We start from the raw sequence: 112,290 nt of genomic DNA on the forward strand, positions 1-112,290 counted from the left end.
CGAACAGGCTGCCGGCGCCGACCAGGAAGTCGTCCACGATGGCGTCGCGGCCGGTCCACACCCGGCTCAGCGGCAGGTCACCCGGGTAGTGCCAGGTCGCGTCCTCGGCGAAGCTGGCCCGGATCACGTCCAGGTCGCCGTCGATGACCGCGTTGACGTACCGGATGACGACGGCCTTCGGGTCGAGCTCGGTCATTGGTCCAACTCCTTCGTAGAAAAGATCAGTTGACGGTCAGTACAGCATTGCCGCGGATCTGTCGGCCGCGCAGGTCGGCGAGGGTGCGCGGGGTGTCGTGCCAGTCCCGCACGGTACCCAGCTCGGGGTGCAGCCGGCCTTCGGCGGCCAGGCGGACCAGGGTGGCGAGGTCGGCGCCGTCCGGCTCGTCCACGTCGGCGTAGCTGAACTGCCGGATGGTGGCGCTGGTCGGGCCGTTCAGCAGGGCGAAGAAGTCCAGGGTGGCGGGTCGGCGGCTGGCCTGGCCGAACCAGAGCAGCAGTCCGCGCTTGGCCAGCCGGTCCAGCGCGATCGGCAGGTCGGCGCCGCCGGTGGACTCCAGCACCAGGTCGAACGGCCCATCGGCGTCAGCCACTTGGTGCACCACCCGGGCCGCGCCCAGCTCGCTCAGCCGGTGGCCGCGCTCGGCCGAGGCGGTCACCGCGGTCAGCTCGGCGCCGGCCGCGGCGGCCAGCTCGGTCAGATAGTGGCCGACGCCGCCGGAGGCGCCGGTGAGCAGGATCCGCCGGCCCGCCAGGTGGCCGGTGTGCCGGGCGGCGGTGCGCAGCAGCCGCAGCGCGGTCAGGCCGGCCAGCGGCAGCGCGGCTGCCTGGACCGTGCCCAACTGCTCGGGCAGCACCGCCAGCTGGCCGGTCGGCACCGCCACGTACTCGGCCCAGCCGAGCGCCGGCGGGTGGCCCACCACCCGGGAGCCGACCGGCGGACCCGAGCCGTCCGGTGCGGCCTGCACCACCAGCCCCGCGACGTCCTTGCCGGGCCGCCAGTCGCCGCCGGGCGGACGCTCCAGCTGGAAGGTCTCGCCGCGGTTGACCGAGTAGGCCTCGACCTTGACCAGGGCCTGGTCGGGACGCGGTGCCGGCTCGGCGACCTCGGTGAGGCGGACGGTGGCCGCGGCGTCGCGGGTGGCGGTGAACGCCTTCATCTCTGGCTCCTCCGTGCGGTGTTGACGTGACCACCCTCCCGCCGCGAGACGGCACCGGTCCAACAACCACCGGGCGGCCTTGACAACCGCTGGTTGTCGGCGAGGATGGGCGTCGTGGATCTTGACCCGGCCCAGTTGCGGGCCTTCCTGGCCGTCACCGAGCAGCACCACTTCGGCCGCGCGGCCCAGGAGTTGGCGATCACTCAGCAGGCCCTCTCCAAGCGGATCGCCCGCCTGGAGGCGACGCTGGGCGAGCGGCTGCTGGACCGGGACGGTCGGGGAGCGGTGCCAACCGCCGCCGGAGAACGGCTCATTGAGCCGGCCCGCGCGGTGCTGGCGGCCTGCGCCGCAGCCGTCACCGCGGTGCGCGGCTCGGCCGCCCCGCTGCGGCTGGACGTCTGGGGCCACCTGTTCGCCCCGCTGCGCACGGTGGGCGCCGTGGCCGTCGAGCCGGGCGCGGTGGAGATCGGACACGGCCGCGACCTGCCCTCGGTGCTGGCCGCCCTGCTGCGCGGCGAGATCGACGCCGGCTTCGGCCGCCACCACCCGCTGCCCGACGGCCGGGACCGCGAACTCGCCCACCGCCTGGTCAGGTTGGAGCCGGTGGACGCCGTGGTCGGCCCGGACCACCCCTTGGCCGACGCCACCTCGCTGACACCGGCCGACCTGCGGGCGAGCCAACTCCTGCTCCCCGCCGCGCTGGTCCGCCTGGAGTTCCTGCAACGCTTCGCCGAGCGCTTCGAGTTGACCTCACTCGCCGTGGAGTCCAACCTCGGTGCCGAGCACTTCCTGGCCCACCTCGCCGCCACCCCGACCGCCGTCACCCTGCTCCCCGCCGACGTGCCGCTGCCCGCTGCCACCCCGGGCCTGCGCACCATCCCGCTGGTCGACCCCACCCCCCTCTACGCCTGGTCCCTGGTCTGGCCCAAGCGCACCCCCCACCCCGGCATCCCCGCCCTGCTGCACGCCTTCGCCGAAACGGGCCGGCATCGCCGCTGGCTGGAGTACCACCCGGAGCGCGACTGGCTCCCGGAGGCGGAGTCCGCCGAGCTGCGGGCGGCCGTCCGCTGAGCCGCATGTCTCATTCCGCCCGAACCTGCTGACATCGGGCGCCCGGCGGGTCCAGAATCGGCACTTGGGCCGCGCGGCTACCGGTGGGTAGCCCGGCGCGGCACCTGGCAGAGCAGCCCGGTCAAGGAGGCCCACCGCGTGTTCAGCACCATGCAGGACGTACCGCTCACCGTTGCCCGCATCCTGGAGCACGGGTCAACCCTCCACGGGCGGGCCACCGTCACCACCTGGGACGGCACCGGCCCCCAGGTCCGCACCTTCGCCGAGGTCGGCGCCCGGGCCGCGCAGCTCGCCCACGCGCTGCGGGACGAGCTGGACGTCACGCCGGAGCACGTCGTCGGCAGCCTGATGTGGAACAACGCCGACCACCTGGAGGCGTACCTCGCCGTCCCCGCGATGGGCGGCGTGCTGCACACGCTCAACCTGCGGCTGTCGGCCGCGCAGTTGGCGTTCATCGTCAACCATGCCGCCGACCACGTGATCATCGTCAGCGGCAGCGTGCTGCCGCTGCTCGCCGCGGTGCTGCCGCAGCTCACCTCGCTCAAGCACATCGTGATCAGCGGCCCGGCCGACCGCTCGCTGCTGGCCGGCTTCACCGGCAGTGTGCACGAGTACGAGGAACTGATCGCCGGGCGGCCCACCGACTACCCGTGGCAGAGTGAGATCGACGAGCGCAGCCCGGCGATGATCTGCTACACCTCCGGCACCACCGGCGACCCCAAGGGCGTGGTCTACAGCCACCGTTCGATCTTCCTGCACTGCCTGCAGGGCAACGCGGCCGCCGCCTTCGGCCTGACGCCGGCCGATGTGGCGCTGCCCGTGGTCCCGATGTTCCACGTGGCCGCCTGGGGCATCCCGTACGCCGCCTTCATGTCCGGTGCGGGCCTGCTGATGCCGGACCGGTTCCTGCAGCCGCAGCCGCTGGCCGCGATGATCGAGCAGGTCAAGCCCACCGTCAGCGCCGCCGTGCCGACCATCTGGAACGGCCTGCTGGAGGAGCTGGACCACCCGACCGGCCGTCAGCAGCCCTACGACGTCTCATCGCTGCGCCAGGTGGTGATCGGCGGCTCGGCCTGCCCGCCGGCCCTGATGCGCGCCTTCCAGGAGCGCCACGGCATCCGGGTGGTGCACGCCTGGGGCATGACCGAGACCTCGCCGCTGGGCACCTTCGGCCTGCCGCCGGCCGGGCTGGACGAGGAGCAGCAGTGGCACTACCGCGCGATGCAGGGCGTCTTCCCCGCCGGGGTGCAGGCCCGCCTGATCGGCCCGGGCGGCGAGCGAGTGCCGCACGACGGCCACAGCGCCGGTGAGTTGGAGGTGCGCGGGCCGTGGATCGCCGGCGCCTACTACGGCGGCGCGGGCAACGAGCCGGAGCGCCCGGAGGACAAGTTCACCGAGGACGGCTGGCTGCGCACCGGCGACGTCGGCACCATCACCCCGGACGGCTTCCTCACCCTCACCGACCGGGCCAAGGACGTGATCAAGTCCGGCGGCGAGTGGATCTCCTCGGTGGAACTGGAGAACCAGCTGATGGCCCACCCGGAGGTGGCCGAGGCCGCCGTGGTGGCGGTGCCGGACGAGAAGTGGGGCGAGCGCCCGCTGGCCGCCGTGGTGCTGCGCCCGGACGCCGCCGTGGACCTGCCCGGCCTGCGGACCTTCCTCGCCGGGCGGGTGGCCTCCTGGCAGCTGCCGGAGCGCTGGACGCTGGTCGAGTCGGTGCCCAAGACCAGCGTCGGCAAGTTCGACAAGAAGGTGATCCGCGCCGACTACGCGGCCGGCCGCCTGGACGTCGTCCGGGAGGACGGCAAGAGCTGAGCCGCCGAACCCCGTGCCGCGCCCCGGTCCGACCGAGGCGCGGCAACAATGGTTGACTGACCGTCAAACAGCGTGCTGACGCTGCCCGTTGACCCCGTCCAGTTCGCCGATCCGGCCCAGCAGGTCGACTATCCGCTGCTGCACGTCCGGACTGGTCGAGCGCTCGGCCAGGAAGAGCACGGTCTCCCCGGTGCGCAGCCGGGGCAGCTCGGCCGGATCCAGGTCCACCGAGGTGTAGACCACCAGCGGGGTGCGGTGCAGCCGGTCATTGGCCCGCAGCCAGTCCAGCAGGCCCAGTTGGCGCCGCTGGATCCGCAGCAGGTCCATCACCACCAGGTTGGGCTGCACGCTGCTCGCCTTGGCGACCGCTTCGTCCTCCGTGGCCGCGTGCTCCACGTGCATGCCGCGCCGCTCCAGGCTGGCCGTGAGCGCCGCCGCGATGTCCGGGTCGCCCTCCACCAGCAGCACCCGGGCCGCGTGGTGCTCGCTGTCCTTGGGCGCCAGCGCGCGCAGCAGCACCGCCGGGTCCGCGCCGTACGCGGCGTCCCGGGTGGCCTGCCCCAGGCCGGCCGTGACCAGCACCGGCACCCGGCTGTTCAGCGCCGCGGTGCGCAGCGACTGCAGCGCGGTGCGGGTGATCGGGCCGGTCAGCGGGTCGACGAAGAGCGCGGCCGGATAAGCGGCGACCTGGGCGTCCACCTCCTCGCGGGAGCGGACTATCACCGGGCGGTAGCCGCGCTCCTGGAGCGCCTGCTTGGTCGACGGATCGGGCTCCGGCCAGACCAGCAGCCGCCGCGGCCGGCCATCCGCCGCCGGGCTGACCATGGGCGAGTAGTCCGGGTACTCGGGCAGCCGAGGGGCGGCGGCCGGGGCGGCGCCCTCGTCCTCACCGGTCAAGCGGGGCAGCTCGCTCTGGCCGGGCGCGGGCAGCGCGGGGGCCAGGGCGGCGACCGGGCGGGGCGGGGTGCGCTGCTCCAGCGGGGCGGCCGGGGCCGGAAAGGCGCTGCCGAAGTGCCCCCCGGGGCGGGGCGGGGCCAGCTCGGCCAGGCCGCTGCCCACCGGCCGGGCGGGGGGTGCGGGCGGCGTCGGCGCGTCAGTACGGGCCGGCAGCTGGGTGGCCGCACCGGCTTCGGTTGGCCGGGCGGGCTCCAGTGCCATCGGACCGGAGCCGCCGGTCTGTCCGGCGCCACCGGACTGTCCGGCGAGACCGATCTGTCCGGCACCACCGGTCTGTCCTGCGCCCGCCGACTGCTCGCCGCCCGGCAGACCGAGCCGGCGACGGCGACCGGTCGGGGCCGGCGCCTCGGCGACCGGGGTGCGCGGCTCGGTCGGCAGGGCGTTCTCCAGGCCGGGGTAGACGGGCAGAGCCGAGGCACCACCGGCCAGCGCCTGCTCCAGACCGGGGTACGGCTGCGCCGCGGGCACGGCGGGCCGGGCGGGCTGCTCGGTGGCGGGCGCCCGCTCCGGCAGGGCCCGCCGGCGGCGCGGGCTGCTCGGCGCGGGCTGCTCGGCGGGCTGCTGCGGCTTGGTCAGGTCGACCGGTGCGGACTCTCCCCCAGCCATGGGGGTCCCCCCGGCCGGAGGCTGGGGGGCGCTGGGAGGTGCGCCCAGGCCCGCAGCCGCCGCCTCGGCCTCGGCGGGCTCCGCCTCGGCCGACTTCGCACCGGCGGAACCCACCAGGGCGTCCACCATCTCCGGCGGCAGGTCGGGCAGCACGGCGGTGTCGGTCTCGCGCGGCACCTGGTGCCCGCCGTTCGCGGAGCGGGCCGCCGCCGCCTCGGCCGCGGCATCGTCCAACGGCAGTTCCACCACATAGGTGGTGCCGCCACTGGGCAGCTCATGCGGCTGGAGCACGCCGCCGTGCCGCTCCACCAGGTCCCGGGCGATCGGCACGTACACCTTGCTGCCGCCCTTGCCCGGACCGCGGATCTCGACCCGGGCCATGTCGGCACGCTGCGCGGCGGCCACCACCACCATCGGAGCCTCGCCGCCGTCGGCCACCGAGCCGGTCAGCGCGACCCCGCTGACGTCCGCCACCAGATACGCCAGCGCCTGGGCGAGCCGCTCCTGGTCGGCGGTCAGTTCGACGGAGCCGGCGTGCACCGAGAAGCGCAGCCGGCCGGGGCCGACCAGCCGACCCGCCTGCTCGACGGCACCGGTCACCAGCGTCTCCAGCGAGGTGGGCGCGCGGTGCAGCTCCTGCTCGGGGCCGTCGGCCTGCTGGTGCGCCAGCACGCCCTCGATCAGCACCCCGAACCGCCGGCAGTCGTCGGCCAGCGCCCGCAGCATCCAGTTGGCCTCCGGCCACAGCTGCCCGGCGGGGTCTGCGGCCAGTCTGTCGATCCGGTCGCGAAGCGCCTGCAGGGCGCCGCTGACCTCGGTCTCCAGCACCGCGCTCAGATGCTCGGCGCGGGCCGTCAGGGCCAGCTCCTGGGTCCGGTCGGTGAACGTCATGACGGCACCCACCAACTGGTCGCCGTCCCGCACCGGAGCGGTGGTCAGGTCGACGGTGACCGGGCGGCCGTCCTTGCGCCACAGGGTGGCGCCGCGCACCCGGTGCTTGCGGCCGGACGACAGGGTGTCGAGCAGCGCCGACTCGTCCGCGGCCAGCGGAGTGCCGTCGGCCCGCGAGTGCTGGACCAGGGTGTGCAGCTCGCGGCCGCCCAACTCACTGGCCCGGAAGTCCAGGATGTGCGCCGCGGCCGGGTTGACCAGCACCACCCGGCCTTCGAGGTCCACGCCGAGCACGCCCTCGGCGGCGGCCCGCAGGATCATCTCCGTCTGCTTGTGCTGGCGGCGCAGCTCCGCCTCCACGCCGAGCCGGCCGCTCAGGTCGCGCACCATGAGGAGCAGGAGGTCGTTGGCGCTGGAGCCGGTGCGGTACGGGTCGTACGGCGCCGGCGGGGAGAACGCGTAGCCGCGGCCCTCGGAGGCGCCGTCATCGGCGAAGTCGTTGCCGAGCACCTCACACGGGAAGCTGCTGCCATCGGTGCGGCGGGCGGTCATCCGGACCGGCTTGGCGGCCTCGTCGGTGTCCTTGGGGACGGGGCGCATCGAGCCGGGGATCCGGCTGGGGTCGAATTCCGGCAGCAGGTCGAGCACCCCACGGCCGATCAGAGAGGTACCGGGTGTCTGCATCGCCTGCACGGCCGCCTGGTTGGCGTCCACCACGGTGCCGTTGCTGTTCACCAGCAGGAGGGCATCGGGCAACGCGTCGAGTATCGCGGCGAGGCGAGCAGCGCCTCGGATCGGCCTGCTGCTCACGTCGAAGGTCTCCTCACGACTCACGACTTGCAGCCGGCCGCGGTGGACCGGGTGCCTGGCGGAGTTTGGAGTATCCCATTGTTTTTGCCGAGAGCACGACCTGCCTAGTAACGTAACCAGCGGTTGGTGTCGGAGCCCCGAGCTGTGGCATCATCGCATGCACGCGGTCGCAACCGGAGACGGTTCGATCGGGTGGATGGAGGCTTCGCCTAGTCCGGTCTATGGCGCCGCACTGCTAATGCGGTTTCGGGGTTATTCCTGATCGAGGGTTCAAATCCCTCAGCCTCCGCCAGAAGGGCCCCGTCGACTTCGGTCGGCGGGGCCCTTGGCGTTCCAGGCCTGTTCGCGGGGCCCTAGCCGCCTGCGGGGTGGCCCGGAACAACCGATTTCGCCCCAGGTCGGCGTTCATGTAATGTTGTCCCCGCACCGCCCCGGTGGCCACAAACTGCCAGGGCGAGCGCTCATAGCTCAACGGATAGAGCACTTGACTACGGATCAAGAGGTTGCAGGTTCGAATCCTGCTGAGCGCACCAACCCCCGCTCGCGGCCCCCGTGGCCGTCCGAGCGCTCATAGCTCAACGGATAGAGCACTTGACTACGGATCAAGAGGTTGCAGGTTCGAATCCTGCTGAGCGCACCACCCCGAAGGCCCCTCGCCCCAAGCGAGGGGCCTTCGGCGTTCCGGGGGCATGCGCTTGGGGATCGCCCACCTGAGCCCCGGCCCCGGCGCGCGGGATCCGCCTCGCCCCGGCCGCCGTGCTGCTCGGGCTCGCGGTGGCGCCCGGTGTCAGGGCGAATCGGGCCCCGGCCAGCCGGCCCGCCACAGCGCCCGGCTCGCGGTGGCCGGTAGCAAGGCAGCGGCCAGTACCAGCGCCAGCAGCGCGAGCGTGCCGCCGGGAGAGAGCCGGGCGAGCAGCAGGCCGGCCCCCAAGGTGCCGGCCGGGATGCCGAGCATCACGGCGGTCATGGTGGCGGCGATCACCCGGCCGCGCAGTTCGTCGGGGACCTGCTGGAAGATCAGCACGTCCAGCATGACGCGCAGGGCGGGCATCGCCAGGTTCGCCGCAGCCAGGGCGAGGAAGACCGTGGGCGCCCCACCCGGCAACAGCGGTGCGAGCAGCAGCGGCACGCAGAGCCAGGCTGCGCCAAGCAGCAGCCGCCCGGGCCCGGCCAGCCGGTGCAGTCGGCCGACCAGGAGGGCACCGGCGAGCGCGCCGACCGCCTCACCGGCCAGTGTGAGCCCGGTACCGGCACCACCGACGCCGCGATCGCGCAGCAGCACGATCACCGCGAGCGTCATTGCGGAGCCGACCAGGTTGAGCGGGATCGCGACCCCCAACGTGGCACGCAGCACCGGCGCGGCCAACAGCAACCGCAGCCCAGCCCACGAGCCCGCGGCCGGTTCAGCGTGGTGGGGCAAGTCGGCGGGGTCGACTTTGCGGTCTGCGCGTGGGTGGCTCGGATGCTTGTCGCGGGTAGTCGGGAGCCCGAGCGCCGGGCGTGCGGGCTCGGCGGGGTCAGCGGCTGGGTGGCGTGGAACGTTGACGGGGTCGACTTTGCGGTCTGCGCTCGGGTGGCTCGGACGCTTGTCGCGGGTAGTCGGGAGCCCGAGCGCCGGGCGTGCGGGCTCGGCGGGGCCAGCGGCTGGGTTGCATGGAACGTCGGCGGGATCGACTTCCCGGTGCCTCGGCTGCTTCTTAGGGAGTGTCACTTGGGTGGGGTGGCGTGGGAAGTCGGTGGGGTCGACTTTGGGGTCAGCTCCACGGTGGCCTGGCTGCTTATAGAGGAGTAGGTCGATGGCGCCGCTTTCCCGGTCCGCTCCTTGCTGGCCCAGCTGCTCGCTGCGTGGTGCCGCCGGGGCGGGGTCACGTCGGACGTCGGCGCCGCCGACCTCCTGCCCCCCTTCGCGGCGACCCACCTGGTCAGCGAGCCGCCCCGCGCAGGTGGTTGGGCCGCCATCGGAACCTGGGAAGTCGACCCCGCCGACTTCCCCCTCCCCTTCCGCCACCGCCCCTACCACCCTGCGCCCGTCGAAGCGCACCAGGCAGGTGGCCAGGACGGCGAGCAGCGACCCGAATGCGATGGCCATGGCCGGGAGTGCCTGCCCGGCTGCGAGCAGCAGGCCGGCCAGCGGTGGGCCGAGTAGGGCGGCGGTGCTGCCGCGCAGTTCCTCGCGAGCCAGGGCCTGCCCCAGCTGGGCGGGCGGCACCACCGCGCGGATCGCCAGGGTGCGGACCGGGCCGCCGTATGCGGCCGCGGCACCGGTCACAGCGGCAGCCACCAAGGCGTGGGGCAGCGTCAGCTGATGAGCGATCAGGGCCACCGCCATGCTCGCGGCGGTGAGGAAGCGCACGGCGTCGGCGGCCAGTAGCACGCGCCGCCGGTCGCGCCGGTCGGCCACCGCGCCGCCGTGCAGTCCGCACAGCAGGGTGGCGCCGAGCCCCACCGCACCGAACGCGCCTGCCGCGGTGGGTGATCCGGTGAGCTGCAGCAGGAGCAGCGGGTAGGCGGTGTCGGCCAGTCGGGCGGCGAGTGAGGCGGCGGCGGAGCCGGTCCACAGCAGCTGGAAGCGGCGGTTGGAGCGCAGCGGTAATACGGAATCGTGAACGTTCACCATAGAGTGAATGGTTACCCTCAAGTGAGCATGCTGGCAACCCCTGAACCCGTGTCAGACTGGCCCGATGCAGGAGAGGCCCGAACCACGCCTGGTGGACGATGTCGCGACGCTCAAGGCGCTGGCCGACCCGGTCCGGCTGGCGATCCTGAGCGTCCTGCGCCGCCACGACCCGCAGCCGCTCACGGCGAAGGAGCTGGCCACCGAGCTGGACGAGCCGCAGACCAAGCTCTACCGCCACCTCAAGCAGTTGGAGAAGGTCGAGCTGATCGAGGTGGCCGGCACCCGGCTGGTCTCCGGCATCGTGGAGAGCCGCTACCGGGCGCGCCAGACGGGCCTGAGCCTGGCCCCTTCGATCTTCGCGGCCGGTACGCCCGAGCGGCCGGAGGCACTGGCCGCGCTGCTGGCCGCCATGGATGCCTTTCGGCGGGACTTCGAGCAGGACTTCCTGAACGACCGGATCGACCTGACGCTCCCCGAAGACGGAGCCCCCGGATTCTTCGCCCACAGCACGTTCCGGCTCACCCCCGAGCACGCGGCCCGGCTGCGCGTGGGGCTGCGCGAGCTGCTGGCCGAGGCGACCCGCGACGAGGTGGGCCCCGGGGAGGACGGGGTGGAGGTCAAGCTCTTCGCCATCCTCTACGGCGGGCAGCCGTAGCGCGGCCGTACGGGTGGTTCGCCGACGCCACCAGCGAGTGGCTCGGCTGACTGGACGTTAGATCGTGATTCCTTCTTGTCACATCGTGTGCACAGGAGGGTCCCATGACCGCGAGCTCGCCACGGACCGGCCGCCCCCACCGTCATCGGCGCAGCCGTCGGCGCCGTCGGACCGTGGTGGTCGCGGCCGCGCTGACGACCGGCCTGGGCCTGGGCTTCGGCTGGCTGCAGACCGTCTCGCAGGCGCAGCAGACTCCGCCGACCTGGACCGACGGCCACCACGCCGTGCTGCGCTCCGGGCTGGGCGTGGACCTGACGTTCGCCCCGGCCCCCGGGGTGACCGGCCGCGCCGGCGCCGGGACGCTGGGCAGCGCCGCGCCGTACACCGACGGCGTCGACGCCAGCACAACCGCCGAGCTGTTCCGGATGACCGAGGACCACCCCGCGGCGGACGGCTCCTGGCGCACCCTGGGCACCCTGCGGCTCACCTTCTCCCGCCCGGTGCGCAACCCCCGCCTGCACCTCAGCGGGCTGACCGGCAGCGCCGGCGGCACCTCCTCGGCGCTGCGGCTGACCGTCACCGGCGGCACCCCGAGCGCCCCGGCGCCGGCCACCCGCTCGCCCTGGCGCGGTTGGACGGTGGCCGGCGGCGCATTCGGCCCGGCAGCTGAGGACGGCACGGCGGACGCCACGCTCGACCCGGCCGGCAGCCTGGAACTGGACGGCACCTTCACCACCGCCACCCTGCGCGTCGACCGGCGCGACACCGCGGCGCCCGGCAGCAGCGCCGCACCGCCGGCGCTGCACCCCGCCGTCACCGTGACCGTCGACGAGGCGCTGGGCAGCGCACCCGCGAGCTACGGCGACGCCTCGCACGTGATCTCCGACCTGTTCCTCGGCAGCGACGCGATCGGCCCGGCCCCGCGCACCGGCCTGGCCAACCGCAGCCGGCATCCGCAGCCGGCGCCGCCGCAGCGCGTGGTGGAGTTCCGACCCGGCCGCGCCGAGCACACCGCCAACGACCCGGCGCTGAGCTTTCCGGTGTCAGTCCAGGCCGGCCGCTACTACGACGTGACGGTGCCGGTCAGCCCCGGGCCGGCCGGCGCCACCCTGGCCGGCTGGATCGACTTCCGCCACGAGGGCAGGTTCGACAGCGCCGAGCGCGCCCAAGTGGAGGTGGCGCGCGGCGCGGGCAGCGCGACCCTGGAGTGGCTGGTGCCGGCGGACGTGTCCTCGGGCGACACCTGGGCCCGGCTGCGGATCGCCCGCGACCCGGCACAGGTGGTGGCACCGGACGGGCCCGCCGACGCGGGGGAGGTCGAGGACCAGGCCGTTCACCTCCGTGTCACGGCCGCCAAGCCGGAGATCACCAGCCCGGTGGCCGGCGCACGGACCGGCGACCAGAAGCCCGACGTCAAGGGCGACAGCGGGGTGCCGGGCGGCTCCGTGCTGGTGAGTGACGGCGCGACGCCGGTCTGCCAGGCGCCGGTCGCCAAGGACGGCAGCTGGGACTGCCGCCCCGACACGCCGCTGGCACCCGGCGACCACCACCTGGCGCCCGCCGAGGCCAGCGGGAACGGGACGGCCGACACCGGCGCCCCGGTCGGGCTCGCGGTCGACACCGCGCCGCCGTCCGCACCGAAGCTCACCGTGCCGGCGTACACCAACGACCCCGAGCAGCCGATGACCGGTACCGGCGGGCCCGGCTCGATGATCGTGGTCACCGACGGCGGGTCCGACAACGAGGTGTGCCGCACGGCGGTCCGGGCCGACCGCTCCTGGAGCTGCCTGCCGGTGGAAGACCTCAGCGAGGGGTCGCATCAGCTCACCGTCACCGCGTCGGACCTCGCCGGTCACACCAGCGCGGGCGGCACGGCCACCATGATCGTCAAGACCACGACACCGGCGAAGCCGGTGATCACCGCGCCCGGATCGGGCCAGGACGTGCACGAGCTGCGCCCCCAGCTGGCCGGCAGCGCCGACGCCGGGACTTCGGTCACGGTGACCGACGGCGGGACCGGTCCGCTCTGCTCGGCGGTCGCCGCGGTGGACGGCAGCTGGAGCTGCCGCGCCCAGCGCGACCTGGGGCAGGGCGACCAGGTGCTCACGGCCACGGCCGTGGACCAGGCCGGGAACGCGACGGTGGGCGACCCGGTGCGGGTGCACGTGGTGCCGGCGCCGGTGCCGGCGACCGGGAACGCTTCGCCGGGTGGCGCGGGGACCGGCTCGCCGACGGCGCAGGCCTCGCCGGGTACGGGCACCCAGCCGACCGCGGGTCCGTCGCCGAGTGCGGGCGGTGCCTCGCCGAGTACGGGTCCCTCGCCGAGCGCGTCCGGTCCCTCGCCGAGCGCGTCCGGTACCTCGCCGATCACGGTCCCGCTCCCGGGGTCAGGCAGCATCTCGGTGGTGGCGGCGCCCCCGAGCATCGTGATCATCGTGCCGAGCGTCGCGGGTTCCCCGAGCGCGAGCTCCGCCCCGAGCGCGGCAGGCGCCCCGTCGAGTGCGGTCGCCTCGCCGAGCGTCGGCGCCCTGTCGAGTGCGGCAGCCAGTCCGAGCGGGAGTGGTGCCACGAGCCGTGCCGCAGTGGCGGCCGCCGTCCCCAGCGAGGGCGCCGGCTCGGCCCTGGGCGGCAACGTATCGGGGAGTGCCACCCCGGCCGCTACCGCCGAGGCGTCGGCGGCGAGCCCGTCGGCATCCGGTGCGCCTGCTGACTCCCCGGCGGGGTCGGCGGCCGTCCCGGTGCAGGTGCCGACTGTGCGGCCCGGTGCGGCGCCCGCATCCCCCCAGGTGACCTCGTCGGCATCCGCCGCCGTCCCGTCCGCCACGGCATCGAGCGGCTCGCCGGCGCCCGTTGTCGCCGATCAGACCACCGCTGCCTCCTCGCCCACCGCCGTCGAGCCGGTGGCGCAGGCCGACGCGCTGCCGCCGCCCGCGGATCGGTTGACGGGGGGTCATGCCTCGCTCGGTGGCTGGCGCGCGGCGACGTGCGGAGTGTTCCTGATCCTGGCCGGCCTGACCCTGATCGCCCGGCGCATGGTGGTTCGCCGGCCGGACGACCGGCGGGGCTGAATCCCGTGGGCTTCCGCCGTCCGCCGAACAGGTGGGGGGAGCCTCCCTTCCGGGTGGGCGGCGGGAGCTGTCGGAGCGTCAGTGAGCTGGCACTTCATCAGCGGATGCACCAAAAATACCTTTCGACACGCCATCACCCAAATGTCGCATTTACTGACCTATGTACTTAGCCTGGGCTTTCGCACTGTCCGTCAGATCCGGTCGGCAGTGCCTGCCGCGCCGACCCTGAGGAACCTCCGCATGGACGCCCAACGCGATTCCGCCCGCCGCCCGCTCGCCGGGGCGACCTCGTTGCCCAGGGTGGCCCTCCCGAACACCGAGTCCCCGATCGCGGAGGACCCTGCCCCGATCGCCCAGGCTCCGATCGCCGAGGGCCCCGCCCCCACCGAGCCGCAGCCCGTCGTCCGTCCACAGCCTGTGGACAGCCGGGCCGAGGTGGCCGCCCGCCGCCCGCCGAAGGTGGCCCCGGGGCTGCGGGAACGGCCGGCGCTGGTGCTGCCGGGCTGGGTGGCGCTGCTCGCCGTGCTGCTGGCGCTGGGCTCCGCCGCCCTGGTGCTGACCCGGGTCGGGGTGATCCCGCGCTTCGGGGGCTCGCCCGATCTGCGGACCGCGGCCGCCCAGGAGGCCGACGGCGCGGTGGTGACCGACACCGCCTTGGTCGCGGTGACCGCCGCAGGCCTGGTGGTCCTGGTCTCGCTGGCCGGCCTGCTGGCCAACGGCAGCGGTGAGACCCGGGTGCTCAGCCGCTGGGGCCGCTACCGGGGCACCATCCGGCGAGCCGGGCTGGTCTGGGTCAACCCGATGCTGCGGCGGCGCCGGGTGGACGTCAGGCTGCGGCACTGGCGCAGCGAGCCGGTGCCGGTGACCGACCGGGCCGGGATCCCGATCGTGGTCCGGGTGCTGGTGGTCTGGCGGATCAAGGACACCGCCCGGGCGGTCTACGCGGTCGGGGACCACGAGGCCTACCTGCGCGAGCAGATCCACGCGGTGCTGACCCGCACCGCGAGCACGCTGCCCTGCGACAGCAACTCCACCCCCGGCCCCGCGCTGCGCGACGGGCAGTGGTTCGCCGACGAGCTCAGCCGGGGGCTGGCCGCCGAGGTGGCGCCCGCCGGTCTGGAGGTGTTCTCGGTGCAGCCGGTGGCGCTGGACTACGCGCCCGAGGTGGCCGAGTCGATGCGCCGCCGCCGGCTGGCCGACCTGGACGCGAGCCTGCGCACCGTGCTGGTGGACGACGCGGTGGAGGCGGCCGCCCTAGCGGTCCGCCGACTGGAGCGGGCCACCGCTCAGGAACTCGACGAGGCGGCCCGTAGCGCGCTGATGGAGCAGCTGCTGGTCGCGTTCGTCGCACCCGCCGGGGTGGCGAGCACGCTGCTCGGCACCATCCCGGCACCGGCCGCCCGGGCAGCCACCGCGGTGGGCGTCCCCAGGGACTCCCGCAACGGTGCCCACAAGGAAGGGAATCGCGCGTGAAGATAGCCACCGAACCCGGACTGATCGGCTTCGAGGAACGGATCGGCGAGCTGCCGGTTCCGCAGGGCTGCGACTGCCGGTTCTGCCGCTCGCGGGCGAGCACGGCATGGCTGCGGAGCAGCCTGCCGGCCGCGCGGGCGAGCCGAATACCGCAGCTCAAGGGGGTCCGGGGGCCTGTCTGGCGACCACCGTGCCGGCCGGGGCCGGAGTGATCGGCCTCGGGCTCGGCGCGGCCACCACGCCGATCGGCTCCGGCCGGCTGCGCCGCGGTGACCTGATCTTCTGGTCCGGCGACGGCCGCGCCTCGGGCATCCACCATGTGGCGATCTACCTGGGGAACAACCAGTACGTCGAAGCCCCGCGTCCCGGCAAGCAGGTCCGGATCTCCACCCTCAGCAGCGGGTACTACCCGACCCACATGGGCCGCCCGTAGTCCGCGTCAATCCGCCATCCGAGCTACGGCGTTCCCGTTCACACCGATGGACGGGAACGCCCGGCCGTGTTCCCGGAGAACGGCGGGTGGCCGGTACCGATCCGGGGACGCTGAGTCACTCCGGCGAGGGGTCCGGGCTGTCCCGGAGCCCCGGCCATTGGTTAGAGTCCCGTCCCATGGCTGAGAACAACTACGAAGACAACGCCGGCAACACCCAGATGTTCCGGGCCTTTGTGGAGACCCCGCCGGCCCAGGAGCGGGCCAACGTCTCCGTGCACCGCAGCAGCAGCGGCGGTGGCGGCCGGACCGGGATGATCGCGTTCGGTGCGATCGTCGCGGTGGTGGTCGTGGTCGCGGTGGTCTGGCTCGCCGTCAAGTAAAACGTCCGAAGGGTCACCACGCGGAACGCTGTCCGGGCACGGGTCCGGTTCGTACTCTTGGTCGGACGCGGCGCGAACCGAACCGCCGCGGCCGACCCAGGAGGACCCAGGTGATCGAGCAGTCCGCGCAGTCCCAGCAGCCCGCGCCGGCGGCAGCCGAGCTGGCCGCCCGGAGCCTGGGCCTGGCCGGGGCGGTCAACGCCCGCGACCTGGGCGGCTACCGCACGGCGGACGGACGGGTGCTGCGCAGCGGGGTCGCGCTGCGCAGTGACGGGCTGCACCGGCTGCAGGAGGCGGACCTCGAGGTCTTCGCCGCGCTCGGGGTGCGGCACGTGGTGGACCTGCGCAGCCTGGACGAGGTGCGGGAGGCCGGTCCGGACCGGGTGCCCGGCCTGCCGGTGGCGGACGTCTCCGCGGTCGAACTCTCCGCCGAGCCGCTGAGCGTGACCGCCGACGGTCCGGGCGGCATCACCCTGCACCACCTGCCGGTCTTCGCCGCCGACTTCGACATCTATGTGGCGCTGCGCGACGCGCTGGCCGACCGGGACCCAATGGCCCAGCGGGCGCTGCTCGGTGGCGGCCGGATGGCCGCGACGATGACCGGCCTCTACCGCTGGTTCGTCACCGACCCGGTGGCCCGGGAGCGGTTCGCCGCAGTGCTGCGGCTGCTGGCCGCCCCGGACGCCCCGCCGGTGCTGTTCCACTGCACGGCGGGCAAGGACCGCACCGGTTGGGCGGCCGCGCTGGTGCTCACCGCGCTGGGCGTGGACCGGGCCACGGTGGTGGCGGACTACCTGCTGACCAATGTGCGCTCCGGTGCGATCGTCGACCAGATCATGGCCAGCTTCTACCATCGCGGGCTGATGGAGGACCCGTCCCTGCTGCTGCCGATGTTCCGGGCCGACCAGGCCTATCTGGCGGCCGCCTTCGAGGAGGTGGCCGCGGGCTGGTCCAGCTTCGAGGAGTTCTGGCGGGCCGGCCTCGGCCTGGACGATGCCGTGCTGGCCGGCCTGCGCAAGAACCTGCTGGGTGACGGCGGCTGAGTGGCCCCCACCGGAATGGACCCTACCCGGACGGAGCCTCACCCGGACGGAGCCTCACCCGGACGGACCCTTGTCCGGACGGGCCGTCAGCTCTCGCTGGTCAGCCCGTCGCGCAGCTGGGTGAGGGTCTTGGTGAGCAGCCGGGAGACGTGCATCTGGGAGATCCCGATCTCCTCGCCGATCTGGGACTGGGTCAGGTTGCCGAAGAAGCGCAGCATGATGATCCGCCGCTCCCGGGCCGGCAGCTTGGCCAGCAGCGGCTTCAACGACTCCCGGTACTCGACCCCCTCCAGGGCGAGGTCCTCGTAGCCCAGCCGGTCGGCCAGCGGTCCGTCGCCGTCCTCCTCGCCGGGGCCGGAGTCCAGGGAGCTGGCGGTGTAGGCGTTGCCGACGGCCAGGCCCTCGACCACCTCCTCCTCGCTGACCCCGAGGCTGGTGGCGAGCTCGGCGACGGTCGGCGAGCGGTCCAGCCGCTGGGCGAGCTCGTCACCCGCCTTGGTCAGCGCGAGCCGCAGCTCCTGCAGCCGCCGGGGCACCCGCACCGACCAACTGGTGTCCCGGAAGAAGCGCTTGATCTCGCCGACCACGGTGGGCATCGCGAAGGTGGGGAACTCCACCCCGCGCTCCGGGTCGAACCGGTCGATCGCCTTGATCAGGCCGATGGTGCCGACCTGGACGATGTCCTCCATCGGCTCGTTGCGGCTGCGGAACCGGGCTGCGGCGTATCTCACCAGCGGCAGGTTGAGCTCGATCAGGGTGTCGCGGACGTAGCCGTGCTCCGCGCTGCCCGGCGTCACCGTGGCAAGCCGCCGGAAGAGTGAACGGGAGAGGGTGCGGGTGTCCAGTGGCGGCTCCTGCGGCGGCGGCACCGGCGTCTGCTCAGGAGCGTGCTCAGGAGCGTGCTCGGCAACCGCCGTACCACCGTGGATCTTCGCGCTGTCCAACTCCGCGGACATGCACCCACCCCCTTGTGACAGGTCGGACCGGAGCCGCCGCTCGGCTCCGGATGCGCGCCGAGTGATCGGCGCCCCCCAACCGCTTGCTTACCGGAACAGCGCGGGCGGCAAACCCGAACGTCACCAGATGTCACCCGCCGGAAACACCACGCGACGCGACCTGAGACTCACTCTTCCCAGGAGTTTCCGGTCCTGAGCCTGGTCAAGATCCTGGAGAGCAGCCGGGACACGTGCATCTGCGACATGCCGAGCTCGCTGGAGATCTGCGACTGCGTCAGGTTGGCGAAGAACCGCAGCATCACGATCCGGCGTTCCCGCTCGGGCAGTTGCACCAGCAGGTGGCGCACCATGTCGCGGTGTTCGACGTCGGTGAGCGCCGAGTCCTCGTAGCCGAGCCGGTCCAGCAGGGCCAGGCCGCCCTCGTGCTCCTGGGCGGCCTCCAGCGAGGCGGCGTTGTAGGCCCGGCCGGCGTCCAGGCAGGCCCGTACGTCCTCCTCCGGGATCCGCAGGCAGGCGGCGATCTCCGGCACCTTTGGCGTGCGGCCCTGGGTGACCGTCAGCTCCTCCATGGCGCCGCTGACCTGGACCCAGAGCTCCTGGAGCCGCCGTGGCACGTGCATGGTCCGCACGTTGTCCCGGAAGTAACGTTTGATCTCCCCCAGGATGGTGGGCAGCGCATAGGTGGGGAACTGCACGCCGCGGCTCGGGTCGAAGCGGTCGATGGCGTTGATCAGGCCGATGGTGCCGACCTGGACCACGTCCTCCATCGGCTCGTTGCGGCTGCGGAACCGGGTGGCGGCATAGCGCACCAGGGGGATGTTGATCTCGATCAGCGCGGCTCGCACCTGCTCGCGCTCGGGGGCGTCGGCGGGCAGCTCGGCGAGCCGCTCGAAGAGCACCCTGGTCAGGGTGCGGACGTCGATCGGGCCGCCGGCCTCGATCGGGCCGCCGGCCTCGGTCGGGCCGCCGGCCTCGGTCGGGTCGTCCGCCGTGGCACCGCCGTCCCCGTCGGCCGCGCGCTCCAGGCCGGGGTCCGCGCCGGTGTCCGGCTGGCTCTCCTGGATCGGCACCGGAAGCGCCACCCCCTCTTCGTTCACCGCCTCGCCCTGCCCGGCCAAATCGGTCATAGCATCACAAGCCGGGCGTGCTCCGATCAAGCACCGGGCTCAGGCGTGTTGACGGACCGTCGGCTCGGATGCGGCGGTGAACGGGAGGCGGGCGGGTCAGACCTCGAAGTCGGCGACGACCAGGGTGGCGATCGCGCGCCACTGCTCGGCGACGGCCACGTGGGCCGGGTGGGTGGCGTAGACCTTGAGGGCGTCCTCGTCGGCGAACAGGCTGTTGAGCGCGAAGTCGTAGGCGACGTCGCGCGGGCTGAAGTTCCAGCCGCACTGCCACTCCAGCAGTTCGGGGATCTGCCGGTCGAGGCCCTCGAAGCCCTGGGCGGCCGCCTGGGCGCGCGGGTCGTCCTTGGTGACGCCTTCGTTGAGCTTGAACAGGACCAGGTGGCGGATCACGGGACGCTCCTTGCGGACATGCGGGGTAACGGACTGACGGACCTGGTCACGCTACTCGACGCCGCGGTGGCCGCCCGCCCCCGGCGGCTACTTGATCAGCCCGGTCATGAAGTCGCCGATCGACTTCGCGGCCTCGGAGACCCCCTCGAAACCCGACTGGACCAGCTCGGCCGCGCGGGCGGGGGAGTGAATGATCGTGTACCCCACGAAAATCAGCAGCAGATACATGCCGATCTTTCTCGCCTGTGCCATCGAACCGCCCACCTCCACCGTCAGTCACGGCCCCGCGCACCCGTGAACGCTGGCGTTCGCACGGCGACCCCTCAGCGCAGCTTATCCACCGATCGGCTCAACGGGGTGAGCAACGCGTTCACTCGCCAGGACTAACGTCCCCCGGGCCGGGGCCCTTGTGCGGATGCCCGGGAGCGGGGTGCGGGGCAGGATGGTTGACGTACCGAGGATCTGGCAGGAATCCCGGGTACGTGGGTCCGGAGGTCCCCGCTGTGGGACCGGGCGCCGTGCTTCCCCCCCATGCGGCGCCGGTTGGGGACCTCCGCACGGGGAGCCGCCCGACCCCCCGGGGCGGCTCCCCCCAATCACAGGGCTTCATCTCTGGGTGAAGCGCACCTCGGCCTCCGGGGCCAGCCCCAGTTCCTCGCCGGTGATCGGCTCCCCGGTGCTGATCAGGATGTTGTAGTGGTTCGGGAAGTGGCAGGCGTCGAAGCCGAGTACGGTGCCGACCGGCCGGCCGCCGATCCAGACCGTGTCGCCCCGGTCGATCACCCCGGCCCGGGAGATCTCGGTGAAACCCAGGAACCCCACCCGGTCCACCCGGGTGCCCGGAGTGCCGTCCGCGACGTCCGTGGTGACCAACTCGTGCAGTTCGCCGGCCCGGACGCAGCGGCTGGCGTACGGCTCCACCGTCATGCCGCGGTCCTCCCGGCGGTGGATCAGCACCTTCACCAGCTCGCCGGCCACCGGCCGCTTGGCGCCGTCCTCCTGGCGCTCCGCCAAAATCGGGCTGGGGGGCATCGAGCCGGCGGTCATCGGGCAGCCTCCTGGGGGACGCGGGTCGCGGGGTGGGTGGCGGCGGTGTCGGCCGTTCGATAGGCGGCGTGCACCAGGTCGAGGGCGTGCGCACCGCCGTCCCGGTGGGCCGAGGGGTCGTCGAGCGCGGCCCCGAAGGCGGTCAGGATGCCTCGGTACTCGTGCCAGAGCGACTCCTTGAAGCCCGGATGACCGGCCAGCAGATCGGCCTGGCGGACCGTGCCGTCGGCCATGACGAGCCGGACGTCCTTCAGCTCGCCCGGGTAGGACCAGTCCAGCTCGACCCGGGCCCGCGCCGGCTGCGGCCCGTCGGCGACCAGGTCGATCACCGCCGCCCGGTCCAGCCCGGCCGCGTCCCGCTCGATCTCGGCGCGGGTCACGGTCAGCTCCGCCTCGCCCAGGCAGCGGCGGACCAGGTCGAAGGCGTTCGGGCCGTTGTCCGCCACGCAGCCGCCGCCGCAGCGGGCCGGGTCCAGGTACCAGCGGTCCTGGCCGACGTGCTCCTCGATCCGCTCCAGGTAGCGCACCCGCACCTGGCGGATCGGCTGGTCGAGACCGGCCAGCAGTTCCAGCAGCGGAGTGCTGTAGCGGCGGTGGAAGGCGGTGAAGAGCGGCGTGCCGTGCTCGGCGGCCAGGGCGGCCAGCCGGGGCCCGTCGGCCGGGTCGATCGCCAGCGGCTTCTCCACGCAGACCGGCACCCCGGCGGTCAGCAGGTCGCGGCAGAGCGGGGCATGGGCGTCGTTCGGCACCGTGAGCACCGCGCCGGCCAGCTCCGGGTGGTCCGCGAGCAGGGCGTGGTGGTCGCGGTAGGCGGGCGTCCCGGCGGCCCGGTGCGGGGCGAGCGCGGCCTCGTCCAGGTCGCAGACGGCGGCCAGCTCGAAGGCCGGGTCGGCCTCGATCGCGGCCAGGTAGAACCGGGAGATGACGCCCAGTCCGATCACGGCCACCCGGCGTTCGGCCACCCGGCGTTCGGGCAGTCGGCGCGCGGTCATTCGGTGGCCGCCTGCCCGGTGGCGCCGATCGGCCGCGGCGGGGTCAGCGCGCAGTCCGCGGCCAGCTCGGTGAGCTCCTGGAACCGGGCCGGCGCCAGGTGCACCCCGCCGATCAGCTGACGCTCGGCCAGCTCGCCCTCCGGGTGGCCGGGGTAGCCGACCGGGTTGGCGGGGTCCACCGGCGGACAGTCCAGCAGGGTGCCGAACAGCTCGCCGGCCTGCCGGGCGAAGTCCTGGCCGTCCCGGAGGGTGCCCGGGGCGATCGACAGGGCCAGGTAGCCGATGTCGTCGTCGCGGCCGCTGGGGCGCCCGTCGCCGGTCAGCGCCGCCGGCTCCGGGCCGAGTCCCGCACCGGCCAGCAGGGCGCCCAGCACCTCCACCACCAGGCCCAGGCCGTAGCCCTTGTAGGCACCGGTCTGCGGGCTGCCGCCGAGCCAGAGCAGATGGGCCTCGCCGCGGTCGAAGGCGGCCGGGTCGGTGACCGGGTCACCCTGCTGGTCGGCCAGCCAGCCCGCCGGGATCTGCTGGCCGGCCCGGGCCGCGGCCCGGACCCGTCCGGTCGGCACCGCCGTGGTGCTCATGTCCAGCACGAACGGGTGCAGCCGCTCGCCGGCCGGGGCCGCGACACTCAGCGGATTGGTGCCGAGCAGTGCGGTGCGGCCACCCGGCGGCCGGGCGATCCGCTGCCGTCCGCAGTTGGCCGTGACCAGGCCGATCAGGCCGCGCCGCGCCGCCCGCAGGGTGTGGAAGCCGGCGCACCCCAGGTGGGTCGCGCCGCGCACCGAGACCAGGCCGACGCCGTGCCGCTCGGCCCGCTCGACGGCCAGGTCCATCGCCGCCGGCGCCGCCCACAGGCCGAGCGCCCGCCGGTCGTCCAGCAGCACCGCGGCGCCGAGGTCGGCCAGCACCTCGGGCTCGGCGCCCGGATCGGCCCGGCCCTCGTCGAGCAGCGGCAGGTAGAGCCGGGTCAGATTGACCAGGCCGTGCGAGGTCAGCCCGGTCAGATCGCCGTAGAGCAGCGCCTCGGCGGCGGTCCTGGCCCGGGCGGCGGGTAGGCCGCGGGTGGCGAACACCTCGGCGGTGAAGCGCAGCAGCTCCGGGTAGCGCACGGTCACCCCGGGCCGGGGGCCGGGTGGCGCGGTGCCCAGCCGGGCGCCGTCGCCCTCGGCGTGGTGGGTGACGAGCGTGGGTGTCAGCGACATGCGGTGCTGGCCTCCTGGGTCTCAATGAGCGGGGCTGGTGGTGTGGTGGGCGACGCGGGGCGGCGGGACGGGGCCGGCGCAGTCGGTGTCGAAGGCGGCCAGCAGGTCGCGCACCGACCGGGCGAAGGCGGCCAGCTCGGCGGTGTGCACGAACTCGCCGTCCGCGTGGGCGCGGTTCCCGGCCAGGGTGCCCGGGCCGAGCACCGCGGTGTGGGTGCCCGGGTGGCCGGCCAGCCAGATCGCGTCACAGGTGAAGCCGGGCTCGTCGGCCGGCCACTCGGCGATCCCGGCGCCGGCCAGCAGCTCGGTCAGCCAGGCGTCGCCGGCCGTCGGCGCCAGGGCGGGCAGGCCGCGCTTGAGCCACTCCAGCCGGGTGATCTCCGCGGCGTCCACGGCGGTGCGGGCCAGCAGCGGGTTGGCGGCGAACCGGTCGGCGAACGCCCGCAGCCCCTCGGCCAGCCCCTCGGTGACCGCCTGCTCCAGGCGGGCTGCGGTGGCCGGGTCGGGGTAGGCGAGGTTGAGCAGCAGTTCGCCCCCGCCGTAGACCCGGTTGTGCAGCCGTCCGGTGTGCAGGCCGGCGATGCACAGCCGCCCGTCGCCGGGGGTGATCGAGCCGGCCAGGTGCTGGGCCAGGAAGCCGAGCAGCACGGTGGCGTTGTGGCCGGCCCCCGGTCGGTCGTCCACCGCGTCCTGGCCGTGCGCGGTGATCCGGGCGGTCATCGCGGCGGTGCAGCGGGTCAGGGCCCGGTTGCCGGTGGGCTCGCAGAAGACGTTGAGCCGGCCGTAGTGCCCGGCGGCCACCAGCGGCCGGGTGCCGATGGTGCCCAGCGCCCCGCCCTCCTCGCCGGCAACCGCCTGCACCAGCACGGCGATCCGCTCGGCCAGTCCGGGCCGGGCGGCCAGCGCCGCCCGCACCCCGGCCAGCAGGGCGACGGCCGGCCCCTTGGCGTCCACCGCGCCGCGGCCGTGGAAGGTGCCGCCGGTCGGCCCGTCGACGAACCGCACCGGCTGCCCGCCGGCCACGGTGTCCAGGTGCACGTTGAACATCACGGTGCGCTCGCGCGGGGTGTCCGGCGCGCCGAGCCGCAGCAGCAGCGAGGGTTGGTCGGCGAGGAAGGCCGGGTCGGCGGCCGCGGCGCGCACCGGCAGTGGCACGTCCGGGAGTTCGGCCCAGGCCCGGCCCGGCGCCTCGTGCCGCAGCACCGTGAAGCCGCATTCGGCGGCGGCCGCAGTGGCGTAGCCGCGCTGGGCGTCCCAGAGCCGCGGGGTGCCGGCCGGATCCTCCAGCGGCCCGGCGGTGGGCAGGGTCAGCAGTTCCAGCAGCAGCCGGCGGTCGGTCGGGGTCAGCACGGCGGTGTCCACTCCAGTCCGGCGGCGGTGCCCCGCCAACTGCCGCCCGCCGCGGCTGCCGCGGTCTCGGCCAGTTCGCGCAGCGCCTGCCCGCAGCGGGCGAAGGCGGCGCGGCAGGCGGCGGGTTCGTCCCGGTGGCCCTCGTGCGGGCGGACCGCGACATGGGGTTCGATCGACCAGTGGCCCCGGTAGCCGGCGGTCAGCAGCAGCCGCAGGCAGTCGGCTACCTCGGCGTCGCCCTCGCCCGGCGTCCGGTAGGCCACCGCGTCGCCGGACAGCCGCACCGCGTCCTTCACCTGGACGTGGCGCACATACGGTGCCAGCGGGCGCAGCAGCTCCAGCGGGCGGTAGCCGTGGGCCGCGCCGTTGCCGGTGTCGAAGAGCAGCCCGAAGGCGTCGCTCCCGGCCGCGTCCAGCAGGCGCAGTGCCCGGTCGGCGTCCCGGCCGGCCCAGCCCGAGCAGTTCTCGTGCAGCAGCACCACGCCGTGCCGCTCGGCGCTGCGGGTCAGCACCCGGACCCGGCGCAGTACCTCGCGCTCCCAATCGGCGCGCGAGAGACCGTCATTGGGGTAGGACATGATCCGCAGAAAGCGGGTGCCGAGCGCCGCGCAGCGGTCCGCCAGCAGCGCCAGTTCGTTCAACTCCTGGTCGAGGTCGCAGGAGACCGGGCGGGCCCAGCCGCCGATCCGGGAGGCGACCACCGGTACGCGCAGGCCGGCTTCGGCGATCCGGGCGGCGGCCCGGGCGAACGCGGGGCCGCTCAGCAGGTCCAGTGGCTGGCCGTCCACGGAGCGCAACTCGATGGCCTGCCAGCCGAGTTCGCGGGCGGCGGCAAGCTGGCCGGTGAGGTCGGCGGCGGCCTCGTCGGTGATCCCGCAGTAGTCGATCCTCCCCCAGCCTACGGCCGGGGGGGCGCCCACGATCGGGCTCGCCGGCGGGGAGTTGCCGGTGGTCTGCTCGGGCGACAGCTCAGTGGACACAGGACAGCTCCCGTTCGGTCGACTCGGGTGGTCGGATGACCAGGTCCGCACCGCTGAGCCGCTTGGCGTCGCTCAGCAGGCGGACCGCCCTGACCTGCGGGTCGAACTCGCCTTGCGGTGGCAGCGGACCGGCCAGGAACCGGGCGTAGGCGCGGCGCAGATAGCTGCTCAGCGCATCGTCGGGAAAGATCTCACGGCTGTTCAGACCCCGTCCGGTGAGCCGGAGTTGGGCGTACTCGTCGTCGGCGCTGCCGGGGTAGTGGCCGATCGCGGTCCCGTTGGCGAAGCGCAGTGCGATCCGGCGTTCGCGCACCGGTGACATCAGGTCCGAGACGATCTCGGTGCGCACGCCGCCGTGGTGGGCCAGCACCAGCCGGGCGCTGCCGAGTGCGGGGCGCAGCTGGTCGCCCACCCGCAGGTCCCGCCAGTCGGCCCGCAGCACCTCCGCGTCGCCGGCCAACTGCAGTGCCACGCCGAGCGCGTGCGGGATCTCGATGTCGAAGGCGGTCGGGTGGCCGTCGGTGGTCAGCGAGCGGCGGAACCGCGGCTTGTGCTGGCGCACCGAGATCCGGCGCAGCTCGCCGAGCTCACCGCCGCCCACCAGTGCGGTCAGGCGCTCGGTGAGCGTGCTGGCCAGCCACGGAGCCACCACCGCGACCTCCAGGTCGAGGCGGTGCACCAGGTCGGCCAGGGTGTCCAGGTCTGTCGGGTAGGCCGCGAGCGGCTTTTCGACGATCAGTCGGCGAAAGCCCAACTCGGCGAGTTCGGCGACGAGTTCGGCGCGGCGCTGGGGCGGCGTGCAGATGTGCACCACGGTTCGGGCCGGGTCGAGCACCTTGCGGGCAGCGGCCGGTGAGGGCAGCAGACGCAGGTCGGGGGAGTCGGGTAACGCGGCCGGGCTCGGGTCGACGGCGAGCAATGGCGCATCGGCGAACAGCCGTGCGGTTTCGTGTCGCAGTCGCAGCAGCACCGGCAGGTGCAGCCCGGCACCCGCTCGGCCGAGGCCGATGATGAGGGTGCGGAACATCGCGCGGTGCCACCTCCTGGGCGGTTCGGGGCCCATGGGTTCAGGCCGGATCGGAACGGCGACAGGGTGCCGATCAATCTGACGGCAAGTCAACTCACTCTGGGCGCTTACCTTCACTAAAGAGTGGTTTATGAGTAATCAGCACTCTTTTGACGGTATGCCGCTGGACAGTCGACGTAGCCTCGGTCCCCGATCCGAGCCTTCGCCGCCGCCAGGCCGGGGGAGGCTTCGTCCTGAGAGGGGAAGCGTTGCAGTCATCCACGGCAAACCCCGGCGCGCTGCCCAGGCAGCCGGCCGGGCGCCGACCGGTGCCGTTCTTCACCCAGGCCCGCACCTTCGAGGAGCTCTGGCCGCTGATCGAGCGGCGCGCCGTGGAGGTGCTGGACGACGGCAAGTTCTCACACGGCCACCAGGTCGCCCAACTGGAGCGGGCGTTGGCCGAATACACCGGCGCCCGCCACGTGGTCGGAGTCAACAGCGGCACCGATGCGCTGGTCCTGCTGCTGCGGGCGGCCGGGCTGCGGCCCGGCGACGAGGTGGTGGTGCCCGCGTTCAGCTTCGTCGCCTCGGCGAGTTCGGTGGTGCTGGCCGGCGGCCGGCCGGTCTTCGCCGACATCGACCCGCAGACCTACGCGCTGGATCCGGCGGCGCTGGAGGCGGCCGTCACCGAGCGGACCAGGTTCGTGATGCCGGTCCACCTGTTCCACCGGCTCGCCGATCTGCCCGCGCTCTGCGCGGCGGCCGGCCGGCACGGCCTGACCGTGGTGGAGGACAGCGCCGAGGCGATCGGGATGCGCCTGGGCGGGCGCCACGCCGGCCTGTTCGGCGCCGGCGGGGTGCTGTCCTTCTTCCCGACCAAGACGCTGGGCGCGATCGGCGACGCCGGCGCGGTGCTCACCGACGACGACGGGATCGCCGCCACCGCGGCCGCGCTGCGCCACCACGGCCGCTTCGGGCGCACCATCGGCGACTTCTCGACGATCAACACCGGCTCCACACTGCCCGGTTGCAACAGCAAGATGGACGACCTGCAAGCAGCCGTGCTGCTGGCCAAGCTGACCAGGCTGGACGCCGACATCGCCCGCCGGGCCGAGCTGGCAGCCGCCTACGACGAGCGGCTGGCCGGCGTGCCGGGGGTGCTGCGCCGGCCGCCGGTCGGCGGCATCGAGGGCCAGGTCTTCTACGTCTACCTGATCGAGACCGCGCGCCGCGACGAGCTGGCCGCCCACCTGGCACTGCACGGGGTCGAGACCGAGATCTACTACCCGTTGCCGCTGCCGCTGCAGCCCTGCTTTGCCGAACTCGGCCACCGGGCAGGCGAGTTCCCGGTCGCCGAGGCCGCCTGCACCCGCACCCTGGCGCTGCCGCTCTACCCGGAGCTGGAGCTCGACCAGGTCGACACCGTCTGCGAACTGATCCGCACCTTCCCCTGGAAGCCGATGAACACCGCCCACCGGGAGAACGAGTGAACACCGCCCAACTGACCGAGATCCCGTTCTTCCCGCCGGACCTCTTCGAGGGCGACCGGGCCGAACTGCTGCGCCTGCTCCGCCAGATCGGCACCGGCCCGAGCCAGCGGTTCATCCTGGGTGAGCAGACCGCGCTGCTGGAGCGGGAGTTGGCCGACCAGCTGGGTGCGGCCGACGTGGTCGCCTGCTCCAGCGGCACCACCGCACTGACCATGGTGCTGGCCGCGCTGGAGGTCGGGCCGGGCGACGAGGTGGTGGTGCCGGCCTTCGGCTGCGCCCCGCTGGCCGCCAGTGTGGTGCAGGTGGGGGCCCGGCCGGTCTTCGCCGACATCGACCCGTGGACCATGGTGGCCGACCCGGCCGCGATGGAACAGCGGATCACGGAGCGGACCAAGGCGCTGATGCCGGCGCACCTGTTCTCGGTGATGGCCGACATGCCGGCCTTCCAGGTGCTGGCCGAGCGCCACGGGCTGCGGCTGGTGGAGGACTCCGCGGTGGCCCAGGGCGGGGTGCTGGCGGGGCGGCCGGCCGGGCTGTGGGGCGAGGCGGGGGTCTACTCCTTCGTCCAGGTGAAGACCTTCGGCATGCCCGGGGAGGGCGGCGTGGTGGTCACCCGGGATGCGGAGATCGGCCGCACGGTGCGGATGCTGCGCAACCACGGGCAGGACGGCAGGATCCGGTTCCGGCACCACCGGATCGGCTGGAACAGCCGGTTCGACGAGCTGCAGGCCGCCTTCCAGCGGCACCGGCTGCCCGGGCTGCCGGCCCGGCTGGAACGGCGGGCCCGGATCGCGGCGTACTACACCGAGCGCTTCACGCCGCTGGCCGGGCGCGGGGTGCAACCGCCGCCGCCCGGCACCGAGGGGCGCTGCTACTACGTGTACACGGTGCTGGCCGAACGGCGCGAGGCACTGGCCGCCCACCTGCGGGCGCACGGCATCGCCTCGCACGCCTACTACCCGCAGATCCTGCCCCGGCAGGAGGCCTTCGCGCCGTACGTCCGAGCGGGGGACAGCTGGCCCGCCGCCGACCGGGTCGCCGAGCGAGCACTGTCGATTCCCGTCTACCCCCATTTGACGGATCGCCAGGTGGGGCAGATTGCCGACGTTGTGTGCGGGTTCGCCGCTATGTGAACAAAGTTGATGGATAGTCATCATTTTCTCGGCCCTGACGGGTGATGCTCACGCGGAGCCCGTCGGGGCCGCCTTATGGGTGAAGAACGTTCACCGTCCGAGTGAAGTCCGGGATCGGTCATTCGGGACTTTTTTGCGCCGGATCCCGGTCAAGAGCCCAAGTGCTGCAAGGGCTGGCGGTGTTCCGGGTCCACCGACCCGCCGATGACACGGAGAGTGACGAGAGTTGGCCGGGCTGTGATCAACTGGCGCCGAGCTCGGGCACTCGGCCCGACATGTCCTAGGAGGACCCATGCAAATCACGGCCAAGCGCTCCGTCGCCATCGCGGTCGCCGGTCTGGTCGTGGGCACGGTCGCTGCCCTGAGCGTTCCGGCCCTCGCGGACAACGCGCCCGCGGCCCAGAACGCTGCCAGGATTCCGGCGATGACCCTGGACTTCTCCGGCACCAACGGCGAGGCCGACAGCCCGCAGCTGGTCGGGACCACCTTCGGTGGCCGCGCCGTCGTCAAGGACACCAGCGGCAACAAGGTCGGTGAGGCGTTCGACGTCTGCGCCAAGGACGCGATCAACACCAAGTCCGACGTGGTGTTCTGCACCGGCACCATCAACACCAAGGAGGGCAAGATCTCCTTCAGCACCACGCTGCCCATCAGCGACGACGCGGCCAACCCGGAGCGCGCCGCCGACACCGGCGTGGTCAACGGCGGCACCGGCAGCTACGAGGGTGTCACCGGCCAGGTCACCTTCACGCCGCGGGCCCAGGGCGTGTTCGACGCCACCTTCAGCTGAGCCCAGCACAGTTCCACCGGGGAGCCGTCGATCCGTCGACGGCTCCCCGTCTGCTGCCACCCCGCCGTTCGTGACCGGAGCATCCCCGATGACCGCCTATGCCATGGCCGAGGCCACCGACCTCGCCGGCACCCAACTGCGCGCCCTGCGCGAGGCCTACGACCCGTACACCACCGAGCGGTTGGCGGGCACCGGAGTCGGGCCCGGGTGGCGCTGCCTGGAGATCGGCGCCGGCGACGGGAGCATCGCCCGCTGGCTGGCCCACCGGGTGCTGCCGGGCGGTGAGGTGCTCGCCACCGACCTGGACACCAGGCGGCTGGCATCCGGCGCCGGCCTGCGGGTGCTACGCCATGACATCGGCCAGGACCCGCTGCCCACCGGCGAGTTCGACCTGGTGCACGCCCGGCTGGTGCTCCAGCACGTGCCCAACAGGCGGGAGGTGCTGGCCCGGCTGCGGGCGGCGCTGCGCCCCGGCGGCTGGATCCAGATCGACGAGTTCGACACCTCCTACGCCCCGGCGCTGCTCACCCCCGACGGCGCCGCGGGTCGGCTCTACGAGTCCTATCTCGCCGCCAAGGAGCGGCTGTTCGGCGCTGCCGGCGCCCGGGTGACCTGGGGCCGCGAGTGCGCCGCCGAGCTGCGCGACGCCGGATTCGAGCACCTCGACCCGCAGCCCCGGATCTTCCTCTGGCGGGCCGGACACCCCGGCCTGGAGCTCCAGCTCTGCCTGCTGGAGATGCTGCGCGACCGGCTGCTGGCCAACGGCCTGACTGAGCGCCAACTCGGCGCGTTGGCAGACCTGATGAGCGATCCGCAGTTCGCCGTCTGTTCGCCGGTCGTCTACTCGGTGCAGGCCCGCCGAGCCTGACCGACCCATTCGACACCCCACCTCACGAAGAGGATTCCCCACCGTGCTGGACACCTTCGCGCCAGTCGGGCGGTACCGGCCCACGGCCGCGTCCTGGCGGGCCTACGTCCGCCTCGCCAAGCTGGACGTCTACGACTACTACCTGGCGACCCCGCTGCTGCTGGCCATGCTGCTGCCCGCCCACCCGCTGACCGGCCGCGGCTGGGCGGTGATCGGGCTCTTCCTGGTCGGCGGGATCGCCATGTTCGCCGGGCTGTGCTCCCTCGACGACGTGACCGGCTACCGGGACGGCAGTGACGCCGCCAACTACGGCCCCGACGCGCCCGCCCGCCGACTGGCCCGCAAGCCGCTGATCGCCGGCACGCTGACCGAGCGGCGGGCCGTGCGGTTCGCCTGGTGGGCGATCGCCGCGCAGTTCGGCTGCTGGGGGCTGGCGTTGGCGATCGCGCCGCACCGGCCCTGGTGGGCCGTCGCGGGCACGCTCGGCTGCCTGTTCGCCGGCTTCCAGTACTCCTGGTGGCTGCGGCTGAGCTACCGGGGCTGGCAGGAGTTCCTCCTCGCCTACTACGGCTGGGTCTTCGTGCTCGCCCCCTACGGGCTGATCACCGGCCGGGCCGACGGCTTCGCGGCCGTGCTGGGGCTGGTCTTCGGGCTCGGCCCGCTGCTGTTCGGCGTCTACTCCAACGTCAATGACATCGCGGGCGACCGGGCGGTGGGCCGACGCACTGTGGCGGTGCTCGCCTCGCCGGCCGGCAACGCGGCCTTCATCGCGGCGCTCTCCCTGCTGGAGGCCGCGCTGCTCCTGGCTCCCGCCCAACTCGGCTACACACCACGCTGGTTCGCTGCTTTCATGGCCCCGGTGATCGCGCTTCGGGCCGGGCAGTTCACGCTCGGCCTGGTAGCCGGCTCCCAGGAGATCCTGCGGGCCCGCCGACTCGGCATCCACACCCACCGGGTCTGCACTGCCCTGCTGGTGGCCGCCTGCCTGCTCAACGGGGGTGCGGCATGAGGCTGTTGCGCCCGCGGCCGCTCGACTTCGGCCCGCTCCTGGAGACCCTGGCCGATCGCGGCTCGCCCACCACCGTCCGGCTGAGCCGCCCGCTGGACCTCGCCCCGGACGCCGGCTGCGTCTGGACCATCCCGCAACTCGCCGAGCTGGTCCGGGAGATGTCCGCCGTGCTGGCCGCCGCCAAGGTGCGCCCCGGTGATCGCGTGGCGATCCACAAGCGCAACCACTGGGACTACGCGCTGCTGGCCGCCGCCGCCGCGCGGATCGGCGCGGTGCCCGCACTGATCTCCGCGGTGCTGCCGCCGGAGGCGCTGGCGGCCCTGCTCGCCCGGCTGCGGCCCGCGTTGCTGCTCTCCGACCGGGCCACCCTGGCGGGCGCGGCCGACCGGCCCGCCGTGCCGACGGTCTGCCTGGACGGGGCGATGCCCGGCGCCACCGATCTGGCCGACCTTCTCGGCAGCGCCGTCCCTGCCGTCCACCGGCGGGCGGACGACGAGCCGCTGGTGATCATGCACACCTCCGGCACCACCGGGGTGCCGAAGCTGGTGGTGCACTCCACCCGCAGCCTGGTCCGCCGGATCACCGGGTTCGAGGCGCGCCCCTGGCCGGTCACCGCGGTGCGCCCGTCGGACACCACGGCGAGCGCGGTCTCCTTCGCACACGGCCGGGCGGTCTCCTGGACCATCTCCACGCTCTGGGCACGACCGGAGAACGCCCTGGCGCTGGCCGACGACGGACCGGCCGCCGTCCAACTGCTGCGCGAGCACCCGCCCACCATCGTGGAGGCGGCGCCCGCCGTCTACCAGCACTGGCAGCCGCTGGCTGCCGAGCCGGACGGCCCGTTCGCCGGGGTGCGCCTGTTCATCAGCACCTTCGACGCGGTGCACCCGCCCACCGTGCGCGCCTTCCTCGACGCCAGCGACCGCCGGTTCCCGGTCTGGATGCAGGCCTGGGGGCAGAGCGAGACCGGGCCGCTGAGCTTCCGCTTCTTCGTCCGCCGCTCGCTGGCCCGGCGCGACGAGCGCCACCCCACCACCCGCGACCTGGGCCGGCCGGTGCCCGGCTGGGTAGGGCTGCGGGTGGTCGACCCCACCACCGGACGGCGGCTGCCGCGCGGCCAGGTGGGCCTGCTGCAAGCCCGGGTACCCGGACTCTGCCAGGGCTATGTGGGTGAACCCGAGCGCTGGGCCGCCAAACGCGACGGGCGCTGGTTCAGCACCGGCGACATCGGGACGCGGACCAGGACCGGCGGCGTGCGGGTGCTGGACCGCGAGGTGGACATGATGCCGGGGGCCAGCTGCGTCGAGTTGGAGGACGTGCTGCACGAGCGGCTGCCGGAGGTCGAGGAGGCCGTGGTGCTGGGCGCCGGGCCCGGGCAGCCGGCGCTGCCGCTGCTGGTCACCCGGGACGGCCTGCTCGACCCGGGCCGCTGGCGGCACGCGGTGCGCGACCTGCCGCCGCTGGCCGAGCCGCTGCTGCTCGGCTGGGAGGCGCTGCCCCGCACCGGCACCGGCAAGGTGCGCCGCAACGTACTGCGCGACCGCTATCTGGCGGACACGGCGCGGTACGGCAGCGGGCAGTGGACTTGATGCGACGTCATTCCTTGTCTCTGTCGCTCATTCCCTCGTGAGGCCCCGCCGAACCCGCCGACCGTGCCGGCCCCGCCGGCCCCGCCGGCGTCCGGCTGCCGCGTCGCCGCAACGGGTGCCGGTCTGACCGGTCACGCGGTGCGGGCGAGCAGCTCCGCCACGGACGCGGCCGACCAGTGGCCGGCCGCGCCCGGGCGGCTCGCCAGGTAGGCGGCGATCCGTTCGGTGTCCCAGCCGTGCGCCTCGGCCAGCCCGGCGGCCAGCTGCCGCAGATACGCCTCGGCCGGCGCGTTCAGCGGCGCCTCGGCCGGCGACCAGGAGGCGGTGAAGGTCAGCATCGGCTCGCCGTCGACCTCGCCGACCAGCAACAGGGTCTCGTACCGCCCCGGGCCCAGCTCGTCCCGCCCGGTCGCCAGCACGGTGGCCAGATCGAGGTCGGCCCCCGGCGCGCGGTACATCTCCTGCGCCACGATGTCGGAGAACTGGCCCACCGTCACCCGGTACGCCCGGGCCGGCACCACCCCCGCCCCCGCCTCGTAGAACCCCATCCCACCGCCCCACTGCCCCGACACCCCCGCGAAGTACAGCCGCCCCGGCAGCTCCACCCCGCGCGCCGCCCCGGGCATCCCCCGCTCCCGGCACCCCGGATACGTCCGCACCCCGCCCGCCGCCTGCCCGCCCTGCACATAGCAGCGCAGCCGCTCGACGGCCATGTTCGACCCGTACGCCGCGTACCAGATCCACTGTGGCATGCCGCTCATCACCCAGGTTCCCCACTCGGCCAGGCAACGACGAAGGCGCCCACCGGGAATCGATGGGCGCCTTCGGATGGCGGTAGCGGTGGGATTCGAACCCACGGTGGAGTTGCCCCCACACACGCTTTCGAGGCGTGCTCCTTTGGCCGCTCGGACACGCTACCGAGAGGAGACTCTACCGGACTGGGTGGCCCGCGACGAAATCCGTTCTCGGCCGGTGATCAGCGGTGGGTGTCGAACCAGGCGCGCAGCTGGGCGGCGCAGGTGTCGGCGAGGACGCCGGGAACGACCTCGGGGCGGTGGTTGAGGCGCGGGTCGCGCAGGGCGTCGAAGAGGGAGCCGGCGGCGCCGGTCTTGGGTTCGAGCGCGCCGTAGACGACACGGTCCAGGCGGGCCAGCACGATGGCGCCCGCGCACATGGTGCAGGGCTCCAGGGTGACCACCAGGGTGCAGCCGCCCAGGCGCCACTCTCCGAGCGCGGTGGCGGCCTGCCGGATGGCGACGATCTCGGCGTGCCCGGTCGGGTCCCCGACCGCCTCGCGCACGTTGTGCCCGCGGCCGATGACGGTGCCGTCGGGGCCCAGCACCAGCGCGCCGACCGGCACGTCGCCGGTCGCCGGGGCCAGCGCGGCCTCGGCGATGGCCTGCCGCATCGACGGCTCCCAGCGGTCCCGCACCGGGTCGGGGCGGACCGGGGCCGGGAGCGGGGCCAGGGCGAGGTCGAGGTGGGGCTGCATCCCCCCAGTGTGGCGGACGCAGCCCCGGGGCCTCAGCGCACGGCCTCCAGCACCTCGCCGCAGCCCAGTGCCTCGGCGAGCTCGGCGAGGGCGTCGCCGGGTTCGGCGCCCTCGCCGCTGAGCTCCAGCAGGTCCGCGGCCGGCACGCCGAACTCGGTGAGCAGCTCGGAGTCGCCGAGCGGGCCGACCGGCACGCCGCCGGGGCCGGTCAGCGGGCGGTCCTCGTCGTCCTCGTCGTCGGCGGAGAGCTCGGCGTCGCCGTCCTCCAGGTCGGTGACCAGATTGTCCAGGTCGTCGAACTCGCTGTCCCCGGCGCGGCCGACCAGCTCCTCGGTGAGGACCACGTCCCCGTAGGAGCTGCGGGCGGCCGCGGCGGCGTCAGAGACGAAGATGCGCGGGTCGTCCTCGCCGTCCACCCGGACGACGGCGAACCATGTGTCCTCCTGCTCGATGAACAGCAGGACCGTGTCGTCGTCCTGCGCCGACTCGCGTGCCAGATCGGCAAGGTCGGCCAGGGTCTCGACGTTGTCCAACTCGGTCTCGCTCACATCCCACCCGTCCTCGGTGCGAGCAAGCACTGCAGCGAAGTACGCCACCAGGGACTCTCCCAAATGGTCTCGGCCGTAGGCGGACTCGGGCGAACGCGGTCTGGCCGCCCCCGCACCAGAGGCGGTCCGCTGTTCGGACCGTCCCATCGGCATCGTGACAGATAGCCAGGCCTCGCGGGGAGTGTTCGGCAGCGCGTCTTCGCAGGTCGTGTCGGATTGGACCCGCGAATACGCGTCAGATGGCTCGGATTCGCCGCTCCGCGGCCGGTGATCGCCCCCGGATCATGTGCGAACCGGCTGGTGGTCGTGTCAGATCCGGAAGGTACGCATGCGGAGTGCTTCACGCATTCGGCGCTCCTTGGTCTTGCGCGGCTGCACCCGGGCCCGCAGTTCTCGGGCCTCGGCGAGTTCGCGCAGGAAGACGGCGCGGCGCCGGCGGCGCTCGGCCTCGGGCTCGGGTGTGTTGCCGGCTGGCTCGTCGGGGTCGGCGGAGGAGTTCTCCGGGTTCCTCTCCATACTGTGCGACTTTCCCAGAAGTCCCGATTCGACACCATCGGGCGGGACGACGCCTTCAGGGGGATCGGTCATGATCACGGCAAAGTCCGGCCACGTATGGTCGTGACCGGTCCCGGAACGCGGTTAAGGTCCCTCTATGCGGATCCACGTCGTCGACCACCCCCTGGTGGCCCACAAGCTCTCCACGCTGCGCGATGAGCGCACCGACTCCCCGACCTTCCGTCGCCTCACCGACGAATTGGTGACGCTGCTGGCCTACGAGGCCACCCGGGACGTGCGGACCGACGAGGTCGAGATCACCACCCCGGTCGCGGTGACCACCGGCACCCGGCTCAGCTACCCGCGGCCGCTGGTGGTGCCGATCCTGCGGGCCGGCCTGGGCATGCTGGACGGCATGACCCGGCTGCTGCCCACCGCTGAGGTCGGCTTCCTGGGCATGGTCCGCAACGAGGAGACCCTGGAGGCGTCCACCTACGCCACCCGGATGCCCGACGACCTGTCGGGCCGTCAGGTCTACGTGCTGGACCCGATGCTGGCCACCGGCGGCACCCTGGTGGCGGCGATCCGGCTGCTGATCGACCGCGGCGCCACCGATGTGACGGCCGTGGTGCTGCTGGCCGCGCCGGAGGGCGTCGCCGTGATGGAGAAGGAGCTGGCCGGGCAGCCGGTCACCGTGGTCACCGCCGCGATCGACCAGCGGCTGAACGAGCACGGCTACATCGTCCCGGGCCTGGGCGACGCGGGCGACCGGCTCTACGGCACGGCCGGCTGAGCGGGCGCTCGGCGAGCGGGCCGCTCAGCAGTTGCCCGGCTGCGGGGAGGGGCTCGGCGACGGCTTGATGGCGGCGGCCAGCGCGGTGGCTGCCGCGTTCTGGTCGAGCAGTTGGGAGAAGCCGGCGCCGATCACGAAGTCCACGCTGCCGTCGCTGCGGCCGTCGTTCATCGTGGCGGACCCGGCGACCTGGGCGCCGAGCAGCGCCGCGGCGGCGGCCCCGGACTGACCGCCGACCACCTCGGCGGCGCCGGGCACCTTGTTCTGCAGCGGGCCCGGCGCGTTGCCGACCTTGCCCACGGTGAAGCCGCGCTTCTTCAGCTCGTCGGCGGTGCGCGCCGCCAGCCCGTTCTTGTCGCTGGCGTTGAGCACGTTGACCGTGACGGTCTGCGGTGACGGCACCGCGGTCACGGCCGGCAGCGGGGTGCCGAGCGCACCGGGGGAGGCGGATCCACCGGGGGAGGCGGAACCGGAGGGTGACGGCGAAGTGGAGGGCGCGCCCGTGACCGGGGCGGCCAGCGGCTTGCCCAAGGGGTGGGCGCAGGCCTGGGCGAGGCCGTGCTTGGCCTTGCCGGTGAAGATGTTCACCAGCTGGACTCCACCGAGGGCGATCAGCGCGAGTGCGAGCAGGGAGCCCACCAGCATCAGCACCCTGCGCCCGCGCCGGGGCGGTGGGCCGAGCCGCGGATAGCTGGTGCCAGTGATCCGGAACTGCTTCCCCTTCATGCCATGGGGAGTCAACATGCTCACAGTCTGTCTCCCCTTGGTGGAAGGGCAGCCTTGCCGATGGGTGACGGGCGCGTCGCGGGCGATCGGCCGCAGCGCGGGGCGGTGGGTCCGCAGCACTGGGCGACCGTGGTCAGCAGCCTAGTCCGGTTCCCTGGATGAAGGTAATAAATGATCATCCTTTGGCCGCACCCGAGCACTCGAAAGGGTGTACTGACGATCATTCGGCGGGCTGGCCCGAGCGGAATCCCGGGCTCGTGAAAGTGACAACGCGCGTGGGTGCGCCAACGTTGCGGGGGTGATGCGTCGGCCCCCCGTCAGTCGAGCTCCAGGACTCGGGCGTGCAGCACCTGGCGCTGCTGCAGCGCGGCCCGCACCGCGCGGTGCAGCCCGTCCTCCAGGTACAGGTCGCCGTGCCACTTGACGACATGGGCGAACAGGTCGCCGTAGAACGTGGAGTCCTCGGCCAGCAGGGTTTCCAGGTCCAACTGGCCCTTGGTGGTCACCAACTGGTCGAGTCGCACCGGGCGAGGGGCGACGTCCGCCCACTGGCGGGTGCTGGTCCGGCCGTGATCCGGGTACGGCCGCCCGTTGCCGATGCGCTTGAAGATCACACGGAAAGCCTACCCGTACCGGCGCGGCTGGTGCAGCAAACGCGCGGCCCGGGCAGTGGTCTCGGCCACGTGGGTCCCGGAGGTTCACTCCAGTCGCAGAAAATGTTTCGGAAATCCAGGCCTCAACTCCTCAGGGCGGCACCGATCCGGTCCAGCGAGGAGAGCCGCATCAGTCCGTAGTCGTAGCACTCGACCTCGGGCGCGCCGAGCTCGCGCAGCACCGCGACCTTGGCGGCCAGGTCGGCCGGCCCGTCGCAGTCCACGCCCACCGGGCGCAGGACCACCGCGAGCAAGGTGTCCGCACCCTCGTCGAGCAGGTCGGTGGCGAAGGCGAGGACGGACGACCGCACGGCGCGACTCCGGAATGCGATCGGGCGGGACGGTCCACGCTGGCCGTCGCCCCGGAGTTGGTCTAGACCTGGCAGGCGCAGACGGGCTCACACGTCCGGGTGACCGTGGCCTGTCGCATCAGCGAGTGCCGGATCGGCGGCTTGACGATGAGCAGATGAGAGACCGTCAGTTCTTCGCCGCGACCCGGGCTCCGCTAGCCGTGGCCGCCGCTCTGCTGGTCGCCGGAGCGGCCCCGCCGGCCGTCGCGCACCGAGCCGCCAGCCCTCGAACCACCGTCAGCGACCCCGCCCAGTACGTCAATCCGTTCGTCGGGACCAAGCCGGGCGGCATCGACTACGGCAACGGCGGCGGCGCCGGCAACACCTTCCCCGGTGCCACCGCCCCGCTCGGCATGATGCAGTGGAGCCCCGACACCGTGACCTACCAGCACGGCGGCTACTTCTACGACGACCAGCGGATCCGCGGCTTCAGCCTGACGCACATCTCCGGCGCGGGCTGCGGCGACTACGGGAACATCCCGTTCATGCCGTTCCTGGGCGACACGCCGGTGGCGCACGAGACCTTCTCGCACGCCCACGAGAGCGCCGCACCCGGCAGCTACGCCGTCACCTTCGACAACGGCCTGCGCACCGAGCTGACCACCACCCAGCGCTCCGGCATGGCGCGGTTCAGCTACCCGGCCGGCCAGACCGCCTCGCTGCTGGTGGACGCCGGGCGGGCCTTCAACAAGGCCTCCGGCTCGGTGACGGTCGGCACCGACACCATCTCCGGCTACACCGACGGCGGCGGCTTCTGCGGTGCGGGCAACCACTACCGGATCTACTTCACGGCCCACTTCGACCAGCCGTTCGCCAAGGCCGGCACGGTGCGCGACGGCGCGCTGGACGCCTCCCAGCACACCGCCACCGGGCAGAGCGAGGGGATCGCCCCGCAGCCGCCCAGGTCCGCCCAGGCCCAGCGGCTCCGGCAGCCCACCGAGCTGGTGCACCCGGACGCGCCGGCCACCGGCTCGGACGCCCAGGCCATGGTCACCTTCGCACCGGGCAGCACCGTCACCGCCCGGGTCGGCATCTCCTTCACCAGCGCCGCGGGCGCCGAGGCCAACCTGGACCACGAGCAGGCGGGCGCCGGCTTCGACAAGCTGCGCGACGGCGTCCGGTCCAACTGGAACGACATGCTCGCCCGGATCGCGGTCGGCGGCGGCACCACGCAGCAGAAGCGCACCTTCTACACCGCGCTCTACCACTCGCTGCTGTCCCCCTGCGCGCTCAGCGACGTGGACGGCCAGTACCCGGGCATGGATGGGAAGGTTCATCAGAACCCGGACGGCAAAGTCCAGTACGCCGACTTCTCGGGCTGGGACATCTACCGCTCGCAGATCCAGCTGCTGGCGCTGCTGGCCCCCAAGGAGGCCTCCGACGTCGCCCAGTCGGTGCTCAACCAAGGCGCCCAGGCCGGCTACTTCGACCGCTGGACGCTCGCCAATGGCGGCACCGGTGTGATGGTCGGCGATCCGCTGCCGATGATCGCCGCCGAGATCCACGCGTTCGGCGGTACCGACTTCGACGCCGCCGACCTGCTGAGCCGGGCCCTGGACGGGCGCGGCAACGACAAGGAGCGCCCGGGCCACGCGGTCTACGACAGCGCGGGCTTCCTGCCCGTCAACACCCCGGGAGAGTGGGGCCCGGCCGCCGGCACCCTGGAGTACGCCACCGCCGACTTCGCGCTCAGCCAGCTCGCCGAACGGCTCGGCGACCGCGAGGACCACGACGCGCTGCTGCACGCCTCGGCCAACTGGCGCAACACCTTCAACGCCGACAGCAAGTACATCCAGCCGCGCACCGCGGACCACACCTGGCCGAACTTCAACCCGACCAGCGGCGACAACTTCGCGGAGGGCAACGGCGCCCAGTACACCTGGAACGTCCCGTACAACCAGCGCGGGCTGTTCGACGCGATGGGCGGCAATGCCTCCGTGACCAACCGGCTGGACTCCTTCTTCCAGCAGCTCGACGCCGGTCCCGGCGCGCCCTACGCCTACCTGGGCAACGAGCCCAGCCTCTTCGCCCCCTGGGCCTACGACTACGCGGGCCGTCCGGACCGGACCGACGACGTGGTGCGCAGTGCGGTCACCACGCTGTTCGGCGACACTCCCGGCGGCGAGGTCGGCAACGACGACCTCGGCGAGATGGGCTCTTGGGCGGTCTGGGGCATGATCGGCCTCTTCCCGATGGTCCCGGGCCGCGCCGAACTGGTGCTGGGCAGCCCGCTCTTCCAGGGCATCACCATCAGCCGGGGCAACGGCGCCATCATCGACATCAAGGCCCGGAACGCCTCGGCCGACACCCGCTACGTGCACGGCCTGCGGGTCGACGGCCAGGCCAGCACCCGTCCGTGGGTGAGCGCCGACCTGGTCGGCCAGGGCGGCACCCTGGACTTCGACCTGGCCACCACCCCCGACCCGAGCTGGGGCCATGACCCGAAGGACGCCCCGCCGTCCTTCGACGTCGGCCCGGCCCGGTTGGCCAGCGGGCCGATCACCGGCCTGGGCGCCAAGTGCCTGGACGTCGACCAGGGCGCCGGCCCCACCGTCCAGCTGTGGGGCTGCAACGGGACCAATGCCCAGCGCTGGACGCTGGCCGGGGACGGCACCGTTCGGGCGGTCGGCAAGTGCCTCGACGTCGACGGCTCCGGCACGGCCGCCGGCACCGTCGTCCAGGCCTGGCCCTGCAACGGCACCGGCGCCCAGCAGTGGTGGCCGCGCCCCGACGGCTCCCTGTTCAACCCGCCGTCCGGGCGCTGCCTGGACGACCCGCAGAGCCGCACCGACGACGGCACCCGGGTGCAGTTGTGGGACTGCAACGGCACCGGCGCCCAGCACTGGGTGATGCTGAACCACTGACGGCAACCGCCGGGTCCTGGCCTCGGGTCAGGACCCGGCCTTCTTCTTCGCCTTGGCCGCCTGCTTCATCTGCTGCTTGTAGGACCGGACCTGGAGAAGCGTCTCGGCGTCGGTGATGTCCGCGACCGAGCGGTGGGAGCCGTCCTCGCCGTACGCTCCGGCCGCCTCCCGCCACCCCGCCGGCCGCACCCCGAGCTGCTTGCCGAGCAGCGCCAGGAAGATCTGCGACTTCTGCGGCCCGAACCCGGGCAGTTCGTTCAACCGGCGCAGCAGCTCCGCCCCGCTCGGAGCATCCCGCCACACCGCCTCCGCCCGGCCGCCGTACCGCTCCACCAGGAACCGGCACAGCTGTTGCACCCGGCCCGCCATCGACCCCGGATACCGGTGCACCGCCGGCTTCGCCGCGAACAGCGCCGCGAACTCCTCCGGATCCTGGTTCGCGATCGTCCCCGCATCCAGCTCCGCCACCCCCATCCGCTGCGCGACCGTGTACGGCCCCGTGAACGCCAGCTCCATGGGCACCTGCTGATCCAGCAGCATCCCGATCATCAGGGCGAGCGGACTACGGCTGAGCAGCGCATCGGCATCAGCCTGCTGCGCGAGACGAAGCGTGACGGCCATGCCCCCATGATGGCGCCCGGTCAGGGCGGGGCAACTCGGCGTGCCGGTCAGGGCGGGGCAACTCAGCGTGCCCGTTAGAGCGTGCCGTTCAGTGCGTGCCGGTCAGTGCGTGCCCGCCAGCGCGCGGCAACTTGGCGTGCTGTCAGTGCGTGCGAGGGCGGGTCAGGAAGCGCCGCAGGCCCTCGGTGACCCCTGGGGTGGGGAGGGTGGCGGCGAACTGGGCGGCCTCGGTGGCCAGGGCCTCGTCGATGGGGAGGTTGAGGCCGCGGGTGACGGCGGTGAGGCAGGCGGTGACGGCGGTCGGGGCGTGCCGGATGGTGCGGTGGGCCAGGGCGTGGGCGGCCGGGAGTAGGTCGGGTGCCGGGACGACGGCGTTGACCAGGCCGAGTTCGGCGGCCCGGGCGGCGTCGACGGGGTCGCCGGTGAGGATCAGCTCCAAGGCGCGCTTGCGGCCGAGATGGCGGGGCAGGCGCTGGGAACCGCCGAACGGGGGCGGGAAGCCGAGGGTGATCTCGGGCTTGGCGAACGTTGCGCAGGCGGCGGCCAGGGCCAGGGGTGCGGCTTCGATGATTTCGCAACCGCCGCCGTAGGCGAGGCCGTTGACGGCGGCGATGACCGGCTTGGGAAAGTTCTCGATCCGCCGGGTGATCCCCTGGCCGCGTCGCACCACCTCGCGCAGCGCCCGCTCCGTGCCACCGGAGATGCTCGCGGCCAGGTCGCCGATGTCGGCGCCGGCGCTGAACGCCCGGTCGCCGGCCCCGGTCAGCACCACGGCGCGGACGGTGTCGTCGGCCTCGACCCGGTCGAGGGCGGCGTCCAGTTCGTCGATCAGGGCGTAGCTGAGAGCGTTGAGTTTCTCCGGGCGGTTGAGGGTGAGGGTGGTGATCGGGCCGTCGGTGGCGGTCAGCACCAGGGCGGTCATGTGAGGCCTTTCGGGGGCAAGGGGGCGGGAGGTCGTGGGAGCGGGGGCAGGGGTGTGCGGGGTCAGGGGTGGGGTCAGGGGCGCGCGGGGTCAGGGGTGGGGGCAGGGGTGTGCGGGGTCAGGGGCGGGGGTGTGCGGGGGCAGGGGGCAGGGGGCAGGGGGTCAGGGGCGGGGGACACCGATCGGGTTGGGGAGCGGGACCACCTGGCTGTCGATCAGATGGCGGCTGAGCGGGGCGGCCAGCTCGATGGCCCGGGTGAGGCCGGACTCACCGAGCAGCATCACCGGGTCCGCGGCCAGCCGGTCGGTGGCGGTCTCCAGCTCCCGGCGGAGGGTGCCGCCGGACTTGGTGAGCCGGCCGCCGCGGTCCAGCAGGCCGCGGGCCACCAGGCGGCGGCGGGCGCCGTCCCATTCGGCGTCGGTCCAGCCGCGGCTGCGCTGGATCAGGTCGGCCGGGACGGCGCCGGTGGCCACATGGGTGAGCCCGGCTTCCAGGCCGGTCAGGCCGGCGTGGGTCACGGCGATCACGTGGCCGTCGCCGCGGTGTTCGCGCAGCACGGTGGCGGCGAGCCAGAGCCTGCCGAGCGGGTCGGCCGGCCGGGGTACGGCGGACCAGGCGGCGGCCAGTGGCCGGCCCTCGAAGGCGCAGCCCTCGACTGCCCGTTCCAGGAGATCGACCAGTTCGTCCAGGCCGGTGCGGTCGGTGGGCAGGGTGCGGTCCAGGGCCGAGCGGACCGCGGCCAGCCGGGCGTCGAGCACCTTCTCGGGGGCGGCCTCGGTCCAGGCGGCGGGCAGCGCATAGCCGGTCTTGACGGGGGAGAAGGCGAAGAAGAGCGCGGCGGCGGCCGGACCGCCGAGGGCGCCGAGCGGTGCGATCCGGCCCGCGAAGTAGCCCCGCCACCAGCCGGTGACGCCGACGGCGCGGGCCGCCTCGGCCGGCTCCGGGGTGAAGTAGACCAGGGCGTGCAGCGGCTCGACGGCCTCCCAGAAGCGGCGGGCGAGGGTGGGGCTGGGCTGCATCGGGCGGGCACCTTTCCGGGCGGCTGTGGTTCTGGGCGGCTGCGTTTTTTGGACGACAGTGGTTCCGGACGACCGTGGTTCAGCACGGCTGCGTTGCCGGACGGCGGTGTCTTCCGGATGGCTATGTGCAGCGTGGACCTTGTGAGCCGCCTCGGGACAGTGCCAATCTGACCGAATGGACCAGGATCTGGGCTGGTGGACGCGGATCGCCCTGGACGGCTGGCAGCAGCGTCCCGGCCCGCGCTACCGGCGGATCGCCGAGGCCGCTGCGGCGGCGGTCCAGCGGCGCCTGGCGCTGCCGGGCGACCGGCTGCCCCCCGAACGCCTGCTGGCCGATGCCCTGGCGGTCAGCCGCGGCACCGTGGTCCGCGCCTACGAGCGGCTGGTCGAGAACGGCCTGGTGGAGCGGCGCCAGGGAGCCGGGACCTACGTCAGCCGGCGGCCGGCCTGGACCCGGGACCGGTCGGCGGTGCCGTCCGGCCGGGCGCCGGCGCCGGATGTCGAACTGATCGACCTCTCGCTCCCGGTACCGGCGGGCACCGGACATCTGCCCGCGGTCGGTGCGTTCCCGCCGCTGGACGGCTACGGCCACGGGGTGCACCTGGCCGGTCTGCCCGAGCTGCGGACGGCGCTGGCGGAGCAGCTGACGCACCGGCTGCGGCTGCCCACCGAGGCCGATCAGCTGATCATCACGGCGGGCAGTCAGCAGGCGCTGGCGCTGCTGGCCACCGCGCTGTCGGCACCGGGGCGGACCGTGCTCACCGGGTGCCCGACCCGCCCGGGGCTGGCCGAGCTGGTCGCGGCGCGGCAGGCGGGCGTGGTGGGCGTGCCGCTGGGCCCGGAGCAGCAGCTGGACGTGGCGGCGCTGGCCCGGGCCGGGCGGCGGACACCGTCGCCGGTGCTGTATCTGGACGCCGCGGCCCACCGACTGGCCGGCGCCCGCCGGGCCGAGCTGCTGGCGGTCGTTCGGCGGGCCTCGGGCGTGCTGATCGAGGACCTGTCGCAGGTGGGGCTGGAGGGCTTCGCGGTGGGTCTGGGCGGGGCGCAGGTGGGTTCGGAGGGCTTCCAGGTGGGGCTGGGTGGCTTCGAGGTGGGTTCGGGCGGGGCCCAGGTGGGGCCGGATGACGGGGTGCCGCTGGCCGCGCTGGACGAGGGGGTGGTGGCCGTGGGGTCGCTGTCGGCCACCTTCTGGGCCGGACTGCGGATCGGGTGGCTGCGGGCTCCCGCCCCGCTGCACGAGCGGTTGCTGCGGCTGCGGGGCCTGGCCGACCTCGCCCCGTCCGTTCCGGCGCAGCTGCTCGCTCGGGAGCTGCTGGCTGCCGCCGGCCCGGCCTGGCACCGGGAGCTCGGCCGGGCACTGCGGGAGCGCCGGGAGCTGCTGCTGCGCCTGCTCGCCGAGCAGTTGCCGGGCTGGCGGGCGCAGCCTTCGCCGGCGGGGCTGGCGCTCTGGGCCTGGCCGCCGGTCGCCGACAGCACCACCTTCGCGCACCTGGCCGCCGCCCGGTTCGGGGTGCTGGCCACCCCCGGGGCTGCGGCCTGTGCGGACGGCCGCCATCTGGCCGGTCTGCGGCTGGGTTATGCGCAGGACCCGGACACCCTGGAGGCCGCCGTGGACCGGTTGCGGGCGGCGTGGGAGGAGCACAGCCGGCAGCTGGCGGCAAGCCGCTGACCGGAGGACGTGCAGCGGTCACGGCGGTTGATCGCGTTGACCTGTCGATCACGTCGAGCTGGGGATCACCCGGTTCAACGGTCTTGCCCGGACCGGCCGCTCGCGACTCTCAAGCCTGCCACTCGGGAATTGTCATAATCTCGATATCTACCTCGCAGTATCCTCAGATGATGCTCAACAAACGGGGGGGATTGCTCACAGAGGCTTTCTGTTTATGACATTTCCGGGTTACGTTTCCTGCCGTTGCGTGGCCGAACGCCCGCCGCGCAGGAGAGGCAGTAACCATGAGCACGGAAGCCCCGAAGCGCTCAGCGGCCACGGCCGAGTCCGGTGGGAACCCGGACCAGCAGCTGAAGGCCGGACTGAAGAACCGCCACCTGTCCATGATCGCCATCGGCGGGGTGATCGGCGCCGGCCTGTTCGTGGGCTCCGGCGCCGGCATCGCCGCCACCGGTCCGGGCATCCTGCTCTCCTACGGGCTCGCCGGTGTGCTGGTGGTCCTGGTGATGCGGATGCTCGGGGAGATGGCGGCGGCCGACCCGCAGAGCGGCTCGTTCTCCGCCTACGCCGACCGGGCGCTGGGCCGCTGGGCCGGCTTCACCATCGGGTGGTTGTACTGGTTCTTCTGGGTGGTCGTGCTGGCGGTGGAGGCTACGGCAGGTGCCAAGATCCTCAACGGCTGGCTGCCCGCCGTGCCGCAGTGGGCCTTCGCACTGCTCGTGATGGCGGTGCTCACCGGGACCAACCTGTTCTCCGTCTCGTCCTACGGTGAGTTCGAGTTCTGGTTCGCCGGGATCAAGGTGGTGGCGATCGCCGCCTTCATCGTGGTCGGCGTGCTGGCGATGTTCGGCCTGCTGCCCGGCACCCATGCCGTCGGCAGTGCCAATCTGGTCGGCCACGGCGGCTTCCTGCCGCATGGTGTCGGGGCGATCTTCACCGGCATGCTCACCGTGGTCTTCGCCTTCATGGGCAGTGAGATCGTCACGCTGGCGGCGGGCGAGTCGGAGGACCCGGAGAAGGCCGTGACCAAGGCCACCAACAGCGTGATCTGGCGGATCGGCGTCTTCTACCTCGGCTCGATCTTCATCGTGGTCACCCTGCTGCCGTGGAACTCCGCCTCGGTCAAGAGCAGCCCCTACGTGGCGGTGCTGGAGCACGTCGGCATCCCGGGCGCGGCCCAGGTGATGAACGTCATCGTGCTGACCGCCGTGCTCTCCTGCCTCAACTCCGGCCTCTACACGGCCTCCCGGATGGCCTTCTCGCTCGGTCGGCGCGGTGACGCCCCGGCCGCGTTCGCCCGGGTGACTGGTCGGGGGGTGCCGCGGACCGCGATCCTGGCGTCGGTGGTCTTCGGCTTCATCGCGGTGTTCTTCAACTACACCTCGCCCAACACCGTCTTCCAGTTCCTGCTGAACTCCTCGGGCGCGGTGGCACTCTTCGTCTGGCTGGTGATCTGCTTCTCGCAGCTGCGGATGCGGCGGATCATCGAGCGCGAGGCGCCCGAGCGGCTGACCGTGCGGATGTGGCTCTACCCGTATCTGACCTGGGTGGCGATCGGCCTGATCGCCTTCGTGGTGGTCTACATGTTCACCACGCACGACGGTCGGGTGCAGATGATCCTCTCGCTGGTGGCCGCCGCGGTGGTGCTGATCGCCGCGCAGGTGGTGCAGCGGCGGCGGGAGGCCGTCGTGGCGGACAAGGCGGACGAGGTTCTGTAGCTCTGTTGTCCCGTAGGCCTGTTGGCCCTGCAGTCTTGCGTGGGCTGTGGCCGGTTGGCCCGGTGGTCCCGTAGACCGTCCGTTCTCGATCCGCCCGTGCGCGGGCTGACTTGTGGTCAGCTCCCGTACGGGCGGATCGCCTTTGCCTCCTTCAGGGCCAGCGCCCACCAGGTCAGCTGGTCCAGCATCGACTTGGCCGCGGTGGCGGCGGCCGGGTCGACGGCCTCGCCCTCGGCGTCGAACTTCTCCCAGGCCGACGCGAAGCTGACGGTGTCGCGGATGCCGACCGCGTGCAGCTCGGCGAAGACCAGGCGCAGTTGCTCGACGGCGCGCAGGCCGCCGGAGATGCCGCCGTAGCTGACGAAGCCCACCGGCTTGGCGTGCCACTCGGCGTTGTGCCAGTCGATGGCGTTCTTCAGCGGAGCCGGGAAGCTGTGGTTGTACTCCGGCGTGACCACGATGAACGCGTCGGCCGCGGCGATCCGGGGCTTCACGGCGGCGAGCAGCTCGGCGTCCGCCTCCGGCAGCGACTGGCCGAAGGCCGGGAACGTGGTGGGCAGCGGCGTCTCGACGAGGTCGATCAGGTCGAGCTCCAGCTCCGGGCGCTCGGCGGCCTGGCGGCGGATCCAGTCGGCCACGGTCGGGCCGAACCGCCCGTCCCGGGTGCTGCCGGTGATGATCGCGATGCGCAGCGGCGTGCTCATGATGGTCCCCCTCGATGGCGTGTACGTCGTATCGATCGAGATACAACGTACACGGGGACTGTGTACGTTGTCTACTGGCGATACGCTGTACGCGGCGTGAGCGCCTAGGGGTGCTGAGGCGCTGAGTGTGGAAGGCGCTGAGGGCGCTGCGGCGCTGAGGGAACTGAAGGCATTGAGTGGATCGAGGAGGTCGGTTGTGAGTCCGCGCAATCCGCGTAACGAAGCCCGTCCCGGCGGTGCCGATGAGCGGCCGGTCTCGCTCTGGGAGCGAGTCGCGCGCCCCGCACCGACCGCCCGGGTGGCGCTGACCCCGGAACGGATCGCCGTCACGGCCGTAGCCGTCGCCGACGCGGAGGGGCTGGACGCGATCACCATGCGCCGGCTCGCCGCCGAACTGGGCGTCGCGCCGATGGCCGCCTACCGGTATGTCTCCGGCAAGGGCGAGCTGCTGGACCTGATGGTCGACCTGGTGCACGGCGAGCTGGAGCTGCCGGAGGTGGAACTCGGCTGGCGCGAGGCGTTGCGGCTGCTCGCGCTGCGCAATCGGGAGCTGCTGCTCGCCCATCCGTGGCTGGTCCGCATCGCCGGGGGCGAGGGGGCGCTGGCGCTGACCCCGAACCGGCTGGCGATCGCCGAGCGGGGGCTCGCGGTGCTGGACGGGCTCGGGCTGGATGCCGACACCGCGTTGGCGATCACCCGCTCGGTGGCCACCTATGCACGAGGGATGGCCGGGAACGAGATCCTGCTCCGCGAGCTGATGACCGAGCAGAACTGGGCCAGCGGGGAGGAACTGCGCAGCGGCCTGGCGCCGCAGATGAGTTACCTGATGAGCACCGGCCGCTACCCGCTCTACAACCGGAGTCTGCTGACCCAGCGGCGGAAGGACGATGCGCTGTGGCAGTTCGAGCTCGGCTTGGAGCTACTGCTGGACGGGGTCGAGGCTCGGATGGCAGGTGGCGGCGTTCAGGGCGGCGGCGTTCAGGGTAGCGGTGACGCTGAGGGACGGTGACGGCGTCCGAGACGGTGGTGGCGGGTGGGGCGGCGATGATGTGTGGGGCGGCGATGGCGTCCGTTGACATGTGACCATGGGGAGAGGAGGCGGGCCTGGTGGTCACCCCGGTGGGCGGCTGGGCTCAGCGACCTGAAGAGTCGACTGGAGAGTCCGATGGAGAAGGTCTTCGAGATCTACATCCGCGCCACGCCCGAGCGCCTCTGGCAGGCGATCATCGACCCCGACATCCGTGCCAAGTACAACTTCGGCGCCCGGGTCAGCTCGGACTTCACTCCCGGTGCCCGCTATGAGATGACCGCCACCGCCCCCGATGGCAGCCCGGTCCCGCTCGGGGAGGGCGAGATCCTGGAGGTCGATCCACCGCGCCGGTTGGCGCAGAGCATGCAGGCGCTGTGGAGCGACGAGGTGAAGCGCGAGGGCATCTCCCGGGTCACCTGGGAGATCGAGCCGGTCGGCGATGACTCCTGCCGCTTGCTGGTCGTCCACGACCACCTGCTGGAGGGTGCGAACGACGAGCTCTACGGCGGCTGGCCGATGATCCTCTCGGGCCTGAAGACCTGGCTGGAGACCGGTGAACTGCTCACTACCCCAGGGTCGTTGCGGTACGGCAGCGGCAACTGAGGCGCCGACAACCGAGACGGCGGAACTGAGGCGGCAGATCTGAGGCGGCAGGCCTGAGGCGACGGCACTGAGGTAGCGGCCAGGTGGTGGCGATCGGCGGGGTGCGTCAGCCGCCGAGCAGGGCGTTCAGCTCCGGGTACGGGATCGCGTCGGCCACCGCGTCGTAGCTGCCCTGCGTGTAGAGCTCCTGAGCCGCGCGGCGGACCACCGCGTAGGCGCTCTCGGCCACCGCGGCACCGAGGCTGACCCGGGCCACCCCGATCCTGCCCAGCTCCGCGACCGTCGGCGCACCGGCACCGACCAGCACGTTCAGCGGCACCCACACGCCCTTGAGCAGCTCGCTCAGCTCGGCCAGGTCGGTCACCCCGGGAACGAAGACGCCGCTGGCCCCGGCCGCGACATAGGCGGCGGCGCGGTCCAGGGTCTCCTGGCGGCGGGCTGCCGCGTCCGCGCCGATGCCCCGGAGGTAGGTGTCGATCCGGGCGTTCAGATAGAGCGGGATGCCGGCGTCATCGGCCGCCGTCCGGGCCGCGGCCAGGCGTTCGGCCTGCTCGTCCACGGGGAGCAGCGGGCTGCCGCCGGCCGTGGACCTGGTGCCGTCCTCCAGGTTGACGCCGACGGCGCCGGCCGCCAGCAGGGCGGCGACGGTCTCCCCGACCCCCGCCGCGCTGTCGGCGAACCCGTTCTCGATGTCGGCCGTCACCGGCAGGTCGACGGCGGCGACCACCCGGGCGGTCAGCTCCACGGCGAGCGAGCTGCCCAACGTGCCGCCGTCCTGGGCCCCGAGCGCCCAGGCGACGCCGGCGCTGGTGGTGGCGATCGCCGGGGCACCGGATGCGGCCACGATCCGGGCGGTCGCCGCGTCCCAGGCGTTGGCCAGCGCAAGTGGCCGATCCGCGCGGTGCATGGCGTGGAAGGCGAGCGCCTTGTCGTGCTGCGTCCGAAGGGATTCGCTGATCGTCATGGCGTCAGTTCAGCAGGCACGCCTGGTGGTTGTCGCGTGAATCGGCGCCAGTTGGATGGTGGGCCAACGGATTGGTGGGCGAGTGGGCCAGTTGGTCGGCGGTGCTGCGGCGCGGTTCCTCGCGGGTGAGTTGCTTGCGGGTCAGTGGCTTGTGAGTCGGTTGCCGGTGGGTCAGTGGCTTGTGGGTCAGTTGCCTGGCGGCTTGCGAGCCTCGATCAGGAAGCGGGTGGTGGTGGCGACGAACGGACCGGCCTGGCGGAGGTGCTGGTCCAACTCGCGCAGCCGGTCCCGGTATTGGTCGACGGTGAAGCCCGGGACCATCCAGATCACCTTGCGCAGGAAGTAGATCACCGCACCGATGTCCAGGAACTCGGTGCGCAGCTTCTCGAACCGCACGTCGACCACCTCCAGGCCGACCACCTCGGCCTTCCGTCGGGCCTGCTCGGGGTCCCGGGCCTGCTTGACCTCGGCGGGCAGCGGACCGAGGAAGTACTCGACCAGCTCGAAGACGCTGGCCGGGCCCACCTGTTGGGAGAAGTAGCTGCCACCCGGGCGCAGTACCCGGGCGATCTCCGCCCACCAGGTCGTCACGGGATGCCGGCTGCTCACCAGGTCGAAGGCGTTGTCGCCGAAGGGCAGCGGCGGCTCGTCCGCGTCCACCACTACTGCGACGCCGAGGGGGTGGAGCAGCGCGGTCGCCTTGGCCACGTTCGGCGGCCAGCTCTCGGTGACCACCGTGAGTGGGGCCAGCGCAGGCAGGCCGGCCAGCACCTCGCCGCCGCCCGTCTGCAGGTCCAGCGCCGCGTTGACCCGCGCCATCCGCTCACCCAGGAGCCGCTGATAGCCCCAGGATGGACGCTGCTCGGTGGCGCGCCCGTGCAGCCAGGAGAAGTCCCAGCCCTCGACCGATACCTGCTCGGCCTCGGCGACCAGTTCGTCGAAGCTCCGTTCGTCGAAGCTCCGTTCGTTGGAGCTCCGTTCGTTGGAGCTCCGCGTGTCGAAGCTCCGCTCGCTGGAGGCCCGCTCGGTGTTGGCTTGCTCGTCGGAGGCTCGCTCGTTTCCACCGCTCATGGCATCGGAGCATGCCAGCCAGGGGGCATGATCGCCCCGAATTTAGTTCGTGGTGCCATATGCAGTGCTTCTGATAGCCAGACAGACCAGCTCTTGGACGTATGGCGCACAGGCCCGCAGGCTGGGAGGTGAGAGCCGGACCGAGCAAGCGGAGAGGGTGGAACCTGATGAAGGTGCTGATCGCGGGAGCGGGGATCGGTGGACTGACCGCGGCGCTGAGCCTGGCGGAGGCAGGGATCGAGGTGACCGTGCTGGAGAGCGTGCGCGAGATCCGCCCGCTCGGCGTCGGAATCAACCTGCAGCCGCACGCGGTACGGGAGTTGATTGAGCTGGGGCTCGGGGCGGCGCTGGCAGCCACCGGCATCGCCACCGCTGAGCACGTCTACACCGACGAGCGCGGCAGCATACTGTTCCGCGAACCGCGCGGTGCGGCTGCCGGGTACCACTGGCCGCAGTACTCGATCCATCGCGGCGAGTTGCAGCTCCTGCTGCTGGAGGCGGTGCGGGAGCGGCTGGGTCAGGCGGCGGTGCGAACCGGCACCAAGGTGGTCGACTTCAGCGTCGAGTCCGATGCCGTGCGCGTCCAGCTGGTGGATCGAGCCTCCGGTGCGCGCTCCGAGTTGACCGCTGACCTGCTGGTCGGGGCTGACGGGCTGCACTCGGCGGTGCGCGCCCGGCTGCACCCGGGCGAGGGGCCGCTGCTCTGGTCCGGGGTGCGGATGTACCGGGGGACGGCTGAGGCCGCACCATTTCTGACGGGTCGTTCGGCGGTGATCGCGCAGGGTGCCGGGGGCCTGACTTTCCTCGCCTACCCGATCTCCCAGCGGGCCGCCGAGCGAGGCCGCGCCTTGGTCAACTGGGTCTTCCAAGTGCCGGTCGCAGAGCCGGGGCCGCTGGCCGGTGAGGCCGACTGGAACAGTCCCGCCGATCCGGCCGAACTGCTCGACCGCTTGGACCAGTTCGACGGCTGGCGGGACCACTGGCTCGACCTGGCCGCGCTGATCGGCGGCGGGGGGCCGATCCTGCGGTTCCCGATGGTCGACCGCGACCCGCTGCCTTCCTGGGGCGCCGACCGGGTCACGTTGCTCGGCGACGCGGCCCATCCGATGTACCCGGTCGGGGCGAACGGCGCTTCGCAGGCGATCGTCGATGCTCGGGTGCTGGCTTACCGCCTGGCAGGCGTGGGGGAATCTGCGGCTGGTCAACTGGCTGATGTTCGCGGTGCGTTGACCGCGTATGAGCTGGAGCGGGCTGCGGCCACTGCTGCCGTGGTCGAGGCCAACCGGGTCATGCTCAGTGCCGATGGTGCCCTCAGCACGGTGACGGACGACTACCGCCGGGCGACTGGCGCCGAGGTGGAGAGGCTGAACGGCCGGGCCTCGCTGGCGCCGAGGGCTGCGCGCGGCGCGGTCTGAGTGGTGCGGGGCCCGGGAAGCGGCGTGAGTGGTGCGGGGGCCCGGGAGTGGTCTGAGGGGTGGTGGGGCCGGGGGAACCGTTTGGCAATGGCGGGCGATCGTTGGGTTACGGTGCGCCGAAGACTATGGAGTTGTCTAGCCAACTCTCGACTGACTGGTGTTCGGTCACGTAGGGTCCGGCGAGGTGGGGCTCATCCGAGGAGCCGTCAACGGTGCTGCGCTGCAGCCCGGTTACCGGACTGGAAGCTGACGATGTCGCTTGGCGTGGCGGGATTGGTGCTCTGTGCGGCGGTGCTGCACGCGACCTGGAACGCGCTGCTACGGACGCAGGCCGACCGGCTCTGGCTGGTCACGGTGATGAGCTTCGTCTCGACCGCGATCGGCCTGCCGCTCGTGATCGCCATGCCGTTGCCGCCGGCGGCCGCCTGGCCGTATCTGACGGTCTCGGCGGCGATGCAGGTGGTGTACACCCTCTTTCTGCTGCTCTGCTACCGGGTGGCGGACCTCGGCTCGGTGTATCCGGTGATCCGGGGCAGCGTGCCGCTGCTGGTCAGCCTGGGGGCGGCGCTCTTCGCCGGGGAGCGCCCGGGGTTGCCCTCTTTGCTGGGGATCGGTCTGGTGTCGTTCGGGATCATGGCGATGGTGCTCGGCCGGCAGAGCGGCGGGGCGAAGACGCTGATGCTGGCGCTGGCCACCGGCGCCATCATCGCCACCTACACGGTGCTCGACGGGGTGGGTGTGCGGCTGACGGGCAACTCGATCTCCTATGCGGCGTGGATCTTCGTGGTGTACGGCGCGCTGGTGCCGGTGGTCTATGTGGCGGCCCGGGGGCGGTTGGTGGTGCGGGGCAGGGGACCCGAGGTGCGGGTGGCGGCGCTGGCCGGCGCTGGCCAACTGGCCACCTACGCCATGGTGGTGTGGGCATACCGACTCAGTCCGCTGGGGCCGGTCTCGGCGCTACGCGAGACCAGCGTGGTGTTCGCGACGCTGATCGGGTGGCGGTTCATGGGGGAGAAGCTGACCGCCGCGCGACTCGGAGCCTGCGCGGCGATAGCCATGGGTGCCTGCTGTCTGAGCTACTTCGCGATCTGACTGGTGAACTGTTGCAGCGATGTGCCTAGTTGATGTGGCGTCGGGCTATTGGCGCGGGTGGGTGCTCGGCTACTCGGCCCGCAGGGCTCCCGCTGTGCTGGTGCGGGCCGCCCACCCGGCGGGGAGCAGAGCGCCCACGACGGCGATCACCAGGCCGCCCAGAAGGAGCGGCACCAGCACGGCCGGTTGGTAGACCGCGATGTCGGCGTGCGGCATCCGGGTACCGGCGGCGGTGCCCATGGCGGGAACCACGTAGTCGTGCAGCGCGATGCCTATCGGTACACCGATCAGGCCGGCGACCAGTCCGATGCCGGAGACCGACCAGAGCACCATGGCGACGGTCTGCCGCGGTGACATGCCCAGGGCCTTGAACACGCCCAGGTCCTGCACGCGTTCGCGAGTGTCGAGTACCACGGTGTTGAGGACACCGAGCCCGGCCACCGCGACGAGCATCAGGGTGAGCATCAGGGCCAGTGCGTCCATGGAGACGACCATGCTGTTCAATCCGGTGGAACCCGGCACCGGCGGGACCCCGTAGGGAGTCAGGGCCTCGCCCAGGGAGCCCAGGTACGCCTGCTGGTTCGTCCCCGGGGTCAGGTCGATGTCAATCTCGATGCTCTCGGGCAGGACTTTGGCGTTCAGGCCGTTGAGCGAGGCCTCATCGGTCAGGATGACCATGCCTGACTCCTGCACGCTGAAGGCCTCGCCGACGATCCGCACCTGGGCACGATGGTTGTCGTTGGCCAGGGTTAGGGTGTCGCCGACATGGGTGCCGGTCGCGGTCAGGAAGCCCGACGGGACCACTGCTTCACCGGGACCGCGGAACCAACGGCCGGACACCATCTGGTAGGCCCCCCAGGAGTAGTCGCCCTGGTAGGCGAGCACGCTGGTCTCGCCGGCTCGGCCGACCACGCTCACGCTGGTATGGCCGTAGCTGAAGATCCGTCGGGTGCCGGGTTGGGCGGTGATCAACGCCTCGATAGCTGGCACGTTGGCGATGTCCGGCTTGTGCGTCATACCAGGCATGGTGATGGCGGGCGGTGGGACAGGGTCGACCTGCACGGCACCGGGCGACTTCCGGTTCATCCCGTCCTGGACGGCATTGAGGGAGATGGTCAGCCCTGCGCCGAAGGTGACCCCGATCGCGCCCAGGACCACTGCGGCAACCATGGTCGCGGAGCGGCCGGGCCTGGCGAATGGGCCGGCCAGGCCCAGGATCGCCGGCCGAGGCAGTGGCAGCCGGCCGAGCACTTGGCGGGCCGTCCGACCGCGCCCGTTGCTCGGGGTGCGGCCCACGGTGAGCGCTTGCGTGGTGCGCAGGCGGCCAGCTCGCACGGCGGGCAGCAGGGCGGCACTGGCGACGGCGGCCAGTGCGGCGAGCGCCACGGCGATGTCCAGCCAGGGTGCGATCGTGGTGCTGCCGACCACCTGTGCCTCGTCGGCACGGTTGAGGATCGGGATGGCTGCCAGGTTGCCGAGGATCAGGCCCAGTACGGTGCCGACCACCGATGGGGCCAGGGCCAACCCCACGTATGCCCGCACGACCTGTCCCGGAGTGAAGCCCACCGCCTTGAGGATGCCGATCCGTCGGCTTGCCGAGCTGACTGCCCCGCTGACCACCACGCCGATGATCAGAACCGACATGCAGAGGCCCAGGACACCGAAGCTGACCAGGAAGGGCACGAAGGTCGCCGAGGTCTTGTCCGCCGCCAGCTTGATCGTCAGGTAGGAGTCCGCGCTGGTGAGCGAGCCTGCGGGCACGGAGGCGGTGAGCTCGTCCCGGTCGGCGGCCACCTGCTGATCGGTCGCGGCGCTGGTGAAGCGGTACAGCATCTGCTGGTCGGGCACGGTGCCGGGGTTGGCCAGGGCCGTCAGCTGGGCGGGGGAGACCCAGGCGTCCGCACTGCTGCCGACCGAGCGGGCCAGTCCGACCACCGTCAGCACCGGAGCGCCCGGTGCGTCCGAGAAGCTGAGTTGGTCACCGAGGCCCGCAATCGCCATCTGGCCGTCGTTCACCACCACCTGGCCTGGGGCGCTCGCCCAGGTGCCGGAGGTGATGGTCAGGTCGTCGACCGGCCCCCCAGGATCGGCGCGGCCCACGAACACCGCGGGCGGAGTCTGGGCGCCCACCGGCATCTGGGACTTGTTGGCCCCGAAGCGTGGGCGCAGTACCAGCGCGGGATAGGGGCCGGCGGCCGCGGTCACCCCGGAGAGGCGCGTGGTGGTGGCGAGTTGGCTGCCGGTCACCATCGAGCCGTCATACCGCACGGTGAGGTGAGCGCCGCGCTGGCCGGCGAAGGCCTGGTCGAACGGGGCCTGGGAGGCGGTGAGCAAGCCGGCCGCGAGCAGCGACGCCGTGACGGCCATCATCGTGGTCAAGGTGATCACCAGGCTCTGGAGCCGGCGGCGGCCGACCCCGGAGCGGATCACCTTCGTCAGCGCGCTCATCGGGCAACCGCCTGGACGTCGCGCTCGATCCGGCCGTCGAGCAGCTCGATCGTCCTGGTCGCGCAGGAGGCGGCGAGCGAGGTGTCATGAGTGACCAGGACGAGCGTCTGGCCACTGGCGTTGAGCTGGGCCAGCAGAGCCCGCACATCCGCGGCCGAGGCGCTGTCCAACGCTCCCGTGGGCTCGTCGGCAAGCAGCAGCTGGGGGCGGTTCATCAGCGCCCTGGCCACCGCGACCCGCTGGCGCTGCCCTCCGGACAGGCGGCCGGGGAAGGCCTTGGCGTGCTGATCGATGCCCAACTGCTCCAGTAACTCGGCTGCCCGGGCGGCGGCCTTCGCTGCCGGCATTCCGGCCAACTGTGCGGGCAGCACCACATTGTCGTGGACCGTCATGTCGTCCAGCAGGTTGAAGAACTGGAAGACCATGCCGATCCGGTCCCGGCGGTACTTCGCCAGGGCGGCCTCGCCGAGCTGATCGATGCGCATGCCGGCGACCCGGACCGTGCCCTCGCTCGGCTTGTCGAGGCCGGCGATCAGATTCAGCAGCGTCGACTTGCCGCTGCCCGAGCGCCCGAGCACCGCCAGTGCCTCACCGGCGCGAACCTCCAGGGTCAACTCGGCGAGTGCCGGGCGCCCTTCACCGTAGGTCTTGCTCACTTCGTGGATCTGAATGATCGGCGTGGACAACGGAGCCTCCGGAAAGCCGAATGAATGACGGGGATTGTTGAGCGAGGGACTGAGTGAACGTCAGTTCGTAGGCACTGCAGAGGAGTGCCGGCGCGACGGGAATGACGATGTGAGTTTCGAAGTCGATCTGACGCCGCATTGGCTTCGATGAGTTCGACAACAACGCTACGAGGCACACCGCATGCGTCGACATGGGTCTGGACGGTGTCCTGGAGGTGTATCTAGATACACCTGGTTTTGGGGGTCCACGCCCCCTGCGTCGAGCTGGTGCTGGACGCCAGACTTGATGTGAATCTTCCATCCGGAGTCCGAGGAGCGTAACCGTGAACGGCATGCGGAATGATGCAGTCGACGGGCAGCACGCCTGGTCGAGCGAGAGCGTTCGTGCTCTGGCCGGCGGGGCGGCGCTCCTCGGGCTCGCGCTGCTGGGCCTGACAACCCTGGCGGCGCCCGTCGCCCTGCTGCTCGCGAACCGGTTCATCTATCGTGATCCGGGGTCCGACTATCTAGGGCTCTGGGCGCTCACGGTCTTCTCGCTGGTGCCCTGTGCCCTGGTGGGGCTGCGTTGGGCGGTTGGGCGGCGGATCTGGGCCTCGGGGGCCGTGTTGGTCTTCCCCTCGGCCACGGCGCTTGCCGCGGTCGTGCTCTATGACAGGCGCCCGCCCGGGGCCGACCACGGTGCGGTGTGGTTGGCGCTCCCCCTGGCGCTCAACGCGGTCGTCGGTTCGCGTTGGATAGCCGAGCGTGCCAGGCGGATGTTCGGGGCCTGCACGGGGGTGCCCATAGCCTCGCCCTACCGGCTGGCGCCCGCGCCCGGCGCGGCAGTCGGCTATGCGCGGCGCGTTGCGGCACGGGCCGAGTGGCTGCTGACCGACCCGGCGACCTGGCGGGACGTGCTGTGGGTGGCACTCAACGCCGGCGTCGGTGCGGTGCTGCTGGCCGCTGCGAGCCGCTTGGTGGCCTTCGGCCTGCGGTGGCACGTCCTTGATTTCCAGCCTGGGCTGCTTGTCCTGCCGATCCTGCTGGGCGTGGCGGCACGGTTTCGGTTCGGCTGGCGCCTGTTGCGGGGCTACGGGTCGCTGACGGCGGTGGTCCTGGGACCGAGCAAGCAGTTCGAACTGGCCCAGCGCGTCGACCACTTGGCCCAGACCAGGGCAGACACGATCGACAGCGGTGCCGCCGAGATGCGTCGTATCGAGCGCGACCTGCACGACGGCGCCCAGGCCCGGCTGATCGCACTGGGCATGACGTTGAACGCGGCGGAGCAACTCTTCGAGAGCAGCCCTGATGCGGCGCGGTCGCTGCTGACCGAGGCGAAGGATTCCTCGGTCAAGGCTCTGACTGAGCTGCGTGCCCTGGTGCGTGGCATACACCCACCGGTCCTGGCGGACCGGGGACTGGCGGATGCGGTGCACGCGCTGGCGCTGGACTTGCCGCTACGGGTGCACTTCACCGGTGATCTGACGGAGCGACCGCCGGCCCCGGTGGAGTCGGCCGCCTACTTCGCGGTCAGCGAGCTGCTGGCCAACGCCACCAAACACGCCGCCGCGAGCCAGGTCTGGATCGAGGTCGGCCATACTGACGGGATGCTGCGGGTCACCGTGACCGACGACGGCAGAGGCGGGGCGGATCCGGCGCTGGGCACCGGTCTGCGCGGTGTCGAACGGCGGCTGGCAGCCTTTGACGGCGTGCTCGCCATCAGCAGTCCGTCAGGTGGCCCGACCATTGCGACACTGGAGATCCCATGCGGGTTGTCATCGCCGAAGACCTCTTCCTCCTGAGAGACGGTCTGACCAGGCTGCTCCAGGCGCACGGCATGGAGGTCGTGGCCGCCGTGGAGACCGGAGCGGAGCTGCTGACCGCGGTAACCGCCAACTCGCCGGACGTCGTGCTGGTGGATGTGCGGCTCCCGCCCACCTTCACCGACGAGGGACTGCGGGCCGTCCTGGAGGCTCGGCGGGTGGTGCCCGGGCTACCGGTCCTGGTCCTCTCCCAGTATGTCGAGCAGCTGTACGCCCGTGAACTCCTGGCTGATACGGACGGCGGCATCGGCTATCTGCTGAAGGACCGGGTGATGGACAGCGTCCAGTTCGTCGACGCGGTGCGGCGGGTGGCGGATGGCGGCACGGTGATGGATCCCGAGGTGATCTCCCGGCTGCTGACCCACAACGCCGGCAACAGCGCGATCGCCGCGCTCAGTCCGCGAGAGCGCGAGGTGCTCGGGCTGATGGCGGAGGGGCGCTCCAACGCGGCGATCGCCCAGCGCCTGGTGATCACCGAACGCGCGGTGGCCAAGCACACGGCGTCCATCTTCCTCAGGCTCGCCCTGCAGCCCTCCGACGACGACAACCGCAGAGTGCTCGCGGTGCTGGCCTACCTCAACGGGTGAGGCCGGCAAGGGACACCGGCGCACCGGGGTGCCCCGCCGGGGCGCCCCCGCGCCTGCCCCGTCACCGCACCGTCAGCACCACCTTGCCCGTCACCCGGCCGGTGTCGCCGAGGGCGTGCCCCTTGGGTGCGTCGGTCAGCGGGAAGACCGCCTCGACAACCGGGCGCAGCCGGCCCGATTCGATCAGGTCCCGGATCTCGAGCATGCCCGCCTGGTCGGCCTCGACCAGGAGCGGGGTCACCCGCACACCCAGTGCGGCGGCCTGCCCCGTCAGGTCGGCGACCCAGGAGCTCAGGGCGATGGAGACCAACTGCCCGCCGCGCTTGAGGACTCGAAGTGAGCGCTCGGCGACCTCGCCGCCCACCGTGTCGAGGACCACGTCCACCGGCTCGATCCGGGTGAAGTCCTCGGTGCGGTAGTCGATGAGCTCGTCGGCGCCGAGTGCGCGCAGCAGGCCGTGCTTGGGCGCACTCGCCGTACCGATGACCACGGCCCCGCGGGCCTTGGCGATCTGTACGGCCAGGTGCCCCACGCCACCCGCCGCGGCGTGCACCAGGACCCGCTGGCCCGGCTGCACGTCGGTGGTGTCCACCAGAGCCTGCCAAGCGGTGAGGGCGGCCAGCGGAACGGCGCCCGCCTGCACATGGTCGATCCCGGTCGGCTTGCGCACCAGGGCCCGGGCGGGAGCCACCACGTACTCGGCGAACGAGCCGTGGCCGTGCGGGTAGGGCAGCATGCCGAAGACCTCATCGCCGACCTGGTGGATGGTCACTCCGAGGCCGACCGCCTCGACCGTGCCGGAGACATCCCAACCAAGCACCAGGGGAAGCTGGTTGACCATGCCGGGGAAGCGGCGGTGCTTCCAGTCGGTGGGGTTCATCCCGGCGGCGTGCACCCGTACCAGCACCTCGGAGGGGCCGGGCTGCGGACGCTCGAGCTGGACCAGCCGCAGCACCTCGGGGCCGCCGTAGCCGTCCTGCGAGATGGCGTTCATGGGCGGTGCGCCGGCATCGACCTCGGCGCCCGGGAAGACCAGAGAAGCAAGCGCGGGCGTGGGGACGGATGCGGCGCCGGTCGGGGCGGCGTCCGCGGAAGCGGCAGGCGCAGCAGGTGTAGCAGGCGTAGCCGGGGTGGTTGTCATGCGAGCCAGCATGCGGTGGGGCTGACCTGCGCAAACAGTGGCCCGGAGGTCATCATGTGCAAGAATCGGGCCATGCGTCGAGTGGTGGTCCTGGCCCTTGAGGAGGTCATCCCGTTCGAGTTGAGCCTTGCCTCCCGGTTCCTCGGGGCCGCTGTCGATGCTGACGGCCGCCCGCTGTACTCCGTGATCACCTGTTCGCTCGACGGTCGTCCGGTCCGCACCTCGGCCGACTACGCGATCAGCGTCGAACACGATGCGAGCGCGCTGGCTGAGGCGGACATCGTGGTGATCCCGGCGGCCCGGACGTTCACCGAGTTCGTCGACCGCAGCACGCTGCCGCCCGGCGTGTCCGAGGCACTGGCGGCGCTGCGTTCCGACACCCGGATCGTGGGCATCTGCATCGCCACCTTCGTGCTCGCCGCCGCCGGTCTGCTGGACGGCAAGACCGCGACCACGCACTGGTATCACGCCGCCCGCTTCCAACACGCCTACCCCCAAGTGGACATGGCGCCCGATGTGCTCTTCGTGGACACCGGCCGGGTGCTGACGTCCGCCGGCGCCGCGGCCGGCATCGACCTGCTGCTCCACCTGGTCCGCCAGGACCACGGCAGCGCGGTGGCCAATCACGTGGCCCGCCGTTGCGTGGTCCAGCCGCAGCGCGAGGGCGGCCAGGCCCAGTACGTGGAGCGTCCCATCCCCGAGCACGCCGACGCCGGTACCGCCGCCACCCGCGCCTGGGCGTTGGAGCGGCTCCACGACCCGCTCCAACTGGCCGACCTCGCCCGTCATGCCGGAATGAGTCGACGGACCTTCACGCGCCGCTTCCGGGCCGAGGTCGGCCTCAGTCCGGCCCAGTGGCTCATCCAGCAGCGCCTCGACCTGGCGCGCCATCTGTTGGAGAGCAGCGATCTGACGATCGGTCGGATCGCCGAGCGAACCGGCTTCGGAAGCGATGTCACACTGCGCCAGCATCTACGGGCGGCCATCGGCGTCTCGCCGGGGGCGTACCGGCGCACCTTCCGAGGATGATCGAGGGCCCGGTTGCGCCGCTCCCTGGTGGCCGAGGAAGACCGACGGCCCGGCCGGTCCGCTCGATGGCGGCCGGCCGGGCCGAAGCCGGACGGTGGTGCACCCGGGCCCACCGGCCAGGGGAGTTGTCAGTGGGCCCGGGGCGCTTGGGGGCGGGACGGTCAGCTGATCAGGCCTCAGCCGCCAGCTGGGGCAGCTTGGTGGTCTCGGTCGGCTCGGTAGCGGCTGAGGTGGTGAGCGTTGCCGATGCGGCGAGCGTTGCCGATGCGGCCAGCGTTGTCGAGGAGGTCAGCGTCGCCGGGCTGTCCGGATTGGCTGCGGCCTGCTCGGCGTCGTCGCCCGTACCGGGCTCGGCTGCCGCGGTGGCCGGCTTGGCCGCCTTGCCCTGGCCGGCGACCATCGCGCCGAGGGCGAGCACCAGGCCGAGCACCTGCCAGCCGGTCAGGGTCTGGTTCAGCACCAGGATCCCGCCCACGGTCGCCACCAGCGGGTTGATCAGGCCGAGGAACGAGGCCGGTCCGGCGCCCAGCTTCTGGATGCCGCGGAACCAGAGGAAGTAGGCCAGGGCGGTGCCGATCAGGACGAGGTAGGCGAAGCCGATCACGTTGCGCCCGGTCAGCGCCGGCGGCATGCCCTCGGTGAAGGCGGCCAGCGGCGCCAGGAAGATGCCGCCGACGGTCAGCTGCCACGCCGTCATGTCGACCAGGGTGACCCCCTCAGGGCGTCCCCAGCGCCGGGTGAGCACGGTGCCCACCGACATCAGCACGGTCGCGGCGACCATGGCGATGATGCCCGTGGTGTCGAGCTTCGCCCCCGCCTTGAGGACCAGCAACGCGACGCCTGCGGCGCCGATCACACCGGCCATGATCGGCCGTAGTCCGGGCCGCACGCCGAGCAGGCCTATCGAGAACCCGGTGACCAGCAGCGGCTGCAGTGCCCCGATGGTCGCCGCCACGCCACCGGGCAGGTGGTAGGCGCCGATGAAGATCAGGGGGGAGAAGAACCCGATGTTGAGCATCCCCAGCACGATCGCCCGCCACCACCAGATGCCCTTGGGCAGCTTGCGGCCCAGTGCCAGCAGCAGCAGACCGGCCGGCAGCACCCGGATCGCGGCCGCCAGCATCGGGCGGCCCTCGGGCAGCATCTGGGTGGTCACCAGATAGGTGGTCCCCCAGGACGCCGGCGCCACCGCCGCCGCGGCGGCAATCCCGGCCCGACCGACCCAGCCGCCACCCCGCCCGGCCGATCCGTTCAGTCCGTTCACGCGCTCCCCACCCATGATCCTGCCGCCTCTCAGCGTTGACTATCTGAACGTTGAGATATTTCTACGCCGCGGGGCTCGTCTCGTCAAGTCTCTGAACGTTGAGATAATGAAGGCCGGGTACGAGTCCCTCAAGCACCGGTACGAGTCCCGCAGGCAAGGGCCAGGACACCTCAGGAGGCAGGCCATGGAGCAGCAGCGCGACGCCGTTGACGACATCGTCGACCAGTGGGCCAAGGAGCGCCCCGAGCTCGACACCACGTCCATGGCCCTGGTCGGGCGACTCAACCGGTTCCAGAGTCATGCCGATCTGGTGCTTCGTGAGTACTTCGCCCAACACGGCCTGGACTTCTCCGAGTTCGACGTGCTGGCCACGCTGCGCCGGTCGGGCGAGCCGTTCGAGCTGAACGCCCGGGCGCTGCTCAAGTCGGCCATGGTCACCTCGGGTGCGATCACCAACCGGGTGGACCGGCTGTCCGCCAAGGGCCTGGTCGAGCGCCGGCAGAGCACCACCGACCGGCGCGCCGTGCTGATCAGGCTCACGCCGGCCGGCCGGGAGCTGATCGACCGGATCGTGGAGGGGCACATTGCCAACGAACGGGAGCTGGTCGCGGCACTCAGCCCCGAAGAGCAGACGCAGCTCGACGGCCTGCTGCGCAAGCTGCTGGCTGCCCGGGGTGACACCGCGCTCGACGCCCGCTGACTCATCGCACTCGCTGACTCGTCACGCTCACTGAACCGAGACACTCGCTGACTCGTCGCGCCCACTGAACCGCAGCGTCCGCTGACGCGGGAGCGCCGCATGACCCCTGGTCGGCGGCTCCTGCCCTGTGATCGACTTGGACCCGTGAACGCCATCCTGACGAGCCTGATCGCGGTCCTCGGCACCCTGCTGGGCTCGACCGCCACCCACGTGTTCCAGCAGCGCACCACGCGCCGTGCCGAACTCCAGGCCCGCCAGGAGCGGTTGCGGCGCGAGCGGTTGGACGCGTACAGCGGGTATGCCGGGCTGCTGGTGCTCTTCCGGCAGGCCATGCTGCACCACTGGTTCTGCGTGCACGAGGACACGGACGCCGAGGAAGAGGTGGGGCTGCGCCAGCGCTCCTTCGAAGTCCGGTCCCAGGCCCAGCATGCCCTGTTCCAGGTGCAGTTGATCACCGATGACGGGCCGCTGGCGGACCTCGCCGCCGAGGCGTTCCGGCAGGTCGGGAAGATCGACAAGGCTCGCGACCGGAAGGACGTGACTGAACGGCGCGACCTGACTCAGGTGTTGATCGGCGACTTCGTCAATGTGGCCCGCCAGTACGTGGGTTCCACGCCGTAGGAACAGCGTCAGGAGGCCGGATCCGCCAAGTCCGGTGGCAGCACCCGGCAGAGCGCGTCCAGAGCGGCGCGCCAGGCGTGGTCGGGCGGGGTGGCGTAGCCGACTACCAGGCCGTCGGGGGCCGGCCCGGCCGCGGCCGGGTGGCGGAACGGGGCCAGGCCGTCGAGTGCGACCCCCTGCCAGGCGGCGGCCTTGAGGGCGGACCGCTCGGTGCCGGGCGGCAGGCGCAGCACGGCGTGCAGGCCGGCCGCGATCCCGCTGACCGCGATGTGCGGGGCCTGCGCGGCCAGGGCGGCCACCAGTTGGTCGCGGCGCTGCCGATAGCGCTGCCGCATCCGGCGCAGGTGGCGGTCGTAGGCGCCGGAGTCCAGGAATGCGGCGAGGGTCAACTGGTCGACCACGCTGGTGAATCCCTCGCGTTCACCCTTCCCGGCCAGCACCGGATCCACCAGGTGGGCCGGCAGCACCAGCCAGCCGATCCGCAGCGCGGGGGAGAGGCTCTTGCTCACCGAGCCCAGATAGATCACCCGTTCCGGGTCCAACCCCTGTAGTGCGCCCACGGGTTGGCGGTCGTACCGGAAGTCGCCGTCGTAGTCGTCCTCCAGTACCACGGTGCCCCGGGCCCGCGCCCAGTCGACGGCGGCCACCCGGCGCTCCGGGTGCAGCGGTCCGCCGGTGGGGAACTGGTGCGCCGGGGTGAGCAACACCGCACGGACGTCGCGCAGGGATCCCAACACGGCGGTGTCGGCGCCGTGTTCGTCCACTGGCAGTGGCCGGGTCGGCACGCCGGCGGTGGTCAGCAGCTCGCGGTGGAACGGCAGGCCGTAGGACTCCACCGCAAGTGGCCCGCGCAGCACCGCACCGCCGGTGAACAGCAACCGCAGCCCGGCGGCGAACCCGGCGGTCACCACGATCCGCTCCGGCTCCGTGCGCACCCCGCGGGCCCGGGCCAGATACTCGGCCAGTGCGCGGCGCAGCTCGATCCGGCCGCGCGGATCACCCGGGCCGAACGCCTCGTTGGGCGCGGCGCCCAGAGCCCGCCGGGTGGCGGCCAGCCAGGCGGTGCGCGGGAACGCGGCGGCGTCCGGCTGGCCCTGGGTCAGATCGTGCACGGGTGCCCGACCGGTGACCCGTCGCGGTACCCGCACGGCGTCCGGCGTTCCCACCCGATCGGCGACCCGGGTGCCGGACCCCTGGCGTGCCGTCAACCAGCCCTCCGCCACCAGCTCGGCATAGGCCTCGGCCACCGTGTTGCGGGCCAGCCCGAGGTCGGCCGCCAGCGACCGGTACGGCGGCAGCCGACTGCCCGGCGCCAGCCGCCCGTCCCGCACCGCGTCCCGCAGCGCCCGGGTCAGCGCAGCCCGCCGACTGCCGGTCGCGGCCGGCTCAAGATGAAGGTCACTGCCGATCCGCTGCCCCGAATTGACCCACGATTCACTCATGGAATTGCACCCTATGCGAGGTCGATCAACCCCGTAGCTTCGTAGCCATGACGAACACGACGAGCACCATGGACACCACGAACACCACGAGCCACACCGGTACCCCTCGAATCAACTTCGCCCAGCTCGCCCCCAAGGCCTTCAAGGCGCAGATCGGCTTTGACGCCGCCGCCCGCGAGGGGCTGGACCCGGCCCTGATCGAACTGGTCCTGATCCGCTGCTCCCAACTCAACGGCTGCTCCTACTGCCTGCACATGCACACCTCCGACGCGCGCAAGGCGGGCGAGAGCGAGGAGCGCCTGCACATGGTCTCGGTCTGGCGCGACGCCGCCCACTTCTTCACCCCCGCCGAGCAGGCCGCCCTGGCCCTGGCCGAGGCCGTCACCCGGATCTCGGACGGCGTCCCGGACGACGTCTACGCCCGCGCCGCCGAGCACTTCGACGAGACCCGCCTGGCCAACCTGATCGCTCTGATCCTCGCCATCAACACCTGGAACCGCATCGCCATCACCACCGCCAAGCTCGCGGGCACCGACGAGCGGGCGTGACGAGCGGGGGTGAGCCGTCACGAGTCCGACCCCTCCAGCCCGTCCGACCCCTCCGGCCCGTCCGACCCTTCTGCTTCCTCTACCCCCTCCACCCCCTCCCGCGCCGCGCGGTGGAAGCGGTCGGCCCAGTCCCGGAGGTGGGGGAGCAGGGCGGGCGGGTGCAGAACGCGGAAGTCGGTGCCGAGGACCCCGAGGGCCATGCACGCCCAGTCCAGGCTGTCGGCGGTCATCCGGATCCGGCAGTGCCCGGCGTCCACGTCCTCGATGGTGCACCAGTGGCCGATCAGTCGCTGGGCGGTGGCGGCCGGCATATCGGCGAGCACTTCGACGCGGTGGGGCTGGACGTAGAAGCGCCGGCTGGCGCGGACGAACTCGGCGGCGTCGGCTGCGGGCAGCTCGCGGGGGCGGAACCGGGTGCCGGCGCCCTGCGGGTCGGTGAGCCGGTCGACCCGGAAGCTGCGCCAGTCGTGCCGGACGAGGTCATAGGCGACCAGGTACCAGCGGTGGTCGAGGCAGACCAGCCGGTGGGGTTCGACGTGCCGCTCGGTGCGCCGGCCGTCGGCGGCCGCGTAGCCGAAGCGGAGCTGCTCGTCATCGCGGCAGGCCAGCGCGACCACGGTGAGCGCGCCGGGGTCGACGCCCGCCTGACCGGCCGCGGTGCCCCAGCCGGTCGGCACGGTCATGGTGCGCAGGGCCTCCACCCGGTGCCGCAGTCGGGCGGGCATCACCTGGACCACCTTGGCCAGCACCCGCACCGAGGACTCGGCCAGGCCGGCCACCGCTCCCTCCGCGGCGGCCTGGAGCCCGACGGCGAGCGCGACGGCCTCGTCGTCGTCGATCACCAGTGGTGGCAGCGCCGCGCCGGCGGCGAGCTGGTAGCCGCCGTCCACGCCGCGCTGCGCCTCCACCGGGTAGCCGAGTTCGCGCAGCCGGTCGATGTCCCGGCGCAGGGTACGCACCGAGACGCCCAGCCGTTCGGCCAGGTCGGTGCCGGGCCAGTAGCGGTGGGTCTGCAGTAGGGAGAGCAGTCTCAGGGTTCGGGTACTGGTGTTCGCCACGCCGGAGATTCTCCTCCCGACCATCTCGATTAAGGACGGAAACTGACCGCTATGGCTCCTAACGTAGGTGTCGAGCAAGGGAACCGGAAACCGAGAGCGGGAGCAGCCATGACCGACACCACCAACGCCACCACCGAGCTGTCCGGCGAGCGGGCCGACCTGCTGGAGACGCTGACCACGGCACGGCACTTCCTGCGCCTCACCACCCGTGACCTCACCGACGACCAGGCCCGGCAGCGGACCACCGCCAGCGAGCTCTGCCTGGGCGGCCTGATCAAGCACGTGACGTCGACCGAGCGGTTCTGGGCGTCGTTCATCGTCGAGGGCCCGTCGGTGATGCCCGACTTCACCACCCTGACGGAGGCCGACTGGGCCAAGCGTGCCGAGGAGTTCCAGTTGCTGCCCAGCGAGACGCTGGCCGGTGTGCTGGCGGAGTACGAGGAGGTGGCCCGCCGCACCGACGACCTGCTGGCCGCGCTGCCGAGCCTGGACGCCGCGCAGCCGCTGCCCAAGGCGCCCTGGTTCGAGGCCGACAAGTCCTGGTCGGCCCGCCGCACTCTGCTGCACATCGCCGCCGAGACCGCTCAGCACGCCGGCCACGCCGACATCATCCGCGAGTCGCTGGACGGCGCCAAGAGCATGGGCTGACCCGGGAGACGAGAACGAAGCCTGAACTCCACGTGCGACGAGAACGAAGCCTGAACTCCACGTGCGACGAGAAGGAACCCTGAACTCCACGTGCGACGAGAACGAACCCTGAACGACCCGGGAGACGAGAAGGAATCCTGAACCCTGCGTGAACTGACGGACCATCAGCCACCTTGTGGCGGTGGTCCGTCAGTTTGTTCCCTCGCGCTCCCGTTCGGTGTACGGAGCACCAACGTGGCGTAGTCAAGCCAAGGTTGCGGCAGAAGGCTGAGATCCACGGCCCGACTCCGTAGGCTGCCGATGTCGGAAAGTTTGACGTCGAATCGGGGGCGCGGCCGAGGTCCCGATCGGCCGGATCCGGCGCCACCGTGTCCGCCGAGACGGTGGACCGAGTTGGCTCAGAGGCCTGTGGGGGTTGGAGCACTCCGAAGCACCGGGGGTGGTTTCCGCCTGCCCGCAGTCATTGGCATATCCCAACGAGGGGGAACTCCATGACCACCGTGAACAAGCTGGTCCAGGTCGCGGGCTGCATCGACGCCGCGGAAGCCGACATGATCATCGGCGAGGGGGCGGACTGGATCGGCTTCGGGCTGCGCCTGCCGTCCGGCAGGGATGACATCTCCGAGCAGGACGCCGCCGCGATCATCAAGGGCTTCGAGCCGCCGCACGCCGGCGTGCTGATCAGCTACCTGACGGATGCTCAGGAGGTCAGCGACTTCTGCACCCAGCTCGGTGTGGTCGCCGTCCAGCTGCACGGGGATGTGGCGACCGACCAGCTCCGCCTGCTCAAGGAGCTCCGCCCGGAGCTGTTCGTGCTGAAGTCGCTGGTGGTCAAGACCGACAATGCCGAGGAACTGCTCCAACTCGTCGACGACACCCACCCGTTCGTCGACATGTACATCACCGATACCTTCGACCCGAAGACCGGTGCCAAGGGCGCGACGGGGCTCACCCACGACTGGAGCATCTCGGCCGAGCTGGTCCGCCGCTCCCCGAAGCCGCTGATGATGGCGGGCGGCCTGAACCCGGAGAACGTCGGGGACGCGATCCGCGCCGTCCGTCCGGCCGCCGTTGACGCCCACACCGGTCTGGAGGGCCCGGACGGCCGCAAGGACCGGGCCAAGGTCGCCAAGTTCGTCGCCGAAGCCCGTCGTGCCTTCGACGACATCGGCTGATCGCCCGTCCGCACCCAACTCCCCGGCGCACCGTCAACTCGCCTTCTCCCCATCCACCGTGGAGGCCCAGCCGTGAGTACCGAACACGTCCACCTGTTGCCGCAGACGGATCAGCTCCGCGCCATGCACACCATCGTCCGGGACCGGGACTGCTCGCAGGAGGACTTCCGGTTCTACACGCGGCGCATCATCCACCGTCTGCTGGAAGCCGCCCTGGATCTGCTGCCGTACGCCAAGCGGGAGGTCACCACCCCGGTCGGCGTCACCTACTTGGGACTCGAGCTCGTCGACAAGGTGTGCGCCGTGCCGGTGATCCGCGCCGGTGAGGCGATGGAGGTCGAGCTGCTGGATGTGCAGCCCGACATCCCGATCGGCAAGATCCTGATCCAGCGCGACAAGCAGACCAAGCTGCCGAAGCTCTACTACAAGCAGCTGCCGGCGGACATCGGCGAAGGCCACGTGCTGCTGCTGGAGCCGATGCTGGCCACCGGCGGTTCGGCACTGGCGGCCATCGACGTGCTGCTGGACTCGGGGGTTTCCGAGGAGAAGATCATCATGATCAACTTCCTCTCCTCGCCCGAGGGACTCGAGCGCTTCGCCAGGGAGCGGCCGGGGCTGCAGATCGTCACCAGCGCCATCGAGGACCGGCTCAACGAGCACGCGTTCATGATCCCCGGCATCGGGGACTTCGGCGACCGGTTCTTCGGAACCACGGACTCCGGGGCAAGGAAATGAGCAATCGGCGCAGCGGTGGCGGCGGCCTCGCCGCCACCTCCCTGATCACGGCGCTGGCGCCGATGGTCTGGGGTTCGACCTACCTGATCACCACCGAGTTCCTGCCCCCCGAGAAGCCGCTGCTGGCCTCCACCCTGCGGGCGCTGCCGGCCGGCCTGATCCTGCTGCTGATCACCCGGCAGCTGCCCAAGGGCATCTGGTGGTGGCGCGCGCTGGTGCTCGGCGTGCTGAACATCGGCGCGTTCTTCTACTTCCTGTTCCTCGCCGCCTACCACCTGCCCGGCGGCGTGGCGGCGCTGATGGGAAGCGTCCAGCCGATGATCGTGCTGCTGCTCGGTGCGGTGCTGCTGCGCGAGAAGATCATGCCGCAGCACATCGTCTCCTGCCTGCTGGGCGCCGGGGGCATCGCGCTGCTGGTGATCGGCCCGAAGGCGGGCCTGGACGGCATCGGTGTGATCGCCGGTCTGCTCGGTGCGCTCTGCATGGCCTCCGGCATCGTGCTGGTCAAGCGCTGGGGTCGCCCGGAGGGGGTCTCCCTGATGACCTTCACCGGTTGGCAGCTCACCGTCGGCGGCATCCTGCTGCTGCCGATCTGCCTGGCCACCGAGACCCTGCCCGACCACCTGACCTGGAAGAACATCGGCGGCTTCGCCTACCTGGGCCTCATCGGGGCGCTGATCGCCTATGTGCTCTGGTTCCGCGGCCTGTCGCGGCTGCCCGCCCTGGCGGCGTCGTTCCTCTCCTTCGCCTCGCCGCTGTGCGCGACCGTCCTGGGCTACGTCTTCCTCAACCAGTCACTGAACGCCATCCAGCTGGTCGGCGCCGTGGCGGTGATCGCCGCGGTGGTCATCGGCCAGCCGCGCCGGAAGAAGGCCACGACGACGGTGGCCCAGAGCAGTCCGGCAGCGGTGACCGAGGCGGAACCGTCGACCAGCCCGAGCGAGGGAGTGAGATGAGCACGACCATCCCGATCGTCTACAGCGAAGAGGTCCGCGAGGCCCTGCACGAGCGCCGTCCGGTGGTCGCGCTGGAGTCGAACGTGATCACGCACGGCCTGAAGTACCCGCACAATGCCGAGACCGCGCACCAGGTCGAGGCCGCCGTCCGCAAGGGCGGCTCGGTGCCGGCCACGATCTGCATCGAGGACGGCGCGATCCGGGTCGGCATGACCGCGGCGGACATCGAGCGGTTCGCCTCCGAGGGCGGCATCCCCAAGGTCTCCAGCCGCGACCTGCCGGTGGTGCTGGCCCGCGGCGGCCGCGGCGCGACCACGGTGGCGTCCTCGCTGGTCGCCGCCGAGCTCGCCGGGATCCCGTTCTTCTCCTCGGCCGGTCTCGGCGGGGTGCACCGGGGCGCCGAGACCACCATGGACATCTCCTCCGACCTGATCCAGCTCACCCGCTCCAAGGTGGCGGTGGTCTGCGCGGGCGCCAAGATGATCCTCGATCTGGCGCTGACCATGGAGTACCTGGAGACCCAGTGCGTGCCGGTGATCGCGCACGGGTCGGACGACTTCCCGGCGTTCTACTGCGCCTCCAGCGGCCTGCGCGCCCCGCACCGGATCGACGACGAGGACCTGATCGCCAAGGTGGTCGCCACCCACTGGGCCGCCGGGCACCCCGGCGGAGTGGTCATCACCACGCCGCCGCGCGACGAGGACGCGGTCGACCCGGTGGTCGCCGAGGCGGCCATCAACGACGCGCTCGTCCAGGCCGAACGGGACGGTGTCACCGGCCAGGGCCTGACCAAGTACCTGATGCACGCGGTCGATCGGGCCACCGGCGGCCGCACCGCGCAGGCCAACATGGCGGTTCTCATCTCCACGGCCGAGGTCGGTGGCCGGATGGCCGCCGCCTATGCCCGCTACCAGTCCGACCACTCCTGACCCATCGCTCGAAGAGGCAACAAGACATGACTTCGCTGTTCGATTCCGTCACCGTCGGCAAGTTCGCCCTGAAGAACCGGCTCGCCATGGCACCGATGTCGCGCAACCGGGCGCTGCCGTCCGGGGACGCCACCGAGCTGATGGCCGAGTACTACAGCCAGCGCGCCGCCGCCGCCCTGATCATCACCGAGGGCATCCAGCCGTCCCAGGTGGGCCAGGGCTTCATCAACTCGCCCGGCCTGCACACCCCCGAGCACGCCCGCAGCTGGCGGGTCGTCACCGACGCGGTGCACGCCGAGGGCGGCAAGATCGTCGCCCAGCTGATGCACTCCGGGCGGATCGGCCACCCCTCGCTGTACCCGAGCGCGCACCAGTCGGTGGCCCCGTCCGCGATCGTCGCCGGCGGCCAGTGCTTCACCCCGGACGGGCTCAAGGACTACCTGGTCCCCCACGAGCTGACGGCCGATGAGATCGATTCCACCATCCAGGACTTCGTGACCTCGGCGCGCTACGCAGTGGACGCCGGCTTCGACGCGGTCCAGCTGCACGCCGGCAACGGCTTCCTGCTGCACCAGTTCATGGCCGAGAACACCAACACCCGCACCGACGGCTACGGCGGCTCGCTGGGCAACCGGATCCGCTTCGCCATCGAGGTCACCGAGGCCGTCGCCGCCGCGATCGGCAACGACCGCACCGCCGTGCGGATCTCCCCGGCCAACCCCTACAACGACATCGTCGAGGGCGACACCGAGGCGCTCTACCAGGCGCTGGTGCCGGCGCTGCCGGAGCTGGCCTTCCTGGAGGTCTGCGAGATCGTCACCCGCCCGATGACCAGGATGATCCGGGAGCTGTGGCAGGGCAGCCTGATCGTCAACCCGCACGCCAGTCAGGACTCGTTCCCCGCGACCGCGAAGACCGCGCAGGAGATCCTGGACGAGAACCTGGCCGACGTCGTCTCGGTGGGTGCGCTCTGGCTGGCCAACCCCGACCTGCTGGACCGGATCAAGGCCGGTGGCCCGTTCAACGAGGTCGACCAGTCGACCTTCTACGGCGGCGACCAGCACGGCTACACCGACTATCCGGTGCTCGGCCGATGAGGGCCGTGGTCCGGGGCACCGAGCGGGATCTGCTGCTGTTCTCCGGCCGGGCCCACTCGGAGCTCAGCGAGCGGATCGCCCAGGAGCTGGGCACCGAGCTGGTGCCGACGCAGGCGCGGGACTTCGCCAACGGCGAGATCTACGTCCGCTTCGAGAAGTCGGTGCGCGGCGCGGACTGCTTCGTGGTGCAGTCCCACACCGCCCCGATCAACACCTGGATCATGGAACAGCTCATCATGGTCGACGCGCTGAAGCGGGCCTCCGCCAACAGCATCACCGTGGTGGCGCCGTTCTACGGCTACTCGCGGCAGGACAAGAAGCACAAGGGCCGGGAGCCGATCTCGGCCCGGCTGGTCGCCGACCTGCTGACCGCCGCCGGCGCGGACCGGATCATCACCGTCGACCTGCACACCGACCAGATCGTGGGTTTCTTCGACGGGCCGGTGGACCACCTGTTCGCGCTCCCGCTGCTCGCCGACCACATCGCCGCGCACACCGACCAGTCCCGGCTGACCGTGGTCTCCCCGGACGCCGGACGGGTGCGGGTCGCCGACCGCTGGTGCGACCGGCTCGGGGCACCGCTGGCGATCGTCCACAAGAAGCGGGACAAGGACGTCGCGCACCAGGTCACCGCGCACGAGGTGGTCGGTGAGGTGGCCGACCGGGTCTGCGTGCTGGTGGACGACATGGTCGACACCGCGGGCACCATCTGCGCCGCCGCCGACGTGCTCTACGCGAACGGCGCCGCCGACGTGATCGTGGCGGCCACCCACGGCATCCTCTCCGGGCCCGCCGTGGACCGCCTGAAGAACTCCCAGGTCAGCCGGTTCGTCTTCACCGACAGCCTGCCGAGCGCCGCGGCCATCGACCTGGACAAGGTGGAGGTGCTCTCCATCGCTCCGGTGATCGCCCAGGCGATCAAGGAGATCTTCGAGAACGGCTCGGTGACCAGGCTCTTCGAGCAGTAGACCGGGCACGGAAGACGCCGTCCCCGGCATCCCGATGAGGGTGCCGGGGACGGCGTCCGGTGTTTCGTCCGGTGTTTCGTCCGGTGTCTCGGTTCTGCCGACCCAGTGGGCCGCGCTACTCGGCGGTTTCCTCCCGCTGCGCCTCAAGTGCCCTGGCGAGCACCTTCGTTCGGAACGGGTTCGCGGGATCCAGCGCCGCGGCCACCGCCACCGCCTCCTCCAGCAACGCCTTGCGGGCCTCGGGCAGTTCGCGCACCCGGGGCGAGCGGGCCGCCGCCACCAGCACATGGGCGAGCTTCGAGCCGTAGGCCTCCGGGCTGACCTGGGTCAGAACCCGGTACACCCAGAGCGCGTCCGGGCCGCGCAGTACTCGGCGGTTGCTGCCGAGCAGCCGTACCCGGGCCCGAAGTACGGTGTCCTGATTCATTGTTACCCCTCCGTCCGTGCACTCCCCGGGCCGGCCCCCGCCGGCGGCGGGGCAGCACGACGGATGTGCCGGCGCCCCGGTGGGACGCCGGCACATCGGCCGGGAACGTGGATGACGTCGAGTGTGCGGGTCGCGGAGGTGGCCGGACAAGGCCGAAGCCGCGTGTGCTCCGTCCTACCGACATGCCCGGCGACCAGGCATGATGGAGTCGACGCTTTCCTGCGGCGATGCTCTCCCGCGCCGGTGCTCCCGCATCGACTGTCAGGCCGCGAGTGGCTGACCGGTGATCGCCGGGCGGACCTTGGTGAGCATCAGGTCGAGGAACTGGTCGGGGTGGCGGAAGCTCGCGAAGTGGCTGGCGTTCCGGATCAGCGCGAACTCCTTGACCGGGGCGCTGACTTCGTCGAAGAACCGCTTGGCGGGCTGCGGCGGGGTCAGCACGTCGCCGTCGCCCTGGAAGATGAAGAACGGGATCGGGAAGTCGGTGCCCTCGGCGCGCTCGTCGATGGTCGCGGCCTGCACCTGGAGCTGCTCGGACCAGGTCATGGCCTTGAGGTACGCCCGCAGGCCGCGCAGCGTGTGCAGGGGTGAGAACCAGAGCGAGCGGATCACCACGGTCTTCATGGTGTCGTAGGAGAGCGGGTCGCTGGTGAGGACCAGCTTGTTGAACTCGGCGACCTGCTTGACCGTCCAGGCCCTCCGGTCCGCGCCCATCTCCAGCGCGGTGGCCAACTCCCGCTTCTTGCCCGCCTTCTGGAGCCGAGCCAGCATCGCGTCATAGGCGGTGTGATCGCGGCCGCCGTCGATGATGTTCTGGTCGGTGCCGACGTAACCGGAGTACAGCTCGGGGTGGTTGCGGGCCAGGCGCAGGCCGAGCACGGTGCCGAAGGAGTTGGCGACCAGCAGCAGCTTCGCCACGCCGAGCCGGGCCCGGACGTACTCGGTGACCTCCAGGGCGTCGCGGTGGAGCCGGTCGTAGTTCAACTCGCCCTGCCCGTCGGGACCGCCGGCGGCGAACGTGAAGCCGGCCCCGCGCATGTCCCAGCGCACGATGGTGAAGTGCTTCTCCCAGACGTGGGTGCGGGGGAGGAAGACCAGGTTGGAGGCGCCCGGACCACCCAGGATCTCCAGGAGCACCGGGTTGCCGAGGTCCTCGCCGCGGATGGACACCCACTGGTCGATGCCGCCGATCCGGACGAACCCGGACTCGTCGATGGAGTTCGGCGTGGTGATGCGGATCTTCCTGGCGTTCGCGGCGCGCTTGAGCTGCCGGTAGCCCAGCAGGCCGGCGACGGGAGCGGCGAGGGCGGCGACGGTGGCGACGGTGATGGTGGCGATCACGGTTACTCCCCTAAACTGTTTATCGCGTCAGCAGATGCGTTTAAGGTATATACAGTTCTGATGGCGTGTCAACAGGCACCGCCGACCCGATGTGGAGGGAGAGCCGAGATGGCCAAGGAGAAGGCCCGCGACCTGCGGACGGGCATCGCGCTGCTGTGGGGCGAGCAGGAGCAGCCGACCCGCGGACCCAAGCCGAGCCTGACTCCCGGCCGGATCGCCGAGGCCGCGGTGGCCATCGCGGACGCCGAAGGCCTGGCCGCGGTCTCCATGAGCAAGGTCGCCGCCACCTTCGGGGTCTCCGCGATGGCGCTGTACCGCTATGTGCCGGGCAAGACCGAACTCATCGAGCTGATGGTCGAGTTCATCCTCGCCGAGGTCCCCGACCTCTCGGCGGTCGCCGGCGGTTGGCGGCCGCGCATCACCCGGTGGGCCCGCCTCTCCCAGCAGGTCCACCGCGCCCACCCCTGGCTGCCGGCCGCCGTCGCCATGCGCCGCCAGGTTATGGGCCCGCACCAACTCGGCTGGCTGGACGCCGCGTTCGCCGCCCTGAACGGCACCGGCCTGCCCGCCGCCCAGCAGCACCGGATCTTCGTGCTGATCGCCGGCCTGGTCCGCACCGTGGCCCAGGAGCAGCAGGACTTCGACCAGGCACAGGACGAGGAGTGGAACCGCCTCACCGGCGAGCTGATCGCCCGCCACGCCGACCGCTTCCCGCACCTGACCCAGGCCATCGCCGCCGGCGCGTTCGCCCCCGAGCCCGCCGACCCGCTGGAGTTCGCCCTCACCCGAGTCCTCGACGGTGTGGAGGTCCTCATCGACCAAGCGGGGCGGGGGTAGTCCCGGGGAGCCCCCCGGCTCGGACGGAAGAGGGATTCGACTGCGCCGGGCGTCGGCCACTTCCTCACCCGCACCGCGTGGGCCGGCTACGCCACCCGGATCCGCGACCTCGCCGATACCGCCCGCCCGGGGCTCGCTCAGCGCTGAACGGGCTCGCTCAGCGCCGAACCGGCTCGCTCAGCGTTGAGCACGCCGGAACTCGCCCGGGGTGCGGCCGGTTTCGCGGGCGAAGAACTTGCCGAAGTTGGTGGCCTCGCTGAAGCCGAGCGCGCGCCCGATCGCGGCCACGGGCAGCTCGGTGTGGGCGAGCAGCCGCTGTGCCTGCAAGGCGACGCGGGCGTCGGCGAGCTGCTTGGCGCTGCGTCCGGTGGCGGCCAGGCAGGCGCGGGTGAGGGTCCGCGGGGAGTAGCCGAGCCGTGCGGCGTAGTCCTCGACGGAGCGGCTGGTGGCGAAGGAGCGTTCCAACTCGCGGCGGAAGGCGAGGTAGACCTCGGCGCCGTGCGGGCCGGAGGCGGACGGTTCGCCCCGGTCTGCCAGCCGGGCCAGGCGGATCAGCAGCGCGCCCACCAGCTGGCACAGCAACGCACCGGTCAGCTCGGGGAGTTGCTCGCTTCGTAGCGTCCCGTACTCGGCGGCCAGCTCCGCCACGGCGCGATCGAAGGCATCGAACTCGGTGGGTGCCAACTGCCAAGCGACCGGGCCGAATCCGTCGAGCACCTCGCGGGTGGCGGGCAGCGGCGGGGGGAAGTCGGCGGTGAACAGCAGGAGTACGGCGTCGAGGTCCGCAGGCCGGCCGCGCGCGTCGGACGGCAGCCGCTGCACCTGACCGGGCCGCAGGTGCAGCAGCGTGCCGCGGGTGCACGGGTGGGCGACGAAATCGACCATCGCGGTGCCCTTGCCGCCGCGCACCAGCATGACCTGGTGGAAGTCCAGGCGGCTCGGGCGGCGGGCAACTGAGCTTCGCAGGCGCGACTTCAGCGCGGTGAAGGTCAGCACCTCAAGGCCGGCGGGCAGCCGGTCGGGGTTGTCATAGGCGATGTCGATGACGTCGCGCTGTCCACTTTCGACCATCTCGGGTCGCGACTCTACCTCGTCGGGAGGGCGGCCACCGGGACATCGTGGATGCACGGCCAAACGGCCACTCCCACACCGGAAATGAGGGCCTCCACCATGTTCCCTGTCGTCACCGACCCCGCGAAGCTGCCGGTGCTGTTCCAGGACGCCCTGAACGCCGGCGACATCGACGGCGTCCTCGCGCTGTTCGCCCCGGGCGCGGCCATGCGCACGGTCGCCCGCGAGCACATCACCGGCACCGAGGCGCTCCGTGCGGAGATCGCCGGTACCGTCGCCGCCCATGGCAGGCTGACCAACGTCCCACGGCACACCCTCATCGGCGCGGACACCGCTCTCCTGGTCACCGACTGGACCATGGAGATCGACGGCCCCGACGGCTTGTCGGGGCACCTCCCGGCCGAAGGCCGGGGGAGGATCGCCCCGACCGGCACCACCGCCAACATCGCCCGCCGGGACGCCGACGGCGGCTGGCGCTTCACCCTCCTCAACCCGCTCGGCACCGCCTGAGCGGACGCGACGCGGCCCGCCGGGCGGCACGGAGCGGCGCCCGCTCGGGAACCCCCGGGGTGGTCGGCGGTGTCAGCCGCCCACCGCCCCCGCCAGGCGGGCGGCGGCTTCGGCGAGGTCGGCGGGTTCGGGGGCGGCGGCGAAGCCGAGGCGCAGGTGGGCGGCGGGCGGCTCGGCCGGGAAGTAGTGGTGCCCGAGGTTGACGGTGACCCGGTGGGCCGGGGCCGCGTCCGCGACGGCCGCCTCCGTGAGGCCGGGCGGGAGCCGGAGCCACAGGTGCAGGCCGCCCTCGGGTACCCGGAGGAGCGTCCAGTCGGGCACCTCGCGGGCCAGGGCGTCGGCCAGGACGGCGCAGCGCTGCTGCAGCGTGCCGGCCAGGCTGCGCAGATGGCGGTCCCAGCTGGGGGTGCTGAGCAGCTCGACGGCGGCTTCCTGGAGGGGGCGGGCGATGAAGAAGTCGTCGACCCGCCGCATGCCGAGCAGGCGCCGCATGACCGGGCCCCGGGCGATGACGGCGCCGATCCGCAGGCTCGGCGAGGCGGGCTTGGTCAGCGAGGTGAGGTGGATGACGGTGCCATCGCGGTCGTCGGCGACCAGGGGGCGTGGCACCGGTCGGCCGTGGCCGAGGTGGCGGGCGAAGTCGTCCTCGATGAGGAAGGCTCCGGCGGCGCGCGCCACGTCGACGATCTGCCGGCGTCGTTCGGGGGAGAGGACGGTGCCGGTGGGGTTGTGGAAGGTGGGCTGGCAGTAGAGCAGTCGGGCGCCGGTCATGGCGAAGGCGTCGGCGAGCAGGTCGGGGCGCAGGCCGTGCTCGTCCATCGGCACGGGCACCGGTTGCAGCCCGGCGGAGCGCGCGGCGGCGAGCGCGCCGTGGTAGGTCGGCGACTCGACCAGGACCGGGTTGCCGGGCGCCGCGATGGCGCGAAACAGCATGGACAGCGCCCCTTGCCCGCCTCCGGTCACCAGGACGTCGTCCTGGCCGACGTCACCTCCGGCCTGCCGGGCGAAGATCGTGCGCAGCGTCGACAGTCCCGCCGCCGGGGCGCGGCGCCAGGCGTCCGGGCGGCGGGCGGCGCGGGCCAGGGCGCCGCCGAGCAGCCGGGTGGGCTGGAGGCTCTCGTGCAGGTAGCCGCCGGACAGCGCGATGGTGCCGGCCGCCGGCGTTTCCGACTGCTCGTCGGAGCGCTCCGGCAGGAACTGACGGCCGGCCAGCGCGACCGCCTGCCAGGAGGTGTCCGGCTCGCTGTCGGCCGGCCGCGGCCGGCGGGTGGCCACGTACGTACCGCTGCCCGGGCGGGTGACGACCGAGCCCTCGGCGGCCAGCAGCGCGATCGCGCGGGAGACGGTGACCGGGCCGACCCCGTGACGTGCGATCAGATCGCGGCTGCTGGGCAGGCGGTCGCCCGGGGAGAGACGGGCGATCTCGGTTCGGAGGATCGCCACCAGGGCCTCGATACTGCTACCGTCATACATGAAGAACCACGATAGCGCTTTCGCCGGTACCTCGGAACCGCTCCTCGATCTCGCCGCCCTGCGAGCCGACACCCCCGGGTGCGAGGAGGTGATCCACTTCAACAACGCCGGCTGCGGCCTGATGGCCCGTCCGGTGCTCCAGGCGATGCTCGACCACCTGCGGCTGGAAGCGGCCATCGGCGGCTACGAGGCCTCCGCCGCCCGGGCCGGCGAGGTCGCCGACTTCTACGCCTCGCTCGCCGAACTCCTGGGCACCCGCCCCGGCAACATCGCCTTCGCGGCGAGCGCGACCCACGCCTACACCAAAGCCCTCTCGGCCATCGACTTCCGCCCGGACGACGTCATCCTCACCACCCGCAACGACTTCATCTCCAACCAGATCGCCTTCCTCGCCCTGCGCAAGCGACACGGCGTCAGGATCGTGCACGCCCCCGACCACCCCGACGGCAGCGGCGTCGACGTCGACGCCATGGCCGCGCTGATGCGCTCCCACCGACCGCGCCTGGTGGCCGTGACGCACGTACCCACCAACTCCGGGCTGGTCCAGCCGGTCGCCGAGATCGGCCGGCACTGCCGCGAACTCGACCTGCTGTACCTGGTCGACGCCTGCCAGTCGGTCGGCCAGTACCCCGTCGACGTCGAGGAGATCGGCTGCGACCTGCTCACCGCGACCTGCCGCAAGTTCCTTCGCGGCCCGCGCGGTTCGGGCTTCCTGTACGTCTCCGACCGGGTGCTCCAGGCCGGTTGCGAGCCGCTGTACATCGACATGCACGGCGCCCGCTGGGTCGCCCCCGGCTACTACCGCCCGGTCGACACGGCCGCCAGGTTCGAGGAGTGGGAGTTCCCGTACGCCACCGTGCTCGGCTGCGCCGCCGCGACCCGCTACGCGCTGCGGGTCGGCCTGGAGCCCGTCTCACGGCGCACCCCGGCCCTGGCCGGGCGGCTGCGCGAGCAGTTGGCGGCCCTGGCCGGTGTCCGGACGCTGGACGGGGGTCCTGCTCCCGCCGCGCTGGTCACCTTCACGATCGAGGGGTGGGAGGCGGCGCCGTTCAAGGCGGCCTTGGACGAGCGCCGCATCAACTCGGCGCTCAGCTACCGGGAGTTCGCCCAGTACGACTTCGCCGACAAGGATGTGGAGTGGTGCCTCCGCCTGTCGCCGCACTACTACAACACCGAGGACGAGGTCGACGCGGTGGCCGGGGCGGTCGCCGAACTGGCAAGGAGCGCCCGATGACACAGCTCTCCTCCCCACCGGTCACGACGGACGCACCGACCTCCCCGAGCCTGTGGCGCAACGGCGACTTCCTCAGATTCTGGCTGGGCGAGACCGTCTCGCTGCTCGGCACCCAGGTGACCAACCTCGCCCTCCCGCTCACCGCCATCGGCGCGTTCGGCGCGACCGACGAACAGGTCGGGCTGCTGCGCTTCCTGCAACTCGTGCCCTACCTCGGGCTCGCCCTGCCGATCGGCGTCTGGACCGACCGGACCCGCCGACGCCCGGTCATGCTGGGCGCCAACCTGGTCCGGCTGGTCCTGCTCGGCCTCGTCCCGCTGCTCTACTGGTGGCACGAACTCGACCTGCCGCTGCTGATGGTGATCACCTGCACGGTCGGCATCGCGTCGGTGGTGTTCGACGTGAGTTGGATGTCGTACGTGCCGGTGCTGGTGAAGAGCCCGGACCACTACGTCGAGGCCAGTGCCAAGATGGGCGCCAGCTCCTCCACCGCCGACGTGGCCGGCCCCGGACTGGCCGGTGTCCTGGTCTCCGCGCTCGGCGCCCCCATGGCCGTGGTCGTCGACTCCTGCTCCTACGCGGTGTCCGTCGTCTCGCTCCTGCTCATCCGCACGCCCGAGCCGCGCCCTGAGCCGGTCGCCGAACGCCACCTGTGGCGCGAGCTCAAGGACGGCCTCGGCTGGGTCCTGCACGACAGAGTGCTGCGCGCCCTCGCCCTGATCGGCTTCTGCTGCAACTTCTCGATGATCACGGTGTGGACGATGTTCCTCCTCTACGGCACCCACGACCTCCACCTCGGCTCGACGACCCTCGGCGCCGTCTTCGCGACCGCCTCCGTCGGCGGCCTGGTCGGCGCGCTGATCTCGCGCAAGGTCATTGCACGGTTCCCGCTCGGCCGCGTCTACCTGGTGGCCCAGTCCGCCCTGCTGCTCGGCCCGTCCCTGATCCCCGCCGCCGGCGGGCCGCGACCGGTGATGATCGGGATCTTCGTGCTGTCCTTCTTCACCACCTACCTGGGCCTGGGCGTGGCCGGGGTCATCATCGTCAGCCTCCGCCAGGCCGTGACACCGCAGTCGATGATGGGGCGGATGACCGCGGCCTTCCGCACCCTGCTGTTCGGCGGCGGCGCCCTGGGCGGCCTCTCCGCCGGCCTCCTCACCGGTCAACTCGGCGCCCGCACCGCCCTGACCGTGGCTGCCGCCGCCTCCGCCACCGTCGTCATCGCCCTGCTGCTCTCCCCGGTCAGCCGCCTGGGGACCCTGCCATCCGGCCCGCGACAGGCGGCAGCGAACCACTGAGCCGACGGCTAGGTGGCCAGCTGGCTGGGTGGCCGGGTGCTTAGGAGAGCGCCGCGAAGCCGGTGCAGAGCAGGCGGATGCTCTGCGCGAACTTCTCGTCCTGGCTCAGGCGTGGCATCAACGGGCTCATGACCAGGGGGAACTGCTCGCGCAGTTCCGCGTAGAGCTCGGCGGTGACGGGTGGTGGCGTCGCCGGCTGGTTCTGCTCCTGGAGCACGAAGCCGGTGACGTGGCTGAGCAGGGTGTCGGCGGCGATGCCGCAGTCGCCGGCGGGCAGGGCGGCGTCGATGAGGGTGCGCAGCAGGCGTTCCATCAGGGAGAGGGCGCCGGGGCTGAGCATCCCGGGGCTCTCGGCGAGGAGTTGGGCGCCGCCGGGGTGCTGCTTGATGCTCAGGCGCAGGGTGGTGGCCTGGGCTTGGATGCGGTCCTGCCAGGTGGCGGCGGACGGGAGGGCGGCCAGGGCCTCGGTGCCGGCGTCGTACGCCCGGCGGCAGACCCGGTCGGCCATCAGGGAGAGCAACTCGTCCTTGCCGCGCACGTGGTAGTAGAGGCTGCCCGCGTGGGCGTCCAGGCGGTCGGCGACCTGGCGCATGGACAGGTTCTGGTAGCCGACCTCGGCGAAGACGGCCATGCCCGCGTCGACGATGCGCTCCTTGGTGAGCTTCATGCCGCCCACCGTACAACGTTTTCCAACACTGTTCGAAAACTGTGCTAGCTTTGCGCCATCAGGTTTTCGAACGGTGTTGGAAACACCGCAAACGGGGGAGAAGCACGCATGGGGGCGATCCTGTTCAACGTGACCACGGCCGCGCTGATGGTCATGATGGTCAACTGCGGGCTCGGCGTGGTCGGCCGCGACACCCTGCGCGGCCGGCCGATCCCGTGGGCGGCGGTCGCCTTGACCACGCTCGCCGTCGGCGGCGTCCTGCTCCAACTGCTCTGGTCCGGCGCCATGGACGCGCTGGACGCCGACCCCGCCAAGTCCGGCTGGTGGCGCGAATTCACCTCGGTGTTCATGCAGAACGGCGGCCTCTTCGGCGGCCTGTGGAACCTCGTCACCCTCGCCGCCATCGCCGCGCTCGCCCAGTGGTACTGGGGCGGCCCGCTCACCCTCGGCTTCTTCCTCGCCGGCATCCTGCTGCCCGGCCGGATCGACACCCTGCTCGGCTTCGGCGACGGCCCCAGCACCGACCCCCGCAACTTCGCGGGCAGCTCCGGCGCCACCTACTTCCTCGGCGCCACCCTCGCCCTCGCCTTCCTCACCCGCACCCGCCTCCCCAAGGAGATCGCCCTGGCAGCCGGCGTCCCGGCGCTCGGCCTGGCGATGTGGTTCGCCCAGGAGAACGGCCACGGGCTGGTCTCCGTCTACGGGTTCGCCCTCGGGGCGGCGGCGTGGGCGGTCCGCTGCCGGCTGGCCCGGCCGACCGGTCGGGCGGCCTGACCCTCGACGCTCCGGTGGGCGCGCGCGGCGCCACGGCAAGGCGTCCTGCTCGGTGGTGAACCAGCCTCCGTGGACGGTGCGGCAGGGCTTCTGCCCGGCGCTTCGGACGGACCCGCGGAACGACGAGGGCGGCGTCCGCTCAGACCCGCCCGTACCGGACCGTCTGGTCGGCGAACTCCCGGGCCATCTCCTCGGACACGGTCGGGCGGGTGCGGTGGATGACGTCCAGATAGTCCTGGGTGCTGGGCTGGGTCCGCCTCCCCGTGTCCAGCGTGCGCTCGAAGGCGCTCTGGGCGACCGCCATGGCGACCTGCCTGATGTCGGCGGGAGTGAAGCCCTCGCTGGCTTCGGCGAGGACCGCCGTGTCGGCGGCCGTACCCGTTTTCGCCGTGTAGCCGCCCCACAGCGCGTCGCGGGCCACGGAGTCGGGTGGCCCGACCGGCAGGACGTAGTCGAACCGGCCGTGGCGCAGGAACGCCGGATCCAGGGCGGCCACCGAGTTGGTCGCGCAGACGAGCAGCCGGCCGTCGCGGTCACGGAACCGCACGATCGACTTGAGGAGTTCGTTGACCACGCCGACCGACGCGGGGGCGGCGAGGTGGCGCGTACCGGCGACCTCCTCGACCTCGTCGATGAAGAGCAGCACGTGGTCCAGCTGCGCCACCTCCTCGAAGCGGCGGCTGAGCCCGGCGGCCAGCCCGTCCTCGGACGCGAGCCGGGACGGGAAGAGCTCGACGAACGGCCAGCCGAGCCGACCGGCCACGGCCTTGGCGAACGTGCTCTTGCCCGTGCCCGGTGGACCGAACAGCACGACCGCGCGGGGCGGTTCCACCCCGTGAGCGTCCGCCAGCTCGGGATTCGCCAGGGGCAGCACCAGGCGCCGTTCGATGAGCCGCTTCTCGTCGGACATGCCCGTGAGCCGCTCCCAGAGGCGGGCATCGGGCATGACCGCGCCCAGCATGGCCAGGACCGCCGTGCCCTGAGCGCTGACGGCCTCCGACTTCTCGAAGTACGTGAGCCCCCGACGGGGGCGGAACCCCGAGTTGACCAGTGCCGTGGCGCCCGTCTCCTCATCGGGCAGCAGCGCCGCGACGATCCTGGCGCCGGTGTCCCGCAGCCGATGCTCCAGCGCGGACAGCAAGGCGGTACCCATCCCCAGGTTTCGCCACGCCGGGTGCAGCGCGATGCGCAGCACCCACGCCCGGTCCCCGTCCACCCGGCCCATCGCCGCACCCACGAGATGCCCGTCGGCCACCGCGACCACGCTCGGATTCCGTGCCTGCAACGCGGCGACGACATCGGAGAGGCGGAAGACGGCGGGAAGCCCCGTGGTGGTGCTCTCACTATCGAGCCGAACCACCGCTTCGAGGTCGTCCGGTGTGAAGTCCCGGACATGCCATACAGCCATACGCCGCTCTCGAACATCGCGCGCCCCCGGACTTCCATCATCGGTCTCCCCCACCGCTACCGCCCGCCCGGCCGAGCGGCCACGACCGTTTCCCCGGAGACGCCCATCCGCGCCGGCCGCCGCCACAATGTCCGCCACACCGCCTCGACCGCCTTCCTCATGCTCGGCGCGCCGGAGCGGATCGTCATGGCGATCAAGGGCTGGTGACCTCGAGTGCCGACCAGGCCCGTCCCCGGTGGATACGGTCCGGCCTGCGGATCGTGCAGGTGGGTGATGAGGAGGCCCGAGCGGCCTCCGTGATGTTGATCTTCATGCTGATCGCGGGCTCCTCACGGCCGGCTTGCCCCAGGACCCGCGGACTCCGGGTGACGGCTCACACCTGCACGCAGGCCAGGCGGTCAGAGCGACGGGCGGTATCCATAAGCCTGAGCGACCACGCCCAATTCGCCGACCATCCGATGAATCAGACAGTCACGAGCCGCACGCGAGCAGATCTTCCGATACCCCGTCAGGGAGCCGTCAAGGCCCCTGGGCGAGACCTGTGGGCGGCCCTAGCATCCGAAGAACCGTTTCTCCTCCGCAGACGAACGTCACCACGCCGAATGATCGGGGCACTTCAGCATGCGCACTTCCTCCCGCCGGGCGAACCGACTCGCCCAACGTGCCGTCGCGGGCAGCCTCCTGTCGGCCCTGGCCGTGACGGGCCTGATCGCCGCGCCGCAGCGGGCGTCGGCATACGACTGCTCTGGACAGGACAGCGTGGGCGGTGGCAACTGCGACTCGGCCCTGATCAACTCGATCGGAGCCATGATCGGAGGCTTCCGCAGCGCGGCCCTCACCGCGCAGGCCGACAACGCCGCGTTCACCCAGGGGATGGCCAGCCAACTGAGTGCTGCGGCACCCGGATTCAACGTCATGGTGTTCAAGTACGACGGAACCGACCTCTACAGCAGCGGCCCCGTGTTCCACAACCCCTACGAGGCGGACATGAACGGGGTGCTGGTCGACACCACCGTCAGGCTGGATCACCACGACTCGGAGGGCGGCCCGACTGGTTACGACGATTTCCGCATCTGGGTCTTCTCGGGTGACTCGACCTTCACCAACAACGGTGACGGCGGCTACGTGAACTGGGCGTTCGTCGGCAACGACTCCGACCGGACCGTGACCAACACCAGGCCCTGCCTGCGCATCACCTGCACCGAACACCAGCGGATCATCCACTTCCCCGCCACGACACCGGCGGCCAGCGTGGGCGACCCCAACACCGGCATCCCCGCGACCCCCGCGACCCCCGCCACACCCGGTACGGTCCCGGGTGTCAGCGTGGGCGGCAACCCCACCCCCGGCATCCCCGCCACCCCCGGCACGGTCCCGGGCGTCAGCGTGGGCGGCAACCCCACCCCCGGCACCCCCGCGCACCAGGGCGGCGGTAGCGGTGGCGGCACCATCGCAGGTCTGCTCTACCCCAAGGTGAAGACCGGCCAGGGCCCGGTTGTCACCGGGGCCGCCTCGGGTCCCTCGATCTTCGCCGGCACCAGCGGTGCCAAGAACTCGGGTTGGCAGTTCACCTCGGTGGGCAACGGCCGCTACGAGATCACCAGTGCCGTGTCCGGCCTCGCGCTGACCGAGAACACAAAGACCTACGACGCCGACGCCAAGCCGTGGACCGGTGCCGACGAGCAGAAGTGGCAGCTCGTCAGCCAGGGCGCCGGCCAGTACCAGATCCGGATCACCGACCAGGACTGCCTGACCTACGACGAGGACGCCAAGGCCCTCGGCGTCTGGACCTGCAACAACACCTGGAACCAGCAGTGGCAGCTCCAGTAGGAGCCGGCTCGCCCCGATCCGGCTCGCCCCGATCCGGCTCGCCCCGATCCGGCGCCCGCCCAGGCGGGACGCCGTCGGCTAGCTCCGCAGGATCTTGCCTGGCGCGTTGAGGATCGCAGCGGTCCTGTTGTTCTCGGTCGACCTGGCCCCTGGGGCGGCTGGTCGACCGCCAGGCCCGTGGCCAGGCGGTGTGTTCCCAGTCGAGGAAGTCCTGCAGTGCGGTCGGGGTCCGAGTGTGCGTCCTCGCCGGCGCGGCTCGTCCGGTTCGGGCGGCGGTGGGACGGCGCGCAGCACCGCGATCTTCTCGATCCGGCCGAGCTGAAGCGTGTGGCGGGCCTCGGCGGCGTCCAGCGCATCGCGGTCCCGTCGCCCACCACGTGGCGCAACTCGGGCAGCCCGTCGGGCCCGCGCACTTCGCTCACTTGGTGGGCAATAGGACCCGGACGATTCCAACGGCCACCGCGTGCCGGATGATGGGGGACAGCGGATGTGAGGGGCGGCGCAGTGACAGACAGCGAATCCATCGGGTCGGAGGCGGACCTCCAGTCGGACCGTGAGGGGTCCGAGACCGTCGTGGTCGCCACCCGGCCTGAGGCCGAGGCGGCACCTGTGCCGGGTGCAAGGACCCGGGGCGGGAGTGCGAGGCGTCGGCGATCCCTGCCCCGGCGACTGGCCGTGGTCGTCCTGATCCTTGTAGTTCTGTGCCTCCCGCCCTGGTGGACGCTGTTCGCCTCCGGCGTCGACTGGCCGTTCCCGGTCTTCCTGGGCGGCACGGTCGTCTTCGCCGGCTGGCTGGTCTCCTTTCCCTTCCTGATGGTCGCGGGCCACGGGCCGCGGCGGGACGACCGGGCCGCTCGTGTCGCGGACACCTCCCTCGGGGTGGTCTGGGTCCTGTTCACCTGGTCAGTGCTGGGCGGCTTGGTGGACCTCGTGCTGATCGGGCTCGACGTCGGTGGTGCCGACCGGGCCAGGATCGTCGCCGTGACCGTCGCCCTCGTCTCGGCCGGACTGTTGGGCTGGGGGCACTACGAGGCGATGCGGGTGCCCCGGGTGAAGCGGCTGGACGTTCACGTGCCGCGGCTCGGCGGTGGTCTGGACGGGACCCGTGTGGTGGTGCTGGCCGACACCCACTACGGGCCGATCGACCGGGCGGCCTGGTCGGCGCGGGTTGCCGAGGCGGTCAACACGCTCGACGCGGACGTCGTGGTCCACGCCGGCGACATCGCCGACGGCACCCCCGTCCAGCGCCGGGAGCAGTCCGCGCCGCTCGGGACGATCCGGTCGCGGCTGGCGAAGGTCTACGTCACGGGGAACCACGAGTACGGCAGCGAGGCCCAGGGTTGGCTGGACCGCATGGCGGAGCTGGGCTGGGAACCGCTGCACAACCGCCATGTCGTGGTGGAGCGCGGTGGGGACGCCCTCGTGCTCGCCGGCGTGGACGATGTGACCGCGGAGTCCTCCGGCCTGGCCGGACACCGCGCGAACCTGGCCGGCTCGCTGGCTGGGGCGGACCCGGCCCGACCGGTCCTGCTCGTCGCCCACCAGCCCAAGTACGTCCCACAGGCCGCTGCCGCCGGCATCGACCTGCAGATCTCCGGGCACACCCACGGCGGCCAGATCTGGCCGTTCAACTTCCTCGTCCGGATCGACCAGCCGGTGGTGCACGGCCTGAGCCGACACGGGCAGCGGACCCAGCTCTACACCAGCCGGGGTACCGGCTTCTGGGGCCCGCCCTTCCGGGTCTTCGCGCCTAGCGAGATCACCCTGCTCACGCTGCGCTCGGGTGGCACGCCACCCGCCGCGTAGCGCACCAGAGACATCACTGACGACGACACGAGGTGCCGGCCTGGCGAGGAACGAAGCCGGCGCACGTGGTCGGGTGCGGGTTCAGCGGGCCCGGTGTGTGGGGCTTGGCGACGGGTGAGCGGCGGCAAGGTTGGATTGGGACCCTGACGTGACCAGCCTTGCAACCACGAGATGACGAAGGCCCGGGCCGCCGAGCGGTCCGGGCCCTCGAACAAGGCGGGGGATACGAGACTCGAACTCGTGAGGGGTTGCCCCCAACACGCTTTCCAACTGTCCGCCCGACCGTTCAGGGGCGGGTGTGGGCGTCCTGACCTGCCAAGGAGTGGCCGGGCTGCCGGGTGGTGAACGGCACCGAACGCGGATGAATGCAACCAGCACTGCAACCAGCACTGCAACCGCGATGCGCCATGTTCTGCCGTGTCACGGGCGCGGCGTCCCCTGACGGGCCGCCGTCGGTGTGGTGGGCGGTCAGTGCTTCTTGGTGAGGGACTTGACGAACTCCGGGGTGAGCGAGCCGAGGCCGGTCACGTCGTCGTAGCCCGGGGTGGTGTGCAGGCTGCTGTCCTGGTCCAGGGTGGCCAGGAAGGTGTCGAAGCTGCCGGCCTGGGTTCCGCTCGGCTGGTGTTCGAGCGTGAGCGGCGGCTGGCCGGCCGGGGCGGGCAGGACGTCGTGGATCGCGGGCTTGCCGCGCAGCGAGTAGAGCAGCGGGTTGGCGAAGCCGAGCGCGTGGCCGGCGGCCTGCGCGGCGTCCGCCTCCAGGCCGGCGATCAGGGGGGACGAGCCGCTGGTGCCGCTGCCGATGATCTCGCTGTAGGTCTGGGTGCCGGGGTCGGTGTAACCGATCAGCCAGCCGGTGGCGCCGTCGGCGTCGGCGGAGACGTCCGGCACCTCGCGGTGGGCCGGGCCGGTGCCGTTCGCGGTGGCCAGCGCCGGGGGGACCACGCCCTGCTGGTACCAGGGCTGGTCCATGGTGGCGCTGCGCCCGCCGGTGGAGCCCTCCTGGAACACGCCGGGCGGCGGGGTCAGGTAGTCGGTGCCCTGCGGGTTGATCTGCGTGTGGTCGAAGCCCCAGCCGTACTCGCCCACCACCTTGTCGTCCTTGCCGATCTCCAGGGTGGTTCCGCCCGCCGCGGTCGCCCACGGGTCGGAGGCGGGGAAGAGCACGTTCGCGGGGCCTCGGCCCGCGAACTGGCCGGAGGCGCCGTCGCCGGCGTCGCCCGAGTCGAAGTCGAAGCCGATCCCCTCCAGGGCGCCCTGCTGGAAGGTCAGGTCCCAGGCGGCGATCATGGCGGGGTCGTAGTCGGCTTCCTGCGTGCTGTAGGAGTCGGTGGAGACGTCCGCGAGGTGCTGGTCCACGATCCGGCTCTCGGCGTCCAGGAAGTGGAGCTGCAGGCTGTCGGGAGTGTTGTCCTGGCAGTCGGCCGCGACGTAGACGACCTTGGCGTCCGGAGCGGTGAGGTGGACGGACTCCACGTCCAGCGGTTCCTCGGGAAGTTCGCTGCTGCCGTTGCAGCTGTTCTGGAAGTCGGGCCCGTGGTTCTCGCTGTACTGGCCGGAGGCGAATCCGGCGACGCCGTGGGCGGCGAAGAAGCGGTTGGCATCGGCCTCCATGGTGGGCAGCGCGCCGTCCAGGACGACCGCGACGGTGCGGCCCTTGCCGGTGTACTTGCTGTTCGTCACGCCGTAGGCGTCGCGCATCTGTTGCGGGGTGTAGCCGCAGACCGCGTCGGGGGCACTGGTCCGGCCGTTGACGGCCGGGATGGGCGACGACTTCTCGCCCCAGTAGGTCGAGCAGGGCGGTGTGGCCGCGGGGGCCTGCCCGGTCGGCGCGGCCTGCCCGGTCGGCGAGGCGGCCGAGGTGCCGGGTGCCCCGGGGGTCGCCTGGTGGCGCGGGCCGCCCGCCGTGCCCTGGACGGGAACGGAGCCGGGCGTCGGGTCGGGGGTCGGGGTTGCGGGGTGCGTGCCGGGCGGGGTGTCGAGCCCGACGACGGTGACGATGTCCTTGCCCAGCGCCGCCGGGACCGAGATGGCGCTGACCGGTGCGAACCCCTTCAGGGGAAAGCCCTGGGCGCGGGCGAAGCTGTGGAACGAGGTGTCGAAGGCCTGTTGCGCCTCGTCGACGGTCGCGGTCACCGCGAGGTAGTGGGGAGTGACGTCCGTGACGCTCATCCCGAAGCCGGTCAGCCAGCTCCGGACGGTGTCGACCTGCTCCTGGCCCGCCCCGAAGTGCTGCGAGAACTGACTCGGCGTCAGGTAGTGCGCATAGGACCTGCTGCCCGGGGTGGAGACCTCCCGGGCGGCCTGGACCAGCCCGGCGTCGTTCCCGGACAGGTAGACCCGCAGCGTCATGCTCTGGGTGCCGGGCGCCGGCCCCACGTCCTTGACCTGGAACCTGCCACCGGCGTTGATCCAGCCGGGGACCGCGGACGGCAGATCGGTCCGGTCCGGGGTGGCGGCCAGCGCGGTGGGCCCGGTGAGTCCGGCAGAGAGCGCGGTGGCGGCCAGGACGGCCGTCAGCGTGGCCGTCCGGGTGGCGCGGTGGCGGGTGGCGGCGGGACGGGGCTTGCGTGCGGACAAGGTTTCACACTCCAGGTGCTGCGGAGGGGTTCCGGCGGTGGACCGGGTCGGGGCGGGCGGTGTGCGGTGCGGCCACCCGCTGTTCGAGGACGGGGCGCGGGAGGGATCCGAACCTGCCGGCGGTCAGGGCTTGAGCGGCGGGTACTGCGGGTCGAGGTAGCCGTTCTCGCTGAGGTAGCCGTGCAGCGGCGTGGTACCCGGGTAGTGACCCCACTGGTGGTCGCCCGGCACCTCGCCCGGGGCGGCCAGCCGCGCGCCCAGCAGTTGGCGCTGGACCGGGGAGAAGCCCTGGGCCGCCTGGTCGACGAGCAGTGCGTCGTTCTCGTCCCGGTTGTGCGACCAGCGGTGCGAGTAGGCGAAGAACATGCCCTTGCGGGTGATGTCCGAGTAGTTGTCGGTCCGGGTGTGCCACAACCGCCGGTCGAAGAAGACCGCGTCACCGGGGTTGGCGGTGACCTCGACGGCTCCCGCCGGCTCCGGCCACTCGATGTCCCGGCTCGGCGGGCCGTCGATCCGGTTGGTCAGGTGGCTGCCCGGGACGACCTTGAAGTTGCCGCGGCCGGTCTCGGAAAGGTCGGACAGCCAGAAGGCGACCTTCACCGACAGGCGCGGGCGCGGGTCGGTCTCGATCTCCCGGTTCTGGCGTCCGCCGTCCTGGTGCCAGTCGAAGTGGTAGGGCTTCGGCGTCCGGATCGGCGGGTGCACGTCCAGGTGCGAGTGGTAGATGTGCACGTTCCAGCCGAGCACCGACCAGACCAGCGGGAACGTGCTCGGATGGTCGATCAGGTGCACCGCCTCCGGCAGCGCCGCCACCGCGCTCAGCCGGTGCATCGCCCCCTGGGGCGAGACCCGGCCCGCGGCGCTTTCCCGTGCGTAGAGGCGGTCCAGGGCGTCCGAGTAGTGCGCGACCTCGAAGGCGTCCAGCGCGCCCGGCACCACCAGGTAGCCGTCCCGCTCGAACCGCTCGCGCTGCTGCTCGGTCATCGGCCGGCCGGGGGCGGCCGTCTCCATCACGGTCATGGGCTCTCCTGAGGTTGCGGTGCTCTCTTGCCCGGTTCTGAACGCCGCCGCGATCCGCTCGGTAGACATCGACCCGCTGTGACGACCGTCATAGCGAGCGCGGGCAACCCGCACGCCCTGGATAGCGTTTCTGGATCCTGCGGCAAGTGGAATCGACTCCGCCGCATCTGGAACCTGAGGGAGTGGCGTGCCACAGAGCGAGAGAGAAGCACTGTTCGAGGAGTTCGTGCTGGCCCGCTCCTCGGCGCTGCTGCGCATGTGTCAGCTGCTCACCAACGACCGTGGCCTGGCCGAGGACCTGCTGCAGACCGCGCTGGCGAACTGCTACCGCCACTGGGACCGGGCCAGGTCCCAGGGCAGGGAGGAGGCCTACGTGCGGGCCGCGATCGTCAACACGCACATCGGCAACGCGCGTCGGCGCAGGTTCCAGGAGATCTTCACGCTGCACCTTCCGGAGACCGGTCGCAGCGGTGCGTCGGACGCGATCGACGACCGCGACCTGCTGCGCCGGGTGCTGGCCGGACTGGCTCCGCGCACCCGGGCCGCGGTGGTGCTCCGGCACTACACCGGGCTCACCGAACAGGAGACGGCACAGACGCTCGGCTGCTCGGTGGGCAACGTCAAGCGCCTCGCCTCTCGCGGTCTGCAGCAACTGCGCGCGGCAATGGACCAGCAAGCGATGGGTAAGCAGCAGAGCGCTCCGGCTGGGGACGCCGTGCTTCGGACGTACCAGGGAGCGGCCCGATGAGCGACTCGTTCGAACAGCAGCTGGAAGCGGAACTGGGGGCCATGGCCGAGCAGTTCGAGCTGGCACCGGCCGACTTCCACCAGCGGGTCCGGGCCCGTGTCACCGTCCGGCGGCGCCGTCGTCGGGCGGCCCTCGTCGCGGGTGCCGCGGCCTGCGCCGCGGCCGCCCTGACCGTGACGCTGACCGTCACCGGTGCGGGCGGTGCCGCCCGTACCGTGAGCCCCGCCGCCGACGGGGGCGGTTCCGGCGCCGGCCCGACCGCGACGCCGACGCCGGGCACGCCGTGGTGGCAGCAGAGCGGCACCGCTCCGGCCGCCTCCCCGGTGCTGACGACCTTCTGGGACGCTCGGGGTGCGGGTCCGTACACCGACGTACAGGTGCTGTACCAGCGCCCGCTCGGGAGCCAGTTCCTGCTCATGCTCGCGGGCCAACGACCGGACGGTGAAAGGCGGTTGCTGCTCCTGCTCAGTGACCGGCCGGCCCAGGGCGGCCTGTCCGCCGGCGGACTGCACTTCCTGGCCGACCGGGCCGCTCCCCCCTCACCGGCCGCGCCCATCGGCCTCTCCTACGACGACGGGGCCGGCGCCTCGGCCACCCGCGTCATGACCGTCCTGGCCCCGCCCTGTGCCGGCCAGCGGCGGCTCGGTCTCAGTTCCGGCGAGCCGCTCACCTGGATCGGGGACACCCCGGACACCCTGCGGGTCGTCAAAGCGGTCCCGGCCGCCGCCACGGTCCTGGTGCGGTGCGAGGTCCCGGGCAGCGCCAGCAGCTACCGGCTCGTGCCCAGCGGCCCCCCGCTCCTCGGCGGAACCACGGCCCTCTCGCTGTTCGTCGGCGTCTGAGCGGAGATCCCCGACCAGGAGGTCGGGGCTGGTCTCCCATGGAGCGGGGCGCCCTCGCCCATGAAGCCGCGGATGAAGTCTCCGTCGAGGCCGACCGAGCCGACGGTAATGGTGGGCCTGCCGGTCGGCTTCTTGGTCCAACCCGCCAGGTTCAGCCGTTCTGACCTGCTGCGGAGCCGAGCACAGAGCAGCATGTGAACCGTGCTGTACGTCGGCGAATGAGACCACGACCGAGACCAGAGTGCCGGGTGTCCCTTCCTCGCTCGGCGGGCTACGCGGGCATCACCCCGTGGATACGGGACAGGGTGAACACGCGCTCGTCGTTCCGCAGATGGCACCAGGCGTGGAGGTAAGGCGGGTCCAGTTCGAGCCGGGCGAGGGTGCGGACAGTCGCGTTGCCCGACGTCGCGACGTACTCGATCGTGACGGCCTGACCGTCGTTGACGGCATGGGCCAGCTGGCGGACGTCGGTGAACGACAGATTGCGCGCGTACCCGGCGATGATCTCCTCGGTGTCACTGTCGTAAGGGCGTCCGTCGTACGGGTCGGGCTCCGGAACGTCCTGCGGGGCGCCCCGGAGCTGGGTGGCGAGGGCACGCAGGTCGACGGCCGTCCGGGAGCCTGTGGTGTGGGCCTCCGTGCGCTGCGTGCGGGACCTGCCACCGGGTAGGCGCGGGGGCGGAACGGGGCTTGCCGCGCGGTGGCGCCGGGCCGGTTCGATCCGGACGGACCCGTCGGGCTTCTCGGCGACGGGGGCGTAGCCTGCGGCTCGCAGTGCCGCGAGCGTCTTGTCCGCTGGCATCCGGCTGATCAGTACCGTCGGTGCCAGCTGCCGCAGGCCGAGTTGGGCGAGCTTGCGGTGGGCGACCAGTTCCGCCAGGAGAGCGGGCTCCGCACCGTGGATCACACAGGCTGCGGAGACGACGCGCACCCGGCCGTGGCTGCGCGCGGTGTCGTGAATCAGGTACGAGAGCGGCTGGGGAAGCGACTCGACGGCGACGGCGGCCAGGTCGGCCGTGAGGGCATCGGGGGTGAGGCCGGCGTCGAGGGCGCGGCGGACGCTTCCCGGGCTGAACCGCCATACGGACGCCGCACCGGCGGCCTCCCGGTCCGCGACGGAGTCCAGCAGTGCGAGGAGGTGCGCCGACGGCGTCCCGGCGACCACGGCCGTGAGATCGCTGCCGAAGCGGGCGGTCCCGCTGGCGGCGGGCAGCAGCCGCCGGCAGGCATCGGCCAGGGCCTCGGCGTCGTCGGCGAGCAGGGCGGCCCCGATCGGGGACACGGCCCCGAGAGCGAGTGCGCCGAGCAGTTCCGTCTCCCGGATCAGGGTGGCGAACGACGTTGCGTCCTGGGGGAGTTCGTCGACGAGCGGGCGTAGCCAGCCGAGTAGCACCCCCAGGTCCGCCGAGTTCGCCGCGCCTTCACCGGCCGGGAGCTGCGACGCGGCCGTGAGCAGCCCGTGCCGGGCCTGTACGCAGCCTTCGCAGGGCGGTGCCCCGGCGAGCGCCGGCAGAGCCTTCCCGTCCTCGTCGCGGCTCCCGCCGGGGGTCAGCGGGAGCGCCCACCACGCCCGGAGCAGCACGGCGAGTTGGTCGGCCGGTTCCTGCTCGGCCCAGGTGTCGTAGGACGCGGTCGCCGCGACCCGGTCGCCGTCCCGGGCCAGCAGCCCGGCCGCGCTCGCCGCCTCCAGCACGAGGCGCACCACGAGCTCGTCGCACTGCGCCGCCTTGCCGATCCGGGACAGCTCGCGGGCGCCGATCCCGCCGGCCTTGAGCCGGGCCGGTGGAGCGGCGGCGCACACCCCGAGGACGGACACGGCGTGGGCGGCGAACGCCATCGCGGCGGCTGTGGCTTCCCGGTCGACGTCCGAGGCGGTGGCAGGCACCGACCGTACGCCGGGCGGGACGGGTGCGAACGGGGCGTGCCAGTCGGAGCCGCGTAGTGCGAGTGCCACCTCCGCGGGCATCCGGGCCGGCCCGTACCGGTGCCGGTCCCGGACCAGCAGCCCCCGATCGAGCGCCCATTGTTCGCCGGGCTTGGAGTCGGCTTGCACAGTTCCGAACACGATGAAGCCCGGTCGCTCCGGAGCCGCACGGGCCCGCCGCTCAAGGAGTTTCCGGGCGGGTGCGGGCGCCTTGGCCACCAGCGCGGCGACTCGAGCAGGGTCACTGTGATGGTCGACCAGCGCCGCCAGCCGCATCTCTTTCCTGTTGGCGGCGGGTTTGACGTCGAGTTTCGCCAGTATCCGGCCCAGCTCGTCGGAGTTCGAGCCCGCGAGCAACTGCACGAGCGGTGCGTCGAGCCCCAGGGGCGAGTCCCACGCGTTCCGCAGCGGCGCCGCCATGTGCAGCAGGCCGTCGCCGTCCGGCCACACCAGAGCGCGGTCGGCCAGCGCCTCCAGGGCGGCATCCAATCCGCGGGCGCGGTCACCGTGCGTCGCGGCCAGGAGGCCTGCCAGATCGTCCCGTGACATGGCCGGCAGTGCGGCGACGACCTCCGCCACCTGTAGGCACGGCAGCGCGAGCCGGGGCAGGACCAGCGCCACTGACGCCGGGCGCTGAAGACGGTCTGCCAGTTCCCCGACCGACCGCGGTTCCGGAGCCGACGCGGCGTCCGGGCGCGCCGCCAGGACCCGTTCCAACTCGGCCTCATCGAGACCGCGCAGCCATGCGGCCAGTGCCGATCCGCTCTTCTTACTGATGGGGACACCTCGCCAATCAGGAGGATAGCCGGGCCCTGCCGCAACCGGCCGGAGCACAAGGATGGCGTACCAAGGGGGCGGGTGCGACGAACGCCCGGACAGCATGGCTGTCCGGGCCTTCGTTTGCCCAGCTGGGCAGAGGCGGAGGATACGAGATTCGAACTCGTGGGGGCCCCGACACGGTTTCCCGTTCTGCGCAGCGCTGTTCGGCACGATCCGTACACGTTCTGACCCGCGGCTTTCCGGCCATTTGGATGGCGGCTGAACCCGTCTGAACGGTGATGAACGAGACCAAAACTGAGACCACGCGCGGGGCTGGTGCTTGGTGCTAGAGGACGCGTCGGAGGGCGGTGCTGGTGCCGCGCCAGGGGCGCTGGGCGAGCCGCCGCCCCTCGTGCTCCAGGCGCTACCGGGGCGACACCTGTTGTCGAGTTAGGCGCGGGGCCGCTCCGGGGGTGTCCGTGACTAGGTGTCGGCTCGACCCGCCGGCCGAATCGGCGTGTCCAACGTCTTGTCACGGGGGTCATATCGCATGGAGCATGGCCTTCCTGGCGTTGTGGGATTTCCTTGACCGGGCCCGGACTCCAGCTGTCCTGCCCGGACGAGGGCCGAATGTGGAGGGGGCCATGTGAACGTCCTCGGTATCAACTGCGTATTCCACGAGTCATCGGCCGCTCTTATCGTGGACGGGAATGTGATCGCAGCTGCAGAGGAGGAACGTTTCAATCGCATCAAGCACGGAAAGCCGGCTCTGGTGTCGAATGCCGATGCTCTGCCCAGTTGCGCGATCGCCTTCTGCCTGCAGCAAGCGAGCATCGAGCCCGAGGAGATCGACCTCGTGGCGGTGGCATTCGACCCCCAACTCCGCCGTGAAACGTTTCAGGTCGACCCTCTCAGCGTCGACGGCGACTGGGGCAGTGCCCGGGGGGAGGCCCTGTTCCAAACAAGCCTGGCGCGCATACCCGAGCGTATTTCCGACCTGCTGGGACTCGACTGTGCAGCGATGGTTCGCTGGATTCCTCACCACGTAGCCCACGCCGCCTCTGCGTACTACCCCTGTGGCGATGACGAGGCGGCCGTTCTCGTTGTGGACGGAATCGGGGAATCGGCAACAGCGCTGTTGGGTGCCGGTAAGGGAAGGCTGATCGAGCCCCTGGGAGACCTGCGCTACCCGCACTCGGTCGGTTTCGTCTGGGAGAAGCTCAGCGCGTATCTCGGCTTCAGCCCCTATGACGCCTCGAAGGTCATGGGTCTCGCACCCTACGGCGACCCGCGCACATATACCTCCGCATTCGCTGAAATCGTCGGGGAGGGCCCCGAACCGGAGGTCCGCGTCGGCGCCTTCGAGTTTCGACTCCCGGGCTTTGAAGCACTCGAACAGCACTTCGGCCCACGTCGCCTGCCTGGTGAACCGCTCGACCGGCGTCACATCGACTTGGCCGCCACACTGCAGAGCTGGAACAACCGGACGATTCTCGGGCTCGCTGAACGGACCCACCGACTCCACCCGGCGGAGACGCTGTGCTTTTCCGGTGGCGTGGCGCTGAACTGCACGACCAACTGGTTGCTCAAGGAAGAGGGCCCCTTCTCGCGAGTATTCATACCTTCCGCGCCTCATGACGGTGGGACGGCCATCGGTGCGGCGTTCGCGGCGTTCCATGCGTCTGGTGGGTCGCTTCCCAAGCCATCGACCACTTCCTGTGAGTACGCCGGTCCGGAGTACGGTGACGAACAGATTCTTGCGGCCTTCGCTCAGGCAGGTGTCACCTCGCACCGCAGCCCTGATATCGCTCGCGAGGTGGCCAGGAGGCTTGCCGGCGGCGAGGTGGTCGGCTGGTTCCAGGGCCGGATGGAGCTCGGCCCCCGGGCGTTGGGCAACCGCTCGCTGCTGGCTGATCCGCGTGATCCCGACATGCGGGACATGCTGAACGTCAAGGTCAAACACCGGGAGGCGTTCCGGCCCTTTGCTCCGAGCGTGCTGGCCGAGCGCGCGAGGGACTGGTTCGACCTGGGACGGGACTCGGAGAGCTTCCATTTCATGCTCTTCACCTGTCCGGTGCTCCCCGCGATGGCATCCCGCATTCCAGCCGTGGTGCACGTGGACGGCACCTCGCGGGTCCAGACCGTCTCCGCCGACATCAACCCTCGCTACCACCGGCTCATCTCCGAGTTCGACGAACTGACGGGGGTTCCCATGGTGCTCAACACGTCATTCAACGACAGCGAGCCGATTGTCTGCACGCCTGCCGATGCGCTGGCAACGTTCCTGGGCACGCGCATCGACGCCGTCGCGATCGGTGATCACCTGGCCACGCGTGCCTGACCGGCCGATGAATGCCCGAAGCCGGACGGTCAGGAACTTCCGCCGCCAGAAAGGAATCCGGTGATCCCCAGCCAGGCAGACCAAGTGGAACCCGCTGAGCCAGTGCGGGATCCGGGGCCGTCGCGCTTCTCGCTCACCCCGCAGGAGGTGGGCCAGGTCCGGGATGCGGTTACCGCTCTGGCCGGCGAGGTCACTTCCCTCGCCCTGGAACAGAGCACCGAGGTGTTCCGGGCCGTCCCGGCCGCTGCCCGGCAGCTGCCGGAGCGACTGCTCGGCTTCCTGGAGGCGTTCCGTCGTGAGGAGCCCGCCGGCGGCTTCGTGCTGAGCGGCTGGGCGGTCGACGACGCCGGCCTGGGGCGAACGCCCACTCACTGGCGAACGCTCCCAGAGGCGGAGAACGGGACGCTGGCCCACGAGCTCTACCTGGTACTGGTGGCGTCGGTCCTGGGAGACGTCTTCTCGTGGAGCACTGTGCAGGACGGCAGGCTCGTGCAGGACCTCCTGCCCGTGCGCGGGGAGGAGCTGGACAAGAGTGCCGGCAGCAGTGCCAGCGTCCTTGATCTTCACAGCGAGGACGCGTTCTCACCCCTGCGCTGCGACTACCTGGGCCTGCTCTGCCTGCGCAACGACGACCGGGTCCCGACGGTGTACGCACCGGTCGACCGGGTCGCTCTCACCAGTGAGCAACGACGGATACTCGCCGAGCCACGGTACGTTCTGACCCCGGACGAGGAGCATGTGCGGCGTGCCGCCGAGCGCGGCGAGCGCCCCCCTGTGCCACCGCGCACCGGAGTGCTGTTCGGCGATCCGTCTGCGCCCTACCTGGTCTTCGACGAGTACTTCATCGAGACCGATCCCGAGGACGAGGAGGCACGCGCGGCTCTGGCCGCCCTCACCAGCCAGCTGCAACGCCACCGCAGTGAGATCCCGCTCGCCCCCGGTGAGCTCCTCATGGTTGACAACTACCGTGCTGTGCACGGACGTCGGCCGTTCCAGGCTCGCTACAACGGAAGAGACCGCTGGCTGAAGCGGGTCAGCGTGACGCGGGATCTCCGCAGGTCCCGGGCTGCCCGGACGGCCGTGGGATCGCCGGTGGTGATCACGGGACTCGCAGCTCTGGCCTGAGCAGAGTCGGGGACCCGGACGGCGGTTGAGGTGCCCCGCGGAACGTGGACACCGGCGGGGGAGAAGACCACGAACCAGTCACTGCCGGAGCCGTCCCGCATCGATGCCATTTCTGGTGTGGCAACACTGGCTCGAGGGCCGCACCGAGGAGGAGCCGATCATGAGCACTCCCTCCCGACTCTGCCCCGGCCGCCGAGCCGTCTTGGCGAACCGCATCCCCTGCGGACGATCCGGGAGATCAGGGAGTCCCTGCCCGCGGATCAAGTCGAGCATTTCGATGCCGAACTCGCTGATGCCGACATCGACGCTCTTCCGGCCATGCTCCATCGCTGGGCGACCCTCGGGAGCGACAGGTTCTTTGAACGGCTCCTGTCGGCACCTTTCGAAGGGCTGGAGTTCGGGCAGCGCTCCTACGATGACGCGGCGGACGGCGAGTGATCTACCTGCTCGACACCAACGTGGTCGCCGAGATCACCACTCGGCCCAAGCCGGCCCCGGCGGTCGTCGCATGGGGGCGAACTGAAACCAGAACTGAGACCACGGAACGACGAAGGACCCGGCCGCAGTGCGGCCGGGTCCTTCGTCTGCCCTGGCGGGCGGGTGCGGAGGATACGAGATTCGAACTCGTGAGGGGTTGCCCCCAACACGCTTTCCAACTGTTCGTCCGGCCGTTCAGGGGTGGGTGCAGGCGTTCTGACCTGCGCCGAAGCGGCATGCCAACTGGCTTCCGAACGGCGTCGGACGGGGGTGAATGCAACCAAAACTGCAACCACTCCAGGCTTGGCGTCGTCCGTGCCCCGCCGGGGAGTGCTGCTACTAAGGGGCGGCATAGATGTACATCTGCTACATTTGTTGCATGAGTGAGCCGGTGATCGAATCCATGGCCGAGGTCCGCAGTCACCTTGCGGACGTCCTCGACCGCGCGCGTCGGGACGAGACCCCGACGATCATCACGCGGCGCGGCAAGCAGGAAGCCGTAGTGATCGACATTCGCGAATATCAGCATCTGCGCGAGCTGGCGGAACAGGCCGAAGAGGCATGGCTCAACCGGTTGGCCGACGAGGCGGAGGCCGAAGGCTCCGGGGGATCGGTATCGCTCGAAGAGATGGCCGCAATGCTCCGCGCACACCACACCTGATCCATGGGCTACGTCACGCGGTTCACGCCGCATGCCCAGCGGGACATGCTCAAGATTCCCCGGCCCGATGCTCTGCGGATCTTCTATCGCCTCACCGAACTGCAGAAGGCCCTCGATGAGGGCGACACCACTGCCTTCGACATCAAAGCCCTCCAAGGGCACAGCTCGAGGTGGCGTCTCAGGATCGGGGACTATCGCGTTGTGTACACCATCGAGAACGGTCAATTGATCGTTTGGGTCATGACCGTCGGCAACCGCCGCGACGTCTATCGCAATCTGTAGACGTCGCGACATAGTTCAGCTGTGAGGGCTCGGACGGATCGGCCTGAGCCCTGCGGAGATGCTGTGCTCGCCGCGCCGGAGGCGTCGTTCGTTCAATCCGCGGTCAGGGGCGCACGGTTGAGGAGATAGTGCATCACGGCTTCGGGGATCGCTGGGTTCGCGGCAGCGGAGGTGGCCGTGCCGGCATCGTGCAAGAGCGCGGACAGGACGCGCGTGGGCAGGCGCCGGTCGACCGTTGCGGCTTCTCTGACGAACGGCTGGGGGTCGTCGAGCAGGCGAATGCCGGATGCAGCGGAGAGGCGCTCGTTCCGTAGTGAGTGCCAGTGGACGCCGGAGTCGGTGTCCCGGCTCAGCCGTTCCACCAGCTCCGCCGTCGACGCCGGATCGTAGAGGGCGAGCTGCCGCGGGGAGGGGTGGGCGTGGTCCGCGTAGTAGAGGGTGTTCTGCCGGGGGAAGTTGGGGTGCTCGACGGCAGAACGGAAGCGGGGGCGGCGGGGTTCCTGGCGAGCCCATCGCGCCATTCCTGACGCAGCCTTGACGAGGCGGTCGGCCGCCGCAGCACCGCGTCCCAGCCAGCCTCCCGCTCCTCAACGCTCTCCGAGGCCCGCGCCTCCGCCGACGCCTCCAGCCAGGCGGTGAACCGCTCGATGGCGATGAGCCACCCCGAGTGCTCCTCGGTGGTGGCCCCGAGCACGCTCTCCCCGTTCACGGACATGGCAACGAACTCCGGTTGGCCCGGCTCGGTGCCCAGCACCCCGGCGAGGTCCGCCTGCTCCGACAGTCTCACTCTCGTCCAGCGGGAACGCCCGCAGCGGTCGCGGCCCTGGCCGGCGACGCTGATCAGGAACTCCGGTCGCGTCGGTCACCGCATGCTCGACCGCAAGTCGGTGCCACCGCCGGTTCAATTCCGCCACCAGGTCGGGATCGTCGCTCGGTACGGCGACCATGGGTTCCACATTCCCGGCGATCACCGGCCGCCACCGGCCTCGCGCGACGCAGCAACTCGGTCAGCGCGTTCTCCCCACCCGTCATGTCGGCCATCCTCCCCATGATCGCGGGAGTCGAGTACGACTCCCGCACCTGGCGGTGCAGGGCACTACGCCGCACGAAAGAGAGCGGAACTCGTGAAATGCCCGAATAAACGTAACCAAAACTGCTACCGGAGCCCGCCGACGAGCCGGACCACCATGTGGTCCGGCTCGTCGTTTTTCCTGTTCAGGCAGTGCGGAGGATGCGAGACTCGAACTCGTGAGGGGCTGCCGCCAGCCCGCTTTCCAATTCTCCTCGGCGCCGTCCGGGGGCGTTCATACGCGTCCGACCTATGGTTTCCCGCCGCGCGGGGGGATGAGACCCGACTGAACGGCGATGAACGAGACCAGAACTTCCGTTAGCGCCAGGCTGCGTTGATGACGATGGCTTTGAGCTGCTCTGGGCTGAGCGCCGGGGCGCCGGGTCGGGCCGTGTAGCCGTTCTCCCCGTTCCATTCGGAGATGGAGACATGACGGCCGTCCGGGGAGTACACGTCAGCCGTCCAATGCAGGATCGGATCGGTCGCGGTCTTGCCGTTGCCGAAACGGTTGGTGACCACGAGGGTCCCGTCGGGCAGTTTTTCGCGCACCTCCAACGGGGCCGCGGGGCTGGCCTCGACAGACTTCTCCTCGTCCCTGCCTCGCGCCGACGCTGGCTCATCGCTCACCTGAACCATGCTGGTACGCCCGTCCAGCGTCACTGTGAGGTCCGGCCGGTTTGAACCGTCGGCAGGGGATGACGTGGCCCCAGTCGGCAGCAGGGGCACCAGCTTGGCGAGCAACTCGGTCGCGCTCGGGCCGGCTGCGGGGGGCGGCGCGGACGCCGGGGAGGCGTTCGTGGGGGCGTTCTTCAGCAGAGGCAGAGCCGAGAAGATCCGCTCCCAGGCCGGAGCGGTGATGAACGCGGTGAGTTGTTCGGCGCTGAGTGGCGGGTTCTCCCGGTTCTTTGCGGCCGGCTGTCCGTTGTACTCGATGACTGACACCCGGCGTCCATCGGGAGCCGCCCAGGTGGCGCGCCACTCCCGGCCCCCGGGCGTGTGATCGGACCGCAGCTTGTCGATCACTACCACCGATCCGTCCGGCAGCGTGGACCGGTTGCAGGAGTCCTGGGGCATGCTGAACCCGTCCATGCAGACGGCGCCCCTCTCGGGTGTCAGATCCGTCCGGTCAGCGGTGTACGTGAAGATGCTCGCCCCGGAGCCGTCGTCGAACAGAAGCGTTCCGCCGGTCCTGTACTCGTGTCCCGGCAGCGTACCCTCACCTGTGCCGCCCGCGTCCAGCACCGTTGCCTTCCCCGGCGGCAACAGACCCGTGACGAGGGCGACCACCTCGTCCTTCGACATCTTCGACACCTCCGTCGACGTCGTGCTGCTCGGGCCGACGGCACCGATCGGGTCGCCCAGCGCCATGAAGCCGCCCGTCCCGACGAGTACCAATGTCGCGAGGCCGCTCGCCACCGCAGTGCGCCGACGGCGGCGCCAGCGGCGGCCGTGCTCCTTGGCGCCGACCGTGAGGAGGTGGGTCAGCGGTTCGGGTGTCAGCTCGGCCGCGTCGCGAAGGGCGCAGCTGAGGTCGTTCTCGAAGTCGTGGTCAGTTGGCATTGCGCAGCACCGCCTTGCGGCTGGAGGGGCTCGTAGCAGGGTTCCGGGGCACGGCCGTGTCGAGTTCGTCGTCGAGGAGGATGCGCATACGGGCCAGCGCACGGGTGCTGCGGGAGCGGACGGCGGTGGCACTCAGGCGCAGTGCGGTCGCCGTCTCCTCGACACTGCGGTCCTCCCAGAACCGCAGCACCACAACGGCACGGTCCTTTACCGGGAGTTGGCCCAGCGCCCGCAGCAGCGTCAGCCGCACCGCAGGGTCCGGATCGTCGACGGCGACATCGGGGAACTCAGCGGTAACCCGCTCGGAAGTGCTGCGCCGTCTGCGGTAGGAGAGGAAGGTGTTGGCCAGGACGGTCTGCGCGTATCCGCTCGGGTTCTCGAGCCGTGAGATCCTGTGCCACTTCACGAAGATCCGGCCCAGCGCCTCCTGCGTGAGGTCCTCGGCGAGGTACACGTCACCGCCGGTCAGCAGGAATGCGGTCCGCAGCAGTTGTCGCCCGCGGGAGGCGACGAAGTCCGGGAACTCCGGAGGCCGATGTCCGGCCGGAGCGTCCGTACTCGATGATTCATCCATACCTTGGTAACGCCCTTGCCCATCCGTTGTGTGGCAAAAAGCCCGGAGCGCACCGCGGGCGCTCTGCCACGCGCGTGGGTCGGTCCTGCTCAACGGCTGTCCCCGTCGGACTCGTCAGGCCAGCCGCGGCAGCGCGACCAGCCGGGGAGTGGTGACGCTGCCCGGCATCGCCAGTACCGCCACGGTCCTCCGGATGAGACCACGGAAAGGCCAGGGGCGTCAGGCGAAAGAGCCAGAACCTGCAACTGAGACCAACTGAGACCACGAGACGACGAGGGCCCCGACCGCGGAGCGGTCGGGGCCCTCGTTTGCCCAGTGGGCAGAGGCGGAGGATACGAGATTCGAACTCGTGAGGGGTTGCCCCCAACACGCTTTCCGATTCTCTTGAACGGGGTCCGCCTGGGTTCACACTGGTCCTGACCTGCGGCGGAGTAGGCCATCGGGTGGCGGCTGAATCCGGCTGGACAGGGATGAACGAGACCAGAACTGAGACCAGCGAGCTATCGCCTCCAGCTGGTTCGGCAGCGCCGCGCCCGCGTGGGTCCTTGGCCGTGCCGAGGGTTGACTGCCTCCGCTCGTCGTCTAGGACTCCCGACCGCAGCATCAGGAGGTAGGGGTCGGGTACAAGGTGACGTGGACCAGCGCGGAGACGGCATTGGTGTGGGAGGCGTTCGCCCCGAGGCTGACGACCCGCTCGGGGGACGGCTCGGCGGGGTGGGCGCGGGCGGGGTCGTACTGGGCCGACGTGTCGCCCCAGGTGTGCTCCTCGGAGAGACCCGTGTCGCCGAGGACGAGCTCCACTTGGACCGTTGCGATACCGGCCCCGCGCATGGTGACGAATCCCGACGTGTTGAGGACGAACGCCGCCCAGACGAGCTGGCAGGTCTGATTCGAGCTCTCCATCACGTAGACGAAGCCGAGGACCTCTTTGTTGTCGGGCGTCATGACCGTCGTCTTGCCATCCGAAGCTGGGAAGCCGCTGGAAAGGCAGATGCCGCTGACCTGGGCGCCATCATGGCCCGGGCTTTTGGGCACACCGGCGGGCATCTGTACCAGGCCGGTGGCCCCCTTCAGCGCCGTCGGCCAAGGCTGGAGCGCGCTGGTGGCTGCTGGGGAAACACTGGAGGCGGGCCTGCCGGCCGAGCGGCCCGCCGGACCGCCCAGCAGGTTGGTGCTGAGCACCCCCGCAGCCACGGCCACGGGAACCAGGGCGCCCGCAATCACCACGGGCCGACGGGACGCCCTGCGGGGCCACAGCCTGGCGAGTAAGCCGAGGGGACGGCCAGCCTGCCCGTCGGGCTCCTCAGACTGATCGTCAGACCGCTCATCGGCCAGTTCCCCGTGCTCCGACTCGTCATCAGACCCGGTGCCCGGGGCGGAAGAGCCAGGCGCGGTGCCGGTCAGTTTCACCAGCCACAGCTTCACATCAGTATCGCTCTCGGGGAGCGGAACGCCCTTCTCAGTCGCGAACGCGGCACAGGCGTCGACCAGCGCGACGAGCTGCGACCCACTCACAGCGGTCTTCCCGGTGAGCTTGTCGCCGATCGTGCTCGGGCCCATCGGCTTTCCGGACCCCGCCTTCATCAGCTCCGCTAGCTCGTCGTAGGTGGGGTCGCCCGCCATGGCGCGCAGCTTTCGCAGCTCCCCGGCGAGCCACTTCCGGTGCTGATATTTCTGATCCCCCACGCTGGCAGACCCTTCATCATGTCCGGGGACGGCCGGATCCGACCGGGGTCGTCCGCCGCCGTCCGCCGCCGTCCGCCGCCGTCCGCAATGGTCAGATCCTCCCGCATCGGGGCCCTTCGATGGAGGCAAATGCCCGGAAACAGCCGGGCCTCGGCAGGAGGTTCCCCGTGCCTGATCTCTTCCACCTCGGAGTGGCCGCCGTGTGCAGCGGCGGCGCCGTCTACGCCCTGACCATCGCCGTCGTGGCAGTGTCCGCAGCACTGTCCGGTGCCCCAGACAAGCGCTCCGACGCCCGCAGGGTCCTGTCGCTGCTGCTGTCACGGCTGACCCGCCGACCGTGAAGCCGGCAACCAGCGGCGAGCCCCGGGCTGTGAGCTGAGAGCACGAGACGACGAAGGCCCGGACCGTCGGAACGGTCCGGGCCTTCTGCCGGCGGAGGATACGAGATTCGAACTCGTGAGGGGTTGCCCCCAACACGCTTTCCAACTGTTCGTCCGGCTGTCCGGGGACGGCCGTAGGCGTCCTGACCTGCGGCGGAGTGGCCCGATGGGTTGCGTCCGGACTCAGCTGGACGGGGGTGAATGCAACCAAAACTGCAACCATGAGTCCCAAGCGGTTGTGTGAGTGAGTCCAGTGCGATGCGCCGGCTCGGCGATCAGAGCAGCCCCATCCGTTGCCCCCAAGCGAGGAACCCACCCGGCCCGAACGGGTAGCGGGCTCCGGTGCCGGCGAGCGCATCAGCGAACGCGTTCGCGGCGTACTCGGTAACCCGGTCTTCCTTCAGCGCCTCGGCAAGGACGCGAAGTGATCCCTGGACCGGAAGGCCGTGCTTCTGGGCCGCACGGCGAGCATCGGCATCGTCGATCACCGCGGTGCCACCGTGGACCTCGGCCCAGGCGAGTACCGTTGCTTCTCCCTGGTTGGAGCGTTCGCCTGAGACCACCGCCATCCAGCGGACCAGCGCTCCCAGTTCGTCGAGGCCGTCGACGTGGACAACTTCCAGCCAGTCGAGGCCGGAGATGTCCAGGTTGGCGTGGATGAGTTCGTGAACAACCGTCGCGGTCGTGATGTTGCGGCGGGTGACGCCCTGCCACTCCCGGGCGAAGTCCGCCAGGAGGTCAATGCGATCAGCCTTGATCGCATGGAACAGGGGTGAGGTATCCCAAACCAGAGCGGGTGCGCTCTGCACGGCGGCGGTCACGGTGCGGGTTCCTCCAGCGCACGCAGCGGCAACTCGTCGATCCCGATGGCGCCGTGCAGCAACTCCACCGCTCGAGGGCCAGTCACGGCACCGTTGCCCCAGGCATCGAGGACGGCCTTGCGCCACTGCGGACCGGTGGTGCCGACGGTCAGGTCCTCGGTGGGCTCTCCTCCGTACACGGCGAGGAGATCGCCACGGGTGGGGGTACTGGCGCGCAGTTGGCGTGCCTCCAGGCCCGAGACAAGCCCAAGCCTGATGGCCTTGCGTACGACGACTCCCCAGGAGACCCGGTACCGGGCCGCGATCTCAATGAAGAAGCTCCGCGGCTCGGTGTCCTGCGCTCGCTGTCTCCACGCCTCTTGAAGGTCTGCGTCTGGCATCAGGAACTCGTCGGCAATCCGGTCAATGAGCTCTTCCCGCTCGTCTCGACCGGCCGCGACCGATAGATCTGAGTGGTACTCATCTTGGAGCAGGTGGTGCCCGAGTTCGTGTGCCCCGGTCCAACGCCGCCGACCAGGGGCGGCTTGGCCGCCCACCACAGCTACTCCGAACCCGTCGAGCAGTAGAGAGGCTCCCTCCCCCTCGGCATCGACGCTGAGGAGGTAGAGCCCGTACTGCTCTGCGATACGGGCGAGCCCGCCTAGTGGTCCGCGGCTCTTTCCAATCGCCGCACGGGCTGTCTGGGCAAGTGAGGCCGGATCGACTGGCCCTTCCGGTCGTACCAGGCTCGTGGGAGGGACGAGGAAGCCTTGCTCGATCAACCACTGGGCGTCCCGCGCATGCGCCTCAAGAAGGGCGTCGAAACGGAATCGGGTGCGAGTGGCGTCGTCTGCGTCCTCATCCAGGCCGTGCCGGCGCGAGACCAGCGGGGTGGGTGGGCGCATGACGAAGTGCGCTGCGGGAACGCCCAGTGCTTCTGCGATCTGGAACAGCTCCATGGCGGAGATCTTGCGTTCACCGGACTCGATGCGCACGAGCGCGGTTCGATCCAGGCCGAGCCGCATGGCCAGCTCGCCCTGGTTCACGCCGGCGGCCTGCCTTGCTTCCGCAACCCGCTCGCCGATCTCGTTCCAACTCTCGGCCGTCTTCATGTGTGTGATTTTTGCACATCTGGCCCGCAGGCGCCCGGGATCGTTGAGCTATGAGCTGGATGATCAAGAGGCAGTGGGGTGAAACATGTATAAATGTCCGATATAAGTGCAATCAAAGCTGCAACCGCAGAACGACGAAGGACCCGGCCGCAGTGCGGTCGGGTCCTTCGTCTGCCCTGGCGGGCGGGTGCGGAGGATACGAGATTCGAACTCGTGAGGGGTTGCCCCCAACACGCTTTCCAATTCTCCCGAACGGGGTACGCCGGCGTTCACGCCCGTTCTGACCTGCGGCGGACACTCTGGCTGGGCGGCGGGTGAACCGGACCGGACCGCAGTGAATGAGACCAAGAATGAGACCAGGATCGGGATCCTGGTTCAGCGACGGTGGGCCTCCGTAGGCCATGGCGATGATGCGAACATCCCAGCCCACCTGATCAGGCCGGGCCCGCTATAGGTAGACAAGGCCCTGCGATCCACGTTCAGCCCTGTTGCGGCCAGCGGCTGCGGCTCTGGAAGTACTCAAGAGCTGTGGGTTCCTCTGTGAACTCGAGCAGGCCGCCTACCCTGTCTGCCAGTAGAGCTCGGACCTCGGACGGTGTGGCGAAGAAGAACTCCCGTCGCGAATTGACGAAGTTGACGCGTCGATCGGCGAACGCCTTGTGGAGCTCCGACTCCAGTGTCACGGCGTCCTCGGAGAAAAATAGGGCATGGACGTCGTACCGGAACGGCACTGAAGCGTCGCCGAGCTCCCGGACGCGGTCCATTGGATCGAGGCGACGGGTCAAGCCGATCTTGACGATGTTCGGACCGAATGCGCCGATGTTCGAGATGACATACACGTAGCCGGCGCGGATATTCGCGATGCGGTAGTCGTTGGCTGCGATGGCCTCTTCGATCTCGGCGAGCCGGTTGGAGAGTTCAGCAGCGGCGGCGTCGTCGCCTTTTCCGCGGAGAGATGCCAGGACGCCGATGTAGTGAGATCTCTCCTTTTCGAGCCGCTCCTTCTCGGCCGCCAACTCCTGTTCAGCCTGGCGCTGTTCGCGGAGGAGCTGTCGCTCCTGGCGTGCGTGTTCGCGCTCTTCCTGCACCTTCATCTGGAAGTCAGCGGTCAGCTCGAGCTCGGCGACTCGCAGGGCGTGATACTCGGGGTTTATTCGCATCTCCATGATTGCCCCGAGCTTCTCGATCGCCGCGACCGCTGACTCCAGCCGCTTCTGGGCGGTGCGTACGTTCCCCGACCTCAGCGAGCGCACGCAGTTTTCGGCCTCGGCGTTGTAGGCCCGTAGCATCAACTTGGACAGATCGCCGACAAGTTTCCGTCCTTGAGCCAGAGATCCGTCGAAGGTGAACAGGTCGGCGGCGAGGATCGCGCGCTTGCTCTTGATGACGTCGTCGATCTGGCTTTCGAGACTGCGTAGCCGGTCCTTGTAGGCCGCCGCGCTTTCCAGAGGATGGTGGTAGCGGTAGATGCCGACGTCTTGCAAAGCGCGCTGGTCGCTGAGATCGATCAGGCCGGCGCCACTTTGCGTGGCCGAGAGCGCCCGTTCGAGATCGGCGATTCGGGCCAACAGCGGCGCGGGGTCGACTGCATGGGACGGTGGTGGAGCCGGTGGACTGGCGGATGCCTGGTCTGCGTCTATTGCCGATGAGCCCTGCACTGAGGGCGGGGGAGTCTCGATATTTGGTGCGGACATGGGCCCGTTGACGTCACTGTGCGATTCGGTCCCGTCGTCGGGCAAGAAGAGCTGCCAGGCAGGTGGCGGGGGCGGCCAGGATGGGTCGGGCTTCCAGCCCGGCGGGGGAGTCCAGCCTTCGGGCGGTGTGGGCCACCCTGGCGGTGGGTTGAATCGCATTGTCACTTTCCTCGGACGCGGATGCCGCGATTGGTGTCTGCCGGAGTCAGGTCGAACGGCGATTTTGATATTGCAGCGCCGAGGTGCTGCAGCGTGGCCTGGGGAATCACCTTGGCCAGGTCAAAGCTGTTGAAGGTCTCGCGGTCTGCGGCGACGATAACAAGCGGCACGGTGGTTGGCCGGCCAGTGGCGGGGTCTATCGTATCGACGCCGACCGTAAGCGCGATCGAGTGGACTTTACCGGCGCGATCGGCCTCGAAGACTTCGTGCAGACTGCGAACCGCGACCTGCCAGACCGCATTCGCATATCGCTCCTTCTTTTCGCGAACGGGCAGGTCGGTTGAGGCAATCTCGTCCTTCGTCTTAACGTATCGGTACCCCTTCACCGAGGGTATGGTTGAGGGCTCTGGAATCTTTACAGTAAGCGTGAGTTCTCGGGAGGCGAGGTTGAAGGCATGGTCGTACTCGACCGGGAAGACCTCAGGGTAGATTGAGTTGGAAAGAACGATGCCCACGTAGTCCTGGATGGCGGATTCGACATCGAAGGCAAGGTCGTTGACGAGCTTGGCGACCTCGGCATTGTGGGCTGATGCCTCAGCCTCGCGCTGTTCGCACTCCTGCTTGTACTTCTCCTTGGCGGCAGATAGTTCTGCCATGCGCCTGGCTTCGAATTGCTCGCGCTGGGCCACTTGTTTGGTGTAACTGTCGTGGATAGCCGCCATGGTGCGCTGCCAGTGGCCACGGGCGTCGTTGAAGGCGGATTGGGCCTCGACGATGGCCTGCTGGTGCCGCTTCTTTCCGCCAAGTACTGCTGAAAGTCCACTGGGAGCAGCTGGCTCCTGATAAACGGGCTCAGGCGCGTAGTTCGGCTCTGCAACCATGGGCGCAGGGACATCCCGACCACCAGGATTGAATGGAGGATGCTCGACCTTCGAGATCTTCAACGATTCGAGATCGACGAAGTCGTCTATGCCCAGAGTCCAGGCAAGCAGGCCGTCGATGTCAGCGAGATCGCTGGCCAGGTCGGTGTTCATGGACTCAACCTCGGCGAGCCTGGACTCCACATGGAGTCGCGCGGCCTCACGTTCCGCGGCCTTCCTCTCGGAGGCAGAAGCCCTCGCCGCCGCCACCTGTGCGCGCTGGTAGGCCCTCGCGGCCTGTTCGGCTTGGCGCTGGGCTGCAAGATGAGCACGATGGGTAGCGGCCTGCTGCTGGCGTCGACGCTTCTCCGCCTGCTGTGCCTGGTAGTTCATCTCCGCGAAGAAGCCGCGACGTTTGCCCATGACATCCCCTACAAGACCCGGTACCGAAGATCAAACCTGCAACTTTCACCGTAGCGATGATCGCTGCGGCTGGCAGGGGTAACCCGTGATTGAGAAGGTGGACGACCACGTCCCGCGAAGGTTGCCAGCCGAGCCGGATCGCTGCCGTGGGCCAGGTTTCAGCGGGCGGGTCGGCGCTGGGTGCTGGCGGCATCTGTGGGACGAGCCCGGAGAAGGCCGTCCCGCCAAGCCTGAGGTAGAGGATCCGATGAACGACGGCGGCCTGGACCCTCGGCCGCTCCGGGCCCTTGTCGGTGGGGGACACAGGGCACCCACGTGGTACAGAACGACCTATGTGGCGGTGCCGCCGGCGAGCCAGCCGTCCACCACAGAGAGGGCCAGAGCTCGCTGCAGCCATGACGTCGTTTCGATGATCTCGGTGAGCCTTGCGCGGGCCTCGGATGCCTGGAGTACCTCCGAAATCACGTGGCTGCCGTCGCCAAGCTCAGTGCCGCTCGCGCAGTCGATGTAGATCTCTACTCGGCCATCGCGGAGAGGTGCGACCGCCACCGTGGCAGATCCACCTGCGAGCGACGACGTGCCGAACTTGACCTCTTCTGGCTGGACGCCGGGCGGGTATGGCTTCTCCCGTGAGTCGTTCTTGGCCTTGTGAGAGGTGTCAGCTCGGGGCTTACCCTTCGAAGGCAGGGGAGCTCCCCAGGCGCGCTCCGTGACTTCACCCCAGACCCCCGGAGCGACGGTTCGAGGATCGACGCCTTCGGCTGGTGTGCCGGTCTTGTACGTGCCGTGGGGTTGCTCGGAGCGGTCGTGTTCCTTGACCCAGAAGATGCGGCGGGCGAAGCGGAAGGGCGCTTCCCCAGCGGGTGCGTCATCATTGAGAACCGAGTAGCCAACGCGTCGGCCAGGTCCGTTCCATCGGACGGGTCCGCGCCGATTGCCAGCGGCAATCTCGAGGTACTCGCGTACGTAGTCGAAGTTGCTGGTGTCTTCGTCCCACTCGATCCCGTCTTCATGGCGGATGAGCTCCGGGTCCTTGTTCATGCGCTTCCCTT

The 112,290-nt window shown here is 71.3% G+C and carries 102 protein-coding genes, 4 tRNA genes and 1 pseudogene (1 of these 107 running past the window's edge); 54 read left to right on the top strand and 53 right to left on the bottom strand.

Annotated features, from left to right (window positions below; genetic code table 11):
* A protein-coding gene (locus P3T35_RS00540; protein ID WP_101380853.1) for a nuclear transport factor 2 family protein crosses the window boundary here: on the bottom strand, positions 1-196 show its start. 218 nt of this gene lie to the left of the window's left edge; only the first 196 of its 414 coding nucleotides appear in the window; it begins with the start codon at positions 194-196; its stop codon lies off the left edge, out of view.
* Positions 197-221: 25 nt separating this feature from the next.
* Positions 222-1,157 (bottom strand): zinc-binding dehydrogenase, encoded by a 936-nt coding sequence (locus tag P3T35_RS00545; protein WP_101380854.1) that lies wholly within the window; start codon positions 1,155-1,157, stop codon positions 222-224.
* Positions 1,158-1,271: 114 nt separating this feature from the next.
* Here P3T35_RS00545 and P3T35_RS00550 point away from each other — a divergent pair, with 114 nt between their 5' ends.
* Entirely contained in the window at positions 1,272-2,228 is a 957-nt protein-coding gene (locus tag P3T35_RS00550) for a LysR family transcriptional regulator (protein WP_101380855.1), read from the top strand.
* A gap of 138 nt (positions 2,229-2,366) precedes the next feature.
* Positions 2,367-4,043 carry a long-chain fatty acid--CoA ligase gene (locus P3T35_RS00555; RefSeq protein ID WP_101380856.1) on the top strand — a complete coding sequence of 559 codons (1,677 nt, stop codon included), beginning with the start codon at positions 2,367-2,369 and terminating at the stop codon, positions 4,041-4,043.
* 63 nt (positions 4,044-4,106) lie between these two features.
* Here P3T35_RS00555 and P3T35_RS00560 read toward each other — a convergent pair whose 3' ends face one another.
* Complete coding sequence (locus tag P3T35_RS00560; protein WP_101380857.1) at positions 4,107-7,307, bottom strand: PAS domain-containing protein; 3,201 nt, start codon at positions 7,305-7,307, stop codon at positions 4,107-4,109.
* 198 nt (positions 7,308-7,505) lie between these two features.
* Here P3T35_RS00560 and P3T35_RS00565 point away from each other — a divergent pair.
* The 3 genes from P3T35_RS00565 (at position 7,506) to P3T35_RS00575 (ending at position 7,947) form a co-directional block, all read left to right on the top strand.
* Positions 7,506-7,599, top strand: a tRNA-Ser gene (locus P3T35_RS00565).
* Between the two features lie 165 nt (positions 7,600-7,764).
* Positions 7,765-7,840, top strand: a tRNA-Arg gene (locus P3T35_RS00570).
* A 31-nt stretch (positions 7,841-7,871) separates the two neighbouring features.
* A tRNA-Arg gene (locus P3T35_RS00575) sits at positions 7,872-7,947 on the top strand.
* A gap of 147 nt (positions 7,948-8,094) precedes the next feature.
* Here the strand turns inward: P3T35_RS00575 and P3T35_RS00580 are convergent.
* Positions 8,095-9,924 carry an MFS transporter gene (locus tag P3T35_RS00580; protein ID WP_101380858.1) on the bottom strand — a complete coding sequence of 610 codons (1,830 nt, stop codon included), beginning with the start codon at positions 9,922-9,924 and terminating at the stop codon, positions 8,095-8,097.
* A gap of 64 nt (positions 9,925-9,988) precedes the next feature.
* Here P3T35_RS00580 and P3T35_RS00585 point away from each other — a divergent pair, with 64 nt between their 5' ends.
* From P3T35_RS00585 to P3T35_RS00610, 6 genes are all read left to right on the top strand, one after another.
* The gene (locus P3T35_RS00585) at positions 9,989-10,579 is read left to right on the top strand and encodes a helix-turn-helix domain-containing protein (protein WP_101380859.1); all 591 of its coding nucleotides are present in this window, start codon (positions 9,989-9,991) and stop codon (positions 10,577-10,579) included.
* Between the two features lie 104 nt (positions 10,580-10,683).
* Positions 10,684-13,647 (top strand): Ig-like domain-containing protein, encoded by a 2,964-nt coding sequence (locus P3T35_RS00590; RefSeq protein WP_107503357.1) that lies wholly within the window; start codon positions 10,684-10,686, stop codon positions 13,645-13,647.
* A 240-nt stretch (positions 13,648-13,887) separates the two neighbouring features.
* Positions 13,888-15,120, top strand: coding sequence for an SPFH domain-containing protein (locus tag P3T35_RS00595; protein ID WP_101380861.1), 1,233 nt, complete (start codon positions 13,888-13,890; stop codon positions 15,118-15,120).
* Positions 15,121-15,226: 106 nt separating this feature from the next.
* Positions 15,227-15,553, top strand: a complete 327-nt coding sequence (locus P3T35_RS00600; protein WP_101380862.1) for an NlpC/P60 family protein — start codon at positions 15,227-15,229, stop codon at positions 15,551-15,553.
* Positions 15,554-15,729: 176 nt separating this feature from the next.
* A complete protein-coding gene (locus tag P3T35_RS00605) occupies positions 15,730-15,933 on the top strand; it encodes a hypothetical protein (protein ID WP_101380863.1) in 204 nt (67 codons plus the stop codon).
* A 110-nt stretch (positions 15,934-16,043) separates the two neighbouring features.
* Entirely contained in the window at positions 16,044-16,976 is a 933-nt protein-coding gene (locus P3T35_RS00610) for a tyrosine-protein phosphatase (RefSeq protein ID WP_180356482.1), read from the top strand.
* 86 nt (positions 16,977-17,062) lie between these two features.
* On the opposite strand, the gene P3T35_RS00615 is transcribed toward P3T35_RS00610, so the two are convergent.
* From P3T35_RS00615 to P3T35_RS00660, 10 genes are all read right to left on the bottom strand, one after another.
* A complete protein-coding gene (locus tag P3T35_RS00615; RefSeq protein WP_280703945.1) occupies positions 17,063-17,932 on the bottom strand; it encodes an RNA polymerase sigma factor SigF in 870 nt (289 codons plus the stop codon).
* 167 nt (positions 17,933-18,099) lie between these two features.
* Positions 18,100-19,059, bottom strand: a complete 960-nt coding sequence (locus P3T35_RS00620; protein ID WP_280703946.1) for an RNA polymerase sigma factor SigF — start codon at positions 19,057-19,059, stop codon at positions 18,100-18,102.
* A gap of 96 nt (positions 19,060-19,155) precedes the next feature.
* Positions 19,156-19,449, bottom strand: coding sequence for a Dabb family protein (locus P3T35_RS00625; protein WP_101380866.1), 294 nt, complete (start codon positions 19,447-19,449; stop codon positions 19,156-19,158).
* 87 nt (positions 19,450-19,536) lie between these two features.
* Positions 19,537-19,701 carry a hypothetical protein gene (locus P3T35_RS00630; RefSeq protein WP_180356483.1) on the bottom strand — a complete coding sequence of 55 codons (165 nt, stop codon included), beginning with the start codon at positions 19,699-19,701 and terminating at the stop codon, positions 19,537-19,539.
* A gap of 354 nt (positions 19,702-20,055) precedes the next feature.
* Positions 20,056-20,496, bottom strand: coding sequence for a hypothetical protein (locus P3T35_RS00635; protein ID WP_280703947.1), 441 nt, complete (start codon positions 20,494-20,496; stop codon positions 20,056-20,058).
* Positions 20,493-21,488 carry a Gfo/Idh/MocA family oxidoreductase gene (locus P3T35_RS00640; RefSeq protein WP_101380867.1) on the bottom strand — a complete coding sequence of 332 codons (996 nt, stop codon included), beginning with the start codon at positions 21,486-21,488 and terminating at the stop codon, positions 20,493-20,495. The genes P3T35_RS00635 and P3T35_RS00640 overlap by 4 nt, the downstream gene beginning before the upstream one ends.
* Complete coding sequence (locus P3T35_RS00645; RefSeq protein WP_101380868.1) at positions 21,485-22,690, bottom strand: Ldh family oxidoreductase; 1,206 nt, start codon at positions 22,688-22,690, stop codon at positions 21,485-21,487. Before P3T35_RS00645 ends, P3T35_RS00640 begins: the two co-directional genes overlap by 4 nt.
* A 21-nt stretch (positions 22,691-22,711) precedes the next feature.
* On the bottom strand, positions 22,712-24,040 hold the full coding sequence (locus P3T35_RS00650; RefSeq protein ID WP_280703948.1) for a M20/M25/M40 family metallo-hydrolase: 1,329 nt from the start codon (positions 24,038-24,040) through the stop codon (positions 22,712-22,714).
* The gene (locus P3T35_RS00655) at positions 24,034-25,020 is read right to left on the bottom strand and encodes a sugar phosphate isomerase/epimerase family protein (protein ID WP_218976687.1); all 987 of its coding nucleotides are present in this window, start codon (positions 25,018-25,020) and stop codon (positions 24,034-24,036) included. Before P3T35_RS00655 ends, P3T35_RS00650 begins: the two co-directional genes overlap by 7 nt.
* A complete protein-coding gene (locus tag P3T35_RS00660; RefSeq protein ID WP_101380870.1) occupies positions 25,010-26,047 on the bottom strand; it encodes a Gfo/Idh/MocA family oxidoreductase in 1,038 nt (345 codons plus the stop codon). The genes P3T35_RS00655 and P3T35_RS00660 overlap by 11 nt, the downstream gene beginning before the upstream one ends.
* Before the next feature lie 248 nt (positions 26,048-26,295).
* Between P3T35_RS00660 and P3T35_RS00665 the strand changes: the two genes are divergently transcribed.
* From P3T35_RS00665 to P3T35_RS00690, 6 genes are all read left to right on the top strand, one after another.
* Positions 26,296-27,516 (top strand): DegT/DnrJ/EryC1/StrS family aminotransferase, encoded by a 1,221-nt coding sequence (locus P3T35_RS00665; protein WP_280703949.1) that lies wholly within the window; start codon positions 26,296-26,298, stop codon positions 27,514-27,516.
* On the top strand, positions 27,513-28,649 hold the full coding sequence (locus P3T35_RS00670; RefSeq protein WP_280703950.1) for a DegT/DnrJ/EryC1/StrS family aminotransferase: 1,137 nt from the start codon (positions 27,513-27,515) through the stop codon (positions 28,647-28,649). The genes P3T35_RS00665 and P3T35_RS00670 overlap by 4 nt, the downstream gene beginning before the upstream one ends.
* A gap of 292 nt (positions 28,650-28,941) precedes the next feature.
* Positions 28,942-29,439, top strand: a complete 498-nt coding sequence (locus P3T35_RS00675; protein ID WP_101380872.1) for a hypothetical protein — start codon at positions 28,942-28,944, stop codon at positions 29,437-29,439.
* A gap of 70 nt (positions 29,440-29,509) precedes the next feature.
* On the top strand, positions 29,510-30,307 hold the full coding sequence (locus P3T35_RS00680; RefSeq protein ID WP_218976688.1) for a class I SAM-dependent methyltransferase: 798 nt from the start codon (positions 29,510-29,512) through the stop codon (positions 30,305-30,307).
* Between the two features lie 43 nt (positions 30,308-30,350).
* Positions 30,351-31,316, top strand: coding sequence for a UbiA family prenyltransferase (locus P3T35_RS00685; RefSeq protein WP_101380874.1), 966 nt, complete (start codon positions 30,351-30,353; stop codon positions 31,314-31,316).
* Positions 31,313-32,905, top strand: a complete 1,593-nt coding sequence (locus tag P3T35_RS00690; RefSeq protein ID WP_180356484.1) for a class I adenylate-forming enzyme family protein — start codon at positions 31,313-31,315, stop codon at positions 32,903-32,905. The genes P3T35_RS00685 and P3T35_RS00690 overlap by 4 nt, the downstream gene beginning before the upstream one ends.
* Positions 32,906-33,036: 131 nt before the next feature.
* Here the strand turns inward: P3T35_RS00690 and P3T35_RS00695 are convergent, their stop codons facing one another.
* The 5 genes from P3T35_RS00695 to P3T35_RS00715 all read right to left on the bottom strand — a co-directional run bounded on the left by P3T35_RS00695 (position 33,037) and on the right by P3T35_RS00715 (position 35,461).
* Positions 33,037-33,666, bottom strand: a complete 630-nt coding sequence (locus P3T35_RS00695; protein ID WP_280703951.1) for a histone deacetylase — start codon at positions 33,664-33,666, stop codon at positions 33,037-33,039.
* A gap of 68 nt (positions 33,667-33,734) precedes the next feature.
* A tRNA-Ser gene (locus tag P3T35_RS00700) sits at positions 33,735-33,824 on the bottom strand.
* Between the two features lie 57 nt (positions 33,825-33,881).
* On the bottom strand, positions 33,882-34,397 hold the full coding sequence (gene tadA / locus P3T35_RS00705; protein ID WP_101380876.1) for a tRNA adenosine(34) deaminase TadA: 516 nt from the start codon (positions 34,395-34,397) through the stop codon (positions 33,882-33,884).
* Positions 34,398-34,429: 32 nt separating this feature from the next.
* Positions 34,430-34,993, bottom strand: a complete 564-nt coding sequence (locus P3T35_RS00710; RefSeq protein WP_280703952.1) for a hypothetical protein — start codon at positions 34,991-34,993, stop codon at positions 34,430-34,432.
* 261 nt (positions 34,994-35,254) lie between these two features.
* Positions 35,255-35,461, bottom strand: a complete 207-nt coding sequence (locus P3T35_RS00715) for a hypothetical protein (protein ID WP_101380878.1) — start codon at positions 35,459-35,461, stop codon at positions 35,255-35,257.
* 136 nt (positions 35,462-35,597) lie between these two features.
* Between P3T35_RS00715 and upp (P3T35_RS00720) the strand changes: the two genes are divergently transcribed.
* On the top strand, positions 35,598-36,233 hold the full coding sequence (gene upp / locus P3T35_RS00720; protein WP_101380879.1) for a uracil phosphoribosyltransferase: 636 nt from the start codon (positions 35,598-35,600) through the stop codon (positions 36,231-36,233).
* A 24-nt stretch (positions 36,234-36,257) separates the two neighbouring features.
* Here the strand turns inward: upp (P3T35_RS00720) and P3T35_RS00725 are convergent, their stop codons facing one another.
* The 3 genes from P3T35_RS00725 to P3T35_RS00735 form a co-directional block, all read right to left on the bottom strand.
* Positions 36,258-36,977 (bottom strand): LytR C-terminal domain-containing protein, encoded by a 720-nt coding sequence (locus tag P3T35_RS00725; protein WP_143676832.1) that lies wholly within the window; start codon positions 36,975-36,977, stop codon positions 36,258-36,260.
* 299 nt (positions 36,978-37,276) lie between these two features.
* Entirely contained in the window at positions 37,277-37,573 is a 297-nt protein-coding gene (locus P3T35_RS00730) for a type II toxin-antitoxin system VapB family antitoxin (RefSeq protein ID WP_101380881.1), read from the bottom strand.
* Positions 37,574-37,695: 122 nt separating this feature from the next.
* On the bottom strand, positions 37,696-37,923 hold the full coding sequence (locus P3T35_RS00735) for a hypothetical protein (RefSeq protein WP_101380882.1): 228 nt from the start codon (positions 37,921-37,923) through the stop codon (positions 37,696-37,698).
* Positions 37,924-38,078: 155 nt separating this feature from the next.
* Here P3T35_RS00735 and P3T35_RS00740 point away from each other — a divergent pair, with 155 nt between their 5' ends.
* Positions 38,079-40,826, top strand: coding sequence for a GH92 family glycosyl hydrolase (locus P3T35_RS00740; protein WP_101380883.1), 2,748 nt, complete (start codon positions 38,079-38,081; stop codon positions 40,824-40,826).
* A gap of 27 nt (positions 40,827-40,853) precedes the next feature.
* On the opposite strand, the gene P3T35_RS00745 is transcribed toward P3T35_RS00740, so the two are convergent.
* From P3T35_RS00745 to P3T35_RS00755, 3 genes are all read right to left on the bottom strand, one after another.
* The gene (locus P3T35_RS00745) at positions 40,854-41,447 is read right to left on the bottom strand and encodes an HhH-GPD-type base excision DNA repair protein (RefSeq protein ID WP_101380884.1); all 594 of its coding nucleotides are present in this window, start codon (positions 41,445-41,447) and stop codon (positions 40,854-40,856) included.
* 142 nt (positions 41,448-41,589) lie between these two features.
* Positions 41,590-42,369 carry a crotonase/enoyl-CoA hydratase family protein gene (locus P3T35_RS00750; RefSeq protein ID WP_101380885.1) on the bottom strand — a complete coding sequence of 260 codons (780 nt, stop codon included), beginning with the start codon at positions 42,367-42,369 and terminating at the stop codon, positions 41,590-41,592.
* Between the two features lie 162 nt (positions 42,370-42,531).
* On the bottom strand, positions 42,532-43,389 hold the full coding sequence (locus tag P3T35_RS00755; RefSeq protein ID WP_101380886.1) for a hypothetical protein: 858 nt from the start codon (positions 43,387-43,389) through the stop codon (positions 42,532-42,534).
* 175 nt (positions 43,390-43,564) lie between these two features.
* On the opposite strand from P3T35_RS00755, the gene P3T35_RS00760 reads away from it, so the two are divergent.
* Entirely contained in the window at positions 43,565-45,058 is a 1,494-nt protein-coding gene (locus tag P3T35_RS00760) for a PLP-dependent aminotransferase family protein (protein ID WP_101380887.1), read from the top strand.
* 284 nt (positions 45,059-45,342) lie between these two features.
* Positions 45,343-46,776, top strand: a complete 1,434-nt coding sequence (locus P3T35_RS00765; protein ID WP_101380888.1) for an amino acid permease — start codon at positions 45,343-45,345, stop codon at positions 46,774-46,776.
* A 116-nt stretch (positions 46,777-46,892) separates the two neighbouring features.
* Here the strand turns inward: P3T35_RS00765 and P3T35_RS00770 are convergent, their stop codons facing one another.
* Positions 46,893-47,480, bottom strand: a complete 588-nt coding sequence (locus tag P3T35_RS00770) for an NAD(P)H-dependent oxidoreductase (protein ID WP_101380889.1) — start codon at positions 47,478-47,480, stop codon at positions 46,893-46,895.
* A 196-nt stretch (positions 47,481-47,676) separates the two neighbouring features.
* On the opposite strand from P3T35_RS00770, the gene P3T35_RS00775 reads away from it, so the two are divergent.
* Both P3T35_RS00775 and P3T35_RS00780 read left to right on the top strand, forming a co-directional pair.
* Positions 47,677-48,489: a TetR/AcrR family transcriptional regulator C-terminal domain-containing protein gene (locus P3T35_RS00775; protein ID WP_101380890.1), complete on the top strand. Its 813-nt coding sequence runs from the start codon at positions 47,677-47,679 to the stop codon at positions 48,487-48,489.
* 156 nt (positions 48,490-48,645) lie between these two features.
* Positions 48,646-49,113 carry an SRPBCC family protein gene (locus P3T35_RS00780; protein ID WP_101380891.1) on the top strand — a complete coding sequence of 156 codons (468 nt, stop codon included), beginning with the start codon at positions 48,646-48,648 and terminating at the stop codon, positions 49,111-49,113.
* A 106-nt stretch (positions 49,114-49,219) separates the two neighbouring features.
* On the opposite strand, the gene P3T35_RS00785 is transcribed toward P3T35_RS00780, so the two are convergent.
* Together P3T35_RS00785 and P3T35_RS00790 are read right to left on the bottom strand one after the other, a co-directional pair.
* Complete coding sequence (locus tag P3T35_RS00785; protein ID WP_101380892.1) at positions 49,220-50,077, bottom strand: isocitrate lyase/phosphoenolpyruvate mutase family protein; 858 nt, start codon at positions 50,075-50,077, stop codon at positions 49,220-49,222.
* A gap of 186 nt (positions 50,078-50,263) precedes the next feature.
* Positions 50,264-51,148 carry a class I SAM-dependent methyltransferase gene (locus P3T35_RS00790; protein ID WP_101380893.1) on the bottom strand — a complete coding sequence of 295 codons (885 nt, stop codon included), beginning with the start codon at positions 51,146-51,148 and terminating at the stop codon, positions 50,264-50,266.
* A 167-nt stretch (positions 51,149-51,315) separates the two neighbouring features.
* Between P3T35_RS00790 and P3T35_RS00795 the strand changes: the two genes are divergently transcribed.
* Both P3T35_RS00795 and P3T35_RS00800 read left to right on the top strand, forming a co-directional pair.
* Positions 51,316-52,563: an FAD-dependent monooxygenase gene (locus tag P3T35_RS00795; protein ID WP_101380894.1), complete on the top strand. Its 1,248-nt coding sequence runs from the start codon at positions 51,316-51,318 to the stop codon at positions 52,561-52,563.
* A 252-nt stretch (positions 52,564-52,815) separates the two neighbouring features.
* A complete protein-coding gene (locus P3T35_RS00800) occupies positions 52,816-53,655 on the top strand; it encodes a DMT family transporter (protein ID WP_101380895.1) in 840 nt (279 codons plus the stop codon).
* A 69-nt stretch (positions 53,656-53,724) separates the two neighbouring features.
* Here the strand turns inward: P3T35_RS00800 and P3T35_RS00805 are convergent, their stop codons facing one another.
* Both P3T35_RS00805 and P3T35_RS00810 read right to left on the bottom strand, forming a co-directional pair.
* Entirely contained in the window at positions 53,725-56,103 is a 2,379-nt protein-coding gene (locus P3T35_RS00805) for an FtsX-like permease family protein (RefSeq protein WP_280703953.1), read from the bottom strand.
* Positions 56,100-56,789 (bottom strand): ABC transporter ATP-binding protein, encoded by a 690-nt coding sequence (locus P3T35_RS00810; RefSeq protein WP_101380896.1) that lies wholly within the window; start codon positions 56,787-56,789, stop codon positions 56,100-56,102. The genes P3T35_RS00805 and P3T35_RS00810 overlap by 4 nt, the downstream gene beginning before the upstream one ends.
* Positions 56,790-57,121: 332 nt before the next feature.
* On the opposite strand from P3T35_RS00810, the gene P3T35_RS00815 reads away from it, so the two are divergent.
* Both P3T35_RS00815 and P3T35_RS00820 read left to right on the top strand, forming a co-directional pair.
* Positions 57,122-58,570 (top strand): sensor histidine kinase, encoded by a 1,449-nt coding sequence (locus P3T35_RS00815; RefSeq protein ID WP_218976689.1) that lies wholly within the window; start codon positions 57,122-57,124, stop codon positions 58,568-58,570.
* Entirely contained in the window at positions 58,534-59,178 is a 645-nt protein-coding gene (locus tag P3T35_RS00820) for a response regulator transcription factor (RefSeq protein ID WP_101380897.1), read from the top strand. Before P3T35_RS00815 ends, P3T35_RS00820 begins: the two co-directional genes overlap by 37 nt.
* 61 nt (positions 59,179-59,239) lie before the next feature.
* Here P3T35_RS00820 and P3T35_RS00825 read toward each other — a convergent pair whose 3' ends face one another.
* Positions 59,240-60,172: an NADP-dependent oxidoreductase gene (locus tag P3T35_RS00825; RefSeq protein WP_101380898.1), complete on the bottom strand. Its 933-nt coding sequence runs from the start codon at positions 60,170-60,172 to the stop codon at positions 59,240-59,242.
* A gap of 219 nt (positions 60,173-60,391) precedes the next feature.
* On the opposite strand from P3T35_RS00825, the gene P3T35_RS00830 reads away from it, so the two are divergent.
* Entirely contained in the window at positions 60,392-61,348 is a 957-nt protein-coding gene (locus tag P3T35_RS00830; RefSeq protein ID WP_101380899.1) for a helix-turn-helix domain-containing protein, read from the top strand.
* Between the two features lie 169 nt (positions 61,349-61,517).
* Here P3T35_RS00830 and P3T35_RS00835 read toward each other — a convergent pair whose 3' ends face one another.
* Positions 61,518-62,612, bottom strand: coding sequence for an EamA family transporter (locus tag P3T35_RS00835; protein WP_280703954.1), 1,095 nt, complete (start codon positions 62,610-62,612; stop codon positions 61,518-61,520).
* A 184-nt stretch (positions 62,613-62,796) separates the two neighbouring features.
* On the opposite strand from P3T35_RS00835, the gene P3T35_RS00840 reads away from it, so the two are divergent.
* Complete coding sequence (locus P3T35_RS00840; RefSeq protein WP_101380900.1) at positions 62,797-63,312, top strand: MarR family transcriptional regulator; 516 nt, start codon at positions 62,797-62,799, stop codon at positions 63,310-63,312.
* Positions 63,313-63,456: 144 nt separating this feature from the next.
* On the top strand, positions 63,457-63,933 hold the full coding sequence (locus P3T35_RS00845) for a hypothetical protein (RefSeq protein ID WP_101380901.1): 477 nt from the start codon (positions 63,457-63,459) through the stop codon (positions 63,931-63,933).
* Between the two features lie 8 nt (positions 63,934-63,941).
* Here the strand turns inward: P3T35_RS00845 and P3T35_RS00850 are convergent, their stop codons facing one another.
* The gene (locus tag P3T35_RS00850) at positions 63,942-65,375 is read right to left on the bottom strand and encodes a PLP-dependent aminotransferase family protein (protein ID WP_101380902.1); all 1,434 of its coding nucleotides are present in this window, start codon (positions 65,373-65,375) and stop codon (positions 63,942-63,944) included.
* Positions 65,376-65,422: 47 nt separating this feature from the next.
* On the opposite strand from P3T35_RS00850, the gene P3T35_RS00855 reads away from it, so the two are divergent.
* Positions 65,423-65,923 carry a carboxymuconolactone decarboxylase family protein gene (locus P3T35_RS00855; RefSeq protein ID WP_280703955.1) on the top strand — a complete coding sequence of 167 codons (501 nt, stop codon included), beginning with the start codon at positions 65,423-65,425 and terminating at the stop codon, positions 65,921-65,923.
* 17 nt (positions 65,924-65,940) lie between these two features.
* Here P3T35_RS00855 and P3T35_RS00860 read toward each other — a convergent pair whose 3' ends face one another.
* Positions 65,941-66,981 (bottom strand): YafY family protein, encoded by a 1,041-nt coding sequence (locus P3T35_RS00860; protein ID WP_101380904.1) that lies wholly within the window; start codon positions 66,979-66,981, stop codon positions 65,941-65,943.
* 108 nt (positions 66,982-67,089) lie between these two features.
* On the opposite strand from P3T35_RS00860, the gene P3T35_RS00865 reads away from it, so the two are divergent.
* The 7 genes from P3T35_RS00865 (at position 67,090) to P3T35_RS00895 (ending at position 73,489) form a co-directional block, all read left to right on the top strand.
* Positions 67,090-67,629 (top strand): DinB family protein, encoded by a 540-nt coding sequence (locus tag P3T35_RS00865; protein WP_101380905.1) that lies wholly within the window; start codon positions 67,090-67,092, stop codon positions 67,627-67,629.
* Positions 67,630-68,120: 491 nt separating this feature from the next.
* The gene (locus P3T35_RS00870; RefSeq protein WP_218976690.1) at positions 68,121-68,804 is read left to right on the top strand and encodes a phosphoribosylanthranilate isomerase; all 684 of its coding nucleotides are present in this window, start codon (positions 68,121-68,123) and stop codon (positions 68,802-68,804) included.
* A 72-nt stretch (positions 68,805-68,876) separates the two neighbouring features.
* Entirely contained in the window at positions 68,877-69,539 is a 663-nt protein-coding gene (gene upp, locus P3T35_RS00875) for a uracil phosphoribosyltransferase (RefSeq protein WP_101380906.1), read from the top strand.
* The gene (locus P3T35_RS00880; RefSeq protein WP_101380907.1) at positions 69,536-70,495 is read left to right on the top strand and encodes an EamA family transporter; all 960 of its coding nucleotides are present in this window, start codon (positions 69,536-69,538) and stop codon (positions 70,493-70,495) included. The genes upp (P3T35_RS00875) and P3T35_RS00880 overlap by 4 nt, the downstream gene beginning before the upstream one ends.
* A complete protein-coding gene (locus P3T35_RS00885) occupies positions 70,492-71,424 on the top strand; it encodes a pseudouridine-5'-phosphate glycosidase (RefSeq protein WP_101380908.1) in 933 nt (310 codons plus the stop codon). Before P3T35_RS00880 ends, P3T35_RS00885 begins: the two co-directional genes overlap by 4 nt.
* Before the next feature lie 26 nt (positions 71,425-71,450).
* A complete protein-coding gene (locus P3T35_RS00890) occupies positions 71,451-72,521 on the top strand; it encodes an alkene reductase (protein ID WP_101380909.1) in 1,071 nt (356 codons plus the stop codon).
* The gene (locus tag P3T35_RS00895) at positions 72,518-73,489 is read left to right on the top strand and encodes a ribose-phosphate diphosphokinase (RefSeq protein WP_101380910.1); all 972 of its coding nucleotides are present in this window, start codon (positions 72,518-72,520) and stop codon (positions 73,487-73,489) included. The genes P3T35_RS00890 and P3T35_RS00895 overlap by 4 nt, the downstream gene beginning before the upstream one ends.
* Before the next feature lie 115 nt (positions 73,490-73,604).
* On the opposite strand, the gene P3T35_RS00900 is transcribed toward P3T35_RS00895, so the two are convergent.
* Together P3T35_RS00900 and P3T35_RS00905 are read right to left on the bottom strand one after the other, a co-directional pair.
* Positions 73,605-73,916, bottom strand: coding sequence for a hypothetical protein (locus P3T35_RS00900; protein ID WP_101380911.1), 312 nt, complete (start codon positions 73,914-73,916; stop codon positions 73,605-73,607).
* 261 nt (positions 73,917-74,177) lie between these two features.
* The gene (locus P3T35_RS00905; RefSeq protein ID WP_101380912.1) at positions 74,178-75,257 is read right to left on the bottom strand and encodes an alpha/beta hydrolase; all 1,080 of its coding nucleotides are present in this window, start codon (positions 75,255-75,257) and stop codon (positions 74,178-74,180) included.
* A gap of 108 nt (positions 75,258-75,365) precedes the next feature.
* Here P3T35_RS00905 and P3T35_RS00910 point away from each other — a divergent pair, with 108 nt between their 5' ends.
* On the top strand, positions 75,366-76,094 hold the full coding sequence (locus P3T35_RS00910) for a TetR/AcrR family transcriptional regulator C-terminal domain-containing protein (RefSeq protein ID WP_101380913.1): 729 nt from the start codon (positions 75,366-75,368) through the stop codon (positions 76,092-76,094).
* A 177-nt stretch (positions 76,095-76,271) separates the two neighbouring features.
* On the opposite strand, the gene P3T35_RS00915 is transcribed toward P3T35_RS00910, so the two are convergent.
* Positions 76,272-77,165, bottom strand: coding sequence for a helix-turn-helix domain-containing protein (locus P3T35_RS00915; protein ID WP_101380914.1), 894 nt, complete (start codon positions 77,163-77,165; stop codon positions 76,272-76,274).
* A 99-nt stretch (positions 77,166-77,264) separates the two neighbouring features.
* On the opposite strand from P3T35_RS00915, the gene P3T35_RS00920 reads away from it, so the two are divergent.
* The gene (locus P3T35_RS00920) at positions 77,265-77,675 is read left to right on the top strand and encodes a nuclear transport factor 2 family protein (RefSeq protein WP_180356485.1); all 411 of its coding nucleotides are present in this window, start codon (positions 77,265-77,267) and stop codon (positions 77,673-77,675) included.
* A 72-nt stretch (positions 77,676-77,747) separates the two neighbouring features.
* On the opposite strand, the gene P3T35_RS00925 is transcribed toward P3T35_RS00920, so the two are convergent.
* Positions 77,748-79,148, bottom strand: coding sequence for a PLP-dependent aminotransferase family protein (locus P3T35_RS00925; protein ID WP_101380916.1), 1,401 nt, complete (start codon positions 79,146-79,148; stop codon positions 77,748-77,750).
* On the opposite strand from P3T35_RS00925, the gene P3T35_RS00930 reads away from it, so the two are divergent.
* Both P3T35_RS00930 and P3T35_RS00935 read left to right on the top strand, forming a co-directional pair.
* Positions 79,147-80,382, top strand: coding sequence for an aminotransferase class V-fold PLP-dependent enzyme (locus tag P3T35_RS00930; RefSeq protein ID WP_101380917.1), 1,236 nt, complete (start codon positions 79,147-79,149; stop codon positions 80,380-80,382). The genes P3T35_RS00925 and P3T35_RS00930 overlap by 2 nt on opposite strands.
* Positions 80,379-81,680 (top strand): MFS transporter, encoded by a 1,302-nt coding sequence (locus tag P3T35_RS00935; RefSeq protein WP_101380918.1) that lies wholly within the window; start codon positions 80,379-80,381, stop codon positions 81,678-81,680. Before P3T35_RS00930 ends, P3T35_RS00935 begins: the two co-directional genes overlap by 4 nt.
* Positions 81,681-81,720: 40 nt before the next feature.
* Here the strand turns inward: P3T35_RS00935 and P3T35_RS00940 are convergent, their stop codons facing one another.
* The gene (locus tag P3T35_RS00940) at positions 81,721-82,347 is read right to left on the bottom strand and encodes a TetR/AcrR family transcriptional regulator (protein WP_101385077.1); all 627 of its coding nucleotides are present in this window, start codon (positions 82,345-82,347) and stop codon (positions 81,721-81,723) included.
* Positions 82,348-82,455: 108 nt separating this feature from the next.
* Between P3T35_RS00940 and P3T35_RS00945 the strand changes: the two genes are divergently transcribed.
* Complete coding sequence (locus P3T35_RS00945; protein WP_180356486.1) at positions 82,456-83,121, top strand: hypothetical protein; 666 nt, start codon at positions 82,456-82,458, stop codon at positions 83,119-83,121.
* A 139-nt stretch (positions 83,122-83,260) separates the two neighbouring features.
* On the opposite strand, the gene P3T35_RS00950 is transcribed toward P3T35_RS00945, so the two are convergent.
* Positions 83,261-84,529: a GNAT family N-acetyltransferase gene (locus P3T35_RS00950; RefSeq protein ID WP_101380919.1), complete on the bottom strand. Its 1,269-nt coding sequence runs from the start codon at positions 84,527-84,529 to the stop codon at positions 83,261-83,263.
* On the opposite strand from P3T35_RS00950, the gene P3T35_RS00955 reads away from it, so the two are divergent.
* The 3 genes from P3T35_RS00955 to P3T35_RS00965 all read left to right on the top strand — a co-directional run bounded on the left by P3T35_RS00955 (position 84,515) and on the right by P3T35_RS00965 (position 88,165).
* A complete protein-coding gene (locus P3T35_RS00955) occupies positions 84,515-84,736 on the top strand; it encodes a hypothetical protein (protein WP_101380920.1) in 222 nt (73 codons plus the stop codon). The two genes, P3T35_RS00950 and P3T35_RS00955, sit on opposite strands and share 15 nt — an antisense overlap.
* 414 nt (positions 84,737-85,150) lie before the next feature.
* Positions 85,151-86,359 carry an RICIN domain-containing protein gene (locus tag P3T35_RS00960; protein ID WP_101380921.1) on the top strand — a complete coding sequence of 403 codons (1,209 nt, stop codon included), beginning with the start codon at positions 85,151-85,153 and terminating at the stop codon, positions 86,357-86,359.
* Between the two features lie 609 nt (positions 86,360-86,968).
* Positions 86,969-88,165: a metallophosphoesterase gene (locus P3T35_RS00965; protein ID WP_280704090.1), complete on the top strand. Its 1,197-nt coding sequence runs from the start codon at positions 86,969-86,971 to the stop codon at positions 88,163-88,165.
* Positions 88,166-88,633: 468 nt separating this feature from the next.
* On the opposite strand, the gene P3T35_RS00970 is transcribed toward P3T35_RS00965, so the two are convergent.
* Positions 88,634-90,742 carry a S53 family serine peptidase gene (locus P3T35_RS00970; RefSeq protein ID WP_101380922.1) on the bottom strand — a complete coding sequence of 703 codons (2,109 nt, stop codon included), beginning with the start codon at positions 90,740-90,742 and terminating at the stop codon, positions 88,634-88,636.
* Between the two features lie 123 nt (positions 90,743-90,865).
* Complete coding sequence (locus P3T35_RS00975; RefSeq protein ID WP_101380923.1) at positions 90,866-91,762, bottom strand: phytanoyl-CoA dioxygenase family protein; 897 nt, start codon at positions 91,760-91,762, stop codon at positions 90,866-90,868.
* Between the two features lie 187 nt (positions 91,763-91,949).
* Between P3T35_RS00975 and P3T35_RS00980 the strand changes: the two genes are divergently transcribed.
* Together P3T35_RS00980 and P3T35_RS00985 are read left to right on the top strand one after the other, a co-directional pair.
* Entirely contained in the window at positions 91,950-92,510 is a 561-nt protein-coding gene (locus P3T35_RS00980) for a SigE family RNA polymerase sigma factor (RefSeq protein ID WP_101380924.1), read from the top strand.
* Positions 92,507-93,352 carry a hypothetical protein gene (locus tag P3T35_RS00985; protein WP_101380925.1) on the top strand — a complete coding sequence of 282 codons (846 nt, stop codon included), beginning with the start codon at positions 92,507-92,509 and terminating at the stop codon, positions 93,350-93,352. Before P3T35_RS00980 ends, P3T35_RS00985 begins: the two co-directional genes overlap by 4 nt.
* A gap of 35 nt (positions 93,353-93,387) precedes the next feature.
* On the opposite strand, the pseudogene P3T35_RS00990 reads toward P3T35_RS00985, so the two are convergent.
* Positions 93,388-93,507, bottom strand: a pseudogene (locus P3T35_RS00990) (12-oxophytodienoate reductase); the annotation flags it as partial.
* 116 nt (positions 93,508-93,623) lie between these two features.
* A complete protein-coding gene (locus tag P3T35_RS00995) occupies positions 93,624-95,825 on the bottom strand; it encodes a helicase C-terminal domain-containing protein (protein ID WP_280703956.1) in 2,202 nt (733 codons plus the stop codon).
* Positions 95,826-96,681: 856 nt separating this feature from the next.
* On the opposite strand from P3T35_RS00995, the gene P3T35_RS01000 reads away from it, so the two are divergent.
* From P3T35_RS01000 to P3T35_RS01020, 5 genes are all read left to right on the top strand, one after another.
* Complete coding sequence (locus tag P3T35_RS01000; RefSeq protein WP_101380927.1) at positions 96,682-98,376, top strand: carbamoyltransferase C-terminal domain-containing protein; 1,695 nt, start codon at positions 96,682-96,684, stop codon at positions 98,374-98,376.
* Positions 98,377-98,478: 102 nt separating this feature from the next.
* Positions 98,479-99,501, top strand: coding sequence for a guanitoxin biosynthesis L-enduracididine beta-hydroxylase GntD (gntD, locus tag P3T35_RS01005; RefSeq protein WP_280703957.1), 1,023 nt, complete (start codon positions 98,479-98,481; stop codon positions 99,499-99,501).
* Between the two features lie 117 nt (positions 99,502-99,618).
* Positions 99,619-99,939, top strand: a complete 321-nt coding sequence (locus tag P3T35_RS01010) for a hypothetical protein (protein WP_280703958.1) — start codon at positions 99,619-99,621, stop codon at positions 99,937-99,939.
* A 418-nt stretch (positions 99,940-100,357) separates the two neighbouring features.
* Positions 100,358-100,639, top strand: coding sequence for a type II toxin-antitoxin system Phd/YefM family antitoxin (locus P3T35_RS01015; protein ID WP_218976691.1), 282 nt, complete (start codon positions 100,358-100,360; stop codon positions 100,637-100,639).
* A gap of 3 nt (positions 100,640-100,642) precedes the next feature.
* Positions 100,643-100,921 carry a type II toxin-antitoxin system RelE/ParE family toxin gene (locus P3T35_RS01020; protein WP_101380930.1) on the top strand — a complete coding sequence of 93 codons (279 nt, stop codon included), beginning with the start codon at positions 100,643-100,645 and terminating at the stop codon, positions 100,919-100,921.
* Positions 100,922-101,013: 92 nt separating this feature from the next.
* Here the strand turns inward: P3T35_RS01020 and P3T35_RS01025 are convergent, their stop codons facing one another.
* From P3T35_RS01025 to P3T35_RS01040, 4 genes are all read right to left on the bottom strand, one after another.
* A complete protein-coding gene (locus P3T35_RS01025) occupies positions 101,014-101,442 on the bottom strand; it encodes a hypothetical protein (protein WP_143676833.1) in 429 nt (142 codons plus the stop codon).
* Between the two features lie 866 nt (positions 101,443-102,308).
* Positions 102,309-103,550 carry a hypothetical protein gene (locus P3T35_RS01030; RefSeq protein WP_101380933.1) on the bottom strand — a complete coding sequence of 414 codons (1,242 nt, stop codon included), beginning with the start codon at positions 103,548-103,550 and terminating at the stop codon, positions 102,309-102,311.
* Positions 103,540-104,124 (bottom strand): SigE family RNA polymerase sigma factor, encoded by a 585-nt coding sequence (locus P3T35_RS01035; protein WP_101380934.1) that lies wholly within the window; start codon positions 104,122-104,124, stop codon positions 103,540-103,542. The genes P3T35_RS01030 and P3T35_RS01035 overlap by 11 nt, the downstream gene beginning before the upstream one ends.
* A 603-nt stretch (positions 104,125-104,727) precedes the next feature.
* Complete coding sequence (locus P3T35_RS01040) at positions 104,728-105,810, bottom strand: hypothetical protein (RefSeq protein ID WP_101380935.1); 1,083 nt, start codon at positions 105,808-105,810, stop codon at positions 104,728-104,730.
* A 167-nt stretch (positions 105,811-105,977) separates the two neighbouring features.
* Here P3T35_RS01040 and P3T35_RS01045 point away from each other — a divergent pair, with 167 nt between their 5' ends.
* Positions 105,978-106,151: a hypothetical protein gene (locus tag P3T35_RS01045; protein ID WP_180356487.1), complete on the top strand. Its 174-nt coding sequence runs from the start codon at positions 105,978-105,980 to the stop codon at positions 106,149-106,151.
* A gap of 314 nt (positions 106,152-106,465) precedes the next feature.
* Here the strand turns inward: P3T35_RS01045 and P3T35_RS01050 are convergent, their stop codons facing one another.
* The 5 genes from P3T35_RS01050 to P3T35_RS01070 all read right to left on the bottom strand — a co-directional run bounded on the left by P3T35_RS01050 (position 106,466) and on the right by P3T35_RS01070 (position 112,279).
* Positions 106,466-107,011 carry a hypothetical protein gene (locus P3T35_RS01050; protein ID WP_101380936.1) on the bottom strand — a complete coding sequence of 182 codons (546 nt, stop codon included), beginning with the start codon at positions 107,009-107,011 and terminating at the stop codon, positions 106,466-106,468.
* Positions 107,008-108,102, bottom strand: a complete 1,095-nt coding sequence (locus tag P3T35_RS01055) for an XRE family transcriptional regulator (RefSeq protein WP_101380937.1) — start codon at positions 108,100-108,102, stop codon at positions 107,008-107,010. The genes P3T35_RS01050 and P3T35_RS01055 overlap by 4 nt, the downstream gene beginning before the upstream one ends.
* Before the next feature lie 479 nt (positions 108,103-108,581).
* The gene (locus P3T35_RS01060) at positions 108,582-109,670 is read right to left on the bottom strand and encodes a DUF4041 domain-containing protein (protein WP_218976692.1); all 1,089 of its coding nucleotides are present in this window, start codon (positions 109,668-109,670) and stop codon (positions 108,582-108,584) included.
* A 287-nt stretch (positions 109,671-109,957) separates the two neighbouring features.
* On the bottom strand, positions 109,958-111,238 hold the full coding sequence (locus tag P3T35_RS01065) for a hypothetical protein (protein ID WP_101380939.1): 1,281 nt from the start codon (positions 111,236-111,238) through the stop codon (positions 109,958-109,960).
* A gap of 330 nt (positions 111,239-111,568) precedes the next feature.
* On the bottom strand, positions 111,569-112,279 hold the full coding sequence (locus P3T35_RS01070; protein ID WP_143676834.1) for a DUF6009 family protein: 711 nt from the start codon (positions 112,277-112,279) through the stop codon (positions 111,569-111,571).
* Between the last annotated feature and the right edge of the window lie 11 nt (positions 112,280-112,290).

Source organism: Kitasatospora sp. GP30 (genome assembly GCF_029892145.1).
GTDB lineage: Bacteria > Actinomycetota > Actinomycetes > Streptomycetales > Streptomycetaceae > Kitasatospora > Kitasatospora acidiphila.

What these genes read in the sequence shown, in the direction of transcription:
- P3T35_RS00825 (WP_101380898.1), bottom strand. Translation starts at nt 60,172, where the DNA reads ATGAACGCCATCTCGCAGGACGGCTACGGCGGCCCCGAGGTGCTGCGG.
- P3T35_RS00750 (WP_101380885.1), bottom strand. Translation starts at nt 42,369, where the DNA reads ATGACCGCCCTGGTGCTGACCGCCACCGACGGCCCGATCACCACCCTC.
- P3T35_RS00785 (WP_101380892.1), bottom strand. Translation starts at nt 50,077, where the DNA reads ATGACGATCAGCGAATCCCTTCGGACGCAGCACGACAAGGCGCTCGCC.
- P3T35_RS00950 (WP_101380919.1), bottom strand. Translation starts at nt 84,529, where the DNA reads ATGGCTGTATGGCATGTCCGGGACTTCACACCGGACGACCTCGAAGCG.
- P3T35_RS00595 (WP_101380861.1), top strand. Translation starts at nt 13,888, where the DNA reads ATGGACGCCCAACGCGATTCCGCCCGCCGCCCGCTCGCCGGGGCGACC.
- P3T35_RS00830 (WP_101380899.1), top strand. Translation starts at nt 60,392, where the DNA reads ATGCGTCGAGTGGTGGTCCTGGCCCTTGAGGAGGTCATCCCGTTCGAG.
- P3T35_RS00765 (WP_101380888.1), top strand. Translation starts at nt 45,343, where the DNA reads ATGAGCACGGAAGCCCCGAAGCGCTCAGCGGCCACGGCCGAGTCCGGT.
- P3T35_RS00840 (WP_101380900.1), top strand. Translation starts at nt 62,797, where the DNA reads ATGGAGCAGCAGCGCGACGCCGTTGACGACATCGTCGACCAGTGGGCC.
- P3T35_RS00590 (WP_107503357.1), top strand. Translation starts at nt 10,684, where the DNA reads ATGACCGCGAGCTCGCCACGGACCGGCCGCCCCCACCGTCATCGGCGC.
- P3T35_RS00755 (WP_101380886.1), bottom strand. Translation starts at nt 43,389, where the DNA reads ATGCAGCCCAGCCCCACCCTCGCCCGCCGCTTCTGGGAGGCCGTCGAG.
- P3T35_RS00760 (WP_101380887.1), top strand. Translation starts at nt 43,565, where the DNA reads ATGGACCAGGATCTGGGCTGGTGGACGCGGATCGCCCTGGACGGCTGG.
- P3T35_RS00740 (WP_101380883.1), top strand. Translation starts at nt 38,079, where the DNA reads ATGAGAGACCGTCAGTTCTTCGCCGCGACCCGGGCTCCGCTAGCCGTG.
- P3T35_RS00630 (WP_180356483.1), bottom strand. Translation starts at nt 19,701, where the DNA reads ATGGCACAGGCGAGAAAGATCGGCATGTATCTGCTGCTGATTTTCGTG.
- P3T35_RS00615 (WP_280703945.1), bottom strand. Translation starts at nt 17,932, where the DNA reads ATGTCCGCGGAGTTGGACAGCGCGAAGATCCACGGTGGTACGGCGGTT.
- P3T35_RS00930 (WP_101380917.1), top strand. Translation starts at nt 79,147, where the DNA reads ATGAAGAACCACGATAGCGCTTTCGCCGGTACCTCGGAACCGCTCCTC.
- P3T35_RS00935 (WP_101380918.1), top strand. Translation starts at nt 80,379, where the DNA reads ATGACACAGCTCTCCTCCCCACCGGTCACGACGGACGCACCGACCTCC.
- P3T35_RS01025 (WP_143676833.1), bottom strand. Translation starts at nt 101,442, where the DNA reads ATGGCGCGATGGGCTCGCCAGGAACCCCGCCGCCCCCGCTTCCGTTCT.
- P3T35_RS00585 (WP_101380859.1), top strand. Translation starts at nt 9,989, where the DNA reads ATGCAGGAGAGGCCCGAACCACGCCTGGTGGACGATGTCGCGACGCTC.
- P3T35_RS01015 (WP_218976691.1), top strand. Translation starts at nt 100,358, where the DNA reads ATGAGTGAGCCGGTGATCGAATCCATGGCCGAGGTCCGCAGTCACCTT.
- P3T35_RS00940 (WP_101385077.1), bottom strand. Translation starts at nt 82,347, where the DNA reads ATGAAGCTCACCAAGGAGCGCATCGTCGACGCGGGCATGGCCGTCTTC.
- P3T35_RS00895 (WP_101380910.1), top strand. Translation starts at nt 72,518, where the DNA reads ATGAGGGCCGTGGTCCGGGGCACCGAGCGGGATCTGCTGCTGTTCTCC.
- P3T35_RS00945 (WP_180356486.1), top strand. Translation starts at nt 82,456, where the DNA reads ATGGGGGCGATCCTGTTCAACGTGACCACGGCCGCGCTGATGGTCATG.
- P3T35_RS00915 (WP_101380914.1), bottom strand. Translation starts at nt 77,165, where the DNA reads ATGGTCGAAAGTGGACAGCGCGACGTCATCGACATCGCCTATGACAAC.
- upp (WP_101380879.1), top strand. Translation starts at nt 35,598, where the DNA reads ATGCGGATCCACGTCGTCGACCACCCCCTGGTGGCCCACAAGCTCTCC.
- P3T35_RS00770 (WP_101380889.1), bottom strand. Translation starts at nt 47,480, where the DNA reads ATGAGCACGCCGCTGCGCATCGCGATCATCACCGGCAGCACCCGGGAC.
- P3T35_RS00890 (WP_101380909.1), top strand. Translation starts at nt 71,451, where the DNA reads ATGACTTCGCTGTTCGATTCCGTCACCGTCGGCAAGTTCGCCCTGAAG.
- P3T35_RS00855 (WP_280703955.1), top strand. Translation starts at nt 65,423, where the DNA reads ATGACGAACACGACGAGCACCATGGACACCACGAACACCACGAGCCAC.
- P3T35_RS00960 (WP_101380921.1), top strand. Translation starts at nt 85,151, where the DNA reads ATGCGCACTTCCTCCCGCCGGGCGAACCGACTCGCCCAACGTGCCGTC.
- P3T35_RS00955 (WP_101380920.1), top strand. Translation starts at nt 84,515, where the DNA reads ATGCCATACAGCCATACGCCGCTCTCGAACATCGCGCGCCCCCGGACT.
- P3T35_RS00995 (WP_280703956.1), bottom strand. Translation starts at nt 95,825, where the DNA reads ATGTCACGGGACGATCTGGCAGGCCTCCTGGCCGCGACGCACGGTGAC.
- P3T35_RS01030 (WP_101380933.1), bottom strand. Translation starts at nt 103,550, where the DNA reads ATGCCAACTGACCACGACTTCGAGAACGACCTCAGCTGCGCCCTTCGC.
- P3T35_RS00640 (WP_101380867.1), bottom strand. Translation starts at nt 21,488, where the DNA reads ATGACCGCGCGCCGACTGCCCGAACGCCGGGTGGCCGAACGCCGGGTG.
- P3T35_RS00620 (WP_280703946.1), bottom strand. Translation starts at nt 19,059, where the DNA reads ATGACCGATTTGGCCGGGCAGGGCGAGGCGGTGAACGAAGAGGGGGTG.
- tadA (WP_101380876.1), bottom strand. Translation starts at nt 34,397, where the DNA reads ATGCAGCCCCACCTCGACCTCGCCCTGGCCCCGCTCCCGGCCCCGGTC.
- P3T35_RS00645 (WP_101380868.1), bottom strand. Translation starts at nt 22,690, where the DNA reads ATGTCGCTGACACCCACGCTCGTCACCCACCACGCCGAGGGCGACGGC.
- P3T35_RS00690 (WP_180356484.1), top strand. Translation starts at nt 31,313, where the DNA reads ATGAGGCTGTTGCGCCCGCGGCCGCTCGACTTCGGCCCGCTCCTGGAG.
- P3T35_RS00920 (WP_180356485.1), top strand. Translation starts at nt 77,265, where the DNA reads ATGTTCCCTGTCGTCACCGACCCCGCGAAGCTGCCGGTGCTGTTCCAG.
- P3T35_RS00880 (WP_101380907.1), top strand. Translation starts at nt 69,536, where the DNA reads ATGAGCAATCGGCGCAGCGGTGGCGGCGGCCTCGCCGCCACCTCCCTG.
- P3T35_RS00885 (WP_101380908.1), top strand. Translation starts at nt 70,492, where the DNA reads ATGAGCACGACCATCCCGATCGTCTACAGCGAAGAGGTCCGCGAGGCC.
- P3T35_RS00865 (WP_101380905.1), top strand. Translation starts at nt 67,090, where the DNA reads ATGACCGACACCACCAACGCCACCACCGAGCTGTCCGGCGAGCGGGCC.
- P3T35_RS00910 (WP_101380913.1), top strand. Translation starts at nt 75,366, where the DNA reads ATGGCCAAGGAGAAGGCCCGCGACCTGCGGACGGGCATCGCGCTGCTG.
- P3T35_RS00660 (WP_101380870.1), bottom strand. Translation starts at nt 26,047, where the DNA reads ATGTTCCGCACCCTCATCATCGGCCTCGGCCGAGCGGGTGCCGGGCTG.
- P3T35_RS01070 (WP_143676834.1), bottom strand. Translation starts at nt 112,279, where the DNA reads ATGAACAAGGACCCGGAGCTCATCCGCCATGAAGACGGGATCGAGTGG.
- P3T35_RS00580 (WP_101380858.1), bottom strand. Translation starts at nt 9,924, where the DNA reads ATGGTGAACGTTCACGATTCCGTATTACCGCTGCGCTCCAACCGCCGC.
- P3T35_RS00975 (WP_101380923.1), bottom strand. Translation starts at nt 91,762, where the DNA reads ATGACCGTGATGGAGACGGCCGCCCCCGGCCGGCCGATGACCGAGCAG.
- P3T35_RS01035 (WP_101380934.1), bottom strand. Translation starts at nt 104,124, where the DNA reads ATGGATGAATCATCGAGTACGGACGCTCCGGCCGGACATCGGCCTCCG.
- P3T35_RS01055 (WP_101380937.1), bottom strand. Translation starts at nt 108,102, where the DNA reads ATGAAGACGGCCGAGAGTTGGAACGAGATCGGCGAGCGGGTTGCGGAA.
- P3T35_RS00870 (WP_218976690.1), top strand. Translation starts at nt 68,121, where the DNA reads ATGACCACCGTGAACAAGCTGGTCCAGGTCGCGGGCTGCATCGACGCC.
- P3T35_RS01020 (WP_101380930.1), top strand. Translation starts at nt 100,643, where the DNA reads ATGGGCTACGTCACGCGGTTCACGCCGCATGCCCAGCGGGACATGCTC.
- P3T35_RS01065 (WP_101380939.1), bottom strand. Translation starts at nt 111,238, where the DNA reads ATGGGCAAACGTCGCGGCTTCTTCGCGGAGATGAACTACCAGGCACAG.
- P3T35_RS00715 (WP_101380878.1), bottom strand. Translation starts at nt 35,461, where the DNA reads ATGGAGAGGAACCCGGAGAACTCCTCCGCCGACCCCGACGAGCCAGCC.
- P3T35_RS00900 (WP_101380911.1), bottom strand. Translation starts at nt 73,916, where the DNA reads ATGAATCAGGACACCGTACTTCGGGCCCGGGTACGGCTGCTCGGCAGC.
- P3T35_RS00790 (WP_101380893.1), bottom strand. Translation starts at nt 51,148, where the DNA reads ATGAGCGGTGGAAACGAGCGAGCCTCCGACGAGCAAGCCAACACCGAG.
- P3T35_RS00745 (WP_101380884.1), bottom strand. Translation starts at nt 41,447, where the DNA reads ATGGCCGTCACGCTTCGTCTCGCGCAGCAGGCTGATGCCGATGCGCTG.
- P3T35_RS00820 (WP_101380897.1), top strand. Translation starts at nt 58,534, where the DNA reads ATGCGGGTTGTCATCGCCGAAGACCTCTTCCTCCTGAGAGACGGTCTG.
- P3T35_RS00805 (WP_280703953.1), bottom strand. Translation starts at nt 56,103, where the DNA reads ATGAGCGCGCTGACGAAGGTGATCCGCTCCGGGGTCGGCCGCCGCCGG.
- P3T35_RS00815 (WP_218976689.1), top strand. Translation starts at nt 57,122, where the DNA reads ATGCGGAATGATGCAGTCGACGGGCAGCACGCCTGGTCGAGCGAGAGC.
- P3T35_RS00600 (WP_101380862.1), top strand. Translation starts at nt 15,227, where the DNA reads ATGGCTGCGGAGCAGCCTGCCGGCCGCGCGGGCGAGCCGAATACCGCA.
- P3T35_RS00675 (WP_101380872.1), top strand. Translation starts at nt 28,942, where the DNA reads ATGCAAATCACGGCCAAGCGCTCCGTCGCCATCGCGGTCGCCGGTCTG.
- P3T35_RS00545 (WP_101380854.1), bottom strand. Translation starts at nt 1,157, where the DNA reads ATGAAGGCGTTCACCGCCACCCGCGACGCCGCGGCCACCGTCCGCCTC.
- P3T35_RS00605 (WP_101380863.1), top strand. Translation starts at nt 15,730, where the DNA reads ATGGCTGAGAACAACTACGAAGACAACGCCGGCAACACCCAGATGTTC.
- P3T35_RS00795 (WP_101380894.1), top strand. Translation starts at nt 51,316, where the DNA reads ATGAAGGTGCTGATCGCGGGAGCGGGGATCGGTGGACTGACCGCGGCG.
- P3T35_RS00850 (WP_101380902.1), bottom strand. Translation starts at nt 65,375, where the DNA reads ATGAGTGAATCGTGGGTCAATTCGGGGCAGCGGATCGGCAGTGACCTT.
- P3T35_RS00800 (WP_101380895.1), top strand. Translation starts at nt 52,816, where the DNA reads ATGTCGCTTGGCGTGGCGGGATTGGTGCTCTGTGCGGCGGTGCTGCAC.
- P3T35_RS00725 (WP_143676832.1), bottom strand. Translation starts at nt 36,977, where the DNA reads ATGTTGACTCCCCATGGCATGAAGGGGAAGCAGTTCCGGATCACTGGC.
- P3T35_RS00985 (WP_101380925.1), top strand. Translation starts at nt 92,507, where the DNA reads ATGAGCGACTCGTTCGAACAGCAGCTGGAAGCGGAACTGGGGGCCATG.
- P3T35_RS00635 (WP_280703947.1), bottom strand. Translation starts at nt 20,496, where the DNA reads ATGACCGCCGGCTCGATGCCCCCCAGCCCGATTTTGGCGGAGCGCCAG.
- P3T35_RS00695 (WP_280703951.1), bottom strand. Translation starts at nt 33,666, where the DNA reads ATGAGCGGCATGCCACAGTGGATCTGGTACGCGGCGTACGGGTCGAAC.
- P3T35_RS00780 (WP_101380891.1), top strand. Translation starts at nt 48,646, where the DNA reads ATGGAGAAGGTCTTCGAGATCTACATCCGCGCCACGCCCGAGCGCCTC.
- P3T35_RS00925 (WP_101380916.1), bottom strand. Translation starts at nt 79,148, where the DNA reads ATGTATGACGGTAGCAGTATCGAGGCCCTGGTGGCGATCCTCCGAACC.